The 111352-nt window shown below is 61.8% G+C and carries 114 protein-coding genes, 4 tRNA genes and 1 riboswitch (1 of these 119 cut by a window edge); of the genes, 37 read left to right on the plus strand and 81 right to left on the minus strand.

Features of this window, described 5'->3' with window-relative positions; all coding sequences use genetic code 11:
* Positions 1-100: NAD(P)-binding domain-containing protein (locus tag J5286_RS31625; protein ID WP_209190840.1), on the minus strand; the 100-nt coding region annotated here is incomplete at its 3' end.
* Positions 101-330: 230 nt separating this feature from the next.
* Between J5286_RS31625 and J5286_RS13220 the strand changes: the two genes are divergently transcribed.
* On the plus strand, positions 331-729 hold the full coding sequence (locus J5286_RS13220) for an SRPBCC family protein (RefSeq protein WP_113011226.1): 399 nt from the start codon (positions 331-333) through the stop codon (positions 727-729).
* Positions 730-738: 9 nt separating this feature from the next.
* Positions 739-1092 (plus strand): VOC family protein, encoded by a 354-nt coding sequence (locus J5286_RS13225; protein ID WP_209190741.1) that lies wholly within the window; start codon positions 739-741, stop codon positions 1090-1092.
* Here J5286_RS13225 and J5286_RS13230 read toward each other — a convergent pair whose 3' ends face one another.
* The 14 genes from J5286_RS13230 to J5286_RS13295 all read right to left on the minus strand — a co-directional run bounded on the left by J5286_RS13230 (position 1093) and on the right by J5286_RS13295 (position 14049).
* The gene (locus J5286_RS13230; protein ID WP_245205983.1) at positions 1093-1839 is read right to left on the minus strand and encodes a PAS domain-containing protein; all 747 of its coding nucleotides are present in this window, start codon (positions 1837-1839) and stop codon (positions 1093-1095) included.
* Positions 1840-1998: 159 nt separating this feature from the next.
* Positions 1999-2931, minus strand: coding sequence for a lipid A biosynthesis lauroyl acyltransferase (locus tag J5286_RS13235; RefSeq protein WP_209190742.1), 933 nt, complete (start codon positions 2929-2931; stop codon positions 1999-2001).
* Between the two features lie 4 nt (positions 2932-2935).
* A complete protein-coding gene (locus J5286_RS13240; RefSeq protein WP_047505452.1) occupies positions 2936-3964 on the minus strand; it encodes a zinc-binding dehydrogenase in 1029 nt (342 codons plus the stop codon).
* A gap of 119 nt (positions 3965-4083) precedes the next feature.
* Positions 4084-5370 carry a beta-ketoacyl-ACP synthase gene (locus J5286_RS13245; RefSeq protein WP_047505454.1) on the minus strand — a complete coding sequence of 429 codons (1287 nt, stop codon included), beginning with the start codon at positions 5368-5370 and terminating at the stop codon, positions 4084-4086.
* A gap of 11 nt (positions 5371-5381) precedes the next feature.
* Complete coding sequence (locus J5286_RS13250) at positions 5382-6578, minus strand: beta-ketoacyl-ACP synthase (protein ID WP_209190743.1); 1197 nt, start codon at positions 6576-6578, stop codon at positions 5382-5384.
* A complete protein-coding gene (locus tag J5286_RS13255) occupies positions 6575-7057 on the minus strand; it encodes an ApeI family dehydratase (RefSeq protein ID WP_209190744.1) in 483 nt (160 codons plus the stop codon). The genes J5286_RS13250 and J5286_RS13255 overlap by 4 nt, the downstream gene beginning before the upstream one ends.
* A gap of 221 nt (positions 7058-7278) precedes the next feature.
* A complete protein-coding gene (locus J5286_RS13260) occupies positions 7279-7557 on the minus strand; it encodes an acyl carrier protein (RefSeq protein WP_018900650.1) in 279 nt (92 codons plus the stop codon).
* A 162-nt stretch (positions 7558-7719) separates the two neighbouring features.
* Complete coding sequence (locus J5286_RS13265; protein WP_111561957.1) at positions 7720-8148, minus strand: L,D-transpeptidase; 429 nt, start codon at positions 8146-8148, stop codon at positions 7720-7722.
* Positions 8149-8257: 109 nt separating this feature from the next.
* Complete coding sequence (cbiB, locus tag J5286_RS13270; RefSeq protein WP_209190745.1) at positions 8258-9238, minus strand: adenosylcobinamide-phosphate synthase CbiB; 981 nt, start codon at positions 9236-9238, stop codon at positions 8258-8260.
* Positions 9235-10236: a threonine-phosphate decarboxylase CobD gene (cobD, locus tag J5286_RS13275; protein ID WP_209190746.1), complete on the minus strand. Its 1002-nt coding sequence runs from the start codon at positions 10234-10236 to the stop codon at positions 9235-9237. The genes cbiB and cobD overlap by 4 nt, the downstream gene beginning before the upstream one ends.
* On the minus strand, positions 10233-11573 hold the full coding sequence (locus J5286_RS13280) for a cobyrinic acid a,c-diamide synthase CobB (protein WP_209190747.1): 1341 nt from the start codon (positions 11571-11573) through the stop codon (positions 10233-10235). Before J5286_RS13280 ends, cobD begins: the two co-directional genes overlap by 4 nt.
* Complete coding sequence (gene cobA / locus J5286_RS13285; protein WP_209190748.1) at positions 11570-12412, minus strand: uroporphyrinogen-III C-methyltransferase; 843 nt, start codon at positions 12410-12412, stop codon at positions 11570-11572. Before cobA ends, J5286_RS13280 begins: the two co-directional genes overlap by 4 nt.
* A 177-nt stretch (positions 12413-12589) precedes the next feature.
* A complete protein-coding gene (locus J5286_RS13290; protein WP_209190749.1) occupies positions 12590-13540 on the minus strand; it encodes a nucleoside hydrolase in 951 nt (316 codons plus the stop codon).
* An 89-nt stretch (positions 13541-13629) separates the two neighbouring features.
* Complete coding sequence (locus tag J5286_RS13295; protein ID WP_209190750.1) at positions 13630-14049, minus strand: cobalamin biosynthesis protein; 420 nt, start codon at positions 14047-14049, stop codon at positions 13630-13632.
* A gap of 107 nt (positions 14050-14156) precedes the next feature.
* Here J5286_RS13295 and J5286_RS13300 point away from each other — a divergent pair, with 107 nt between their 5' ends.
* Entirely contained in the window at positions 14157-14942 is a 786-nt protein-coding gene (locus J5286_RS13300) for a TSUP family transporter (protein WP_209190751.1), read from the plus strand.
* A 3-nt stretch (positions 14943-14945) separates the two neighbouring features.
* Here J5286_RS13300 and J5286_RS13305 read toward each other — a convergent pair whose 3' ends face one another.
* From J5286_RS13305 to cobU, 5 genes are read right to left on the minus strand one after another with little or no spacing between them, the layout of a single operon-like run.
* On the minus strand, positions 14946-15371 hold the full coding sequence (locus J5286_RS13305; protein ID WP_209190752.1) for an EamA family transporter: 426 nt from the start codon (positions 15369-15371) through the stop codon (positions 14946-14948).
* Positions 15371-16015 (minus strand): cob(I)yrinic acid a,c-diamide adenosyltransferase, encoded by a 645-nt coding sequence (gene cobO, locus J5286_RS13310; RefSeq protein WP_209190753.1) that lies wholly within the window; start codon positions 16013-16015, stop codon positions 15371-15373. Before cobO ends, J5286_RS13305 begins: the two co-directional genes overlap by 1 nt.
* A 1-nt stretch (position 16016) precedes the next feature.
* Positions 16017-20180: a cobaltochelatase subunit CobN gene (gene cobN / locus J5286_RS13315; RefSeq protein WP_209190754.1), complete on the minus strand. Its 4164-nt coding sequence runs from the start codon at positions 20178-20180 to the stop codon at positions 16017-16019.
* Between the two features lie 9 nt (positions 20181-20189).
* Positions 20190-21239, minus strand: coding sequence for a cobalamin biosynthesis protein CobW (gene cobW, locus J5286_RS13320; protein ID WP_209190755.1), 1050 nt, complete (start codon positions 21237-21239; stop codon positions 20190-20192).
* A 4-nt stretch (positions 21240-21243) separates the two neighbouring features.
* A complete protein-coding gene (gene cobU, locus J5286_RS13325) occupies positions 21244-21762 on the minus strand; it encodes a bifunctional adenosylcobinamide kinase/adenosylcobinamide-phosphate guanylyltransferase (RefSeq protein WP_209190756.1) in 519 nt (172 codons plus the stop codon).
* Between the two features lie 111 nt (positions 21763-21873).
* A riboswitch (cobalamin riboswitch) is annotated at positions 21874-22266 on the minus strand.
* A 246-nt stretch (positions 22267-22512) separates the two neighbouring features.
* On the opposite strand from cobU, the gene J5286_RS13330 reads away from it, so the two are divergent.
* Positions 22513-24303 carry a chloride channel protein gene (locus J5286_RS13330; protein WP_018900664.1) on the plus strand — a complete coding sequence of 597 codons (1791 nt, stop codon included), beginning with the start codon at positions 22513-22515 and terminating at the stop codon, positions 24301-24303.
* On the opposite strand, the gene J5286_RS13335 is transcribed toward J5286_RS13330, so the two are convergent.
* Complete coding sequence (locus tag J5286_RS13335) at positions 24300-25754, minus strand: cobyric acid synthase (RefSeq protein ID WP_209190757.1); 1455 nt, start codon at positions 25752-25754, stop codon at positions 24300-24302. The two genes, J5286_RS13330 and J5286_RS13335, sit on opposite strands and share 4 nt — an antisense overlap.
* A gap of 445 nt (positions 25755-26199) precedes the next feature.
* Between J5286_RS13335 and J5286_RS13340 the strand changes: the two genes are divergently transcribed.
* Positions 26200-26547 carry a hypothetical protein gene (locus J5286_RS13340; RefSeq protein ID WP_209190758.1) on the plus strand — a complete coding sequence of 116 codons (348 nt, stop codon included), beginning with the start codon at positions 26200-26202 and terminating at the stop codon, positions 26545-26547.
* A gap of 6 nt (positions 26548-26553) precedes the next feature.
* On the opposite strand, the gene J5286_RS13345 is transcribed toward J5286_RS13340, so the two are convergent.
* Together J5286_RS13345 and J5286_RS13350 are read right to left on the minus strand one after the other, a co-directional pair.
* Positions 26554-26709 carry an entericidin domain-containing protein gene (locus tag J5286_RS13345; protein ID WP_209190759.1) on the minus strand — a complete coding sequence of 52 codons (156 nt, stop codon included), beginning with the start codon at positions 26707-26709 and terminating at the stop codon, positions 26554-26556.
* A gap of 154 nt (positions 26710-26863) precedes the next feature.
* On the minus strand, positions 26864-27805 hold the full coding sequence (locus J5286_RS13350) for a LysR family transcriptional regulator (protein ID WP_026283379.1): 942 nt from the start codon (positions 27803-27805) through the stop codon (positions 26864-26866).
* A 9-nt stretch (positions 27806-27814) separates the two neighbouring features.
* Here J5286_RS13350 and J5286_RS13355 point away from each other — a divergent pair, with 9 nt between their 5' ends.
* The 3 genes from J5286_RS13355 to J5286_RS13365 all read left to right on the plus strand — a co-directional run bounded on the left by J5286_RS13355 (position 27815) and on the right by J5286_RS13365 (position 29724).
* Complete coding sequence (locus J5286_RS13355) at positions 27815-28132, plus strand: hypothetical protein (protein WP_209190760.1); 318 nt, start codon at positions 27815-27817, stop codon at positions 28130-28132.
* A 78-nt stretch (positions 28133-28210) separates the two neighbouring features.
* On the plus strand, positions 28211-28411 hold the full coding sequence (locus tag J5286_RS13360; protein ID WP_113010164.1) for a hypothetical protein: 201 nt from the start codon (positions 28211-28213) through the stop codon (positions 28409-28411).
* Positions 28412-28704: 293 nt separating this feature from the next.
* A complete protein-coding gene (locus tag J5286_RS13365; protein WP_018900461.1) occupies positions 28705-29724 on the plus strand; it encodes a GlxA family transcriptional regulator in 1020 nt (339 codons plus the stop codon).
* An 88-nt stretch (positions 29725-29812) separates the two neighbouring features.
* On the opposite strand, the gene J5286_RS13370 is transcribed toward J5286_RS13365, so the two are convergent.
* The 4 genes from J5286_RS13370 to J5286_RS13385 form a co-directional block, all read right to left on the minus strand.
* Positions 29813-30643 carry a response regulator gene (locus tag J5286_RS13370; protein WP_112941732.1) on the minus strand — a complete coding sequence of 277 codons (831 nt, stop codon included), beginning with the start codon at positions 30641-30643 and terminating at the stop codon, positions 29813-29815.
* A 195-nt stretch (positions 30644-30838) separates the two neighbouring features.
* Entirely contained in the window at positions 30839-33382 is a 2544-nt protein-coding gene (locus J5286_RS13375; RefSeq protein ID WP_209190761.1) for a mechanosensitive ion channel family protein, read from the minus strand.
* 176 nt (positions 33383-33558) lie between these two features.
* Entirely contained in the window at positions 33559-34998 is a 1440-nt protein-coding gene (locus J5286_RS13380) for an MFS transporter (RefSeq protein ID WP_209190762.1), read from the minus strand.
* A gap of 176 nt (positions 34999-35174) precedes the next feature.
* Entirely contained in the window at positions 35175-36329 is a 1155-nt protein-coding gene (locus J5286_RS13385) for an amidohydrolase (protein ID WP_209190763.1), read from the minus strand.
* Between the two features lie 167 nt (positions 36330-36496).
* Here J5286_RS13385 and J5286_RS13390 point away from each other — a divergent pair, with 167 nt between their 5' ends.
* Complete coding sequence (locus J5286_RS13390) at positions 36497-37282, plus strand: IclR family transcriptional regulator (RefSeq protein ID WP_113010249.1); 786 nt, start codon at positions 36497-36499, stop codon at positions 37280-37282.
* Here J5286_RS13390 and glpK read toward each other — a convergent pair.
* The 9 genes from glpK to J5286_RS13435 form a co-directional block, all read right to left on the minus strand.
* Positions 37272-38774 (minus strand): glycerol kinase GlpK, encoded by a 1503-nt coding sequence (gene glpK, locus J5286_RS13395; RefSeq protein WP_209190764.1) that lies wholly within the window; start codon positions 38772-38774, stop codon positions 37272-37274. The genes J5286_RS13390 and glpK overlap by 11 nt on opposite strands.
* Positions 38775-38924: 150 nt before the next feature.
* On the minus strand, positions 38925-40649 hold the full coding sequence (locus J5286_RS13400) for an ABC transporter substrate-binding protein (protein ID WP_047505507.1): 1725 nt from the start codon (positions 40647-40649) through the stop codon (positions 38925-38927).
* A 77-nt stretch (positions 40650-40726) separates the two neighbouring features.
* A complete protein-coding gene (locus J5286_RS13405; protein ID WP_037178747.1) occupies positions 40727-41008 on the minus strand; it encodes a DUF2160 domain-containing protein in 282 nt (93 codons plus the stop codon).
* 15 nt (positions 41009-41023) lie between these two features.
* Positions 41024-41839 (minus strand): carbohydrate ABC transporter permease, encoded by an 816-nt coding sequence (locus J5286_RS13410; RefSeq protein ID WP_037178748.1) that lies wholly within the window; start codon positions 41837-41839, stop codon positions 41024-41026.
* Between the two features lie 37 nt (positions 41840-41876).
* Positions 41877-42743 (minus strand): carbohydrate ABC transporter permease, encoded by an 867-nt coding sequence (locus J5286_RS13415; protein WP_037178749.1) that lies wholly within the window; start codon positions 42741-42743, stop codon positions 41877-41879.
* Between the two features lie 3 nt (positions 42744-42746).
* Positions 42747-43817 carry an ABC transporter ATP-binding protein gene (locus J5286_RS13420; protein ID WP_209190765.1) on the minus strand — a complete coding sequence of 357 codons (1071 nt, stop codon included), beginning with the start codon at positions 43815-43817 and terminating at the stop codon, positions 42747-42749.
* A 13-nt stretch (positions 43818-43830) separates the two neighbouring features.
* Positions 43831-44907 (minus strand): ABC transporter ATP-binding protein, encoded by a 1077-nt coding sequence (locus J5286_RS13425; protein ID WP_209190766.1) that lies wholly within the window; start codon positions 44905-44907, stop codon positions 43831-43833.
* Between the two features lie 45 nt (positions 44908-44952).
* Entirely contained in the window at positions 44953-46479 is a 1527-nt protein-coding gene (gene glpD, locus J5286_RS13430) for a glycerol-3-phosphate dehydrogenase (protein ID WP_209190767.1), read from the minus strand.
* Positions 46480-46648: 169 nt separating this feature from the next.
* Positions 46649-47470 carry an AraC family transcriptional regulator gene (locus J5286_RS13435; RefSeq protein ID WP_209190768.1) on the minus strand — a complete coding sequence of 274 codons (822 nt, stop codon included), beginning with the start codon at positions 47468-47470 and terminating at the stop codon, positions 46649-46651.
* Between the two features lie 112 nt (positions 47471-47582).
* Between J5286_RS13435 and J5286_RS13440 the strand changes: the two genes are divergently transcribed.
* Entirely contained in the window at positions 47583-48791 is a 1209-nt protein-coding gene (locus J5286_RS13440) for an MFS transporter (protein ID WP_209190842.1), read from the plus strand.
* A gap of 299 nt (positions 48792-49090) precedes the next feature.
* Here J5286_RS13440 and J5286_RS13445 read toward each other — a convergent pair.
* The 3 genes from J5286_RS13445 to J5286_RS13455 all read right to left on the minus strand — a co-directional run bounded on the left by J5286_RS13445 (position 49091) and on the right by J5286_RS13455 (position 51358).
* Positions 49091-49167 (minus strand) — tRNA-Arg (locus J5286_RS13445).
* A gap of 62 nt (positions 49168-49229) precedes the next feature.
* Positions 49230-49535 carry an ETC complex I subunit gene (locus J5286_RS13450; RefSeq protein ID WP_018900450.1) on the minus strand — a complete coding sequence of 102 codons (306 nt, stop codon included), beginning with the start codon at positions 49533-49535 and terminating at the stop codon, positions 49230-49232.
* 152 nt (positions 49536-49687) lie between these two features.
* A complete protein-coding gene (locus J5286_RS13455) occupies positions 49688-51358 on the minus strand; it encodes a phosphoethanolamine transferase (protein ID WP_245205985.1) in 1671 nt (556 codons plus the stop codon).
* Between the two features lie 175 nt (positions 51359-51533).
* On the opposite strand from J5286_RS13455, the gene J5286_RS13460 reads away from it, so the two are divergent.
* Positions 51534-51610, plus strand: a tRNA-Pro gene (locus J5286_RS13460).
* Positions 51611-51703: 93 nt separating this feature from the next.
* Here the strand turns inward: J5286_RS13460 and J5286_RS13465 are convergent.
* From J5286_RS13465 to fdhD, 5 genes are all read right to left on the minus strand, one after another.
* The gene (locus J5286_RS13465; RefSeq protein WP_209190769.1) at positions 51704-51886 is read right to left on the minus strand and encodes a hypothetical protein; all 183 of its coding nucleotides are present in this window, start codon (positions 51884-51886) and stop codon (positions 51704-51706) included.
* Positions 51887-51896: 10 nt separating this feature from the next.
* Positions 51897-52103, minus strand: coding sequence for a hypothetical protein (locus tag J5286_RS13470; RefSeq protein ID WP_209190770.1), 207 nt, complete (start codon positions 52101-52103; stop codon positions 51897-51899).
* Positions 52104-52293: 190 nt separating this feature from the next.
* A complete protein-coding gene (locus tag J5286_RS13475) occupies positions 52294-52812 on the minus strand; it encodes a Dps family protein (protein ID WP_209190771.1) in 519 nt (172 codons plus the stop codon).
* A gap of 39 nt (positions 52813-52851) precedes the next feature.
* Positions 52852-53013 (minus strand): hypothetical protein, encoded by a 162-nt coding sequence (locus tag J5286_RS13480; protein WP_209190772.1) that lies wholly within the window; start codon positions 53011-53013, stop codon positions 52852-52854.
* Between the two features lie 279 nt (positions 53014-53292).
* A complete protein-coding gene (gene fdhD, locus J5286_RS13485; protein WP_449090025.1) occupies positions 53293-54114 on the minus strand; it encodes a formate dehydrogenase accessory sulfurtransferase FdhD in 822 nt (273 codons plus the stop codon).
* A gap of 255 nt (positions 54115-54369) precedes the next feature.
* Here fdhD and J5286_RS13490 point away from each other — a divergent pair, with 255 nt between their 5' ends.
* Both J5286_RS13490 and J5286_RS13495 read left to right on the plus strand, forming a co-directional pair.
* The gene (locus tag J5286_RS13490) at positions 54370-55950 is read left to right on the plus strand and encodes a PAS domain-containing sensor histidine kinase (RefSeq protein ID WP_245205987.1); all 1581 of its coding nucleotides are present in this window, start codon (positions 54370-54372) and stop codon (positions 55948-55950) included.
* 158 nt (positions 55951-56108) lie between these two features.
* Positions 56109-56483, plus strand: a complete 375-nt coding sequence (locus J5286_RS13495; protein ID WP_209190775.1) for a response regulator transcription factor — start codon at positions 56109-56111, stop codon at positions 56481-56483.
* Between the two features lie 81 nt (positions 56484-56564).
* On the opposite strand, the gene msrA is transcribed toward J5286_RS13495, so the two are convergent.
* Positions 56565-57077 carry a peptide-methionine (S)-S-oxide reductase MsrA gene (gene msrA, locus J5286_RS13500; protein ID WP_018900361.1) on the minus strand — a complete coding sequence of 171 codons (513 nt, stop codon included), beginning with the start codon at positions 57075-57077 and terminating at the stop codon, positions 56565-56567.
* A gap of 358 nt (positions 57078-57435) precedes the next feature.
* Between msrA and J5286_RS13505 the strand changes: the two genes are divergently transcribed.
* Positions 57436-57660: an alkylphosphonate utilization protein gene (locus tag J5286_RS13505; RefSeq protein ID WP_018900360.1), complete on the plus strand. Its 225-nt coding sequence runs from the start codon at positions 57436-57438 to the stop codon at positions 57658-57660.
* Positions 57661-57847: 187 nt separating this feature from the next.
* Here J5286_RS13505 and J5286_RS13510 read toward each other — a convergent pair whose 3' ends face one another.
* Together J5286_RS13510 and J5286_RS13515 are read right to left on the minus strand one after the other, a co-directional pair.
* Positions 57848-58327 (minus strand): DUF192 domain-containing protein, encoded by a 480-nt coding sequence (locus tag J5286_RS13510; protein WP_209190776.1) that lies wholly within the window; start codon positions 58325-58327, stop codon positions 57848-57850.
* The gene (locus J5286_RS13515; RefSeq protein ID WP_209190777.1) at positions 58327-58905 is read right to left on the minus strand and encodes a cold-shock protein; all 579 of its coding nucleotides are present in this window, start codon (positions 58903-58905) and stop codon (positions 58327-58329) included. Before J5286_RS13515 ends, J5286_RS13510 begins: the two co-directional genes overlap by 1 nt.
* Before the next feature lie 193 nt (positions 58906-59098).
* Between J5286_RS13515 and J5286_RS13520 the strand changes: the two genes are divergently transcribed.
* The 4 genes from J5286_RS13520 to J5286_RS13535 all read left to right on the plus strand — a co-directional run bounded on the left by J5286_RS13520 (position 59099) and on the right by J5286_RS13535 (position 62444).
* Positions 59099-59539 (plus strand): VOC family protein, encoded by a 441-nt coding sequence (locus J5286_RS13520; protein WP_209190778.1) that lies wholly within the window; start codon positions 59099-59101, stop codon positions 59537-59539.
* A gap of 155 nt (positions 59540-59694) precedes the next feature.
* The gene (locus J5286_RS13525) at positions 59695-60789 is read left to right on the plus strand and encodes a YcbK family protein (RefSeq protein ID WP_209190779.1); all 1095 of its coding nucleotides are present in this window, start codon (positions 59695-59697) and stop codon (positions 60787-60789) included.
* A gap of 198 nt (positions 60790-60987) precedes the next feature.
* Positions 60988-61062, plus strand: a tRNA-Glu gene (locus J5286_RS13530).
* 887 nt (positions 61063-61949) lie between these two features.
* Positions 61950-62444: a hypothetical protein gene (locus tag J5286_RS13535; RefSeq protein ID WP_209190780.1), complete on the plus strand. Its 495-nt coding sequence runs from the start codon at positions 61950-61952 to the stop codon at positions 62442-62444.
* Between the two features lie 37 nt (positions 62445-62481).
* On the opposite strand, the gene J5286_RS13540 is transcribed toward J5286_RS13535, so the two are convergent.
* Both J5286_RS13540 and J5286_RS13545 read right to left on the minus strand, forming a co-directional pair.
* Positions 62482-63813, minus strand: coding sequence for an NAD(P)/FAD-dependent oxidoreductase (locus J5286_RS13540; protein ID WP_209190781.1), 1332 nt, complete (start codon positions 63811-63813; stop codon positions 62482-62484).
* Between the two features lie 163 nt (positions 63814-63976).
* Entirely contained in the window at positions 63977-65218 is a 1242-nt protein-coding gene (locus J5286_RS13545) for an adenylate/guanylate cyclase domain-containing protein (RefSeq protein WP_209190782.1), read from the minus strand.
* Positions 65219-65574: 356 nt separating this feature from the next.
* Between J5286_RS13545 and J5286_RS13550 the strand changes: the two genes are divergently transcribed.
* Positions 65575-66759 (plus strand): MFS transporter, encoded by a 1185-nt coding sequence (locus J5286_RS13550; protein WP_209190783.1) that lies wholly within the window; start codon positions 65575-65577, stop codon positions 66757-66759.
* Positions 66760-67040: 281 nt separating this feature from the next.
* On the opposite strand, the gene J5286_RS13555 is transcribed toward J5286_RS13550, so the two are convergent.
* From J5286_RS13555 to J5286_RS13585, 7 genes are all read right to left on the minus strand, one after another.
* Positions 67041-67116 (minus strand) — tRNA-Lys (locus J5286_RS13555).
* 123 nt (positions 67117-67239) lie between these two features.
* Positions 67240-68151, minus strand: coding sequence for a PhzF family protein (locus J5286_RS13560; protein ID WP_209190784.1), 912 nt, complete (start codon positions 68149-68151; stop codon positions 67240-67242).
* Between the two features lie 65 nt (positions 68152-68216).
* Entirely contained in the window at positions 68217-68957 is a 741-nt protein-coding gene (locus J5286_RS13565; RefSeq protein ID WP_245205997.1) for an NUDIX hydrolase, read from the minus strand.
* A gap of 11 nt (positions 68958-68968) precedes the next feature.
* Complete coding sequence (locus J5286_RS13570; RefSeq protein WP_209190786.1) at positions 68969-70078, minus strand: endonuclease/exonuclease/phosphatase family protein; 1110 nt, start codon at positions 70076-70078, stop codon at positions 68969-68971.
* A gap of 70 nt (positions 70079-70148) precedes the next feature.
* Positions 70149-71177: an ABC transporter ATP-binding protein gene (locus J5286_RS13575; RefSeq protein ID WP_209190787.1), complete on the minus strand. Its 1029-nt coding sequence runs from the start codon at positions 71175-71177 to the stop codon at positions 70149-70151.
* Positions 71165-72859, minus strand: coding sequence for an ABC transporter permease (locus tag J5286_RS13580; protein ID WP_209190788.1), 1695 nt, complete (start codon positions 72857-72859; stop codon positions 71165-71167). The genes J5286_RS13575 and J5286_RS13580 overlap by 13 nt, the downstream gene beginning before the upstream one ends.
* A 10-nt stretch (positions 72860-72869) precedes the next feature.
* A complete protein-coding gene (locus J5286_RS13585) occupies positions 72870-73838 on the minus strand; it encodes an ABC transporter substrate-binding protein (RefSeq protein WP_449090027.1) in 969 nt (322 codons plus the stop codon).
* Between the two features lie 177 nt (positions 73839-74015).
* On the opposite strand from J5286_RS13585, the gene J5286_RS13590 reads away from it, so the two are divergent.
* Positions 74016-75074 carry an aldo/keto reductase gene (locus J5286_RS13590; RefSeq protein WP_209190789.1) on the plus strand — a complete coding sequence of 353 codons (1059 nt, stop codon included), beginning with the start codon at positions 74016-74018 and terminating at the stop codon, positions 75072-75074.
* A gap of 19 nt (positions 75075-75093) precedes the next feature.
* Here J5286_RS13590 and J5286_RS13595 read toward each other — a convergent pair whose 3' ends face one another.
* Positions 75094-76317, minus strand: coding sequence for an aminotransferase-like domain-containing protein (locus J5286_RS13595; protein ID WP_209190790.1), 1224 nt, complete (start codon positions 76315-76317; stop codon positions 75094-75096).
* Between the two features lie 204 nt (positions 76318-76521).
* Between J5286_RS13595 and J5286_RS13600 the strand changes: the two genes are divergently transcribed.
* Positions 76522-77622, plus strand: a complete 1101-nt coding sequence (locus J5286_RS13600) for a branched-chain amino acid aminotransferase (RefSeq protein WP_209190791.1) — start codon at positions 76522-76524, stop codon at positions 77620-77622.
* Between the two features lie 74 nt (positions 77623-77696).
* On the opposite strand, the gene J5286_RS13605 is transcribed toward J5286_RS13600, so the two are convergent.
* Positions 77697-78188 (minus strand): YidB family protein, encoded by a 492-nt coding sequence (locus J5286_RS13605; protein ID WP_209190792.1) that lies wholly within the window; start codon positions 78186-78188, stop codon positions 77697-77699.
* A gap of 143 nt (positions 78189-78331) precedes the next feature.
* Between J5286_RS13605 and J5286_RS13610 the strand changes: the two genes are divergently transcribed.
* Positions 78332-78589 (plus strand): GlsB/YeaQ/YmgE family stress response membrane protein, encoded by a 258-nt coding sequence (locus J5286_RS13610; protein WP_065693678.1) that lies wholly within the window; start codon positions 78332-78334, stop codon positions 78587-78589.
* A gap of 166 nt (positions 78590-78755) precedes the next feature.
* Here J5286_RS13610 and ilvC read toward each other — a convergent pair whose 3' ends face one another.
* The 3 genes from ilvC to J5286_RS13625 form a co-directional block, all read right to left on the minus strand.
* Positions 78756-79775 (minus strand): ketol-acid reductoisomerase, encoded by a 1020-nt coding sequence (ilvC, locus tag J5286_RS13615; RefSeq protein WP_018900336.1) that lies wholly within the window; start codon positions 79773-79775, stop codon positions 78756-78758.
* Between the two features lie 60 nt (positions 79776-79835).
* Positions 79836-80489, minus strand: a complete 654-nt coding sequence (locus tag J5286_RS13620; protein WP_037178795.1) for a TetR/AcrR family transcriptional regulator C-terminal domain-containing protein — start codon at positions 80487-80489, stop codon at positions 79836-79838.
* A gap of 120 nt (positions 80490-80609) precedes the next feature.
* Positions 80610-81512, minus strand: a complete 903-nt coding sequence (locus tag J5286_RS13625) for an AraC family transcriptional regulator (RefSeq protein WP_209190793.1) — start codon at positions 81510-81512, stop codon at positions 80610-80612.
* Positions 81513-81731: 219 nt separating this feature from the next.
* Here J5286_RS13625 and J5286_RS13630 point away from each other — a divergent pair, with 219 nt between their 5' ends.
* On the plus strand, positions 81732-82778 hold the full coding sequence (locus tag J5286_RS13630) for an NAD(P)-dependent alcohol dehydrogenase (protein WP_209190794.1): 1047 nt from the start codon (positions 81732-81734) through the stop codon (positions 82776-82778).
* Positions 82779-82930: 152 nt separating this feature from the next.
* Here J5286_RS13630 and J5286_RS13635 read toward each other — a convergent pair whose 3' ends face one another.
* Positions 82931-84193 (minus strand): NAD(P)/FAD-dependent oxidoreductase, encoded by a 1263-nt coding sequence (locus J5286_RS13635; RefSeq protein ID WP_209215355.1) that lies wholly within the window; start codon positions 84191-84193, stop codon positions 82931-82933.
* A gap of 284 nt (positions 84194-84477) precedes the next feature.
* On the opposite strand from J5286_RS13635, the gene J5286_RS13640 reads away from it, so the two are divergent.
* From J5286_RS13640 to J5286_RS13655, 4 genes are all read left to right on the plus strand, one after another.
* The gene (locus J5286_RS13640; RefSeq protein WP_209190796.1) at positions 84478-85194 is read left to right on the plus strand and encodes an aspartate/glutamate racemase family protein; all 717 of its coding nucleotides are present in this window, start codon (positions 84478-84480) and stop codon (positions 85192-85194) included.
* A gap of 67 nt (positions 85195-85261) precedes the next feature.
* Entirely contained in the window at positions 85262-86179 is a 918-nt protein-coding gene (locus tag J5286_RS13645) for a bifunctional helix-turn-helix transcriptional regulator/GNAT family N-acetyltransferase (protein ID WP_209190797.1), read from the plus strand.
* A 66-nt stretch (positions 86180-86245) separates the two neighbouring features.
* Positions 86246-86863, plus strand: coding sequence for a TetR/AcrR family transcriptional regulator (locus tag J5286_RS13650; protein WP_209190798.1), 618 nt, complete (start codon positions 86246-86248; stop codon positions 86861-86863).
* A gap of 73 nt (positions 86864-86936) precedes the next feature.
* Positions 86937-88148 (plus strand): MFS transporter, encoded by a 1212-nt coding sequence (locus J5286_RS13655; RefSeq protein WP_209190799.1) that lies wholly within the window; start codon positions 86937-86939, stop codon positions 88146-88148.
* A 53-nt stretch (positions 88149-88201) separates the two neighbouring features.
* Here J5286_RS13655 and J5286_RS13660 read toward each other — a convergent pair whose 3' ends face one another.
* A complete protein-coding gene (locus J5286_RS13660; RefSeq protein WP_018900326.1) occupies positions 88202-88621 on the minus strand; it encodes a winged helix-turn-helix transcriptional regulator in 420 nt (139 codons plus the stop codon).
* Between the two features lie 123 nt (positions 88622-88744).
* On the opposite strand from J5286_RS13660, the gene J5286_RS13665 reads away from it, so the two are divergent.
* Entirely contained in the window at positions 88745-89632 is an 888-nt protein-coding gene (locus tag J5286_RS13665) for an SDR family oxidoreductase (protein ID WP_209190800.1), read from the plus strand.
* Positions 89633-89700: 68 nt separating this feature from the next.
* On the opposite strand, the gene J5286_RS13670 is transcribed toward J5286_RS13665, so the two are convergent.
* Positions 89701-90453, minus strand: a complete 753-nt coding sequence (locus J5286_RS13670; protein WP_209190801.1) for a pyridoxine 5'-phosphate synthase — start codon at positions 90451-90453, stop codon at positions 89701-89703.
* Between the two features lie 429 nt (positions 90454-90882).
* Between J5286_RS13670 and J5286_RS13675 the strand changes: the two genes are divergently transcribed.
* A complete protein-coding gene (locus tag J5286_RS13675) occupies positions 90883-91572 on the plus strand; it encodes a MerR family transcriptional regulator (RefSeq protein WP_209190802.1) in 690 nt (229 codons plus the stop codon).
* A 62-nt stretch (positions 91573-91634) separates the two neighbouring features.
* On the opposite strand, the gene J5286_RS13680 is transcribed toward J5286_RS13675, so the two are convergent.
* Positions 91635-92762 carry an ATP-dependent DNA helicase gene (locus J5286_RS13680; protein WP_018900321.1) on the minus strand — a complete coding sequence of 376 codons (1128 nt, stop codon included), beginning with the start codon at positions 92760-92762 and terminating at the stop codon, positions 91635-91637.
* Between the two features lie 174 nt (positions 92763-92936).
* Here J5286_RS13680 and J5286_RS13685 point away from each other — a divergent pair, with 174 nt between their 5' ends.
* The 3 genes from J5286_RS13685 to J5286_RS13695 are packed head-to-tail and all read left to right on the plus strand — an operon-like array spanning position 92937 to position 94633.
* Positions 92937-93317, plus strand: a complete 381-nt coding sequence (locus tag J5286_RS13685) for a COG4315 family predicted lipoprotein (RefSeq protein ID WP_047505596.1) — start codon at positions 92937-92939, stop codon at positions 93315-93317.
* 21 nt (positions 93318-93338) lie between these two features.
* Complete coding sequence (locus tag J5286_RS13690) at positions 93339-93854, plus strand: RNA polymerase sigma factor (RefSeq protein ID WP_209190803.1); 516 nt, start codon at positions 93339-93341, stop codon at positions 93852-93854.
* On the plus strand, positions 93851-94633 hold the full coding sequence (locus J5286_RS13695) for an anti-sigma factor family protein (RefSeq protein ID WP_209190804.1): 783 nt from the start codon (positions 93851-93853) through the stop codon (positions 94631-94633). The genes J5286_RS13690 and J5286_RS13695 overlap by 4 nt, the downstream gene beginning before the upstream one ends.
* Before the next feature lie 27 nt (positions 94634-94660).
* On the opposite strand, the gene J5286_RS13700 is transcribed toward J5286_RS13695, so the two are convergent.
* The 6 genes from J5286_RS13700 to J5286_RS13725 all read right to left on the minus strand — a co-directional run bounded on the left by J5286_RS13700 (position 94661) and on the right by J5286_RS13725 (position 97738).
* Positions 94661-95032, minus strand: coding sequence for a nitrile hydratase accessory protein (locus J5286_RS13700; protein ID WP_209190805.1), 372 nt, complete (start codon positions 95030-95032; stop codon positions 94661-94663).
* Positions 95019-95678 (minus strand): nitrile hydratase subunit beta, encoded by a 660-nt coding sequence (gene nthB / locus J5286_RS13705; RefSeq protein ID WP_209190806.1) that lies wholly within the window; start codon positions 95676-95678, stop codon positions 95019-95021. The genes J5286_RS13700 and nthB overlap by 14 nt, the downstream gene beginning before the upstream one ends.
* Complete coding sequence (gene nthA, locus J5286_RS13710) at positions 95675-96349, minus strand: nitrile hydratase subunit alpha (RefSeq protein ID WP_209190807.1); 675 nt, start codon at positions 96347-96349, stop codon at positions 95675-95677. Before nthA ends, nthB begins: the two co-directional genes overlap by 4 nt.
* A gap of 60 nt (positions 96350-96409) precedes the next feature.
* Positions 96410-97003 (minus strand): LysE family translocator, encoded by a 594-nt coding sequence (locus J5286_RS13715; protein ID WP_018900312.1) that lies wholly within the window; start codon positions 97001-97003, stop codon positions 96410-96412.
* Positions 97004-97113: 110 nt separating this feature from the next.
* Complete coding sequence (locus J5286_RS13720) at positions 97114-97503, minus strand: type II toxin-antitoxin system PemK/MazF family toxin (RefSeq protein WP_245205999.1); 390 nt, start codon at positions 97501-97503, stop codon at positions 97114-97116.
* Complete coding sequence (locus J5286_RS13725; RefSeq protein ID WP_209190808.1) at positions 97466-97738, minus strand: AbrB/MazE/SpoVT family DNA-binding domain-containing protein; 273 nt, start codon at positions 97736-97738, stop codon at positions 97466-97468. Before J5286_RS13725 ends, J5286_RS13720 begins: the two co-directional genes overlap by 38 nt.
* A gap of 62 nt (positions 97739-97800) precedes the next feature.
* Here J5286_RS13725 and J5286_RS13730 point away from each other — a divergent pair, with 62 nt between their 5' ends.
* Positions 97801-98649 (plus strand): aldo/keto reductase, encoded by an 849-nt coding sequence (locus J5286_RS13730; RefSeq protein WP_209190809.1) that lies wholly within the window; start codon positions 97801-97803, stop codon positions 98647-98649.
* Positions 98650-98690: 41 nt separating this feature from the next.
* Here J5286_RS13730 and ilvN read toward each other — a convergent pair whose 3' ends face one another.
* From ilvN to J5286_RS13750, 4 genes are read right to left on the minus strand one after another with little or no spacing between them, the layout of a single operon-like run.
* On the minus strand, positions 98691-99263 hold the full coding sequence (gene ilvN / locus J5286_RS13735; protein WP_018900306.1) for an acetolactate synthase small subunit: 573 nt from the start codon (positions 99261-99263) through the stop codon (positions 98691-98693).
* Between the two features lie 26 nt (positions 99264-99289).
* Entirely contained in the window at positions 99290-99694 is a 405-nt protein-coding gene (locus J5286_RS13740) for a type II toxin-antitoxin system VapC family toxin (RefSeq protein ID WP_209190810.1), read from the minus strand.
* On the minus strand, positions 99672-100010 hold the full coding sequence (locus J5286_RS13745) for an AbrB/MazE/SpoVT family DNA-binding domain-containing protein (protein WP_209190811.1): 339 nt from the start codon (positions 100008-100010) through the stop codon (positions 99672-99674). The genes J5286_RS13740 and J5286_RS13745 overlap by 23 nt, the downstream gene beginning before the upstream one ends.
* A 56-nt stretch (positions 100011-100066) precedes the next feature.
* Positions 100067-101860 (minus strand): acetolactate synthase 3 large subunit, encoded by a 1794-nt coding sequence (locus tag J5286_RS13750; protein ID WP_209190812.1) that lies wholly within the window; start codon positions 101858-101860, stop codon positions 100067-100069.
* Between the two features lie 341 nt (positions 101861-102201).
* Here J5286_RS13750 and J5286_RS13755 point away from each other — a divergent pair, with 341 nt between their 5' ends.
* On the plus strand, positions 102202-104292 hold the full coding sequence (locus J5286_RS13755; RefSeq protein WP_209190813.1) for an ATP-binding protein: 2091 nt from the start codon (positions 102202-102204) through the stop codon (positions 104290-104292).
* Positions 104293-104296: 4 nt separating this feature from the next.
* Here the strand turns inward: J5286_RS13755 and J5286_RS13760 are convergent, their stop codons facing one another.
* Complete coding sequence (locus J5286_RS13760; protein WP_209190814.1) at positions 104297-104554, minus strand: hypothetical protein; 258 nt, start codon at positions 104552-104554, stop codon at positions 104297-104299.
* 72 nt (positions 104555-104626) lie between these two features.
* A complete protein-coding gene (gene miaA / locus J5286_RS13765) occupies positions 104627-105523 on the minus strand; it encodes a tRNA (adenosine(37)-N6)-dimethylallyltransferase MiaA (RefSeq protein WP_209190846.1) in 897 nt (298 codons plus the stop codon).
* On the opposite strand from miaA, the gene serB reads away from it, so the two are divergent.
* From serB to J5286_RS13780, 3 genes are all read left to right on the plus strand, one after another.
* A complete protein-coding gene (serB, locus tag J5286_RS13770; protein ID WP_209190815.1) occupies positions 105522-106412 on the plus strand; it encodes a phosphoserine phosphatase SerB in 891 nt (296 codons plus the stop codon). The genes miaA and serB overlap by 2 nt on opposite strands.
* Positions 106413-106599: 187 nt before the next feature.
* Positions 106600-106893, plus strand: a complete 294-nt coding sequence (locus J5286_RS13775) for a BrnT family toxin (RefSeq protein ID WP_209190816.1) — start codon at positions 106600-106602, stop codon at positions 106891-106893.
* Positions 106856-107158, plus strand: coding sequence for a BrnA antitoxin family protein (locus tag J5286_RS13780; RefSeq protein WP_209190817.1), 303 nt, complete (start codon positions 106856-106858; stop codon positions 107156-107158). Before J5286_RS13775 ends, J5286_RS13780 begins: the two co-directional genes overlap by 38 nt.
* Positions 107159-107162: 4 nt before the next feature.
* Here J5286_RS13780 and J5286_RS13785 read toward each other — a convergent pair whose 3' ends face one another.
* From J5286_RS13785 to J5286_RS13800, 4 genes are all read right to left on the minus strand, one after another.
* Entirely contained in the window at positions 107163-108752 is a 1590-nt protein-coding gene (locus J5286_RS13785; protein ID WP_209190818.1) for a DegQ family serine endoprotease, read from the minus strand.
* Between the two features lie 197 nt (positions 108753-108949).
* The gene (gene hflC / locus J5286_RS13790) at positions 108950-109894 is read right to left on the minus strand and encodes a protease modulator HflC (RefSeq protein ID WP_209190819.1); all 945 of its coding nucleotides are present in this window, start codon (positions 109892-109894) and stop codon (positions 108950-108952) included.
* Positions 109895-109897: 3 nt separating this feature from the next.
* Entirely contained in the window at positions 109898-110992 is a 1095-nt protein-coding gene (hflK, locus tag J5286_RS13795) for an FtsH protease activity modulator HflK (protein WP_047505628.1), read from the minus strand.
* 154 nt (positions 110993-111146) lie between these two features.
* Positions 111147-111352 carry the end of a dihydrofolate reductase gene (locus tag J5286_RS13800; RefSeq protein WP_209190820.1) on the minus strand. 307 nt of this gene lie beyond the right edge of the window, so 206 of the gene's 513 nt are visible here — the last part of the coding sequence; its start codon lies beyond the right edge, outside the window — the gene reads right to left on this strand; its stop codon occupies positions 111147-111149.

The following is a 111352-nucleotide window of genomic DNA, read 5'->3' on the forward strand; positions in this document are numbered from 1 at the left end:
GGTTGAACACCGCAATCTTGTTGCCCTTTTCCGCGATGTTCAGAGCGAGGTTGGAACCCATGACCGCAAGGCCGATCAGCCCGATTTCTGCCTTTTCCACGATAACTCTCCGGTTAGTCAAATTGGACCGGTGTTGTGGCACTCTCTGGCTCATACGGCAAGTTCGATTCGCCCCGGATCGGTCGCGTATTGCGTCCGGCGCGAAGTGAACCATATTGCCAACGAGGCCCTGATGTCGGCGGCTTCGGTGCCGTTGGCACCCGAGCGGCAGTGATGCGCGGTCAATATGCGACGTTAAGCCGCCCGCGAAAATGAAGGAGGAGCAAGCCTGTGGCAACCATGCCTGCAAGAATCATTCACCGGTCCATCGAGCGGAACTGGCGGGACGTCTGGGCCTTTGCCGGGGCGCCTGAGAACATGCCGCTTTGGGCATCTGGCCTTGCATCCGGCCTGGAGAAAAGCGGGGACGACTGGATCGCCAAGGGTGTCCTCGGCACGGTTCGCGTGAGCTTCGCCCCCCACAACGAATTCGGCGTTCTCGACCACACCGTCACGATCGCGAACGGATTGCGCGTCTATAACGCGCTCAGGATCGTCCCGAACGGCGACGGCTGCGAAGTGATGTTCACATTGCTACGGCTGCCTGACATGACCGACGAGCAGTTCGAGGCCGACGCAGCGCATGTCGCGCGCGATCTCGAGGCGCTGAAGAAGCTGATGGAAATCTAGGAAGCACCGATGACATCCATGAAAACCGAGCTTCGCATCGATTATGTCGAATTCAACGTCGCCGATATCGAACGCTCAAAGGCGTTCTACGGCAAGGCCTTCGGCTGGCGCTTCACCGACTACGGCCCCAGCTACTGCGAGTTCAACGATGGACGGCTGAAGGGCGGCTTTACAAACTTCGAGGCACCACGCCCCGGCGGCCCGCTCGTCATCCTCTACGCCGATGACCTGCCGGCGGCATTGGAATCAGTCGAAGGCACGGGCGGCAAGATCGTTCGGCCGATCTTCGACTTCCCAGGCGGCAGCCGCTTTCATTTCATGGATCCCGACGGATATGAACTGGCCGTGTGGACGAAGGCTTGATCAGGCGGCCAGGTTGGCCGCCGAGGATGACGACCCGACATCCTGCGAGACGATAAGCGCACCGATGATATAGCCGGACGAATCGCGCAACGGCGACATGCGATACCGCGTTCTCTGAACGACGTTTTCCTCGCGTCGCTCATAGGTTTCATCGCATGTTCCACCCGCGAAACAAGAGTCGAGCATACCCTTCACGCAGTCCACGAAGCGCGCTTCACCGAGCACCTCCTTGATATGCCGCCCGACCATTTCAAATGGCTTGCGCTTGGCGTAGGCGGCACTCGCGGCATTGGCGTAGAGGTAGCGATAGTCCTTGGTCACGACCGCGACCCGATCCGGCAAGGATTCGAGGATCGCCGAGTTCAGGAAGTTGCCGTTGTCGGTGTTGGGCACATAGGCGGCAGGCGCGGATACACGCTCACGGTCCATGCGCTCCAGCGGCGGCATCTGCCAACGCGGCACGGTCGAACCGAGATACTGCTCCATCATGTAGGCGAGCAGCTTCACATGCTCGCGCACGGATTCGCTGTCTTCGGCATACTGATCGATCAGGCAGCCGACAAACTGCATCTGCATGTGCGCGTAGAACAGATTGGTAGCGCGGTAGCCAAGAATTGTCTCGATAAGCGCGTCGATCGAGCCGTCGAGGCTGCTTACGCGCGCATCGTCACCAAGCCTTATGGCCTCGTCAATCTGCGAACATCGCAACGAGAACGCCTGAAAAAGCCCGAGCACGACACCTCCCATGCCGATTTCCGTGAGGGAATTTCTTCGATGTAACGGAGCATGCCAGCGTCTTTACCGTTCACGATCCCTTTTGTCAGAAATCGGTAACATGACGCCGTTTCATGTTCAATGACGAAGAGACCTTGTTTTTCAATGACAAGATGTGAGGGGAGTGCCCGTCTACATGATCTGGCGCTTGATTTCCCACCGGTCATGGTACCAAAGCCACTGCTCCGGGTATTCCCGCACCCAGCTTTCAACCTTGTCGTTCAAGAGCTGTGCGGTACCGACCATATCGAGGTTGCCGTTCGCATCGCGCGGCAGCTCGACCTTCGGTTCGATTTCCAGCCGATAGCGATTGCCGGGAAGGCGAATGCAGCGGGCCGGGTAGACCTCGCAGTTGAACTGGCGCACCAGCTTGCCGAGCAGCGGATTGGTCTTCACCGGCAGACCGAAGAATTGCGTCTTCAGGCCACGGCCGAACTTCTGGTCGACAAGCACGCCGACCCCCTGCTCCGCTTCCAGCTGGCGGGCGAGCGCAAACGACGATCCGGCATGCGACGGAACGAGCTTGCCCATGCGGGCGCTGCGGAAGTCGAACACCTTCTGGGCCACGTAAGGATTGTTCGGCGGCCGGAAGAGGACGCTGACGTAGAGGCCGAAGGCAGCACCCGCGACCGGCAGCAGCTCGAAATTGCCGGTATGGCCGGTAAAGACGATGAAGGGACGCGGGTTTTCCAGGAGATCGAGGAAGATCGGGATCCCCGACACCTCCACCCTGCCCGGCTCGCTCTTTTCGGGATCGAAATCGAACAGCCGGTCGAGAAACACGTATTCCGCCGCAAGCCGGCCCATATTGGCCCAGCTGCCAAGCGCAATCTCGTTGATCTCCTCGTCGCTCTTGTCAGGAAAGGCGTTGCGGAGATTGGCAAGGATAAGCTTGTGGCGCTTCATCTTCGGGCCGATCTTGCGCATCAGCCAGTCGATGAAATTGATCGCCCCGTCAGCCGGGAAGATCTTCAGGAAGTTCAGGAAGCCGAACATCACCTGCGCGATCAACCACTGGCGAAAATGGTCCAGTTTCAGGACGATCCGGGTGATGAACAGCTCCAAGGGATCAATCCATCTTCAGGATGATCTTGCCGAAAATCTGGCGCGATTCCATGCGCTCCAGCGCCCGGTCGATATCGTCGAAGCTGACTTCGGTGTCGATAACAGGATGCACGAGGCCGCGCCCCATCTTCTGCATGGCGTCCGCCATGTTTTCCATGCGGCAGCCGAAGGAGCCGAGCAGCTTCAGCTGCTGCTGGAACAGCATCATCAGGTTCATGTCGGTCGAGACGCCCGATGTCGAGCCGCAGGTGACGAGACGTCCGCCGCGCTTCAGGCAGAGCATCGAACCCGCCCAGGTGTCCTTGCCCACATGTTCGAAGACGACGTCGACGCCCTTCTTCTTGGTGAGCTTGCGCACCACGCCCTCGAAGCGGTCCGTGCGATAGTTGATGACGTGATCGGCGCCGAGCGCCTTGGCCTTCTCGATCTTGTCGTCAGAACCGACTGTCGTGATGACGGTGCAACCGATCTTCTTGGCAAGCTGGATCGCCGCCGTGCCGATACCGGAACCGCCGGCATGCACCAGGATCGTTTCGCCCGGCTCAAGCTTGGCGTTGTCGAACAGCATGTGCTCGACGGTGCCGAAGGTAACCGGCGCGACGGCAGCGCCAACGGCATCGACGCCCGGAGGTGCAGGAACGAGCAGGCGCGCCGGAAGGTTGACCTTCTCCTGCGCGAAACCATCGAGGTGGAAGCCGTGAACGCCGGAGACGTGTTCGCAAAGATTGTCGCGACCCTCGCGGCACGGACGGCAGAGGCCGCAGGTACGCGCGCCGTAGACGGCGACCAACTGGCCCGGAAGCACGTTGGACACGCCGGGACCGATCGCCTCGACGACACCGGATGCCTCGGCGCCGATGACGAGCGGCATCTTGCGCTTGGCGAACGCCATGCCGCGCCAGCCCCAGACGTCGATATGGTTGAGCGCGACCGCCTTGACGCGCAGCGTCACTTCGCCGGCGCCGGGCGCATCGGGTTCAGGCAGATCGGTGATCTCGAGCTTGCGGTCGTCGATCAGTTGCAGAGCGCGCATGGCAAAATCCTTCGCGGTCGCACCAGCCGGACGGCCGATGCGCGGTTTATGTTTGCTGCTGCGTCCCGCAGGCCCTTTCGGGCGCGGCCGCAACAATGGAATTTATGGTCGCAAACCGCTTAAGCCGGTTCCAGCGCCATGACAAGGCTGGCGTTCTGGCCGCCGAAGCCGAAGGAATTGGAAAGCACGGCATTGACCTGCGCGTCCCGCTTCACATTCGGCACCACGTCGAGAACGATCGCCGGATCCGGGTTGGTGTAGTTGATGGTCGGCGGCAGCGTGCCGGTGCGCATCGTCTGCAGCGAGAACACGGCTTCAACGGCGCCCGCCGCCGTCAGCGTATGGCCGATCATCGACTTGTTTGATGACAGCGGAATGGACGCCATGCGGTCGCCGAAGACAGCGAGCATCGATCCATATTCCATCTTGTCGTTCTCAGGCGTCGAGGTGCCATGGGCGTTGATGTAGCCGATATCGCCTTCATCCATGCCCGCATCGGCAAGAGCCGCGCGGATCGTCGCGATCGCCGGGCCGCCATCTGGCGAGGAGCGAGTACGATGGAAGCTATCGGCCTTTTCGCCGGCGCCCTTCATGATGCCAAGCACCTTGGCGCCGCGCGCAATCGCCGATTCCAGCGATTCCAGGACCAGCGTGGCGGCACCTTCGGCGATAACGAAGCCATCGCGGTCCTTGCTGAACGGCTTGGAAGCCTTGGTCGGGTTGTCGTTCTGCGTCGACAGCGCCGAGAGCAGCGAGAAGCGGATCAGCGCTTCGGCGCTGACCGAGCCATCGGTCGCCACGGCAAGCGCCCGGTTCGTGCGGCCCTGGCGGATCGCCTCGATGCCGAGCTGGATCGCGGTCGCGCCCGAAGCACAGGCCGTCGACAACGTCACCGGAAGACCGCGCGTACCGAAACGATCGGCAAGACGCTCCGAGATGGCGCCGAACAGCGCGGCCTCATGGAAGGCCGGATCGGGACGCTGGCGCATCGCCGTCAGGAAACGGTCGTAGGCGTCACCCGGTTGCGAGGGCGGCGGCGAACGATCGCCGAGTTCGAAGCGGGCAATCCATTCCGGCTCGATCGGCGGTGCTGCGAGAAACAGCGGGCCATTGAAATCGCCTGATATGTCGGCATCGGCCAGTGCTTCGATCGTCGTCTCCCGCGCGAAGGCGTAGGAGCGCTCGACAGCGTTCGGCGCCGGAACGTCGATGAAATCGACAGTGCCTGCGATCCGCGTCGACAGACCGTCGGTCGGGAAGCGGTTGATGTCGTGGATACCGGATTTGCCCGATATCAGCGCCGACCAGTTGTCCTTGAGGCCCTGCCCCAGCGAGGTCATGATGCCGACGCCGGTAACAGCCACGATCGGGCGGCCGAGATGATCCTTGTAAGCTTGATCCGTCATGTGCCTGCTCCTCACGCGTCCGCCGATAGAACGGCGACGCCTTCGCCACGCTGATGCCCGACCGTCGTGACGACCGCAGCCTTCGTGCCTGAACTCATGGATTTTTCATGGGCGCCGTCGAATGCCGGCACCTTGGCCTCGCCGTCGATGGCAAGGGCGGCCAGCGCCAGCCCGAGGGTGAAGTGCGCCTCCAGCCCATGGCCGGTCACGCCGCCGAAGCCGCGGATGGCAGCGCCCGGCAGTTGATGCTCCAGAACCGCCTTCTCGCGAGACGCGAGCTCAGGCATGCCCGAGGAGCCGGAGAAGATCGCCGTGCTTTCCGCTGGCAAGCCCTTGGCCGGTTCGAGCAGCCGCTCAAGGCGCTTTTCGAGATTGCCGGCGCCGCGATTGCCGCGATCGCCTTCGATGGACGAGATCGTCGAATAGATATGGGCCCCGCGCGCTTCGGCATGCGCCCGCGATTCGAGCACCAGGAACGCGCCGAGCGAACCGCTCGTGATGCCGCCGTCCTTGCGCGACCACAAAGGCTGCCATTCGCCGCGCGAATGCGAGCCGATCGCCTCGAAGAGGAGAACCATGTCGAGACGCTCGGCCGAAAACGCGCCGCCAACCAGCGCATGCGAGGATTCGCCCGACTTGATGCGGTAGAACGCGGTCTCGACGGCGGAAATGCCGGCCGATTCCTCGCCCATGAAGGTGCGCGAGGAACCGGTGACCTTGTGGACGATCGAAATATTGCCGGCGAGCAGGTTGGAGAGCTGCGCCAGGAAGAGCGTCGGGCGAAGCTCGGTCGTCAGCTTCTCGTTCAAGAGAACTTCGCGGTCGTTGCGCTTCAGGCCCTCATCGACGATCAGCGTGTCGACATTGATGTCGCGCTCGCCACCACCGGCCGCCACGATCATGTCCATCGTGCCGCAGGCTTCGACATTGTCCTTGAGACCGGCGTCGTCAAGCGCAAGGCCCGCCGCGAAAACGCCGATGCGCTGCCAGTTTTCCATCTGCCGCTGATCGCCGCGCTTGGCGATCTGCAGCGACCAGTCCACTTCGGGCAGCGGATGGATCGGATAGGGCTTGAACTTCTCGGTCTCGACAACCGTCTTCGGCGCTTCGGCGGCGTTGAGCAGCGCGATATGCGGCTCCTTGCCGACGCCCTGACAGGTTACGATACCGACGCCCGTGATGACGACATCATTCTGAGCCTTGCTCATCCATTCACTCCCTGCGCAGCGATTGCATCCATCAGGCCGATTTCACTGGCGCGTTTCTTGACGATGTCACCAAGCGGTATTTCGCTGAAAGGCATGGTGCGCAGCTTCAGCTGCGCGTCGCAAACCTTCTTGCCGCCGCTTGTGATCTTGGCCTTGGTGACCGCGAAGCCCGAGCCGTCGTGCTCCAGAAACGCCTCGATATCGAGGATGGCCTCCGGCTCGACGAAGGTGCGCATCTTCGCGCCGTCGACCGACATCAGGAACGGCATGGCCGCGAAATCGGTCGCTGCCAGCACCAGCATGCCGGATGCCTGCGCCATGGTTTCAATGAGAAGCACGCCCGGGACAAGGGGCATGCCGGGAAAATGACCTTCGAACACCGGGCTCTTCGCCGGCACGACGGAACGTGCCTTGAGTGTCTTGGTCTGAAGGTCGACCGCCTCGACGCGATCGATCATCTGGAAGTATTCCAGGAGCATCGGATCCTCCGGCCGCACAGGCAACATGCCGTCGGCTAGAACGCCGTGCACCCGACTGGACGCACAAAGGACGCTCTATCATTTTTAATCGACAGGACCGAGCCTTGCGAAAATCGCAGACGATTTCGCAAAGCGCGACCCTGTGGGCCTACTTAGTAACAAAACCGCCCGGCCGCCATGGTGAATGGCGACAGGGCGGAGAAAAAAATTGTGCGTATCGATCAGGCCTTGGCGGCGCGCAGTTCGTCGATCTTGGCGCAGAGGTTCTTCAGCACGAAGTATTCCGACGTGGAAACCTTGCCCTCGTTGACTTCCTGCGTCCACTTTTCGAGCGGGATCTTGATGCCGAATTCCTTGTCGATGGCGAAAACGATATCGAGGAAGTCGAGGCTGTCGATACCGAGGTCGTCGATCGTATGGCTTTCCGGCGTGATCGTATCACGATCGATCTCGCTGGTTTCTGCAATGATGTCGGCAACTTTATCGAATGTAGCGGTCACGCCTGTACCTCTTGGAAATGATAGTTTTCCCCCTCATAGGCAAATCCATTTCAAAAGCCAATGCTTTCGTCCAGCCCGAGGCGCAATTTGCGCAGGCACTGTTGCTTAAACAGCATGCACCGAAAGGCAGCCGGCAACCGTTTCCGCGACGTTTCGCCTCGCTTAGTTCGTGACGACAACCCGCGTATTGGCCAAGCCTGCCTGCCGCGTCATGTCGAAAAACTGCGCCGCATTGTTGGGATGCAGGCGAATGCACCCATGCGATGCCGGGCGCCCGAGACGCTTGAGATCGAAGGTCGCATGCACGGCATAGCCGCCATTGAAGAAGACAGCATATGGCATCGGTGCATCGTCATACTTCTTCGAGCGATGGTCACGCGACAGCCACTTGGCGCTCCACGAACCGACAGGCGTCCTATAACCGGAGCGCGCCGTCGAAACCTTCCAGCGATATTTGACGAAGCCGTTCTCGGTGACCGTCATGGTTTGCGAGCTGATGCTGATCTTCGCGATCAAGGTCGAGGCCTCGGCAGCAACGGCCGATAACTGCAGCAAGGCAATCGCCGCAGCTCCTGCAAGTATAGTTCTCATCGTCCCCTCGTTCATTCTGCATGAATACAGTCGAACAAGACTACGACGGGAGACGTTACATCCGCTTAAGGAGCATGGTAATCAATATGATAACAGTATCGGCGGCGATCTACAGAAGAAACAGGAAGATCACCAGCGCGACGAAGGCAAGAACCGAGCAGCTGGCATAGAAGACGGAGACCGCGCTCTCGATGTCCTCGATGACAGCGGTCTCTCTGCCTCCGCCATTGATCATCGGCTCCATCACCACCACGCCGGAATAGACCCGCGGCCCCGCGAGCTGCACGTTGAGCGCACCCGCCATCGCCGCTTCCGGGCGGCCAGAATTCGGCGAGCGATGCATGCCGCCATCGCGCATCGCGATCGTGAACGCCTCGCGGCAAGCGTCGCCGCCGCGTCGCAGCCACGCACCCGCTGCGATCAGCGCGATCGACAACCGCGCCGCCGGCCAGTTCGCGAGATCATCGAGCCTTGCCGACGCCCAGCCGAAATCGACATAGCGTTCCGACTTGTGGCCGATCATCGAATCCGCTGTGTTCAGCATCTTGTAGGCAAGCAGCCCCGGCAGGCCGAACACAAGGTACCACAGCGCCGGCGCGACGACGCCGTCGGAAAAGTTCTCCGCAAGGCTCTCGATCGCCGCCCTACAGACGGCCGGCTCGTCCAGCGTTTCCGGATCGCGCCCGACGATCATCGACACAGCCTTCCGCCCACCATCGAGACCACCCTGTCGAAGACCGGTCGCGACCGCCTCGACATGATCGGCAAGGCTCTTCTGCGCCAGGAACACAGTGACGCAGAGAACCTCGAGCAAGATGCCCGCAAGCCCGAACAGCGCGAAGAAGAGATGCAGCGCGACACCCGCAACGACGGCGATCAGTAGCAGGGCTGCGATGACGAGCATGCCGTTGCGACGACGGCTTTTACCTGGCAGTTCCGTCCGGTTGAACAGCGTCTCCATCCGCGAGATCGCCTTGCCGAAGAGCACGATCGGGTGCGGCAGCCGCGCCCACAGCACATCCGGATCGCCAACGATCCTGTCAAGCATCAGGGCAAGCACCAGCACGAGAAGATTCAGTTCAAAAATCATCGATTGAAGCTCAACAGGGCATCGGCGAGCCTGAGGTCGCCAGTGGTATCCGCGGTCACGCCGAAGCGCAGCCAGGAAGGGGCATAATCGAACTTGCGGACCAGAATGTGGTGCACGCACAGATGTGCCTGCAACGCATCCGCGGCCTCGTCTTCGACCAGCGAGAAAAGCGCGGTGCCGCCACGAATGCGAAGCCCGCCTTTGGTCAGAACCTCGCGCATCGCATTGCTGCGCTCAGCGATCGCGCGCCGCAGCGGCTCGGTATCCGTGCGCAGCAGGGAAGCGGCGATCGACAGCGCCGGCCCGGAAACAGCCCACGGGCCGAGCAGGCTCTCAAACCGATCGAGAAGCTCCCGCGCTGCGATCACGAATCCAAGCCGCAGCCCGGCGAGGCCGAAGAACTTGCCGAAGGAGCGAAAGACGATGAGATTGGCGTGGTCAGCAACACGAGCGGCGACGCTGGCCTCGGGCACGGTGTCGCCGAACGCCTCATCGACCACGAGAAGCCCTCCCCGCGCCGCCAACCGACGCGCAAGACTAAGGAGCGCCTCGGGCTGATAGATCCGGCCATCCGGATTGTTCGGATTGACGATGACCACAAGCACGTGATGCTCGTCGACCTCGTCGATCCCATCAAGCCGATCGACAGCCGCTCCGGCCATCAGGAAGGCCCGCTCATATTCACCGTAAGTCGGCCCAAGAATAGCGACGCGCCCGCCCGCCGCAATCAAACGCGGCAGAAGCTGAATGACCGATTGGGTGCCAGGCACCGGCAACGGCAGGCTGCTGCCGCTTCCGTAATAGTCCCGCGCCGCCTCGCGTGCCTCGTGAACGAGATGCTGATCCGGCAATCGATGCCAGGCGCGCATGGGGACCTCAGGCAGGACGGCCGGAAACGGGCTGATGCCGGTGGAAAGGTCGAGCCAATCCTCGGGCTTGCCGCCATAAAGGGCCGCGGCGGCCGTTATGCCGCCGCCATGGATGATGGGCGCATTCATCGTGCCGTTCCGCCCGCGCTACCCGCCGGTCCGCTCATCTGAGCCGCCACATCGATGAGATGCATGTAGGACCCGGCCACCTGCCAGCGCTGCAGTCCAGCCGTACCGAGGTCGTTGTTCAATGCGTCGGTCACCTTGAAAAGCCGGTCCGCCTCGCCTTCCGAAACCACCGATGAATAGTGAAACTCGTGCGCCGTCATCGGCTGCGTGAAGAACGAGCCATTGATGGGATAGACGCGCCGATAGCCGAGATGGCGCCTGCGCTCCTCATAGCTGGTGACCAGCGGCAGAAGCCCAAGCATTTCGTGGCGTTCGCCGCTAGTATCCACCAGCCCGTCGCCCATCACCATATAGCCGCCGCACTCCCCATAGATCCGCACTCCGCCTTCGGCCGCCTGGCGCATACTCTCGCGGAAGGTCGAGGCGGCGGCGATGCGTCCGGCATGCAGTTCCGGGTAACCGCCGGGGAGATAGATGGCGTCGGCCGTGCGCTCCGGCGGCTCGTCGGCGAGCGGCGAGAAAAACGAGATATCGGCGCCGCGCCGCCGCCAGCCGAGCAGCATGTGCTCGTAGCAGAAGGCAAAGGCGATATCGCGCGCCACGGCGATCCGGCTGCCGAGCGGCGGCAAGCGATCGATATTGGCGGTCGAAGGCCGTGCAAAGCCCTGCCTTGCGACACGCATCAGGAAGTCGAAATTGCAGTTCTGCGAGACCGCCTGCGCCGCATGCTCGACGAATTTCTCCAGCGCCTCATGCTCGCCCGCCTGCACCAGACCGAGATGCCGCTCCGGCAGCGCGATCTCGGCGTCACGGCGCACGACGGCGATCACAGGCATGCGGCTCGCCTCAAGCGCCTGGCGCAACATCATCTCATGCCGATCGCCGCCAACCTTGTTCAAGATCACGCCGGCGATCCGGACATCGGCGCGGAACCCGGCAAAGCCGGCCACAAGTGCCGCGACGGACTGCGACATATGCGAAGCGTCAACCACCAGCACGACCGAAAGACCCAGCATTGCCGCCAGATCGGCCGCCGTGCCCTTGCCGTCGGCCGCCCCGTCGAACAGGCCCATCATCGCCTCGATGACAAGCAGCCGGTCGCCGGAGCGATGCAGCGTCGCGTTCGCGGCAATCAGCTCGGGGCGCATCGCCCAGGGATCGAAATTGAGGCATGCGACACCGCTCGCCGCGGCATGGAAGGCAGGATCGATATAGTCGGGCCCCGCCTTGCCAGGCGCGACCTCCACCCCGCGCTTGCGAAGCGCCCTGAGGAGCCCAAGCGTCACCGTCGTCTTTCCCGACCCGGAGGACGGGGCTGCAATCAACAGACCACTCATGCCGTCTCCTTACTGCCGGACCTCCGGAACGGATCGGGATGCAACCGTCGTCCGGCCAGCGCACCCAGCCAATCGAGAGAACCACGCAACCGCACCACCTCGCCGACCACCACGATCGCCGGCGGCTCGATGCCTGATGTCAGCGCCGCGGCCGGTGCCTCGCCGAGCGTTGTTTCCAGTACCTGCTGCGCGTTCGTCGAAGCATTACAGACGAAGGCGACCGGCTCGTTGCGCGAGCGCCCCGCGGCAATCAGGTTGGCACTGATCTCGGCAATATGCTTCATCGCCATATACATGACGATGACCGGCGAGCCCTTGCCTATAGCATCCCAGTTTATCGCGTCGGGCACCAGCCCCGATGAATTGTGGCCGGTCAAAAACGTCACCGCATGATTGATGTCGCGGTGGGTCACGGGGATACCCGCATAGGCAAGCCCACCGATCCCCGCCGAAATGCCCGGCACGATGCGAAACGGGACGTTATATTCGACCAGCGTCAGCGCTTCTTCGCCGCCACGCCCGAAGACGAAGGGATCTCCGCCCTTGAGCCTCAGAACGCGATTACCCGCCTGCGCGAGTTCGACGAGGCGAAGCGAGATATCGCGCTGTTTGGCGGAAGGCTTGCCGCCGCGCTTTCCCGCATATTCGAGAACGGCGCCCGGCCGCGCCAGCTTCAGGCATTCGGCATCGACCAGCGCGTCATGCACGATGACATCGGCTTCCATCAGCCCCTTGACCGCAAGCAGCGTCAAAAGGCCCGGATCGCCGGGCCCCGCGCCAACGAGCCAGACACTGCCGGGATCCATCGCCGGGAGGTGAGAAAGTACCGTTTCGATCATGACGATGATCTATGCCCGGCGGCCGACGACGTCAACGCCGCAAACGCGGCGAAGATGCAGGTCACGATCACGCCGATTGCGGTGCTCAAAGCGGACTCAAATTATGAGAATATCGGCGCAAGCGGCTGAATGGATTCGCCAATGCGCTCGCGCCGAAATACCGATGACGATTGCCGACTAAGCGTTGAGCAACGTATCGCGGATCAGGTCGATGACTTCTTGCGACTGAATACCGGTGCAGGCGATCTGGCTCGGCAGGCCGTCCCAATCGCCCGGCGGGAAACGACGGCCGTCCTGCTTGATGATCGTCTGGCCATCGGCGATACCGCCGCACACGACGCGCATGGCCCCTGAGATCGTGGTGAACAGCTCCGGCGCCACGACGTAGACGCAGGCGCAGCTGTCATGCACCATCATCCCATCCTCGACGGCATGCTTGTAGAAATCGATGTAGAACTGCGAGAGCTTGTCGAGCAGCTGCACGGCCTTGTCGCCCTTGGCCGCCATCTCACCGAGATAACCACGGCTCATCGTCGTGATCGCGGTGACATCGAGACCGATGACGACAACCTGCCACGGCGCGGTGAGCACGATATCGGCGGCCTCGGGGTCGCCATGGATATTGGCTTCGGCAACAGGCGTCACGTTACCAGGCACATAGAAATTGCCGCCCATGATGACGACCTGCTTCACAAGGCCGGCAATGTCAGGGTCTTCCTTCAGCGCCAGCGCCAGGTTGGTCATCCGCCCGACGGCCACCAGCGTCACCTCACCCGGATTGGCGCGCACGGTGTCGATGATGAACTTGTAGGCCGGACGTGGATCGAGCGGCACGTCGACGACCTCGGGCACGTTGATGTTGCCGAGCCCGTCATCGCCATGCACGAAGGTAGGCCAGGCGCCTTCCTTGCGCGACGGATCGATCGTGACACTCGCGCCCTTGGCGACGGGTGCCGGAATGTTCCATTCGCGCTTGAGGAACAGCGCATTGCGCGTCGTCGTCTCGATCGAGGCGTTGCCGAACACGGTCGTGATGCCGATCAGATCGATGTCGGCATGACGGTGCAGGAAAAGCAGCGCCATCGCATCGTCAACACCCGGATCCGTATCGTAAATCACCTTATGCATAGTCGTCCCTCTTGCGTGTTTTCATGTCATACCTTGGCAGCCGCGCGACAGAACCGCTGCGGCTGCATCGGCGGTCACCATAGCGAGCGCTATTCTTTCCGCAACAGGGCGCGTGCGATCGCGGCTGTCGCATGCGCCGATTTGATTTTCGGCAGCACAAGCTCGGCATCGGGCCCGATCGCCGCAAGCGCCGCGGATTCCGCAACCCCATGGCAGCCCACCCGCGCAAAGACGACATCGGAAGGGGTCTTGATCCTCGGCGTCTCCCTCTCGAGCGTTACGGCATCGAAGAATACCGAGGGGACCGCAAGGCGCGTGGCGACCAACACCATTGCCGGCTCGTCGCGGCGGGAATCGATCGAAGCCAGCCCGGCGACCTGAGCGGGCTCGACACCCGCCATCTCCAAGGCCGAAGAGACTAGCGCAATGACCTCGTCAGGCGACGTCGCGCGCTCACAGCCGAGGCCGAGCACGTAGTGGCGGGTGGTATCGAAGAAGAGTGCGGTCATGGAATGGAAAAGCCGGTTACCTGTATCTTGCAAGCCATTGCAGCCCCAGCCGGTAAATGCAACAAGCGCGCCAACACAGTGCGTTCGCAGTCCCACAGGTTCCTCCATTGTACGACCTTGCCCCTCACCTCATCCTTCTCCTTGCCGCCGCAGCCTTCTTTGCAGGTTTCGTCGATGCTATCGCCGGCGGCGGCGGTCTCATCACCGTTCCGGCGATGCTGATCGCGGGCATTCCGCCGCTGCAGACACTGGGCACCAACAAGGTGCAATCCCTGTTCGGCGCCGGATCGGCGACGATCGCCTATGCCCGCAAGGGACACGTCAACCTGCGTGAACAGCTGCCGATGGCGCTGATGGCCGTCATGGGCGGCTCGCTTGGCGCGGCGCTGGCGACCATCGTGCCCGGCGACGTGCTGCGCGCCGTCATGCCGGTGCTGCTCGTGGTCATCGCGCTCTATTTCGCGCTGAAACCCAATCTCGACGATGTCGACAAGCACCGCCGCGTGACGCCCTTCGTTTTCGGGCTGACACTCGTGCCTATCATCGGCTTCTACGATGGCGTGTTCGGCCCCGGTACCGGCTCGTTCTTCATGCTCGGCTTCGTCTCGCTCGCCGGTTTCGGCATGCTGAAGGCCACCGCCCACACCAAGCTCCTGAACTTCGGTTCGAACCTCGGCGCCCTCATCGTCTTCGCCTCCTTCGGCGCCACACTCTGGAAACTCGGCCTGATGATGGGCGTCTGCCAGTTTCTCGGCGCGCAGCTCGGTTCGCGCCTTGCCATGCGCATTGGCGCGAAGCTGATCAAGCCGCTGCTCGTCGTCGTCTGCATCGCGTTCACGATCAAGCTCTTGTCCGACCCAGCCAATCCGCTGCGCGTCTGGCTGGGGCTCTGAACCTCAGAACAGCGCGAGAAGCAGCGCTCCGCCGGCGATCAGGCTGACGCCGAGCCAGTTCATCACGTTCAGCTTCTCGCCGAGAAAGACGACGCCGAAGATGGCGACGAGCACGATCGACAGCTTGTCGATCGGCGCGACGCGTGCGGCATCGCCAATCTTCAAGGCACGGAAATAGGCAAGCCACGACGCGCCCGTCGCAGCGCCCGAAAGGCAGAGAAACAGCCAGGTCTTCGACGAGATGCTGGAGAACGGCTGCCACTGCCCGCTCGCCAGCACGATGGCGCTGATGATCACAAGAATGACGACAGTGCGGATCAGCGTCGCGAAATCGGAATTGACGCCGGCCACGCCGATCTTCGCAAAGATCGCCGTCAACGCCGCGAACGCGGCCGACAGAACAGCCCAGAAAACCCAACTCTGCGTCATCAAAACTCCACGCCCGCCTGCCCCTTGATACCCGAGCGGAACGGATGCTTGATCAGCTCCATCTCCGTCACCAGATCGGCAATCTCGATCAGCTCATCCTTGGCATTGCGCCCGGTGAGAACGACGTGAGTCATATAGGGCTTTTCCGTCTTCAGGAACTCCACGACCTCGTTGATATCGATGTAATCGTAGCGCAGCGCGATGTTGATCTCGTCGAGCAGAACCATCGAATTTCGCCCGTCGCGGATCAGTTCCTTGGCCTTCTCCCAGGCAGCACCGGCGGCCGCGACATCGCGCGCGCGATCCTGCGTTTCCCAGGTAAAACCCTCGCCCATCGTATGGAACTGGCAGACATCGGAGAAATGCTTCTCGATGAGATCGCGCTCGCCCGTCCACATCGCACCCTTGATGAACTGCACGACAGCGGACGGCTTGCCATGCGCGATATGGCGGAAAATCATCCCGAAGGCCGAAGACGACTTCCCCTTGCCCTTGCCTGTGTGAACGATGATCAGGCCCTTCTCGCCCGTTTTCGTCGCCATGATCTTGTCGCGCGCGGCCTTCTTCTTGGCCATCTTCTCGCTGTGACGCGCGTCGTCGTGGCCAGTGGCCTCCGTCGTGGTCTCGGTGGTTTCCTCAGTCATGTCAAACTTCCCCGGATGCAATCTTCAATCGGTCGGCGGTGTCGGCACCGCCTGATCTGTCGTGTGTGTTGTCTGTGGCAGTGAGATCGAACTGCGCCGAATTGCTGCGCGGCGTCCACAGCCGCCGCTCTACCGCCTCCAGTAGCCGCTGCCTCATCTCCTCATAGGCGGCCGGGTTCTTGTCGATCATGAAATCGCGCACACGCTGATCGACGACGAAGGCCTGGTAGACCGCCTCGAAATGATGGTTGCCGACAGCCCCTGTGGTCGCAGCAAATGCGAAGAGATAATCGACCGTCGCAGCAATCTCGAACGCGCCCTTGTAGCCATGGCGCATGACGCCCTCGATCCACTTCGGATTGACGACGCGGCCGCGCACCACGCGGGCGATCTCTTCTTCCAGCGACCGGATGACGGGTTTCTCAGGCATGGAGTGATCATTGTGATAGATCGATGGCCTGATGCCGCCGAGCGTCTCCGCCGCCGCCGCCATGCCGCCTTCGAACTGGTAGTAATCGTCGCTGTCGAGCAGGTCGTGCTCGCGATTGTCCTGGTTCTGCACGACGGCCTGGATGGAGCGCAGCCGCTCCTCGAACACGCCGCGCTCGGCCCGGCCCTCTTCGCCGGCGCCATAGGCATAGCTGCCCCAGACCAGATAGGCCTCAGCCAGATCGGCGCGCCGCTCCCAGCCCTTCTCGTCGATCAGCGCTTGCAGCCCGGCGCCATAGGCTCCCGGCTTCGACCCGAAAATCCGATACCCCGCCCGTCGCCGAGCCTGCGCTTCGTCGAGCCCAGCCTCTTCAAGCCGTGCAGCCTCGCCCCGCATGCGCGCCGCGATCGGATTGTCTTCGGCATCTTCATCGAGCACCCCGACGGCCCGGATCGCCTTGTCGAACAGCGCGATCTGCTCAGGAAAAGCATCGCGGAAGAAGCCTGAAATACGCAGCGTCACATCCACACGCGGCCGCCTCAGCAGAGCCTGCGGAATGATCTCGTAGCCGGTCACCCGCCGCGAGGTCATATCCCAGACCGGCTTGACGCCGATCAGTGCCAGCGCCTGGGCGATATCGTCGCCGCCGGTGCGCATGTTCGACGTGCCCCACGCCGTCAGCCCGAAGGACACCGGCCACTCGCCGTGATCCTGCACATAGCGCCGCACCAGAAGCTCAGCCGATTTCTTGCCGAGTTCATAGGCCGCCGGCGTAGGCACCGCGCGGCTGTCCACCGAGTAAAAATTGCGCCCCGTCGGCAAAACATCCGGCCGCCCGCGCGTCGGCGCGCCCGAGGGACCGGGTGGCACGAAGCGGCCATCGAGGCCACGCAGCAAGCCTTCGATCTCGGCGTCGCCGCAGGCGAGGATGGCGGGTTTCAGGTGGGTTTCGATCTCGTGGAGGACGGCTCTGGTTTGGGACCAGAGGGGTGGGCATGGCAGTTCGCCGGACACGAACTTGGCTGCCAGCAGTTCGATGCGCTCGACCGTATCGCCCTGGGTGCGCCACGGGTCGGACGAGACGTCCGCGAGTATATCGGGGCATGGCCCGGTCCATGCAGCGGCCATGTCGCAGTCGAGTGGGTCGAAGGTTGCGCTGGTGGGTGGGTTACCCCCCTCTGCCCTGCCGGGCATCTCCCCCACAAGGGGGGAGATCGGCTGGGCTTGCCCGCTCGCTCCAACCTTTGCGGTTTGCGAAGACGCTTGCCACGAGTCGATCTCCCCCCTTGTGGGGGAGATGTCCGGCAGGACAGAGGGGGGTAACCCACCCACCACGTCGCCACCACTCCCAAAAACATCCCCAGCAATCGCCCGCTGCAAGCTCCGGTCACCGCCCTCACCCAGCCCACGCGGCACCCGCGCCAGCGCCACCGTCAGATCCGTCAGCAACCGCCCTTCCGGCGACACCCCAAACACATGCAGCCCATCCCGGATCTGCATCTCCTTGAGATCGCACAGATAGGCATCGAGCTTCTTCAGCGCCTCGCTCTCACTCTCCCCCTTCGCGATACCCGCATCCTGATCGAGCCCGATATCCGCAACCAGTTCAAGGATCTGCTTTCCCAACAGCCGGATCCGCCGAGGATCGCCGCCCGACGCTTCGTAATATTCATCGACCAACGCCTCCAGATCCTTCAGCGGCCCGTAGCTCTCCGCCCGCGTCAGCGGTGGTGTCAGGTGGTCGATGATCACGGCGGCGGTGCGGCGCTTGGCCTGTGTTCCCTCGCCGGGATCGTTGACGATGAAGGGATAGAGATGCGGCAGCGGTCCGAGGATCGCCTCCGGGTAGCAGCTTTCCGAAAGCGCCAAGGCCTTGCCCGGCAGCCATTCGAGATTGCCGTGCTTGCCCATATGGATCACCGCATGCGCATCGAACTGATGGCGCAGGAAGGCATAGAAGGCGAGATAGCCGTGTGGCGGCACGAGATCAGGCGAGTGATAACTTTCCTTCGGATCGATATTGTAGCCGCGCGCCGGCTGGATGCCGACGAGCACGTCGCCGAAACGCGAGAACGGCAGCGCAAACGTGCCGTCCACGACATAGGGATCGGTCTCCGGCTCGCCCCAGCGGGCGTTGATCTCCGCTTGAATCTTTTTCGGAAGAGTTCCGAGGAAATCCTTGTAACGACTCACGGAAAGCGTCGCGCGGACAACCTTCCCATCACGCCCGGAATTGGTCGGCCCATCCATTATATGATGCATCAGCGCATCGCCATCCGCAGGGATGTCACTGACGGGATAACCGGCCTTGCGCATCGCCTGGAGCACCTCGATCGTACCCGCCGGCGTGTCCAGCCCGACGCCGTTTCCGAGCCTGCCGTCGCGGTTCGGATAGTTGGCCATCACAAGCGCCACCCGCCGCCCCGCCGCCTTCGCATGCCGCAGCCGCGCCCAGTTGGCGGCCAGCCGCGCCGTGTAAGCCATGCGTCCGGCATCCGGCTCGCTGGCAACGATATTGGCCTCGACCAGCGCATCATAGCGCGCTGCCGACTTGAACGAGACAGCACGGGAGAGAACCCGGCCATCGACCTCGGGCAGCGCAACGTTCATCCCGAGATCACGCGCTGACAGCCCTTGCGAGGAGTTTTCCCATGCCTCCTTCGAGGAGGCGGAAAAGATCGCCTGCAGCACGACGGCATCGCTGGCCTCAAGCACCGTTGGCTGCCGCTCCGCACCCGGCGCCGAGACGGCGAAGCCTGTCGTGTTGATGACGACATCGGGCTTGGTGGCCGCGAAGACGCTTTCGAGGATGCCCTTGGAGACAGGGTCCTTGAGACTATAGGCGAAGACCGGCAGCGGCCGGATGCCTTGAGCGATCAGAGCCTCGATCAGCGTCTCGACGGGGCGAGTCTCGCCGCTTTGCACGAGGGCGCGGTAGAAGGAGATGGCGATGGTGGGGCGGACTGTAGCCGCTGGTGTCTCGCTTGTGGCGCCCCCCTCTGCCCTGCCGGGCATCTCCCCCACAGGTGGGGAGATTGGCTGGGGGCTCCAACTCGTTCCGATCTCTATTGTTTGGCGAGGGGCTAACCGCGAGTCGATCTCCCCCCTTGTGGGGGAGATGTCCGGCAGGACAGAGGGGGGTAACCCACCCGCCGACAGCAACCGCCACTCCTCGATCCCAACAACACCCCGCCCCGGCCACCAGATCCCGGCCTTCATCAACGGCGCCGCCGCCTCCGGCTTCTCGGCCCCTGACAACATAGCTTCGGCATAATCGAGAAACGCATGCGTATTCGCATCGCCCCCCTCGATCAGATAGGCCCAGAGCGCATTCAGATCCTCAAGCGGTACATTCGAAAACGGCGTCAACCCCGCATCCGGCTTCGAATCCCCCGGCAGCACCGCGATCAACGCCCCATGCCGCGCCGCCGCCGCATGCAGCGCCTCCAGCGCGTAGTGGAAATAGCTGGCACCCCCGAGCGCCCTGACGATAATCAGCTTCGCATGCCGCGCCGTGCGCTCGACATAGGCATCGACGGACATCGGATGCTTGAGACTCATCAGGCTGGCGATGCGCAGCGACCTTGAGCCGCCGCGCTGGCGATGCGCGGCTGCCATCGCCGCAAGTTCGGTGTCGGCGGCAGAGAGGAACAGGATGTCGCCGGGAGACTGACCAAGATCGATCGCCTCCTCGCCGTCGCTGATCGTTCCCTGCTGGGCTAGAAGGAGGTGCATCGTCTTGCCTTATGCGAGCGCCTCGATCGCCTTACGCACCGCGCCCTCATCCATCTCGTGCAACCCGATCACCACCAGCCGCGTGCCGCGCGCCTCGCCGGCAGCCCAAGCGCGGTCGAAATAGTGGTCGATGCGGCTTCCCACGGCCTGCAGCTGCAGGCGCATCGGCTTGCCGGGAACGTCGATGAAGCCCTTGAGACGGAGAACGTCGTGCGCGACGATGATGCCCTTTAGGCTCTCGACGAAGACGGCCGGATCGGCGATCGGGCCGAGCTCGACGACGAAGCTGTCGAACTCGTCGTGATCATGCGGCGTACCGTCCTCATGCTCAAGTTCGTGATGAGACTTGCGGTTGCCGATATCCTCCTCGGTGCCGATGCCAAGGCCGAGCAGAACGCTCGCCGGCACGTCGCCATTCTTCGCCTCGATCATCGCGGGCTTGCGCGCCGTGCGCGAGGCGACCTCGTCACGCACCCGGGCAAGGCCGGCGCCGTCGATCAGGTCGGTCTTGTTGAGCACGATCAGGTCGGCGCAGGTCAGTTGGTCCTCGAAGAGTTCCTCGATCGGGCTCTCATGGTCGAGCGTTTCGTCCTCGACGCGACGGGCATCGACGGCATCGTGATCATCGGCAAAACGGCCGGCGGCGACGGCGGCGCTGTCGACCACGGTGATCACGCCATCGACGGTGACCTGCGTGCGGATGTCGGGCCAATTGAAGGCGGCGACCAGCGGCTGCGGCAGGGCAAGACCCGAGGTTTCGATGACGATATGATCCGGCCTGTTCTCGCGCTCCAGAAGCTTGCTCATCGTCGGGATGAAGTCGTCGGCCACGGTGCAGCAGATGCAGCCATTGGTAAGCTCGATGATATCGTCCTCGGTGCAATTCTCAGCGCCGCAGCCCTTCAGCACTTCGCCGTCGACGCCAAGGTCGCCGAACTCGTTGATGATGAGCGCGATCTTCTTGCCGCCCGCATTGGTCAACAGGTTGCGGATCATCGTCGTCTTGCCGGCGCCGAGAAAGCCGGTGATGACGGTGGCGGGGATCTTCTGCTGGTTCATCAATTCAACCCTTCATTTTCAGCGGCAGTCCCGCCGCGATAAAATACACATCCGCGGCGACCGCCGCGATCATCTGGTGCAGTCGGCCTGCATGGTCGCGAAACTCGCGCGCCATGCGGTTCTCGGGCACGATGCCGAGGCCGACTTCATTGGAAACAATGACGAGGCGCGCCTTGGCCTTCGGCAGATAGGCGGCCAGAGCCGCGAATTCCGCTGCCATGTCGCGCTCCTCCATCATCAGATTGGTGACCCACAGCGTCAGGCAATCGACAAGCACCGCCCGTCCCACACCATCGATCGCGGCAAGCTGGCCGACAAGATCGAGGGGTTCCTCATGCGTTGTCCAAAGATCACCGCGATCAGCCTTGTGCTGGTCGATGCGCGCACGCATCTCCTCGTCCCAGGCGCGGCCGGTGGCGATGTAGTGGCGTTCGAGGCCGCTGTCGATGACGAGCTGTTCGGCAAAGCGCGACTTGCCGGAGCGAGCGCCGCCGAGAACGAGCGTAGAGGATGCGGTCGTCATGCGTGGACGACTTCACAGGAGTGCGTCCGGCCTGACGCCGACGCCAAAATCTCATTGTCTGCCATGACAACCTCCGTGCTGGCATTGGGCACACTTGCCCAGGGATGGGCTTTGCGCCCGGCACGATTGGCAGGTCTCCTGGCTCGCGGGTCCAGGCGACGATCGGGATAGCTGTATAGGCCATCCCGATCGTGCCATCGGTTCTTCCTCGCCTTCCCGACTGCAATCATGAAAAGGCGGACGATTCGTAGATTTAGAGGCGTCCAACCCCGGTTGATCATGGCTTGCATTGCCAGTGGCTTTTCCGCCGTCTTCCGCCCCTCGCCCGCCTGCACCACGCAGGCAGCCGGCTTGAGAGCATCTTACGCCGGACGGAAGACCCTGACCGCTCTACAGTCGCGGGGTCGGCTGTGATGAAGGCGCCCTGGTTGGGTCCACCCCGTCACATTCCCTTTTCATCCGCACCGCTTTTGGCGATCCGGAACCATCCGTTATCGATCCATGGTTAGGCAAGCGCGACTACGAAGTCAATCGACCGCCAATCGCGGCCACCAGCCAAATTGACTGACATCAACCCTCAAGACGATCATCTCTACCAGATTTATCGTCTATTATCAGAGACTTAATGTCATAAAAACTTGTTGCGTCAGCCGGGTTTTTGCCGCATTTGCAGCGCATGCGGCGCAGCACCGCAAATGTCCCCTCCTTTACCACCCTTGAACGGGCTTTCGCCCGCCTAGTTTCCCCACCATGCGCCTGAAAATCAATCTTAGACGGCTTGGCCCGCTACACACACTGCTCGATGCGGGGCGCATGCGCGCGCTTCTCAGGCGCAGCGAAATGGGCATGGTGCTGGCCGGCGCGTTGATCGGCGTCACGTCAGGCCTCGCCGTCACCGGCATGAGCCTGATCTCGCGCGAGATGCACAGCCTGATCTTCGGGATCAGCGATGTCGAGCGATTGAGCTCCTCGCAAATCGACGACAAGTTCCTGCTGATGGCCGCCCCCGTCTGCGGCGGCATCCTGCTCGGCCTGTTGATGTATGTGCTGGCAAAGACCCGCAAGAAGCCGATGGTCGACCCGATCGAGGCCAACGCGCTGCATGGCGGCCGCCTGTCCTTGACAGACAGCATCATCGTCGCGATCCAGAACCTGATCTCCAACGGCTTCGGCGCATCCGTCGGCCTTGAGGCCGGCTACACGCAGTTGGCGTCCGGCATCGCCTCGAAGCTCGGCTTCAAGCTGCAACTGCGCCGCGCCGATCTGCGCGTTCTCGTCGGCTGCGGCGCCGCCGGCGCCATCGCCGCCGCCTTCAATGCGCCGCTGACGGGCGCCTTCTACGCCTTCGAGCTCATCATCGGCACCTATACGATCGTCTCGCTGACCCCCGTCGTCGTCTCGGCACTGGTGTCCACGCTGGTGGCCCGGCTGCTGGCCGGTAGCGACTTCATCATCGATGTCGGCGATTTCGGCACCGTCATGCCGGCCGATTACGTGCCGGCCATCCTGCTCGGCGCCTTCTGCGCCGGCATCGGCATCCTGATCATGCAGGGCGTCGCCTTTATCGAGGAGCTTGCACGCCGCAGCTCGATCGCGCTGCCCTTCCGCCCAGCGCTTGGCGGCATCATCGTCGGGCTGCTTGCGCTGGTGACGCCGCAGGTACTGTCGGCAGGCCATGGTGCCCTTCATCTCAATCTCGACCGAGAAGTCGTGATTCCCGTGCTGATCGGGCTTTTCCTGCTCAAGGCGCTGGCCTCGGCGATCTCGATCGGCTCCGGCTTCCGCGGCGGCCTGTTCTTCGCCTCGCTGTTCATGGGCGCCCTGCTCGGCAAGTTCTTCGCCTATTCGGCCCCCTATTTCGCCCATGCGACGCTGACGCCGATCATCTACGCCGTCGTCGGCATGAGCTCGCTTGCGGTGGCCGTCATCGGCGGGCCGCTGACAATGACCTTCCTGGCGCTCGAAATCACCGGCGACTTCCCGATCACGGCGCTGGTTCTCGCCGCCGTCATCACCTCGTCGCTCGTCGTGCGCAGCACCTTCGGCTATTCCTTCGCCACATGGCGTTTCCACCTGCGCGGCGAAAGCATCCGCAGCGCCCACGATGTCGGCTGGATCCGCAATCTGACGGTCAACAAGCTGATGCGCGCCGACGTCAAGACGGCCAAGGTCGGCATCAGCATCGAGCAATTCAAGGAAAGCTTCCCGATCGGCTCGGCCCAGCGCGTGATCCTGGTCGAGGACAGCGGCAAATATGCCGGCCTCGTGCTCGTGCCCGATATCTACGCCAATCTCACCGACACCGCCGACGAGAGCAAGGGCCTCGACGAATTCGTGCGCTACCGCAACGACTTCCTGACGCCGCAGATGAACGCCAAGCAGGCCGCCGCGATCTTCGACAAGACGGAAAGCGAAGCGCTCGCCGTCGTCAACAATCTCGTCGAGCGCACCGTGGTCGGCCAGCTCAGCGAAGCCCACACGCTGCGCCGCTACAGCGAAGAGCTGGACCGCCGCCGCCGCGAGGTCTCCGGCGAGATTTAACTGAGCAGGTTATCCAGCCAGCGCTTGTCCAGATGGGCTTCGAGCTCAGCCGCAACGTCGTCAAGCGCCTGCTCGACGCCGGCGCGATAGTCGCGGCTTTGGCCTGTGAGGCCGAAGCTTGCAAGCAGCCGGGACCGGTAGCCGTCACTCGCAAACAGCCCGTGCAGATACGTCCCAACGATCCGGCCGTCGCTAGAGATCGCGCCATCAGGCTTGCCATCGACGATCGCGAAGGGTCGCACGCTGTCGGCGCCTTCGGTAATCCCGAGATGGATCTGGTAGCCCGAGAGTGCCTCGCCATTCTCGGCCGAAACCGCCACGCTGTTGCGCACCGTCTTCTCCGCGTCCATGACGGTCTCAACGTCGAGCAATGCGAGCCCTTCGATCTCGCGCACACTCCCTTCGATGCCCAACGGATCACGCACCGTGCGCCCTAGCATCTGGTAGCCGCCGCAAATGCCGATAACCCGTCCGCCGCGCCTGATGTGCGCGGCAAGATCCTTATCCCAGCCTTGAGCCCTGAAATCCGCGAGATCGGAAATGGTCGATTTCGACCCCGGAAGAATGATCAGCTGCGCATCGGCAGGCAACCGTTCGCCGGCGCGAACGAAGACGATTTCCACATCCGGCTCCGCCAACAGCGGATCGAGATCGTCGAAATTGGCGATCCGCGGCAACACGGGAACCGCGATCTTCAGCGCCCCGGCCTGTCCCCGCGCCAGCCGCTCCAGCGCCACCGAATCCTCGGCCGGTAGCCGCACGGCGGCCTTCAGCCACGGCACGACGCCGAAACAGGGCCAGCCGGTGAAACGCCCGACAGCAGCGATCCCATCGTCGAATAGCGACACGTCGCCACGAAACTTGTTGATGATATAGCCCGAGATCATCGCCCGATCCTCGTCAGACAGGATCGTGTGCGTCCCGACCAGCGAGGCGATCACACCGCCGCGATCGATATCGCCGACGAGAACCACACGTACGCCGGCGCGCGTCGCAAAGCCCATATTGGCGATATCGCCCGGCCGCAGGTTGATCTCGGCAGGCGAGCCCGCCCCCTCGACGATGACGAGATCGGCGCCGCGCGAGATCGTCTGAAAGCTCTCGGTGACGTAATCGAGCAATTGCGGCTTGAGACGCTGGTAGTCGCGGCCCTTGGCCTGCCCCCAGACCTTGCCCTGCACGATGATCTGGCTGCCGACATCCGATTGCGGCTTCAAGAGCACCGGGTTCATGTGCACGGAGGATGGCACGCGCGCGGCCATCGACTGCAGCCACTGCGCCCGCCCGATCTCGCCGCCATCATCGGCGACGGCGGCATTGTTCGACATGTTCTGCGGCTTGAACGGGCGCACCGAGATGCCGCGATTGGCAGCCAACCGGCACAGGCCGGCGACGAGCACCGTCTTGCCGACATCCGAGCCGGTCCCTTGCAGCATGATGGCTTTGGTCATTTGGCGCGGCGCTCCTCGAAACTGAAGACGGCGTACAACGGCGTTTCAGCCCCGGTCAATCGCAACGGCTCGATCGCAACCGTTCTAAATGCGAAAGCCGCGCAGACCCGAGGTCGCGCGGCTTGCCGAAATACGCTGGCGCTTTGCCCATACACGGCGAAGCTCACGTTCCCCGGGACGCAGTACCTGATCCGGAGAAGCAGCGGTTGTCCCCCGCCACGCAGCTATTCTTAGCGCCACATTGTTACCGGATGGTTAGTGAGCACTTAACCAAATATGAATTCGCGCCCTTTTGACGATTTTGTTTCGGCAACGATATGAGCGGGTTGAGACAGGCTGCCGCACAGGCGACAGGTTTCCGCAAGCAAGCACGTTGCATATAAGTCGCCAAAGACGACTCGCCGCTTCCAGCGACGAACGAATACAGACGACATGGAGAATGACGATGACCTCAGCCCCGTTTCCCGATTCCGAGACGATCGCCGCCAAGTTTTCCGCGCTGGGCGAACAGGACAAGTCCTATCTCGGGCTGATCATGGAAAACCCGGTGCAGGACGACAGCCTGCTAGATGGCATCCATCGTCACCTGGACAATGCGTCGCGCGCACCGTTCCTGAACACGCTGAAACTCGAGGCATTCGGAAAATGGGTTGGAGACGCAGCGCCGCCGCGTCTCCAGATTCGCTTGATGGAAGCTTCCAAGTCCAGTCAACATCCCGCCTATGCCGCCTTCCGCAAGGGCCTGACGGCATCGGGTGGGCTGGAAAAAGCCTATCCGCAGGCGAAAATCTGAGCCGGCTTACTTCTTGGCAGCGTGATTGACGCTACGACCGGCATCCTGCGTGGCGTTGACGGCGTTTGCCGTATCGCGACCGACGCCACGGATGGTGTTGGCGCAAGAGGCAAGAGTGAACAGAAGCATGACGGCAGCACCAATCTTTACCGTGGTGGTCATAGTCGGAAATCCCTTGTTAAAAAACCGCTCTCCGCAGCCAGTCGCACGACTGCTGCGCGCTGATAACGCACTGAACCGAAAAAGGTTTCAGCCGGACTTCTCTTTTTTAAATGAGCGATATTAGCCGGGCACGAATACCCTGCCCGGCTGACCTTCAGGCGGCGATCGCCTTGGCTTTTTCGCTGAATGCCAGCCGGATGCTTTCAGCCACCGTCTTCATCGGCGCCGTCATCTGCGAGACGGTCAACAGGCGGATATCGAAGGAGCCGAGTTCGGGCAGTCCGTCCTGCGCGCCGAGGATTTCCATGTCCTCGCCGACGTAGGAGCGCGGCAGCGGCGCGATCGCGAGATCGGAGACCACAGCGGCGCGCTGCGCCATCGTATGGCCGCTCAGAAACGCCACGCGGAAATCCCGCTTCATCCGCTCAAGCTGCGCAAGCGCCTCAAGCCGCCAGATGCACCCCTCTTCCCAGATGGAGATCGGCAGGGGTTCGCGGCGATGCGCGGTGCCGCATTTGGCGCCGGCCCAAACCAGCCGCTCGCGATAGACGATCTCGCCATCGGTGGGCAGCGGACGCGTGGCGCAGTTGATCAGCGCCAGATCGAGCCTCTGCTCCTCCATGCGCTTGCGAAGCCCCAGGCTCATGTCGATGGTCACATCAACCATGATGCCGGGAAAGTTCTCGGCGAAGTTCTTCAGGATGCCGGGCAGGATCCGCTCGCCGATATCCTCGGGCGCGCCCAGCCGCACGACGCCGCTCAACTCCGGCATGATGAAGCGCGACACGGCCTCATTAGAGAGAGCCAGCATGTTGCGTGCGTACGACAGCAGAACCTCGCCATGCTGAGTCAGCGACACCGAGCGCGCATCGCGCAGAAACAGCGTCGCGCCGAGCTGTTCTTCGAGTTTCTTGATCTGCATGGACACGGCCGACGGCGTCCGGAACACGGCTTCGGCGGCCGTTGAAAAATTGCCGGTCTCGGCGATGGCCACGAAGGTGCGCAGCACATCGTTGTCGAGGAGCGGAATGGGACGGCGAAGCGGAGCTGTCATCATCTCATCTTTCAATTTTCTTGATACATAACACAATATCATTTTGTTTGATTGAAAGTCAACCAAGGTTCAATCTGGCTGGTATCGGATCACTTCGATGAAGGAGACAAACCGATGACCACTCGAACCCTGATAGAGAGCCTGCGCGACTTCATCGCCCGCCGCCGCGTTCTGGCGATGCGACGGACCGCCATCGAACAGATCGCCCGCCAGCCCGGCCACCTTGCCGCCGACGTAAACGTGCCGCGCCGCCATGCGCCAGCGGGAATCACCGTCGTCATCATCAGCGCTATCGGCTGCCCGATCCACATGATCGGCCAATCATTCAAAATGATTGATGATAGCCATAAACTCTATTCGTTTGATTGATGGGCCACAAAGGACCATATCAGTAACAACGAATTCACAACCGAGAGACGTCGGTCGATACGAGAAAGGACATTCGACATGACCACGATCACCTTCAGAGACAACAAGCTGGCCCATGTGGCGCATCATGACCACTCCCTGTCAGCCTATGCCCGCAAGGTTGCCCGCGCATGGCATCAGTGGCAAGCCGCACGCGAAATCGAAGCCATGCCGATCGACATGCGCAAGGATTTCGGCTGGCCGTCGGCGGATAATGTAGACGACCACAAGGCGATGTAATGGATGCGACATACCTCCCCGCATGAAAGCGGCGCCTGCTTCCCCGCAGCGCCGCTTTCGTCGTTTTAGGCCCCTCGTGATTTAATCTTGAATATCAGGAACATGTATTTCCAAGGCGGCTTTTGGCGAACATTTGTTCTTGTCAAAAGCCAATTGACCGACGTCAATTCAAGCAATGTCGCATTTTTGCTCTTTGCGGCCGCATTTTTCCATGAGAATGTCGCTTTCTGAATATCTAAGCGGCGCAATCCAAGCACCAATAGCGCATTGGCCCTCCATCATGGATTTCTCGCATGAGCAAGATGTCGCATAAGAAACGCTCCATCGTCTTCTTCATGGTACCGCAGTTTACGATGCTGCCCTTTTCGGCCGCGATCGATACGTTGCGCATCGCCAACCGCATGCTGGGCTACCAGGCCTATACCTGGCGCCTGACATCGGTGGATGGCGAAAAGGTCTATTCCTCCTGCGGCATCGGCGTCGAGGCCAACACGTCGCTGGCGGACGAGCGCCGCAACCTCGGTGGCGAAAACCGCCCGAGCATGGTGCTGGTCTGTTCCGGCATCGACGTAGAGGAATTCAACAACAAGTCCGTCAATGCGTGGTTGCGCGAATCCTACAATCGCAGCGTCGCCGTCGGCAGTCTCTGTACGGGCGCGCATGTGCTTGCCCAGGCCGGTCTCCTGAATGGCAAGCGCTGCGCGATACACTGGGAAAACCTGCCGGGCTTCTCCGAAGCCTTCCCGCAGGCGGAGGTCTATGCCGATCTCTACGAAGTGGACAGCAATCTCTACACCTGCGCCGGCGGCACCGCCTCGCTCGACATGATGCTCAATCTCATCGGCGAGGATTTCGGCGAGACGCTGGTCAACCGCGTCTGCGAGCAGCATCTGACCGACCGCGTGCGCAGCCCGCACGACCGCCAGCGCTTGCCGCTGCGCGCCCGCCTCGGCGTTCAGAACGGCAAGGTTCTGTCGATCATCGAATTGATGGAAGGCAATCTCGCCGAGCCGCTGTCGCTGCTGGAGATCGCCGACGGTGCCGGCCTGTCACGCCGCCAGATCGAGCGCCTGTTCCGCCAGGAAATGGGCCGCTCCCCTGCCCGCTACTATCTCGAAATCAGGCTCGACCGCGCCCGTCACCTGCTGGTGCAATCGTCGATGCCTGTTGTCGAAGTGGCCGTTGCCTGCGGCTTCGTCTCCGCCTCGCACTTCTCCAAGTGTTATCGCGAACTCTACCACCGCTCGCCGCAGCAGGAGCGCGCCGAGCGGAAGATGACGATGGCGACGGCCCGTCAGGCCATCGCTGCCTGACCGGAAAAGCAAAACCCAAGACGAAAAGAACCCGAAACGCTCCAGGCGCTTCGGGTTCTTGTTTACAGGCACCAGTGAAACCGTGGCGTCAGGCGCTCTTGCGCATCGGCTGCATCGATTGGATCTGCAGCAGCGTGTCGAGGTTCTGGTTGACGCGGCAATAGAACTCTTCGTCGATGAACGGTCGCAGCATGAAGTCGTTGCCGCCAGCCTTGAGGAAGCGTGCCGAGAGCAAACGGTTGGACGACGAGGATACACCGATGATCCGCAACTGGTGCGAGCCGATACTGGAACGGATACGTCGCGTCAGCTCGAAGCCATCGATATCAGGCATGTTGTAGTCGGTGATCATCAGCCCGATATCGCGATTAGCCTTGAGAATCTCCAGCGCCTTGGCGCCGCTATCGGCCGTGCTCACACGGAAATTATAGCGCTTGAGGCGGCTCGACAGCAGCGCGCGTGCCGTGGCGCTGTCGTCGACGATCAGCACGTGATGGCGATGGTTGGTCAGGAAGCGGCAAATGGATTCGGCCAGGAGATCGACGGCGAAGACGTTGTCCTTGAGGATATAGTCGACGATATCCTTGGCGAGCAACTTGTCGCGCATGCCTTCATGGAAGGTACCGGTGAAGACGATGGTCGGGATGCTGAGATCGACGAGATACTCAAGCGCCTCGCCGTTCTCGGCACCCGGCAGGTTGATGTTGGAAATGGCGAGCGTGATTTCCTGGGACGACTTGTCGTAGCACAGCTGGAGATCTTCGAAATTCCGGCAGATCTCCACGTCGATGTTGAAGAGTTCCTTCAGACGCGTGCTGATCATCGACGTAAAGACGTTCGAATCCTCCGCCAGAACAATACGAACATCATTAAATGTGTCGCCGGAATACTGCATCCCGGAAATCCCCAAAAACGCCATGTCAAAACCCCAAAATGAAATCGGTCTCCCTGCTTCAAATCGGTACATGGGGCGGTTTGAATAAGTATTAAACGGCAAGCTTACTTGCGGCACAAACGACCGCAAGAACACGCCGCGGGGCCTTTCTTCGCAACATGATTAAAGGACTGTTCGCGCAGCGCTATTCTATCGCCTAGTGACGAGCAGGAGGACCGCCTAGCCGTCCGCCGTCTTCCCACGCAGCCGGCGAACGCGGCCATCATCCTCGTCGATCTTGGCGTCGCCGGAAGCCTCTTCCACTGCCGGCTCCGGCGCCAGGATCTCGACATCCGGCGTGACCGTATCCGGCTGGCGATGAAACACCACGTCGCTCTGCGGCAGCGGGATCTCGATCGCCTCCTGGCGAAAGCGCTTGAGGATCGCGATCCTCAAATCATTGCGCACCTTCAACCCATCGCCCATGTCGCCGAGCATGAAGCGCAGCTCGAAATCCAGCGAATAAGGACCGAAGCGCAGGAACTCGACATGCGGTTCCGGATTGCGCAGCACCAGCGGTACGGCATTCACCAGCTCGAGCAGGATATCCATCACCTTCTGCGGATCGGAATCATAGCTCACCGAAACAGGAATTTCGGAGCGTCCCATCTTGTTGCGATGGGTCCAGTTGCCGACATTGGCGTTGATCAGCTCCGAGTTCGGCACGATGATCGACTGCTTGCGGAAGGTCTCGATCTCCGTCGCACGCACCGAGATGCGCTTGACGATACCCTCGGCCGTACCCGAGACCACGTGGTCACCGACCTTGAACGGCCGCTCGACCAGCAGGATCAGGCCGGACACGAAGTTCGACACGATGTTCTGCAAACCGAAACCGATACCGACCGACAGTGCCGAGGCAACGAGCGCGAAGCTCGATAGATCGATACCGGCAGCCGACACGCCGATCAGCGCCGCGATGCCGACACCCAGATAGCCGATGCCCGTCTTGACCGAGTTGCGCACGCCAAGATCGACATGGCTGCGGGCCATGACGTTGTTGTCGAGCCAGCGCTGGATCCAGCGCGTCAGGAGATAGCAGCCGGCAAACAGCAGGATACCCGTGAGTATGCCGACCAGCGAAATGCTGATACCGCCGAGCCGGACCTCCGTGAACAGGCGATAGGCGATCAGCTGCAGGTCCTGCACATGGAAGCCCCAGAGCAGCAGGATAAGCGGAATGCCGGTGGCCAGCGCCACACCATAGATGCAGAAGCCGACGAGCAGGCCGACCTGATCGATCACGACGGGCCCGAGCTTGAAGCGCGACGCCAGATACTGGCCAGGCCGCGTATCCCCGAAAGTTTCCGTCCTCGAAATCGCCTTGCCCGAGAGCAGGCCGATATAGGTCGTGACGCCGATCGCGCCGGTAAAGATCAGCTGCGAGGCGATGAAGCGCGCGAAACCGACATAACCGGTCAACGCCGCGAAGATGAGACCGCCACCGAGCACGCGAAGCACGATCGCCAGCCCCTTCGGCCAATGCCGGCCGGGCGCATCCGGATCACGGCTCTTCGCCATCATCGGCCGCCCGAAGGACGCCGCGATCAGGATCAGGCCGATAATCAGCGCCGCGATCCAGCTGCGGACGACGGTCAGAACCAGAGGCGAGCCCATCGATTCGCTGATGCTGCCGAAGAAGAAGTCCAGCGCATGGACAATCGCCATCGCCAGAAGGCAGGCGCTGATCGAGCTTGCACCACGATTGGACAGGCGGACGAGACGCCACTGCGGATCGCGCGGCGCGAACACGGCATTGGTGAAGCGCCGAACGAAATAGATGACGCCGATCGTCGAAAACAGCGCCGCCACAACGGGCGCGATGTCGGGTCTCAGGACATTGAAGCTATCGAGGAACAGATAGGAGGTGACCAGAAGCGTCGCGAGCGACAAGGTTCTGACCAGCGTCGACCAGAAGGCAATCGAAAGCCGGCTGATATAAGAGGGCGGCTCATCGCTCTCCTTGCGCTGCAGATAGTGCCCGAAGAGCCGATAGCTGCCCGACAGAAGGATCAGCGCTGTTGCCAGCGACATGAAGATCGCGGCAGCAAAGGCAAACGCCTTGAACTTCAGCACGAAGCCCAGCCAGCTCGCCAGCGCCTGCTGGAATGCGCCCACTTCCTGGACAAACGCAGTACCGGCGTCGGCAAGCACGGAGGCGGAAATGTCGCTGCGGCGAAGCAGTGTCGCGGCAAACAGCTTGCGGCGCAGTTCCGCGATCTGGTTGCTCATCCGCCCGAGCGAGGCGGTCAGCGTTTCGGCGTCGCCTTGCACGACGTTGAGCTGCGCGCGCTCCGCCATCAAGGCATTCCGCTCGTTGGCGACGATCTCGGCCTCGGGCGGCTGCCCGTCCTTCGGCGGCTCGCCAAGCTCGGCCAGGCGCGCCTTGATTTGATCGAGACGCGGCGTGATACCGCCGGAAATCCCGGCAACGCCGCGATTGAGCTCATCGGCCCGTCCGGCGAGCGCCACCAGCCCGTCATCGTCGTCGACACTCTGCTTCACGCTCTCCTGAAGTGCCGCGAAATCGGCCTTGGCTTTGGCCATATGCTTGGCGGCCTGATCGCCCGGCCCGCTTTGCGCCGGAGGAGTCTGCTCAGCGGCTGGCTGAGCGCTCTGCGTAGGTGCTGCGGGTGGCGGGGTCTGCGCATGGCTGGAACCAGCGCCGGCCACGGCCAGCGAGACAAACAATAAGCTCTGAAGCAGAAAACGTGTGAGCCGCAAGGTATCCCCGCCAGGTTTGGTAGCAACTTCGGTAGTGAGAACGAGCGCCCGCTTTTCATAGGAAAGAAAGGCGACAGAAAGGCGGCGGCTCGAAGCAATCATCTGAGCCCTCGCTATCACGTCGCGATCCATGCGGCGACGTGGAAATCGGCCGCACCTGGATCACAGTTCAAGCGCTACCGCTGACGCTTGTGCCCTGAAACCTCGGCGCCGGCGTCGTGTGGCAACTGCAGAAACCGCAGCGTCGACACGACGCCGATCGCGCCGATAACAACGAAAGCCCAGCGAAAATCGACAAGTCCGGGATCACCAAGCCCGCGAACCGCCGCCGACACGTTGAGAACGGACGCCGCAATCGCGACACCCAGCAACATAGACACCTGCTGCAGCATGCTCGACAAGGTCGAAGCCGAACTTCTTTGCGCGCCGCTGATATCGGCAAAGGCAATCGTGTTGAGCGCGGTAAACTGCATGGAGCGCGACAGGCCTGTCATGAACAGCAGGGCATAGATCATCACGCGCGGCGTCTCCGGCACGAGAAAGCCGCAAGCCGCGATCGTCAGCGCCGCGATCAGCCCGTTGAAGAAGAGTACCGTCCGGAAGCCGAACCGCGCGAGCAAAGGCGTCGTCACCGTCTTCATGCTCAGATTGCCGAGGAAATAGACCAGCAGATAGATGCCCGCCTCGATCGAGCTCAGCCCGAAGCCGAGCTGGAACAACAAGGGCAGCAGAAACGGCGGCGCGTTGATGGACGTGCGGCTTGCCGTTCCGGCCGAGAGCGTGGCGATCGCAAAGGTCTGCACCTTGAACGACGAGAGATCGAGAAGCGGATTGTCGACCCGCATGAAATGCCTGTAAGCCATGAAAGACAGGACGATACCGGCAACCAGCATGGCGCCGACAGGCGCAAGACCGCCATGCCATTTCGCCGACAATTCGAGCGCCGCCAGAAGAAGCGTCAGCCCGGCGCCGCTGAGGATAAAGCCGCGCACGTCGAGCCGCCCGGCATCCTCCTCGCGCTGTTCCGGCACGAAACGCCAGACGAGCGCCATACCGAGAACGCCGATCGGAAGATTGATCAGGAAGTTCCAGTGCCAGCTTGCATAGGTGGTGATGACGCTTCCGAGCAGCGGCCCGATGACGGGCGCCGTCAGCGCCGGCCACGTAATCAGCGCGATGGCCTGCACCAGTTCGGACTTGCGTGCGTTCTTCAACACGATGATCCGACCCACCGGCGTCATCAGCGCGCTGCCGGCGCCCTGGACCGCGCGGGCAAGCACGAATTCGGTCAGATTCTCGGAAAGCCCGCAGAGCAGCGAGGCGACAGTGAACACGGCGATGGACGCCATGAAGACGCGGCGTGCGCCATAGCGATCGCCAAGCCAGCCCGACAGCGGAATGAAGGCCGCCATGGTCAGCATGTAGACGGTGATACCGATGCTCATCGAGATCGTGGGAACACCAAAGCTCGCCGCCATCTGCGGCAGCGAGGTGGTGACGATCGTGCCGTCAAGGATCTGCATGAAGAAGGATACGGCGACGACAAGCGCCACTATTTTCGAACGGCGCGCGCTACCCGCGTCACCATCCGCCTCGACCGTCTCAACTGCTGTCATCAATCTGCCAATGTGAAATCTGGATCAAACGGCCGGCAACAGCACATGCAGCGTGGGGCGTCGGTCGAACCTGATCGTAGATAGGCCCATCGTGCCTAACGGGAAAGGGAAAAACGACCGGCGCGGGCAATTTCCATGAGCCGGCGCACATGACATCAGTCAAATCTGCGGCATCATCAGCCGAGGATATTGGTGATCGCCCGCAAAAACACGCCGGCCCCGATCGGGATCAACGCCTCGGGAAAATCATAATCCGGATTGTGCAGTTGTGGATGCGTTTCGCCCGACCCGAGGAAGAACATGGCCGACGGCGCGACGGTTCGAAACAGCCCGAAATCCTCCGAGCCCTTCATCGGCAGCAGGGGGCTGTCGCTCTGGTGGCTGACGCCCTCGTCATCCAGCGCCCGCCGCAGCGCGTCGACGGCTTCAGGCGAATTGAAGCACTGATGAAACACATCCTCGTAAGTGATCTCGATCTCAAGCCCGGCGGCATCCGCCTCGCTTTTCGCCAGCATCTCGGCGCGCTGCACCAGCCCGGCCATGCGTTCATCCGTCAGCGTCCTCAACGTCGCCCATATCTCGGCCCGCCCGGGGCTGATGCCGAAGGCAGGCTCGCCGAGGCGGGCGTGGGTGACAGTCACCAGCGCGAAATCGGGACCGACAGGTGCGACGCTCCCAAGCGCCGTGAGCCCGCCAAGCAGGCTCGCCAGCGCGAATGTCGGCGCAACGCCATCCTCCGGGCAGGATGCATGGGAGGTCTTGCCGTTGAGAACGATCTTCATCCCGCGCGACGCGCAGTTGACCGGACCTTCGCGCAGCAGCACATGGCCCAAAGGCACGCCTGGAAGATTATGCAGCGAGAGCGCCATATCGGGCTTCAGCGTCGCGAACTCCGGATCGGCAAGCACCGCGGCGGCACCCGCGCCATTCTCCTCGGCCGGCTGAAACAGCAGGATCACACGCCCCTTGTTCGGCCGCTTCTGCCCGAGCGCGGTTGCGACCGCCATCACGATCGACATATGCCCGTCGTGACCGCAAAGATGCCCCTTGCCCGGGATCGTCGACCGATACTCCTCGTTGGAGATTTCCTCGATCGGTAACCCATCGAGCTCGCAGCGGATGAGAACCGTCGGCCCCGGAATGGCGCCGTCATAGACAGCGGCAACGCCGTGGCCGCCAAGGTTCGAGACGATCCGATCGGGCTTTGCCAGAAGCAGCGCTTCCTGCACCCGGCGCGCGGTCTCGACCTCTTCGCCCGACACCTCGGGATAGCGGTGAAGCTCGCGGCGAAACGCGGTGATATTTGAAAGCTCTTCCTGCGTCAGAAACATCGGCCTCATCCTGCAAATCTGCCGCATGCTATGTGCGCCTGACCTGGGTAGCAAGCCGCTTCGTGAAACGGGGGAAGTTGTCCCGGATTGCCGGGATCGCCGCCGAACTTTCGCTTTTCGGCTCGGGCTTATTTGTATATGTAAAGGCATATTCACAGGAGAACAGCATGGACGCGGATGAAGCCGACCGGTACCGGGCGCCTGCCTTGGACAAGGGGCTTGATATCCTCGAGCTACTGGCAAGCGTCGAGGAGGGGCTGACCCAGGCGGAAATCGCCAAGCGCCTAGACCGCAGTCCCAACGAATTCTACCGCATGCTCGACCGTCTCGTGCGCCGTGGATATGTCACCAAGCTCGAGGGCGACCGCTTCACGCTGACACTCAAGCTCTTCGGCCTGTCGCAACTGCATGCCCCTGCCCGCCGCCTCGCCTCCTTCGCCATGCCGCTGATGCGCGACCTCGCGCAGCGCACCCGCCAGGCGAACCATCTCGTGGTCTTCGATCGCGGTTCCGCCGTCGTCATCGCCCAGCACGAGGCGCCGAACTACTGGGGCATCTCGATCCGCGTCGGCTCGCATATGAGCCTGCTCGAAACCGGCTCCGGCCACGTGTTGTTGGCCTTCCGCACCGATGAGGAACGCGAGATGATGATCGCCGAACACGCCCGTGATCCCAAGACCAAGCGGCCGGGACCGGAGTTCTACCAGCGCCTCAGCGATATCCGCGAACGCGGCTACGAGAAGATGCCGAGCGCCCAGACCGCCGGCGTCCACAACCTCTCCGCCCCGATCCTCGGCCCCGACGGCCGCGTCATCGCCGCCCTCACCTGCCCCTATATCGGCCTCGTCAACGCGCCCGACGCACCCGATATCGACGGGACGATCGTCATGCTGCAACAGGCCGCCCGCGATCTCTCACTGCTCGCCGGATCGGACGTGAAGATCACGGGCTGAGCGGGCGGGAAAGGGTTCGCGATACGGCATCGCGCCAGCCGGCGATCTTCGCCTGCCGTTCGGTGTCCGGCATCGTCGGTAGGAACTGGCGGTCGCTGTGCCATGCTTTCGCGAAAGCGGCGCGATCCGGCCACACACCCGCCCGCGCCCCGGCAAGCCATGCAGCACCGAGAGCCGTCGTCTCCTGCGCCGCGGCGCGATCCACGGGATTGGCGACGATGTCGGCGAGACGCTGCATCGTCCAGTCGGAATTCGTCATGCCGCCATCGACCCTGAGCACTGTCCCGGTCCGACGCTCGCCCCAATCCTTGCGCATGGCCACCAGCAGGTCCAACGTCTGGTAGGCGACCGATTCAAGCGCCGCATGCGCCAGCTCCGCCGGCCCGCTGTTGCGGGTCAATCCAAAGATCGCGCCGCGCGCCTGCGGGTCCCAATAGGGCGCGCCGAGACCGGTGAATGCGGGCACCATGTAGACGCGCTGCCCATGGTCGGCCGCAACAGCCAAGGCACCGCTGTCGGAGGCGCGCGAAATGAGGCCGAGCCCATCGCGCAGCCATTGCACGGCAGCACCCGCGATGAAGATCGACCCTTCGAGCGCATAGGTCGTTTCGCCGTCCAGCCGATAAGCGATCGTCGTCAGCATCCGGTTCGATGAGGCGACACGATCCCGGCCGGTGTTGAGCAGCGCGAAACAACCCGTCCCATAGGTCGATTTCATCATGCCAGGATCAAAACAGGCATTGCCGATCGTCGCTGCCTGCTGGTCTCCGGCAACGCCCAGGATCGGGATTGCCGCTCCGAGGATCGACTTGTCGGTGACCCCGAAATCATCAGCGCAGTCCTTGACGTCAGGCAGCAGCGGCGCCGGTATTGCGAGCACGCCCAGAAGCTCGTCGTCCCAGGTCGCATCGGTGATGTTGTAAAGCATAGTCCGCGAAGCGTTCGTCGCATCGGTCGCGTGGACCCGCCCGCCTGTCAGGTTGAAGATCAGCCAGCTGTCGATGGTGCCGAAGCAAACACCGCCCATCCTTGCACGCTCCCGCAGCCCATCGACATTGTCGAGCAGCCAGCGCAGCTTGGTGCCGGAGAAATAGGGATCAAGCAGCAGCCCTGTCTTGGCGCGAACCAGCTTCTCATAACCATCCGCCTTGAGGCTGTCGCAGATCTCGGCGGTGCGCCTGTCCTGCCAGACGATTGCCCTGTAAAGCGGCCTTCCGGTCTTGCGGTCCCACACAACGGTCGTTTCACGCTGGTTGGTGATCCCGATCGCGGCGATCGCCGAAGCCGCGATGCCCGCCTTGTCGATCGCCTGCCGCGCGGTGGCGACGACGCTCTCCCATATCTCCAAGGCATCATGTTCGACCCAGCCCGCCTGCGGATAGTGCTGCCGGACGTCCATCTGCGCCGAGGCAACCATCGTCATCCTGTCGTCGAAGATGATCGCCCGCGACGACGTCGTGCCCTGATCGATCGCCAGAATGAACCCGCCCATGATCTGTTCCGACTGAATAGGAGTACCGTTCCCGCCGCTCGAACGGCAGGTTGCCAACATGGATTTGAAAATGGAGAGAGCCGGCGACAGCCTTCGCATGCCGCCGGCATGGAGATTGGCCGGGGTTTAAAGCCTCGGCCGTGGCGCCCGTTATTGGGACTGCCAGCTCTTGACCAGTTCGTCGTAGTTGACGGTGACCGGCTTTTCCTTCTCGTTCTCGATCTTCAGCTGGGGAGCGAGGTTGCCCTTGGCGACCGCGTCCTTGTTCCAGTATTCGAGATCATGCTCTTCGGCGAGCTTCGGGCCGATATCGCCCTGCACCTTGGCGCGCTCCAGGCGCTGCAGGACCTTTTCCTGCTCTGCGCAAAGCGAATCCATGGCTTCCTGGGCGGTCTTGGCGCCGGAGGACGCATCGCCGACGGCCTGCCACCAGAGCTGTGCCAGCTTCGGATAGTCAGGAACGTTGGTGCCTGTTGGAGACCACTGCACGCGGGCCGGCGAGCGATAGAACTCGACCAGACCGCCGAGCTTCGGAGCGCGCTCCGTGAAGCTCTTGTCGCGAATGGTGGATTCGCGGATGAAGGTGAGACCGACATGGCTCTTCTTCACGTCGACCGTCTTCGAGGTCACGAACTGCGCATAGAGCCATGCGGCCTTGGCGCGATCGTCAGGCGTCGATTTCATCAGCGTCCAAGAACCGACGTCCTGATAGCCGAGCTTCATGCCGTCCTTCCAGTAAACGCCATGCGGGCTGGGTGCCATGCGCCACTTCGGCGTGCCATCCTCGTTGACGACAGGCAGGCCGGGCTTGACGGCATCGGCCGTGAACGCCGTGTACCAGAAGATCTGCTGAGCCACTTCGCCCTGCGCCGGCACGGGGCCGGATTCGGAGAAGTTCATGCCCTGCGCTGCCGGCGGTGCATAGGCCTTCAGCCAATCCAGATACTTCTGGATCGAGTAGACGGCAGCCGGACCGTTGGTATCGCCACCGCGCGCGACGCACGAACCGACGGGACGCGAGTTCTCGTCGACCTTGATGCCCCACTCGTCGACCGGAAGACCGTTCGGAAGGCCCTTGTCGCCGTTCCCAGCCATCGAAAGCCAGGCGTCGGTGAAGCGCCATCCGAGCGACGGGTCCTTCTTGCCGTAGTCCATATGGCCGAAGACCTTCTTGCCGTTCACTTCACGGCCGGTGAAGAACTCGGCGATATCCTCATAGGCAGACCAGTTGACCGGAACGCCGAGGTCGTAGCCGTACTTCGCCTTGAAGTCCGCCTTGTTCTTCTCGTCGTTGAACCAGTCGTAGCGGAACCAGTAGAGGTTCGCGAACTGCTGGTCGGGAAGCTGGTAGAGCTTCTTGTCCGGCGCGGTCGTGAACTTGGTGCCGATGAAGTCGTTGATGTCGAGTCCCGGATTGGTGACATCCTTGCCTTCATTCGCCATCCAGTCGGTCAGCGAGCGGGCTTGCTGGTAGCGCCAATGGGTGCCGATCAGGTCACTATCGTTGACATAGGCGTCGTAGATGTTTTCGCCCGACTGCATCTGCGTCTGCAGCTTTTCGACGACGTCACCTTCGCCGATCAGGTCGTGGGTGATCTTGATGCCGGTGATGGCGGTGAACGCCGGCGCCAGCACCTTCGATTCGTATTCATGGGTGGTCAACGTTTCGGAAACGACCTTGATGTCCATGCCGGCGAAGGGCTTCGCGGCATCGATGAACCACTGCATTTCCTTTTCCTGGTCGGCGCGCGAAAGCGACGAGAGTTCGCCGACTTCCTTGTCCAGGAATGATTTCGCCTCGTCCATGCCGGCATAGGCGGAGCCCGCCATGGCCAGCAAGATGCCTGCTGTTGTCGCTAGTAGATGCCGTCGCATGATATCCTCCCAAGGTTTGCGATTGCAGTCTTCACGTCAGGCGGCCAGTACCCCCGGCCATCTGTATCTCCCCGGCCTCACACGTAGCGGAACACGCCGATGGCGTAGACTACGGCAAGCCCAAGAGCCCACCACAGGTTGGGCCCGACGAGGCCCAGCCATGCGAGATGAATGAACGCTGCTCCCAGCAGCGATATGAAGAGACGGTCTCCCCGCGTGGTCTCGAACCTCAAGACCCCCACACGCGGCGAGCCGCCCGGCGCCAGATATTCCCAGATGCTCATGCCGATCAGCAGCACGAGGATCGTGAGAAAGAACAATGCGGTCGGCAGCGTCCAAGCCATCCAGGAAAAGTTCATGTCTGGTCTCCCCTTTTAGACGCGGCCGAGCGCGAAGCCCTTGGCGATGTAGTTGCGGACGAAATAGATGACGAGCGCGCCGGGAATGATCGTGAGCACGCCAGCCGCCGCCAGCACGCCCCAGTCCATCCCCGAGGCCGACACCGTGCGCGTCATGATCGCCGAGATCGGCTTGGCCGCGGTGGTCGTCAGCGTGCGGGCCAGCAGCAGCTCCACCCACGAGAACATGAAGCAGAAGAAAGCCGCCACCCCGATCCCCGATGCCACCAGCGGCATGAAGATGCGGATGAAGAAACGCGGGAACGAGTAGCCATCAATATAGGCCGTCTCATCGATCTCCTTCGGCACACCGGACATGAAGCCTTCGAGGATCCAGACCGCCAGCGGCACGTTGAACAGGCAGTGCGCCAAGGCGACAGCAATGTGGGTGTCGATCAGGCCGAAGGCCGAATAGAGCTGGAAGAACGGCAGCGCGAAAACGGCGGGCGGCGCCATGCGGTTGGTGAGCAGCCAGAAGAACAGATGCTTATCGCCGAGAAACCGGTAGCGCGAGAAGGCATAGGCCGCAGGCAGCGCCGCCAGCACCGAGATGACGGTGTTCATCACCACATAGGTGATCGAGTTGATGTAGCCGTTGTACCACGACGGATCGGTGAAGATGATCGTGTAGTTCCGGAGCGTCGGGTTCTGCGGCCAGAGCGAGAAGGTGCCGGTGATCTCGGCATTCTCCTTGAAGCTCATGTTGACCAGCCAGTAGATCGGCAAAAGCAGGAAGATGATGTAGACGGTCGAGACGACCCAGGAGAAGTTGCCGGCCGGCTTGTATTTCATCGTCTGTGTTGTTGCTTGGGCCATGGTCCTCTCCTCCTCACGCGTTCTCGTCGCCACTGGTCATCACGGTGTAGAAGATCCATGAGAGCAGCAGGATGATCAGGAAGTAGATGATCGACATCGCGGCCGCCGGACCGAGGTCGAACTGACCGACGGCCATCTTCACCAGATCGATCGACAGGAAAGTGGTCGAATTGCCGGGGCCGCCGCCGGTGACGACGAAGGGCTCGGTGTAGATCATGAAGCTGTCCATGAAGCGCAGCAGCACGGCGATCAGCAGCACGCGCTTCATCTTCGGCAGCTGGATGTAGCGGAAGACCGACCAGCGCGAGGCGCCATCGATCTTCGCCGCCTGATAATAGGCGTCCGGGATCGACACGAGGCCGGCATAGCACAGCAGCACGACAAGGCTCGTCCAATGCCAGACGTCCATGACGATGACGGTGATCCAGGCATCGACGGGATCGCGGACGTAATTGTAGTCGAGCCCGATCGCCTCCAGCGTATGGCCGAGCAGGCCGATATCGACGCGCCCGAACACCTGCCAGATCGTGCCGACGACATTCCAGGGGATCAACAGCGGCAATGCCATCAGAACGAGGCAGACCGGCACGCCGATCCCCTTCTTCGGCATATTGAGCGCGATGAAGATGCCAAGCGGGATTTCCAATGCCAGGATGATCAGCGAGAAGGCGAGGTTGCGTTGCAACGCCGCCCAGAAACGGTCGGATTGCAGCGTCTGCACGAACCAGTCCGTGCCCGCCCAGAAGAATTCGTTGTTCCCGAACGTATCCTGCACCGAGTAATTGACGACCGTCATCAGCGGGATCACCGCCGAGAAGGCGACGAGCACCAGCACCGGCAACACCAGAAACCAGGCCTTGTTGTTCCAGGTCTTGTTCATGGCTCAGCCCTCCCTGCCGACGCGCCAGGAATCGGCGTAGATGTTGATGGCCTTGGGATCGAAGGTGACCCGCGCCTCCGAGGGGATCTCGGCATCCTCGGTCAACACGATGGCGATCGGCTGGCCCGCGAAATCCGCGCGCACGATCTTCTGCCGCCCGATATCCTCGACCCGGTTGATGGTGACGGGCATGCCCTCGCGCCCGAGGCGGATGAACTCCGGCCGGATACCGAGCTCGGTCTTGGCACCAGCGGCAGCCTTCGGCGCGTAGTCGAGCGACAAGCTCTCGCTCCCCATCGTCACCCTGCTGCCATCGAGCTTTGCCGGCAGCACGTTCATGCCGGGCGAGCCGATGAAGTAACCGACGAAGGTGTGGCTCGGCTTTTCGAAGAGCTCGGCGGGCGTGCCGATCTGCACGATCTCGCCCTCGTACATGACGACAACCTTGTCGGCGAAAGTCAGCGCTTCCGTCTGGTCGTGCGTGACATAGACCATGGTGAAACCGAACTGCTTGTGCAGCCGCTTCAGCTGCGAGCGCAGCACCCACTTCATATGCGGGTCGATGACCGTCAGCGGCTCGTCGAACAGGATGGCGTTGACGTCGCTGCGCACCAATCCCCGGCCGAGCGAGATCTTCTGCTTCTGGTCGGCGGTCAGCCCCTGCGCCTTGCGCCGCGCCATGGGCGTCAGATCTATCATCTCGAGAATTTCGCGAACGCGACGATCGACCTCGGGCTCCGAAACGCTACGATTGCGCAGCGGGAAGGCCAGATTGTCGTAGACGGTCATCGTGTCGTAGATGACGGGGAACTGGAACACCTGCGCGATGTTGCGCGCCTGTGTCGCGAGATTGGTCACGTCCTTCCCGTCGAACAAGATGCGGCCATGCGAGGGCTGCAGCAGGCCGGAGATGATGTTGAGCAACGTCGTCTTCCCGCAGCCCGACGGCCCGAGCAGCGCATAGGCGCCGCCATCATTCCATTCGTGGTCGACTTCGCGCAGCGCGTAGTCCTTGTCCGATTGCGGGTTCGGCCCGTAGGCGTGGCGGATGTGGTCGAGCGTGATGCGTGCCATGTCCCTACCCCTTTCAAGCCGTTGCGCCGGACGAGATCGCCCGGCCGCTGGTGTCGAACGCCATCAGGTGGCGGCCATCAAGAAACACGTCGATATCGGTGTCCGGATCGATGTCGTGGATACCATGCGCCAGCATCACCCAGCGCACGCCCTCGTAATCGAGATAAACGAAGCTCTCAGAGCCGGTGATCTCGGAAAGCTGCGTGCGCGCCTTGAGCCGCACGGCGCCCGGCGTCTGCGCGGAAAGCCCGAGATGATGCGGATGAAATGCCACCGTCACGGGTCCATCAGCCATGCCTGCCAGATGCCCCGGCACCGCAAACACCGCGCGCCCGTCGCGCTGGAACGTCGCGCCGGCCTTCACCACGTCGATGAAATTGAGCGGCGGATCGGCGAAGGTCTTGGCGGTGGTGAGATCGCGTGGCGTTCGGTAGACCGAAATCGTCGGCCCGAACTGCGTCACCCGCCCTTCCGACAGCGTCGCCGTATTGCCGCCGAGCAGCAGCGCTTCGGATGGTTCTGTGGTGGCGTAAACGAAGATGGCACCGGATTGCGCGAAGATCCTCGGCAATTCGGCGCGCAGCTCCTCGCGCAGCTTGTAGTCGAGGTTGGCGAGCGGCTCGTCCATCAGCACGAGACTGGCGTTCTTCACCAGCGCGCGGGCAAGCGCCGTGCGCTGCTGCTGACCGCCGGAGAGATTGAGCGGCGTGCGGTCGAGATAGGGCGTCAGCCGCAGCAGATCGGCGGCCTTGCGGACTTCGCGATCGATGGTGGCGGCATCCTTGCCGGATATGCGCATCGGCGAGGCGATGTTTTCATAGACCGTGAAGGCGGGATAATTGATGAACTGCTGGTAGACCATCGCGACATTGCGCTTCTGCACCGGCATGCCGGTGACGTCGACGCCATCGAAATGGATCGTCCCGCTGGTCGGCCGGTCGAGCCCGGCCATCAGCCGCATCAGCGACGTCTTGCCAGACAGGGTCGGCCCCAAAAGCACGTTCAGCGTGCCGCGTTCAAACGCGAGATCGGTCGCGTGGATGTGCGTATCCGCGCCCACCGTCTTTGCGATGTTTCGCAATTCCAGCATTCAGGTTCCCGTGCCTCCTCACAGCGGGGACCACATGCCGCTCTTTTATCCGGCCATCTGAGCCGGTAGCGCGGCCATGTACTCCTCCAAAACCGCGGCTTGCTCCCTCGTCAGGCGCAAGCCCTCCTTCGTTCTCCTCCAGAGCACGTCATCGGCGTGTCTCGCCCATTCGTGCTCGATCAGGTAGCGAACCTCCACCTCATAGAGATCGCTCCCGAAACAGCGCCCGAGATCCTCGGTCCCACGCGCCTGTCCCAAAAGCACCGCGGCCTTCGTGCCGTAGCGGCGAACGAGGCGGCGGGCATGCGTATCGATGAGAAACGGATAGCTGCCCTTCAGCTTGCGCACTTCCGCCTCGTATCCCTGCGCCGGAAAATCGCCGCCGGGCAGATGGCTCTTGGCCGTCCACGGGGCACCCTTGGCGCCGATCGCCGCGCCGATCTTTTCCAGAGCGTGTTCCGACAGCCGGCGATAGGTCGTGAGCTTGCCGCCGAACACATTGAGCAACGGCGCCTGTCCGCCCTCGCCTTCGAGCTTCAGCACGTAATCGCGCGTCGCTTCCTGCGCCTTGGATGCGCCGTCGTCGAACAGCGGGCGCACAGCCGAATAGGTCCAGACGATATCTTCAGGCCGCACCGGCTCGTTGAAATACTCGCTCGCGGCCTTGCAGAGATAGGTGGTCTCCTCGTCGGAGATCCTCACATCCTTCGGATCGGCCTTGTAGTCGCGATCGGTGGTGCCGATCAGCGTGAAATCCTGCTCGTAGGGGATCGCGAAGATGATGCGGTTGTCCGGGTTCTGAAAGAAATAGGCCCTGGGATCGTTGAACTTCTTCTTCACGACGATATGGCTGCCCTGGACGAGCCGCACATGCCGCGCCTCGTTCTGCCCGAAGGCGGCGCGAATGACGTGATCGACCCATGGACCTGCCGCATTGACCAGCATCCGCGCCTGAAAATGCCGCTTCTCACCAGTCACGGTATCCACGGTCTCGATCGCCCAGAGGCCGTTCTCGCGATGCGCTGAGATGACCTTGGTGCGCGGCATGATCAGCGCGCCCTTGTCGGCCGCATCGCGCGCATTCAGCACCACCATGCGGGCATCGTCGACCCAGCCGTCGGAATATTCGAACGCCTTGGTGAACAGCGACTTCAAAGGCTTGCCCGCCGGATCGCGGCGCATGTCGAGCACCTTGGTCGGCGGCAGAAGCTTGCGGCCGCCGAGGTGATCGTAAAGGAACAGACCGAGCCGGATCAGCCACGCCGGCCGGATGCCGCCCTTGTGGTAGGGCAGCACGAAGCGCATCGGCCAGATGATATGCGGCGCCATCGCCCACAGAATCTCGCGCTCCATCAGCGATTCGCGCACCAAACGAAACTCGTAATGTTCGAGATAGCGCAGGCCGCCGTGAATGAGCTTGGTGGCGCCAGAGGACGTGCCGGAGGCGAAATCGTTCATTTCGGCCAAAGCCACCGAATAGCCGCGCCCGATCGCGTCACGCGCGATACCGCAGCCGTTGATGCCGCCACCGACAACGAAAAGATCGTGAATCTGACCGCTCACGCGTCCCATGCCCCCAGAAAATGCCGCAACGCAAACAAGACAACGCAATTGCGAAAGTGAAAACAGTTAAAGCGAAACTCATTCGAATGTCAAACGAATGTTTTGCACAGTTATGCCGCGCGCCGATGTCGGGCGTGTGACAAGCCCACGTGCCGGATTCTGAAGTTATTCAGCGATTTCAAATGGGATCGGCAACGCGAAAGTAAGTGCGCGGCGGCGCGCCCAGCATGCGCTTGAACATGGTGGTGAAGGCAGCCACGCTTTCATATCCGAGATCGAGGGCAACCGAGGTTACCGACTCGCCCGCCGCCAGCCGCGGAAGCGCGGTGAAGAGTGCCGCCTGCTGACGCCAGGTGGAGAGGCTGATGCCGGTCTCGCGCCGGAACGCACGGGTAAAGGCACGGCGGCTCATGTTCAGTTGCTCGGCCCAATCGTCGATCAGAAGCCGTGCGGTCGGGCTGGAAAGAAAGGCGCGACAGAGTCCTGCAAGCTTCGCATCCGCAGGAATAGGCAGTCCGAGTTGCCGGTCGGGAAGCCTTGCGATCTCCTCCAGAAGCAGCGCCACGATCAGGCGCTGCCGCCGCGAGCCGCCGACATCACTTGCCGGAGACGCCGCTTGGATGATGAGCGCGCGCGCCAAATCCGTCAGCCCGACCACGCGGACCGCTTCCGGCAGCGAAACCAGCGCGTCGGAGCTTATATAGACCGAAAGCATGGTCACCTCGCCGAGCATATCGACGGAGTGATCGAGACCGGCCGGGATCCACAGCGCATGCTCCGGCGGAACCATCCACCGTCCCTGCCGCGACGACACCATGATAACTCCGGTACGCGCATATGCGAACTGCGCCCGGCTGTGCCGGTGCAACGCCACATGATGGCCGGACGGATACTTTGACGGCAGGGTAAATACCGGCTCTACGGCCGCTTCAGTCGCCGCCAACCGCTCGATGTGCCGCTCCGCCAATCCGGCAGTCGGCGAATTTTGCGACTCTTTCATTCAGCTTGGCCCAGTTGCGAAGACATTGGACCAAAACACGAAAGCGGGACTGCAGCAAGAAGACTATTCGAATAGTCAGGTTCTCAGGAGGAACATCGTGACGACAGGTACAATGACGGCGGAGAAACACTCCGCGGAACAGACGGTTTTCAGCATCATCATGGCAGTCAGCTTCTGCCATCTCTTGAACGATACGATGCAGTCGCTCATCCCGGCCCTCTATCCGATGATCAAGGAGGGCTACGGCCTCGACTTCACCCAGATCGGCCTGCTCGGACTGGTCTTCCAGGTCACGGCCTCGCTGCTGCAGCCGCTGATCGGCATCTACACCGACAAGCGCCCGCTGCCCTATTCGCTGTCGGCGGGAATGTTTTTCACCCTGATAGGCCTGGTGCTGCTCGCCTATGCGCATGCCTATTGGGTGCTGCTCGTCGGCGCCGGCGTCGTCGGTCTCGGCTCGGCGGTCTTCCATCCGGAATCCTCGCGCGTCGCGCGCCTTGCGTCGGGCGGACGCCACGGTCTGGCGCAGTCGCTGTTCCAGGTCGGCGGTAACTTCGGCTCCGCCATCGGCCCGCTGGCCGCCGCCTTCATCGTGCTTCCGCGCGGACAGACCAGCGTCGCATGGTTCTCGTTCGCCGCACTGACGGGCATGATCATCCTGTGGCGCGTCGGTGTCTGGTATTCGAACCACCGCCGCACCAATGCCGGCCGCAGGGCCGCGATGCCTGCCGTCGTGCTGCCGCGCGCCAAGGTGATCATGTCGATCGCGGTCCTCGCCATGCTGGTCTTCTCGAAATACGTCTACATGACCAGTCTTTCGAGCTACTACACCTTCTACATGATCGAACGCTTCCAGGTGTCGGTCCAAGAGGCGCAGATCCTGCTCTTCGTCTTCCTGGGTGCGGTCGCCATCGGCACCGTCGCCGGCGGCCCGATCGTCGACTGGTTCGGAACGAAGTTCACCATCTGGTTCTCGATCCTCGGCGCCCTGCCCTTCACCCTGGCGCTGCCCTATGCGGGCTACACCTGGACGATCGTGCTCACCTTCGTGATCGGCATCATCCTGGCGTCGGCCTTCTCAGCCATCGTCGTCTTCGCACAGGAGCTCGTGCCCGGACGCGTCGGCATGATCGCCGGCCTGTTCTTCGGCTTCGCCTTCGGCATCGGCGGCATCGGCGCCGCGGCCCTTGGCATGGTGGCCGACCGCATGGGCATCGTCTTCGTCTACCACGTCTGCTCGTACCTGCCGCTGCTCGGCCTGCTCACCGTCTTCCTGCCGGATCTAGGCAAAGGAAGGCGCCACGCAACGGCGGCGAAATAGCAGCAAAGCCGCAGCACCATCAGAAGGCCGAGGCACCCGCTTCGGCCTTCTGTCTTTGAATATCATGTGAAGAGCTTGGTACGCCTGAATCCCGGGCAATAAAAAAGGCCGGGGCGAAACCGCACCGACCTTCCTATTCGCATCTCACACCAGTGCCAGTACATCCGTGGTCAAAAGCATAAACGCGATACCGGCAACTGCGAGCGTTCGCTGTGTGGAACACTGACCAGCAATGCCGATGGGCTTGATATGGTAGGTCAATGTGGCGAATTCAAGTCCGGGCGGAAAATTGCAGAAAATGGCGACCCCTGCAGGATTCGAACCTGCGACCACCTGCTTAGAAGGCAGGTGCTCTATCCAGCTGAGCTAAGGGGCCACACTGCCGATGCGCCTGGGCGCATCGAAGGCATGGGCTCTGGAAGCGATCGGTTCGTCCGATCAGTGCGTCCAAGGCTGCGTGCGCGTATAGCGGAAATTATCCGGATATGCCACCGTCTGACGCTGCGGATCTTTCGGCGCGATCACCCGGTATTCGATGCCGTTGCGCTGTGCATAGGCTTCGGCCAGTTCCTGCGTTTCGAAATTCAGCTTCACCTGCTGGCGCATGTCCGATGACGAGGTGTAGCCCATGATTGGGTCGATCGTGCGCGGCGTTTCCTGATCGAACTCCAGCACCCAGAGGTGAGTCTTGGCCTTGCCGGATTGCATGGCGGTCTTTGCTGGACGATAGATCTTGGCAGACATAGCTGCACGCCTCCGAATTATGGCTTTCGCAATCAATGGACTGCCCCCGTGCGGGGCATCTTCATCTACGATCGCACAGATAGATGAATTTTGCTTAGCGGCGAATCCCTTCCTTTTCAAGCGAAAAGCCGTGGAGCCCGCGTGCCAACAGCCTACCCTTTGAACGAGGCCTGCACCGCCTTGTCCGGCACCTTCCGGCAGCCTGAGAACAGGTCGAGCTTCGCGTCATAGACGCTGGTTTCGACATCCATCAGTCCGAGAACGCTGTGGAAGAAATTGTCATGCGACACCGGATTGGCGGCGCTGGCCGCAAGACAAGCCGTATCGATGCCCGAGGCCGCGCTGAAATCAGGCGACAGCCAGACGATGATCGGCGCCCGCGTCTGCTCCGCCGGCGCAATGATATAGGGCGCGCCATGAAGATAGAGCCCGTTCTCGCCGAGCGACTCGCCATGGTCGGAGACATAGAGCATCGACGCCGAAATCGTGTCCTGATGCTTCTTCAGGTTATCGATGACCTTGGCCACCACATGATCGGTAAAGAGGATCGTGTTGTCGTAGGCATTGACGACCTCCTCCGGCTTGCAGGCGCCGAACTCAGGGGTCCGGCAATCCGGCGTGAAGCGGCGGAAATCGTCGGGGTAGCGCCTGTAGTAGGCAGGCCCGTGGCTTCCGAGCTGATGCAGCACGAGAACGCTGTCGCTCTTCACATTCGAGAGCCAATCGCCGAGCTTGTCGAGCAGCACCGTGTCGAGGCATTCGCCATCCGTGCAGAAGCGCGGGTCGGCGGCATCGGGCAGGAAACGATAGGGAATGCGGTTGGCGACGCCATAGCTGCCGGTATCGTTGTCCCACCACTCGACGTCGACCTTTGCGTGGCCGAGAATATCCGTGAGATTGTCGGTCTCGAGGCCCTTGCGGTGCGTGTAGTCCGCCCGCGGATAGACGGAGTACATGCACGGCAAGGACACCGCCGTGGAGGTGCCGCAGCTTGTCGCGTTCTTGAAATAGACGACGCCGCGTCCCTTCATCTCGGGATTGGTTTCGCGCGGATAACCGCCAAGCGAAAAATTCTGCGCCCTGCCCGTCTCGCCGGCAACGATGATCGTCACCCGGGGCTTACCATTGGCGCTCGCCGTGCGCTGATGCGCATCCGTGCCGAGCGGTCGGCGCACGATATAGCGATCGTCCTCCGAAGCGAAGGCAAAGCGCGCCGCACTGCCGATCGGAACAAAGGGGTTGAGCGTCAGCATCAGGTCCTTGTGGAGCCGCCCGACCGAGGCATAGGTCTGCGAAAAGCCGAGACCGGCCGCGATGGTGACACCAAGGCAAGGCACGATGACCGCCATGTTCCAGACGAACTTCTTCAGGAACGGCTTGTGAACGACCCTGACCCAGATGATGAACAGCGACGGCAACACGCCGGCGAGCAGGATGTGCAACAGGAAGGACGGCGTAATCAGATGCGCCGATTCCGCCTGCGTCGTCACTGCCGCGTTGCGGATCATCTCCTTGTCGATGATCACGCCGAACTGGTCCGTGAACCACGACGACACCACCGCCACCATCAGAAAGAAGATCAGCGCCGGCTTGGTCAGGTATTTCACGGAGAAAGTCGTGAGCGCCGCAATGGTCAGCGTCGAAATGCCGACCACGAAGGCGGCGAAGGCCACCGGGGCCGAGAAGAGATAGTCGAAAGCGCGGGTCCAGAAGGTGTGGTTGGCCACCACGAGAATATAGATCGCCGTCAATACCGATAGCGCCACGCTCCCGATCTTCGGCCGAAAGCTCTCGCTGGGCTCCGCTAAAACCGTGTCTTCCAATTCCACCCATCCTGAAACCGCATGCCCGGCAAAGATGCCGAGCGACCAAGCCGCGGGGGATGGCATTCGATACTGACATCAACCTGAATGAGGGGGAGAGAACCGATCCTTGTGAAAAGACCATTTTAGTTATTGCAGCGCATGATCGAACCGTGTATTGCGCTCCTCGTTGGCACGGAGTGTAGCGCAGTCTGGTAGCGCATCTGGTTTGGGACCAGAGGGTCGGGAGTTCGAATCTCTCCACTCCGACCATCATCACCACGCTGAAATGGCTGGTAAATCCCCTGAAATTTGATCGATCGATGTTGCAAGGCAAATGCCTTGTGAAAGCATCCTCGCGCGTCGCTACCGGCCTCGCGGTAACCCGCCAAGAGAAGCGTTAGCCTTGCCGGCGAGATCGACGAACACGAAATCTCGGTGATGCGGTAGTTCGAGCGCTTGCGCAACGTTCATGATCCCCAGCGGGATCCGCCGCCCATCCCTTTGAATTGATACTTCGACCAGCGGCTTGCATTCCTTCGTCATCACCGTTTCCTCCTCATGTCTGTCCACCGCAATCCTCACCCAGGCCATTGAGCGCCGTGGATAGGAACGTCGGCAGCGTGAACTGCCAGTAGAGACGTTCCCACAGCGACGCATCCGGATCCGCATCGAGCAGCGCCTCCAGCGGCATTGAGGGAAATGCCCGTGTCTGCCCGGATACCGGCTGGCTTGCCGCGGTGTCGCAAAATGCCTGGCTGGTCATGGCGCATTCCCCTTCGTTCCATGAGAGGAGCCTAGGACGTGGCCGGCGATAGCGGAATCCTATTGGGGTTTAGCTGCAACCATACCAAGGTATGTGGCATGTCCGCTCCGAGAGCTCAGGATGAGCGAATCAAGAAACCATCCCCGCCCGGCAAGGTCAGGGATGGTTGGCGTTGGATAATCGCTTCGGCTTAGGCGCCGCGGCGCGTGCTCTCGAACAAGAACCATGCGCGGCGCTCGCCTTCGTCGATCCAGTTTTCCAGAAGGCTCGTCGTCGCAACGTCGTTGTGCTCGGATGTCAGCTCGTGCAGCTGGCGCATCAGGCCCACGAGCTGCTTGTTGTCGTCGCGCAGCTCGGCAAGCATGTCTTCCGGCGTCACGTATTCCGCATCGTTGTCGAGCAGCCGTTGGAGGCGCCCGATGTGGCCGATGGAGCGCAGCGTCGTTCCGCCGATCTTGCGGGCGCGCTCGGCGATGTCGTCGGTCATGGCGAAGATCTGCTCGCCCTGCTCGTCCAGCATCAGGTGATAGTCGCGGAAGTGCGGGCCGGACATGTGCCAGTGAAAATTCTTCGTCTTCATGTAGAGCACGAACACGTCGGCAAGCAGCGCAGTGAGCGCCGCCGCGATATCGGTCGTGGCGTTCGAGGAGAGATCCGTCGGGGTGGCGAGCGCTGCACGCTGGATCTTGGATGCGGATTGATATGTCATGGTCGGTTTCTCCTGATGATGGGGGTGTGAGAGGTGGGATCAGTGGATGGTCGAGGCTATCAGCGAGACAGGCAGGCGAGTCTCGTCGTGATCGACGGTGATCGCGATCCGCCGCGGCCGTTTCTCGTCAGGCAACTGCGCCGGCGGGCTGGTTCCGGGTTGCTTGGCGGCTAGAGAGAATGGCTTCTTGAACGACGACATGGGATCGGCTCCAGTCCGGTGAATGTGGCTGGAGCTTAGGCGGCGGTCTTCGGCCGGCCTATTCTATCGTCGTCTAGTCGGACCAAACCTAAGTATAGTTATGGAGCGGATGGGAACGGGCTAGTTTCTTCTCATGCCTCACGTCCCCTCCGTGAGGCGGTAGCGCCGCACGCTACCTGTCTTCGATGCCGCCCCCGCATCGAAGACGCGGATCCCTCCCCCGGATCCGCCAGAGACCGCCCCCTACCCCCGGGGCGGTCTTTCCTTTTTGGGTTACGCTTAGAAAATCACCCGCTGCGGATGCGTGAAGATCTCGAAATCCTCTCCGCGAGCAACGGCGATCATGGTGATCCCGGCCTCCTCGGCCGTGCGTATCGCATAGGCCGTCGGCGCCGAAATCGCGATCAGGATCGGGCTGCCGAGGAACCCGGCTTTCTGGATCATCTCGATCGAAAGCCGGCTGGTCACGACGACCGCGCCGCTGCCGCCGGAAACGCCCGAGCCGACGACGGCACCGCAGAGCTTGTCCAGCGCATTGTGCCGGCCGACATCCTCGCGCACTGCCACAAGCCCGCTCCCCGGCACGAAAAACCCGGCGCCATGCACTGCGCGGGTCTTGTGGTTGAGCTGCTGGTGATCGCCGAGGCTCGCCACCGCGCGTGCGATATCATCCGGCGTGATCGTTAGATCGGAAGACAGTACAGGCCGAACGGTGCGCACGGCCTGCTCCAGGGATTCGATGCCGCAGAGACCGCAACCGACCGGCCCCATCATGTGCCGCCGGCGCGCGCGCAGCTTCTCCTCGACATCGTCGACAAGCGCGATCTGCACGTCGATGCCAACCTTGTCCTGAACGATCTCGATCGCCTCAATCTGCGAGACGGAGTCGATCAGCCCCTCGGTAAGGCTGAAGCCGACGGCAAAATCGACCAGATCATCTGGCGTCGCCATCATCACCGCATGCGAGCTGCCGCCATAGGAAAAGGCGATCGCCACTTCCTCGGGAACGCTGCGTGTCGCCGGCGCTGCGACCCTGCCCCGAAAGGCGATCGTCTGCACCGCTTCATGGCTCGCTCGGCTATCGACGAAACTGATATTCACTCTGCTCTTCCCTGAACAACGCGGCATAGCCGGACAGTCGACCGTTAAAGACGCACTATAGGCCGGGACCGGGCGGTCTGTCCTCGTCAAAGAACATCCGCCTCTGGTCCACACCACTGCCAATCCAGCCGCGCATACGGTCAGTCGCTTGAAACAGAAGGCAAAACCACCTTTTGCGTAAACGACACCTATGTATAGGTTAGAATGACGGTCGCGATCGCTATCATGCGCGCCAAGGTAGATGGGGATCATATCATGAGCGCGGAACGAGCCGGTGTGCTGTTCAACCAACGTGGCGGCACGGGCCATCGCGTCACAGTCGCGCTGATATCAGCCTTCCTGATGGCGAGCGTCTTTGTGATTGATACCTTCACCGACATCGAAGGCGCGATCGCGGTTCTCTATGTCATGGCTCTCCTGCTTGGCTCGGAGATTTTGACCCGCACCGGACTGCTGCTGACGTCGATCGTCTGCATCTTCCTCACGGTCCTCTCCTATTTTCTGACCCACGGTCCCGATCCCGACCTGCAGACCTTCATCCGTCTGGCGGTCGCCTTGGCGGCGCTCTCCATCACCATGGCGCTGCTCTTGAGAAACGACGCCTTCCGCGCCGAGCTGATTGAGAGAAACGCCAAAATCCGCGAAAGCGAAGCCCGCTATCGCTCGATTTTCGACGGCGCCCGCGTCGCGCTGTGGGAGCGGGATTACTCGCGGCTGCACGCTTACCTGTCGGAGTTGAAGGCCGCCGGCGTTACCGATCTCCAGGACCACGCGCGCCTGCATCCCGAGATCATCGACCACTGCATCGGCCTGCTCCGCACCGTTGCGGCCAACGAAGCCGCCCGCGAGCTCGTGGGCACATCCGCCGACAGCGGTTCGCGAGAGTCGATGGCCGATTTCATTGCCTCCGGCGACACCACCTTCCTGCATCTGATGAACGCGATGTTCACGGGCCAGCCCTATTTCGAAGGCAAGGGCAGAATCACCACCGACAGCGGCGAAATCAGGCAGGTGCTTTTGAGCATCAGTTTTCCAGAGGACATCGCCGCCTTCAACCGCGTCGTCGTCGGCATGGTCGACATCACCCAGCGTGAGATGACGGAAGCCGCGTTGATCGAGGCGCGCGCCGAATTCGCCAAGGCATCGAAAGCGGCCACCATCGGCGCCCTCTCCGCGTCGCTCGCTCATGAATTGAACCAGCCGCTAGGCGCCATCGCCGTCAACGCGCAGACGCTGCTTCGCTGGCTGGACCGCGACCCGCCGGATCTCTCGGCGATCCGCCGCTCCGCCGAACGCATCATCCGCGATGGCCAGCGCGCCAGCGACATCATCCACAACACCCGCAACCTCCTCACCCAGCAGGAAAGCAAGGCCGAGTGGATCGACCTATCGACGCTGATCGACGAAACCCGCTCACTGGTCGAGCACGACCTGAAACGCGATGGCATCGCGGTGACCTTTCGCCCGGGCGCAGGCGTGCCGCGGGTCAAAAGCGTGCGGGTGGAGATCCAGCAGGTGATGATCAACCTGATGACCAACGCCATCCAGGCGATCAACGGCGCCAAGTGCCCTGTTCGCGAGATCATTGTCGAAATCGAGCCAGCCAATGGCATGGTTGGCGTATCGGTAAGGGATAGCGGCCCAGGCATCAGCGCAGAGGGGATGGAGAAGTTGTTCACGCCTTTTTACACAACCAAGCCCGAGGGACTTGGAATGGGGCTCTCGATCTGCCGCAGCACGCTCGAAAGCCGCGGCGGCAAGCTCGACGGCTTCAATCACCCTGACGGCGGCGCGGTGTTCAAGATGATCCTGCCGATCGAAGACCCGCATGTCTAACCGCCCGCATCCGCAACCGGTTGTGCGCTCGCTCGACGCTCGCCGGACGTGAACAACCTAAACCCTTGTATGATACCGTTTCATGGCGTCGGGGCGCATATTCGGAAACATCGCAAGCATATCCGAGTCCGGAATACCAATATCAAGGTCACCCCCACTTGCCCCACATTTCCACCATCGCCATCGTCGATGACGACCAAGCCATCCGGGAGGCGCTCGACGATCTCGTCCTGTCGTGCGGCTACCGGAGCCTGTTGTTCGCCAATGCCGAGGAGTTTTTGGCCTACGAGGATCGTGCCTCGATCGACTGCATGTTGCTTGATGTCTCCATGCCCGGCCTGAGCGGCATCGAACTGCAGGCCGAACTGAACAAGACACCGCCGCGACCGCCGATCATCTTCATGACCTCCTATCGCGACGAGCGCACCAGATCAGCAGCGCTCGATGGCGGCGCCTTCGCCGTTCTCGGCAAGCCCGTTGATATCAAGCACCTCCTCGCCTGTCTTGAATCGGCACTTCAACGCCAGACCTGACGGAATGTCGCCACCTTTGCGCGGCCTGAAACGCAAAACGCCAGGCCTTTCGACCTGGCGCCGTGAAGAAGCGGCTCTCGTTCAAGCCGCGGAAGATTGCCGCTTCGGCAGCTTCCAGCCTGGACGGACGAAGTGGCAGGTATAGCCATTCGGAATCCGCTCCAGATAGTCCTGATGCTCCGGCTCGGCCTCCCAGAAATCGCTGACTGGCGCGAGCTCGGTCACCACCTTCCCCGGCCACAGGCCGGATGCATCCACATCGGCGATCGTGTCTTCGGCGACACGCTTCTGCTCATCGTTCGCGTAGTAGATGGCCGAGCGGTAGCTGGGGCCGAGATCATTGCCCTGTCGATTGGGCGTCGAGGGATCGTGGATCTGGAAGAAGAATTCCAGAATGTCGCGATAGCTGGTCTTGGCGGGATCGAAGAGGATTTCGATCGCCTCGGCGTGATTGCCATGATTGCGATAGGTCGCGTTGGCAACCTCGCCGCCAGTGTAGCCCACGCGCGTCGTCTCGACACCCGGCATACGCCTGATCAGATCCTGCATCCCCCAGAAACAACCGCCTGCAAGCACTGCGCGTTCGATAGTCATCGAATATCTCCTTCCCTGAGGTTCGTTATGGAATTCTCGTCGGGCGGCAGTCCTGATGTTTTCACCCATCCTGCCTGAGCCACCTGCAAGGCAACTCGCCGCTTGCACTACAGATAGGGATTCCGCGCGATCTTTGCCAGTGCAACATGATCGGGCTCGCGATGCTGCCAAATCAGCGATCAGTCATGAGCGGCCGTCTGCAACCAATTGATTTTACTTTGGCGCCTTCAGCCACTACGGAAGCATCAGTGATTGCGGGACGCCGGCGATAACCCGAGATTATCTGCATCACCTTACGGAAATCGCTGGCGCCTCATATCATTCATATCCACCAAGCAATTTGAAACACGAGATCAAAATGACCGACGAACCAATTGTAAGAGACAGCAACGGCGCCGAGCTCAACGACGGCGATTCCGTCACGCTCATCAAGGACCTGAAGGTCAAGGGCACATCGGAAACCATCAAGCGCGGAACGCTGGTGAAGAACATCCGCCTCAACGGAAACCCCGGTGAAGTGGAATGCAACACCAAGCAGGTCAAAGGCCTGGTGCTGAAGACGGAGTTCCTCAAAAAGGCGTAGGCAGCAGAGATATGTGTGCCAGATCGCGACGTTTGATGCAGATCAATGTGGCGACGGCGCGCCGCGCTATTGTCTGCTCATGAGCTTCCTGCACGTCGCTCATAACCGTACAACTTGGCTCGTCCTGTCGATATCGAGGGACGAGCTTTTTTATGCTCGAACGGAAGAAACGGGAGCCTGTCTGAGGCTATTTGTACTTGGTGATTGTCGGGCTGGTGACTCGGTCGCCCGCCTTGAGGCCGAGTTTGGCTGCAGCACCCGCATTGAGCTCGATCACGTATTTCACCGCGGTCACCGAATCGATGATATCGCGGGAATACGGCACCGCATTCTGTTTGATGCCGCGAACGATACCCGCCCGATCGACGAACAGCATGTCGAGCGGCAATACCGTGTTTTCCATCCACATCTGCACCCGCTTCGACGTGCCGAAGTCGAAGATCATGCCCGCATCGGCGGCCATGTCCTGGCGGTACATAAGCCCGCGCTGACGCTGTTCGTTGGTATCGGCGATCTCGACGGTAAAGTTGTACTTCTGTCCTGCCGTCGTCTCGATGACCAGCGGCTCCTTGTCGAACTTGACGACGGACTGGGCGAATGCCGGCAGCGCCAGCATGAAAAAAAGCGCCAAAAAGGCGCTTCTGATCCGATGCGAAACCATGTTCATCAGTGCGCCCGGCTCACAGGGGTCGGCGCATCCGGATGGATTTCGGCTGCCATTAGGCCCTTGTCGCCATCGCCGAAGCGAACGAGCACAACCTGGCCGGGACGAAGCTCGGTAAGTCCGAAGCGACGCAGCGTCTCCATATGCACGAAAATATCCTCGGTTCCCTCGCCGCGCGACAGGAAGCCGAAGCCCTTGGTGCGGTTGAACCACTTGACCAGCGCGCGCTCCAGACCGCTCGTCGCCGTGACCTGCACATGCGTGCGCACCGGCGGCAACTGCGACGGATGAACCGCCGTCGACTGGTCCATGGAGAGGATCTTGAAGGCCTGGTATCCGCGATCGCGGCGCTGGATGAGCGCGACAATCCGCGTGCCTTCGAGGATGGTCTGGTAACCGTCGCGGCGCAGGCAGGTCACGTGCAGAAGAACGTCCTGCATGCCGTTGTCAGGCACGATGAAACCGAAGCCTTTCGCGACGTCGAACCACTTCACGACACCGGTGATTTCGATGAGGTCAACCGCATCGCCCGCGAGTTGTTCGAGGTCAGTGAATTCCGTCGATGAAATCCTGTCAGCCATTTCGCCAGCCCCTCAATACGCGTCACACTGTTACGGTTAACTGATTCTTGAGATCAAGATTAACATGTTGGTAACGGATTAGCGCAAGCCCTACTTTTCGTTTATTCGCAGCCGCCAATCTTACCCCCTAGTCTTGCCTGAACCTGACGTTCCGCCGCATAAGGGGCGCGCCAGCATTTAAAGAGGAAACAGAATGCGTTATCTCCACACCATGGTCCGCGTGAAGGATCTCGATGCATCGCTCCATTTCTACGTGACCCTCTTCGGGCTCGAAGAAACCCGCCGTATCGAAAATGAAAAGGGCCGCTTCACCCTCGTGTTCCTGGCAGCCCCCGGCGACAAGGCCGAAGCAACAGCCAAGGGCGCTCCCTGCCTGGAACTGACCTATAACTGGGATCCCGAGGACTACACCGGCGGCCGCAACTTCGGCCACCTCGCCTATGAGGTCGACGACATCTACGCGACCTGCCAGAAGCTGATGGACAACGGCATCACCATCAACCGCCCGCCGCGCGACGGACACATGGCTTTCGTGCGCTCGCCTGATGGCATCTCGATCGAGATTCTGCAGAAGGGCGGCAGCCTGGAAGCGGCCGAGCCATGGGCATCGATGGGCAACACCGGCGCCTGGTAAGCCGAGGCTTTTGCGAGGCTTGCGGCTTTTTCGATTTCCGGCCACTGCGTCCGGATCGTCCTTGCCGCACAACCTTGCTGCGGGCACTCTCCGAATGACTCGAGGGGAAACGTGCGTTTTGCACGCCCCTCGCCTTCATTTTGGAGAATGCTCGCTTGCTCGCTGTTGAAAAGCGCACGCCCATCAAGGCGGCACTTCTGATCGCCGCCTCCGCCTTGGCGCTGTCGGGCTGCGTGTCCGACAAGCCCGCCGTCGACGCGCTCGCATCCGCCGCCGCCGAACCCGCGCCCGTGCAAGATCAGCAAATGGCCGCAAACGCTGCGCCGACAGCGGCGACCGCCCAGCAGGCCGGCTACCGCGATCCCAGGATGACCAACGTCTCCGGGATGACGAATGTCTCCGGGATGGCCAATGCCCCCGGCGCGCAAGCCGCCAATCTGGCACAAGCGCCCGGCCAGCCGGCATCGGCAGCGCCGGAAGCCATGGCTCCCGCCAACATCGGCGGCCTAGCCATGCAATCGACCGGCATCAACGCCCAGGCGATGAGCATTTTCTCGGTCAAGCCGAAGGTCCAGAACAACCCGACCTCGACCACATTGCAGCCATCGACCGGCGTCGGCGCAACCCGCTCCAGCGTCTATTCGAGCCAGCTGCCGGTCGAGGAGGCGCCACAGCAGCCAACGCTCCAGCCGCAGCAATCCTCGCAGAACACCAGCACCAGGATCGATCCGGTCCAGACCGCCTCGCTGGCGACAAGCTCCCTTCCCGGCCAGAGCATGAACGCGCTCTATGCAGCGCCGAAGCAGAACCTTCTCACCAGCCTCTCCGGCCTCATCAAGAAGGCATCCCTCCCCGGCATGACCCGCGTCGCGCCGAACGGATTGCACCTGCAGAACGACAAGGTCGAGGTCGGCTGCTTCAAGCCCAACCTTCTCAAGGTGATCAAGGCGGTCGAGACCCATTTCGGCAAGCCTGTGGTCGTCACGTCGGGCTACCGCGATCCCGAACACAACCGCATGGTCGGCGGCGCCGAGGAATCGATGCACATGAGCTGCGATGCAGCCGACATCCAGATCGACGGCGTCTCCAAATGGGATATCGCCGCTTACATCAGGTCGCTCCCCGACCGCGGCGGCGTCGGCACCTATTGCCACACCGATTCCATCCATCTCGACACCGGCCGCAACCGCGACTGGAACTGGGGCTGCGGCGGCCGACAGCCATCCGCGACAGTGGCCCGCGCGCTCTGATATCAGACGTATCCCACTCACCGCCGTCCGTTGCCTCTCGTGGCACCGGACGGCGCTTGCGTTTAGGCGTTTGATTTCAAGGCAATACGCGCGTTTTTCCACACGCCCACATTTCTTGTCATTTTTTTTGCAAAAAATCACTTCTTGCCGCTTGCGGGAATCCAAGTGCCTGATTATAAGGGCGCCACCACGAAGGAAGCGCCCTTCGTCTATCGGTTAGGACACCAGATTTTCATTCTGGGAAGAGGGGTTCGACTCCCCTAGGGCGTGCCATCGTGGTTGATTTCATTACATTTTCGTGGATTTCAGGAACGCTCGTCAATTAAGGGCGATCGGCCATTGAGGCATCCCGCTGCCATCACGGTCGTCGGTACGTGTATTGATCCTGCTCCTTGAGATGATTGCCTCGCTCGTTCTTCTTTGGTGCCCGGTGTAGTCGTCGCGCTAACCGGCCCGCGACAGCCCAGTAAGCGACACCTCCCAAAATCGCGCACAAGGTCCATATGGTGCCTTGATAGGCGAAAAGCACATCGTAGCGAGGTGGTGGCAGGAACGGTTTGGCGTCGGAGCTTATAGCGTATCCCGTAAGCGCCCAAGTTCCCGCATAGTAAGCGACGCTCCGGTAACCCAGAATTTCGGCAACACTCACAATCAACAGAACGGGTCGAAAGAAAGAATACAAACTGAGCAAGATAAAAGGCACAGTAGAGCTTGGAAGTTGTATTGATCGAGAAACCCCGTCTTCACGCAAGAGCACCGTGATGATCGCGTGCGACAATCCGAATGATATCACTCCCGCAAGATAACCCATGAAAATCATATAGACGCGTATCAGGAGATGCCCGAGCGTTTCTAACGCGGACTTGCAGTCGATAACCATGCCGACTCCATTGCGCTTTAATCGTCTAGAGAATTTTCCCTTTCGACCGCTGCCCTTCCAACGACCGCTTCCGTTGCAAATCTGTCGGCTCTCCGTTCGGCTACCGACCCGAAGCTGTGATGACGCCGCTTGGTGAATTTCCATCGGTTGCATTATGATACCATATCGCGTTTTGGCTATCCAAAAAGAAGTCTAAGACTAGTGCTGGAGCTTCCGCATCGCTTGATGCCGCAAATCTTGAGGATGCGACGGCTGCAACATAAATCACGGGATTGGCTTGATGGCATTTTTGAAGCTTGCCGCACGCTTTATAGAGGCGCTTTTCCCACCCGTGCTATTGATAGCGCTGGCATATTTCTCGGCCGTTCTCACTTCGGCAGCGACCTACGCAATTTTATTAGAGATGTTGAGACCCACGATAAACCCAAGGGAGAACTTTTCATCTGGGGTATTTTTATTTTTCGCCGTGTTTGCTGTTCTCTTTGCGTTGCCTGGCGTATGTGCAGCTTTAGTGGCTTGGGAAAAAGGATATCGTAGCGTCTTTTACTACGCAGCCACGTGGGGAATCGCGGGACTTGTCATCAGTGCCTTTCCACTAATGTTTGTCGACTTCAGCCATGACGCTTTCTCACGGCTCAGGTGGCTTGTTTGGACCGTGAGTGGTGCATCGGGCGGGATTGTTTACTGGATAGGTGCCGGGCGCTATACGCGGGTTATCGACGCGAAACGCGATAAGAGAAACAAGTTGGCCGACGATCATTATTCTAAGCGATAGCCTTCTTCCGACCTCTCTCTACCGGACCCCACGCCAATCAAACCCCGCTGATCAACTCGATCTTCGACCCATCGCTGAAGCGCGACAGCCGGAACGCCTTGGGATCGACGATCGGCGCCCTGCCCGTCACGATATCGGCCATCAGCCGCCCGGCGGCCGGCGCGATGCCGAAGCCGTGACCGGAAAAGCCGGTTGCGATGTGGAAGCCGGGAATGGCCTCGACTTCGGAGATGACGGGCACCGCATCGGGCGTCACGTCGATATAGCCCGCCCAGCGCTGCGCGATCTCGGCCTTCTCGAAGACGGGAAACGCGGCCTTCAACTCCGCCAGCGCCTTGTCCTGCTTGCGCTTGGATGGGATGGGATCGAGCACCCTGTTATATTCGAAGGGGCTCGCCTCATCGAGCGACCACTGGCGCGGCATGCGAGCTTCGTCGAGGAAGCGCAGGCCGAGCCGGAAGGACAGCGCCTTCCATTCGGAGCGCAGCGCCGGCAGAAAATCCATGGCATGGCGAAACGACGCCGGCACGATGTCGACGATATTGTCGAAGCCTGACGCCACCGTATATCCGCCGTCCTGGCGCTTGCGGATGGCGAAGTCGTTGGCCCAGATCGTCTGCTCCGGCCCGCCCTGGAGCGGCTTGGTCCTCAGAACGCTGTTCATCACCTTCAACTGCGGAAGATCGATCCCGAAGCGGCCCGAAAACAGGCTGGACCATGCCCCACCGGCGAGCACCACGGCCTGGCAGGCGATCGGCCCGCGTTCCGTCACCACGCCGCAGACGGCGCCCGCAGCCAACTCGATCCCGCGCACTGCGCATGCGGTAAGGATGGTCGCGCCCTTGTCGCGCGCGGCCTCGGCAATCGCGGGGGCCGCCTTCTGCGGCTCGGCGCGGCCGTCGGCAGGTGTATAGAGCGCGCCAGCCATGGGTAGCTTCGAGCCGGGAAAGAGATCCCCGAACTCGCGAGCGCTCAACATCCTCGTGTCGATCTGATAGTCCCGGAGATTGGAGCGCCAGCGGTCGTGATCCGACAGCTCCTTCTCGTTGGCGCAGGTAAAGATGATGCCGGCGCGCTTGAAGCCGGTATCGCGGCCCGTGCGGGCGTCGAGATTGTCCCATATGCGCAGCGCCTCCGCCATCAGCGGCACCTCGCGCGGGTCGCGCATCGAAATGCGCACCCAGCCCCAGTTGCGGCTGGACTGCTCCTGCCCGATGCCACCCTTCTCGCACAAGACGACTTTCAGCCCACGCTCGGCGAGCTCCAGCGCCGTCGAGCACCCGACGATCCCGCCGCCGATCACCACGACATCGCAGGCATCGGGAAGCGTTTCATCGCCATGAACGGGAACGACATAGGGACCGGGCATAGAGGATCTCGCGGATGGTGATTTTCTTGCGAGATGGTCTAGCGCCGGCGGCACGCGCTAGAAACAGCAAATGCGCCACAAGCGCGAATTTGCCGCGGATAAGAACAACTTACGGCGAGCCCGGGGCCGAGCAGCGCCTGCGCGACCACCAAAAGCCACGCGATTATTTCAATGGGAACGCAAACACGTCGACCGGTTCGCCAAGCCCGCGGAGCGGAAACGCTCCCAGGCTGTCCATCTCGTCTTTCTGGCCCGCCATTTCCACGAACGCTCGCGAGAGGAGCACCGGCCGCTTGATCTCCTTCGTCAGGCTCTCCAGCCGCGAAGCGACATTCACCGCAGGGCCGATCACGGTAAAATCGAGCCGCCGGCGCGATCCGATATTGCCGTACATCACCTCTCCGACGTGCACGCCGATACCATAACGAAGAACCTCACGGCCCTTGCGCTTGTTCTCGGCGTTCAGCTCGACCATCGACGCCTCGGCGGTCTTGATTGCCTGCAACAGGTTTTCGCAGGCCTCAGGGTTGCTGAGCGGGAAGATCGCCAGCATGCCGTCGCCCATGAATTTCAGAATTTCGCCGCCATGCTTCTCGATCGGCTCCGACATCGCGTCGAAATAGCCGTTGAGGAGCTCGATCACGTCGTCGCGCGGCCAGTGGTCCGAGATCGTCGTGAAATCGCGCAGATCGCAGATCAGGATCGCTGCGTCTACGGTGGCGCCGCTGCCGCGCGTGGTCGCGCCAGCCAGAATCTGCTCGCTGGCATGCGGGCCGACATAGGTCTGCAACAGCGTGCGCGCCATGATGTTCTTCAGCCGGATCTCCGTCACCAACGTCAGCGCCGGCAGCAGGTCCTTCAAATAATCGACGTGCTCTTCCAGAAACCCGCCGGGGCGATCGCTGGCGAATGTCACGATGTGCCGCTTCCCCAGCGTATGCTCCATCGGCCAGGCGATATATTCGGTCACGCCCTCGCGCTTCAGGTCGTCATAGAATTCGGCATGCCCGTCGCCGGGGCGAAGCATCTCGATAGCCTTGCGCACCTCGGTGGCACCGCTGAATATCTCGTTGACGGGGCTTCGCAGGAACTCAGGCGTGTTTTCGATGCCGTAGTCGAAGGTGGTGATCTTCGCCTCGGTCATTCCGGTCTTCCAGAGAATCCGCGCACCCAGCCATTGCGGATGATGCGTTCTGAAATGCATGGTGGCGCGGCTGACGGGAATACCCTCGTCGCGCAGCCGGTCGCAAAGCTGGACCAGAAGGTTGTCGATATAGCGCTCATTGCGCGTCTCGTTGACCAGCCAGTCGAGACTGGCCGTCCTCTGCCTCGGCCACTGGCCGACGCTGAGATCGGGAGACTCTGGAGCCGGGCTTGATTGGGCCGGGTTCAATTGGGATTGCATCGCCCTACACTCCGCGAAATCCCGCGGCCTTCTCAACATCAAAACAAAAAATCATTCCTAGGTCAGCTAAATGGGGTGGCTGGTCGTGGAATGGAATGCCTTATCTGCAACAGCTGGCGGAAAAAGTTTCGGTCGGCCCGATGGATCAATCAAGCAGCTCCCGTGTCTGCTCTCCAAGGACTGTAAGCGCGCCAGACCATCCGCGCCAACATTAGACTCGCCGTCGCCACATTACAAACCACAGCGATAGTTTTCATGCAAATTACACGCACCATGTTTATTTTGGATTGTATCGGCAAAATCCCAAACTAGGATATTGCCAGCGCCGATCTGCGCATACCCACCGGGAGACACCAATGCAGCTCGCGCCGCAGCACCGAATCTATGTCTGTTTCTTTCTCTTCGCCGTATCGATGGGCGCCCTGCTCGCCCGTATGCCAGACCTGCAGCTGGCGCTCGGCGTCGATCGCTCGCAGCTGGGCCTGACGCTGATCGGCGCCGCCGTGGGCGCGCTGACCGCGCTGACCTTCGCCTCCCCAATCATCGAGCGCCTGGGCGCCCGCACGACGGCCTTCATCACCGTGCTCGGCACATCGGCGCTGATCGCGACGGTGCCGTGGATGGCAAGCGCTCCCCTGGTGTTCTGCATTCTCATTCTCGAGGGCTTGTTGGCCGGCTCGCTGGAAATCAACCTCAATGTCGAGATCGACCGCATCGAGGCGCAGCTCGGACGCGGCGTGATGAACCGTGCCCACGGCTTCTGGAGCCTCGGCTTCTTCCTGACGGCGCTTGCCGCATCGGGCATCCGCCAGGCAGGCGTGCCGATGCATATCCATCTCGGCCTGACTTTCGCCTTCGTGCTCATCGTCGGCACCTGGGTCATCTCGGGCATGCGCAATGCGCCAGCGCGCGTCACGCACCACGAGGAAGCGAAAGCGCCGTTGATCGCGCTGCCGACGGCTGCCCTGTTGCCGCTCTGCGGCATCGGTATCGCCGCCTTCCTGATCGAGGGCGCCGGCATCGACTGGTCGGCGATCTACATGCGCGACGTCTTCGCCTCCGAACCCTTCATCGGCGGACTGGGCCTCACCTCGTTCACCTTCTTCATGGCCGCCGCCCGCCTGCTGGTCGACCCGCAGGTCGATCGCTTTGGCGCACGCGCGGTGGCGACGGTTCTGTTGGTGCTGGCCGCTGCTGGCGTCATCGCCGTCTGGGCGGCACCGCATCCCTTCGTGGCATTGCTGGGCTTTGGCCTCATGGGTGCCGGCTGCAGCGCCGTCTATCCGCTCAGCGTCTCGGCCGCCGCGCAGCGCACCGATCGCCCGTCCCACGTCAACGTCGCGGCCGTGGCGCAGATGTCCTTCGTGGTCTTCTTCCTGGCGCCACCGCTGCTCGGCTTCATCGCCGACCATGCCGGCATGCGCATCGCCTACCTCATCTGCCTGCCGCTGATCATCTACGCGCTGCTGTCGATCAAGTCGCTGCCCAGCCGCAGACGCGCCGACCAGCCGACCGATGCGAGCGCCGGAAGCGCAGCCTAAATAACGACGGCAAGCTCGAAAAAAGAATTCTCGCGACCGCCGATGGCGTTCGCGAGGGCACAGCGAATCGCTGAGCCGGCAAATCATGCACTGCGCAAAAAATCCCGATTCGAGTCGGTCCGGAACATGCTTTTCAGCATCGCTAGAGATCGCGCGACCGTTGTGATTCGCGCGGTTGAACGAAGATCAAAAACCGTCGGATAAAGTGCAGGTCCCGCCGTCCCGGCGGCACTCGCCGAAGCGAGTGTTGCATCTGCAATACTTTGATTTCTTTGAAAGAATGGTGGGTGATGTAGGGCTCGAACCTACGACCCGCTGATTAAGAGTCAGCTGCTCTACCAACTGAGCTAATCACCCGTCCGCGCTGTGTTGCGTGGTGTGAGAGGGCGTATAAACAGGATCGTTCGGCTTGTCTAGCGCCCTTCCGAAAATTCTTTCAACAAACGCGATTTTTTTGTGCGTTGCCGAAATCCAATGAAATCAAAGGTCCAGCGTACCGGTCGCAAGCCGCACCGCCTGGCCGCCGATCCGGGCGTTCGAAATCGCCCCGCCTTCGATATCCATATGCAGGTGGATAAACGACGGGCGCCCCATCTCCACGCCCTGCTCGATCATGACGTCGTGATGACCATCCGGCAGCCGGTCGAAATGATGGATCGCACCTGATAGTGCCGCTGCAGCGGATCCCGTCGCCGGATCCTCGACAATCCCCATCCCACTCGCAAACATCCGCGTATGGAACTTCGCGACGTGGTTCACGCCACCGCGACAATAGATGTAAGCGGAAGCCAGCGCCCCATCGACGAAGGGCACCGTCGCCTCCCAAAGCTGCGGATCGAAATCCAGCCGCTCGGCCACGCCGACATCGCGCACGGGAATAAGCAGGAACGGCACGCCGGCCGTCCACAGCGAGGGAACGTGATTCTCGAAGCCGATCTCGCTCGTCTTCAGCGACAGCGCCTTGCCGATGCCGATCCGATCGAGCGGCATGGTGATCTGCTGCGATTTGCGCGGCAGGTCGAATTCCGCGAAGCTCGCCTCGCCCTCGTTCAGCCGCACCGCGCAGCGCACGGGGCCGACGTTTTCCTCCAGCACAGAGACAAGATCGATCGTCGCGCCGCCATGGATGCGTTCCGCAAGCGCGATCGCGGTGCCAACGGTCGGATGCCCCGCGAATGGCAGTTCCCGGCCAGGCGTAAAAATGCGGATCTTGGCGACATGGGCGGGATTGCCGGATGCCTGCACGAAGACTGTCTCGGAAAGGTTCAGTTCCTTGGCGATGGATTGCATCGCCTCGTCGCTCAGATCGTCGCCATCGAAGATGACCGCCAGCGGGTTGCCCGTCAGCTTGCGATTGGTGAATACGTCATAGACGCTGTAGCTGCGCGCCACATCGGCCTCCTTGTATCGATCCTCGTGTCGCCAACCTGCCCGACCGCTTGAGCGAGCGCAAGGCGTTAGGTGAGCGAAGACTTATGGAAGTACCAGTCGATGACGGGCAGCATCGCGAAGTTATAGGAATAGGCCTCAGGATCAGCCGAGCGGATGGCAACCGCGCCCGCAATTTCCTTGTCGTCGGCAACCAGCATGTGGGCGTGGATCCGCTCGACGATTTCGTCGGCCGTAAGCTCGAATCGGAACATCCTGAGTACGGTGACCGTGCGCCGATGGTAGGTCGCGAAATATCCGTCGCCGGCCTGCGCATCACGCAGATCGAAACCCGTCTCCTCCAGAACCTCGCGGCGCATGTTGTACTCCAGGTCGCAGCGCCCATCGAAAACATCATCCGGCTCAAGCGAACCCGCCGCGAAATAGACCTGCCCGGGATTGGCTGTATGCGCCCCCATGCGAATCGCCACCAGCGCACCATCGCTGCTTTCGATGACGGGATAGGCGAAGAGATGGATGCCGCCCTGCCGCTCCGGCTGCCGGCGCCAATACATGAAGGTGGAAAAGGGAATCACATGCCCCTCGCCCGCAAGGCCCTCGCTCGTCAGCGACAGCCGCTTCTGGAAAATCATCCGGCCATCGAAAAGATGCGAATTGGCCGCCGTTTCGCTGACCCAGTTCTCCGCGATCGCCTCGCGATTGGCGTTGTAGAACGGATGGTCGCCAGGCAGAACCCTGAGATCGACGCCCGCGATGGGAAACACCGTGCGCGGCTCCGGCCAGCCTGCGAAATCCTCTGAAAAATCCATCTCAAATCCATTCATGTCAAATCGAGTTCCATGACGACCGGGCAATGATCCGACGCCTTCGGCCGATCCCAGCCGGTGCGGGGATAGCGCTCGACCTCCTGGCCCGGCGGAAACACCGTGCGATAGGGCTGCCCATTGCGAATGATCTCTGGCAGGCGTCCAGCATTGGTCCTAGCCAGCGCCGGCGACAGCCAGATGTAATCGAGCTGGCACAGCCACTGCTCCTCCGGCCCGCGCGCGTGATAAAGCGTCCAGCGGTCGAGGGGATCGCGGCGGCGCACGATATTCTCCGCGAAACCGCCGCGGCTGAATTCGTCGAGCGCGCTTTCGCTCTCGTCCTCATGTTTGAACGAATAGCCCGTCCGTCGCCGCCCGATCACGTCGACGCGCTCCTGATAGTCGTTCATGTCGCCGCAGATGACGAAGCGCTTGCCGTCGGTGTTCCCGGCTCCGAATCGACCCTCGATAATCCCCCGCACCGCCTTCGCCTCGGCCCGGCGGATCGGCATCGTATAGCGCCGACCATCAACGCCCTCGCGCGGCCCGCCCATCGACTTGAAGTGCACGACATAGAGCGTCACCGGCACGCCGCCGATCCTGAGATCGAGCTCCAGGCAATCACGCTTGAAGATCTTGTCGTCGAGATGCGCGTGCTCCGCGAGCTCGTCGTTGAAGAGATCAAGATCGCGATAGGTGGTCATCGCGTGGCTCTTGGTCTCGACGAGCTCGATCTTCTGTCCGTCGCGTGTCTCCTCGCGCATCAGCACGGCGACGTCGATGCCGCGGCTGTCATTGCCCTCGACCAGATATTTCCGCCGGTAGCCGTTGCCGACCATGCGGAAGAGGTAGCCGTATTCGAAGGCCTGCAGCGCCTCCATGTTGTCGATTTCCTGCAGGCAGAGGATATCGGCATCCGCATCGGCAATCGCCAGCGCCGTCATTTGCCGGGTATCGTCGGTGGACGCGATCACCCGCGCCTGCTCCAGCTGCTGGTAGACGCCTTCGCTTCTGACCTCGAAGAGCTTGATCACCCGGTCCTGGCGCAGCTGGTTTCGAAATCCGGTGAAGTCGAACCGCGTCATGAGGTTTTCGACGTTGAAGGTGGCAATGCGTAAAGACATCAGGCACTTCCGGTTGGCTTTGCGCCAACACTAGCCAGCAAATCCCGCTTCGGAAAGCCCGCTTCGCCGATCATAGCCGCCAGGCGCCGCGCACGATGGCCCGGACGTCATCGCCGATAGCTAGCTTCGACCGGCTGAAAGCCCTGAGGATCTGTCCATCCGCAAGCCTGAGCCGGGCCGCGTAGCGCTCGCCCTCGTAGAGCACCGATTCGACCGTCGCCGCGATCCCCTCGCCGCCGAGAATGACGTCTTCCTGCCGCACCAGAATATCAGACCGCGAGGCCGAACCACCCTCACACGCAAACAACGGCTCGACCGCCGCCCAATCCAGTTGCCTGACGTCACCATCAGGGGACGTCAGCGAAACGATCGCGCCACGGCCGATCAACCCGCCGACGACGCGCCCTTCAGGCCGCGCATAGATCTCGTCCGGCGGCGCCACCTGCAGCAGCTGTCCTTCCGACATCACCGCGACATCGGTCGCCAGCGCCATCGCCTCGCTCTGGTCGTGGGTGACATAGACCATCGTCGCGCCAGAACGCTGGTGGAACTCGCGAAACGTCTCCTCCATCTCCTGCTTCAGGTGCCGGTCGAGATTGGCGAGCGGTTCGTCGAGCAGCACCACGTCGGGCGACGTCACGAGGCAGCGCGCCAAAGCCACGCGCTGCCGCTGCCCACCGGAGAGATCGGCCGGCCGCCGCTCCGCATAGGCTTCGAGCCTGACGGTCGACAGCGCCTCTCCCACCTTTTTACGATAGGCCTCGCCCGAGATCCCGCGCACCTTAAGGGGATAACCGACATTGTCGGCAACGCTCATATGCGGCCAGAGAGCGTATGACTGGAACACCATCGCCATGTTGCGCTTTTCCGGCGGCACCGATTGCGAGGCATCGGCGAGCAGCCGTTCGCCGAGATGGATCGAACCATCAGTCGGCGTCTCGAAACCGGCGATCATTCTGAGCACCGTCGTCTTGCCGCAGCCGGACGGACCGAGCAGCGCCAGGAAGCCGCCCTCGCGCACGTCGATCGAAAGGTTGGAGACGGCGGCGCGGCCGGTGCCGAAATCCTTGGCGACGCGATTGAGGATCAGTTTCGCCACGGCACAACTCCCTTCGGCAGCCGCTTTGCCATCAGTTCCAGAAGCAGCATCATGAAAACGACCATGAGAACGACGAGCACCGACAGCGCCGAAGCGAGATCGGAGCTGCCGCTGTCATCGAGATTGTAGATGGCGACGCCAAGCGTCTGCGTGCCCGCCGACCAAAGCAGCGCCGAGATGGTGAGCTCGTTGCAGGCAATCAAAAAGACAAGGATCACCGAGGCCCCGGCCGCCGGCGCAATCAGCGGCACGATGATATCCTTCAGCCGCCGGAAAAACCCCGCCCCCGACAGCCGCGCCGCCTCTTCCAGCGCTGGATCGAGCTGGTGGAAGGCGCTGACCACGGGCTTGAGGCTGACGGCGAAGAAGCTGGAGAGATAAGCGATCAGGATGATCCAGACGGTGCCATAGATGGTGACGTTGATCAGCGGGATCGGCGCGGCAAAGACAAGGATGAACGACACCGCAACGACGATCCCCGGCAGCGAATATGGGATCTCGATAACGCTGGCGACGACGCGCCCAAGCAAATCCCTACGCCGCGTCAGCGCGTAGGCGGCAAGCACGGTCACCACAAGGAGACACAAGGCTGTGCCCGCCGCCAGCGACAGCGAATTGACGAAGGCCGTTCGCGTCACCGCCTGCTTGAACAGGATTTCGGAGAAAGCATGGAACGTCATCGTCTTGAAGGTCAAGGGCACGCCATAGGCCGGCACCAGGGCGCCCGCGAGCAGCGCGAAGAACGGTGCGGCGAGCATGAAGAAGATGACGATCCAGAGCAGCGGCGCAAACAGAAGCTTCCAGTATCCGAGCTCGAAGGTCGCCGTCGCGCCTGAAAGACCGAGCACGCGATAATCGCGCCCGCGCAATGCCCGGTCCTGAATGGCGAGCCCCGCCACCGAGATGATCGCGATGATCGCCGAGAGCAGCGCGACATCGCCGAAGGTCCGGCTGGTGAAGGCCGAGAACTTGGTGAAGATCAGCGTCGGCAGCGTGTAGATCGAGGCCGGGATGCCGAGAATGGCGGGAATGCCGAAATTGCCGGTACAGGACACGAAGGAGATCGCGGCGCCAGCGATGATCCCGGGCAGCGATAGCGGCAGGATGATGTCGCGAAACACCCGGAAGCTCGATGCTCCTGAAAGACGCGCCGCCTCGACCCCGTCGCGCGGCAACGACATCAGGCTCGCCCGCAGAGCCAGATAGACCAGCGGCGCATGCTGCACGCCATAAAGCAGCGCAATGCCGCCGATCGAATAGAGCGGCTGCGGCGAACCCAGCGGCGGCGCGATATGCAGCGCCTTCAGAAGCGGGCTTGACGGCCCCGACATCTGCACCCAGGCAAGTGCCGTCACCTGCGGTGGGATCATCATCGGCAGCACGAAGAGGAAGCTGATCAGCCCCTTGGTCCTGATATCGGTGAGCGTCAGCAGGAAGGCGAAGGCGCAGCCGATCGCGAGCGAGATGATGGTGCCCAGGACGGCCGTGACGAGCGTGTAATAGGTCGCCGACCAGAGCGCGGGATCGGACAAAACCGCTATCGCGCCGCCATTGGCGAGTGCTGCAACACCCGTCATCGCCAGCCGCGCAAGCGGCAGCACGCTGAGAATGAGAACGATCAGAACGATAAAAGGAAACAGCCAGACGGGCTGGCTGTTTCCGGGACGCACATATCCGTACATCGAGATGAGATCAGTTCGAGCCGTAGATGCCTAAGAAGGTCTTCAGGTCGGCATCGGTGTTCTTCAGCGCGGCGGCAGCATTGATCGGCAGCACCTTGATACTGTCGCGTGCCGGGAAGCCTTCCGGAAGCTTCATGCCGTTGCGAGCAGGAATATAGCCGAGCTTGACGAAGCCTTCCTGGCCCTTTTCGGAGAGCACGTAATCGACGAACTTCTTGGCAGCGTCGGCGTTCTTGGCGCTGGCGAGGATGCCGACCGGCTCGGTCACGGCAGATACGCCTTCGCTCGGGAAGACGAACTCGACCGGCGCGCCCTTGGCCTTTTCGCGGATCGGCATGTAGTCGACGATCATGCCATAGGCCTTCTCGCCCGAGGCGACGGCCTTGAGGATGCCGCCGTTACCGCCGGCAGCGGTTGCGCCGTTTGCAGCCAGATCCTTGTAGAAGTCCCAACCGAGGCCATCGACGCCGGCAAGCGTCTGCGCATGGATGAGTGCCGCACCCGAGGTCAGCGGGCTCGGCATGGTGACGAGACCCTTGGCTTCCGGCTTTGTCAGATCCTTCCAGCTCGTCGGCTTCAGCGAAGCGGACGTGTTGTAGATGATGCCTGTCGTGATCAGCTTGGTCGAATAGTAGTAGCCGTCGGCGTCGTAGAGCGCGGCGTCGTAGTTGGCGGCTTCAGGCGACTTGTAGGCCATCAGCTTGCCGGCTTCCTTGAGGCGCTCGAGCGTGACGGTGTCGGCGATCAGGAGAACGTCGGCAACCGGATTGCCGGCCTCGATCTCGGCCTGCAGCTTGGCCATGATCTTCGGCGTGCCGTCGCGCACCCAGTCGACCTTGATATCGGGGTTGGCGGCCATGAAGCCATCGACGGTTGCCTGCGCATCCTCGTTCGGCTGGCTGGTGTAGAGCACCAGGTTTTCGGCGGATGCGGGAATGGCAAACAGGCTTGCAGCGAGAAGTGCCGCGGCGGAAACGATGTCTTCATGGATAGTGCCCCCGGTGATGGAAGGCTCGTTCCTTAGACATCTGGATTAACATGATTGTGACAGTTGCCATTCGTCGGTCACAGTGCCGTGCACCCCTTGACCCGTTCCCCTCACCCCTATCTTCTAGCCCGCGTTTTCATTTTCGATTTCGGGACAGGAGGAAGTCTTATGGAATATCGTCAATTGGGCCGTTCGGGCCTCAGGGTTTCCACGCTCACCATGGGCACCATGACCTTCGGCGGCAAGGGTTGGGCAAAGACCGTGGGTGACCTCGGCGTTTCGGAAGCCCGCCGCCTGGTCGACATGTGCATCGACGCCGGCGTCAACCTGATCGACACGGCCGACGTCTATTCGGCGGGTGCGTCCGAGGAGATCATCGGTGAAATCCTCGGCGGCGTCAGGAAGAACGGCACGCTGATCGCCACCAAGGCCCGCTTCCCGATGGGCGAAGGCCCCAACGACGCCGGCAATTCGCGCTACCATCTGATCAGCGCCTGCGAAGCCAGCCTCAAGCGCATGAAGACCGATGTCATTGACCTATACCAGGTGCACGAATGGGACGGCCAGACGCCGCTAGAGGAAACGCTGGAGGCGCTGGATACGCTCGTGAAGCAGGGCAAGGTCCGTTACGTCGGGTGCTCGAACTTCTCCGGCTGGCACATCATGAAGGCGCTGGGGATCAGCGAGCGCGAGCACCGCGAGCGCTTCGTCAGCCAGCAGATCCACTACACGCTCGAAGCCCGCGACGCCGAATTCGAGCTGCTGCCGATCAGCCTCGATCAGGGGTTGGGCGTGCTCGTCTGGAGCCCGCTCGCCGGCGGTCTTCTCTCGGGCAAGCACCGTCGCAACCAGGCCGCCCCCGAAGGCACCCGCCAGTTCGCCGGCTGGACCGAGCCGCCGATCCGCGACGAGGACCGCCTCTGGAATATCGTGGAAACGCTGGTGTCGGTCGCTGAAAGCCGCAACGTCTCGGCGGCCCAGGTGGCGCTCGCATGGCTGCTTGGTCGCCAGGCGGTGACGTCGGTCATCATCGGTGGACGCACGGAAGCGCAGTTCAAGGATAATCTGGAGGCAGCCGAACTCAAGCTGTCGGCCGAAGAGCGCAAGCGGCTCGACGATGTCAGCCTGCCGCAGCTGCTCTATCCCTACTGGCACCAGCGCAACACCGCCAGCGACAGGCTTGGCGAGGCCGATCTATCCCTGCTCGGCCCGCACCTCAATCAATAACACCGAAACGGTCGGCGGCTCAGTGGCCGCCGATCTCGCCTGCGATCAACTTTCCAAGCCGTGCGATGCCTTCCTCGATCTTCTCTTCGTTGCTCGACGAGAAGCTCATGCGCAAGGTGTTCTCTCCCGAACCATCGGCAAAGAAGGCGCGGCCGGGAACGAAGGCGACCTTGACGGTCTCGATCGATTTCGCGAGCAGCTTCGTTCCGTCCATGCCATCAGGCAGCGTCACCCAGACGAACATCCCGCCCTCCGGCTTCGTCCAACTCACGCCCTCCGGCATATGCTTTGCGAGCGCCGAAAGCATCGCGTCGCGACGCTTGCTGTAGGCAGCCTTGATCTTGGCGACCTGGGCGTCGAAGCCCTTGCGCGCGACCTCGGCAATGGCGATCTGGTTGATCGTCGACGAATGCAGATCGGCTGCCTGCTTCATCAGCACCAGCTTGCGGATAACAGGCGCGTTGGCGACGATGAAACCGACGCGCAGGCCCGGCGCCAGCGTCTTCGAGAACGAGCCGCAGTAGATCGTCCTCGTCTTGTCGATATCGCCCTTCTCGGCGATCTCCAGCGACAGGATCGGCGCGATCGCCTCGCCGTCATAGCGCAGCGACTGGTAGGCCGCGTCCTCGATGATGGCGATGTCCATCTCGTCGGCGAGCTTGATCAGCTTCTGGCGACCCGCCAGATCGACGGTCTCGCCGGTCGGGTTGGAGAAATCGGCGGAGAGATAGGCGAACTTCACCTTGCCACCAGCCTCCTTGGCCTGCGCCTGATAAGAGGCGGGCGTGCGGTTACCGTTGGGCGTCAGCTGGTCGTAGGCCGGCTCATAGGCGTTGAATGCCTGCAGCGCGCCGAGATAGGTCGGCCACGTCACCAGCGCCGTGTCGTTGGGCGAAAGGAACAGCTTGCCGAGATAATCGAGCCCCTGCTGCGAGCCGGAAACGATGAAGACGTTGTCGAGGCCGCAGGCAATCCCGAGCTTGCCCATCTCGCCCACCAGCCATTCGCGCAGCGGCTTGTAACCTTCGCTGACCGAATATTGCAGGGCCGAATTGACCGCCGTGCTGTCGAAGATGTCCGAATAGGCCTGCTTGAACTCCTTGTCCGGGAACAGCGCCGGATCGGGAATTCCGCCCGCGAACGAAATGATATCAGGCTGATCGAGCAGCTTCAGGAGCTCACGAATCTCCGAAGCGCGCATGCGCGACGAGCGGGTTGCAAAGATGTTATCCCAGTTGAGCATGGGTGCGCTTCCTCGTAATTTTTTGTCTTTACTGGACAAGATCACGCAATAAATGATAAGTCAACATTGCTGACCTATTTGTTTGCTACCATGACAATTTTCCGCAATTTTAATCCGAAAACAGGCCAAATCGGCCTTTGCAAAGCACACGCTGCGGCAGTAGTGTCGCCGCCGAAATCCCACAGGCTATGAAGGTGCCAGGAAATGACCGCGTCGTCGAATACTCCCGAAATCAAGATCGAATTCCATACCTCGCCGGTCTCCGACGCGGACCGCACCAAGGCGCTGGAAACGCCCGGCTTCGGCAAGGTCTTCACCGATCACATGGTGTTGGCGAAGTGGACCGCGGACAAGGGCTGGCACGATGCCAAGGTCACGCCGCGCCGCCCGCTGGAACTCGATCCGGCAAGCGCCGTCCTGCACTACGCCCAGGAAATCTTCGAAGGCATGAAGGCCTACAAGGCCGATGATGGCCGCATCCTTCTCTTCCGCCCGGAACAGAACGCCAGCCGCTTCAACCAGTCGGCTGAGCGCATGGCCATGCCGCCGGTTCCCGAAGACCTCTTCCTCAAGGCAGTCGAAGAGCTCGTCCGTATCGACAAGAACTGGATTCCCTCAGGCGACGGCAGCCTCTATCTGCGTCCCTTCATGTTCGCCAACGAGACCTTCCTCGGCGTTCGCCCGGCGCAGGAATATATCTTCTGCGTCATCGCTTCGCCTGTTGGTGCCTACTTCAAGGGCGGCGCCAAGGCCGTATCGCTCTGGGTCGAGACCGAATACACGCGCGCTGCCGCCGGCGGCACGGGTGCCGCCAAATGCGGCGGCAACTATGCAGCCAGCCTCGTCGCCCAGGCGCAGGCTGCCAAGAAGGAATGCGATCAGGTCGTGTTCCTGGATGCGGCCGAGCATCGCTGGGTCGAAGAACTCGGCGGCATGAACGTATTCTTCGTTATGAACGACGGCACCGTCGTCACCCCGCCGCTTGGCGGCACGATCCTGCCGGGCATCACCCGCGCCTCGGTCATCGTTCTCGCGGAAGAAAAGGGCCTCAAGGTCGAGCAGCGCCCCTACTCGTTTGCGGAGTGGCAGGCTGATGCGGCCAGCGGCAAGCTGGTCGAAGCCTTTGCCTGCGGCACCGCTGCCGTGCTTGCCGGCATCGGCCTCGTCCGCCACGCGGGCGGCGAGTTCAAGGTCGGCAACGGTGAGACCGGCAAGCTGACGACGGAACTGCGCAGCGAATTGGTCGGCCTGCAGAAGGGCGTCACCAACGACCAGCGCGGCTGGACCCGCCGCATCATGGCGTAAGCCACCGGATAGATCCGATCACGACGAAAGGCCGGCAAGGTTTTCACCTCAGCCGGCCTTTTCATGTCTGATGATCAGGAGCGCAGAAGTGCCGCGATCTGCGCCTGGCTCGGGATCTGTCCCTGTGGCGTCAGCTTGTCGACCACACCGGGAAGAACCTTGGAAAGCTGGGTCAGCAGTTCCTGCTCGCTGATCCCCGCCTGACGCGCCAGATCGCTGATCGTCTGCGAGCCGAGCGCGCTTTCCAGATTGCCGGGAGCGATCGGCTGGTTCTGCCCAGGCTTCACCCAGGAATCGGCAACCGACCCCTGCCCGGCTTCGGCGAGCTTGCCCAGCAATCCTCCCAAACCGCCGAGACCACCCAGACTGCCCGCCAGCCCGCCGAGATTGCCAAGCAGCCCGCCATCGTCGGCGCCCGCATTCGCTTGCTGGTTCGGCTGCTGTGGCTGTTCCGGCTCGCTCTTGCCACCGGCGCCAAGCAGCTTGCCGACGAGAAGCGCGCCAAGCGCGATCATGATCGGCTTCGAGATGTTCCCACCGGGAACGGCATCATCAAACAATCCCATGTCCTTCTCCTTCGGTGCTGTTTTGAGACGAAGAGCAAAAACACAACATGAGGCCCGACCGAGCCTTGAATTCCGCCACGACAACTTTAGCTGATGCCAAAAGATGGTCGGATTGTCCGCCCATTCAAGGAGGGGAAAACAAGATGTCTGTCATCGGGTGGATTATTCTCGGACTGATCGCCGGCTTCATCGGCAGCAAGATCGTCAACAAGACCGGCTCAGGCATGCTGATGGACATCGTGCTGGGGATCGTCGGCGCCATCGTCGGCGGCGTCATCTTCACCTTCTTCGGCGCCTCCGGCGTCACCGGCTTCAACATCTACAGCCTCGTCGTCGCCGTCATCGGCGCGGTCGTCGTGCTGTGGCTGTATCATGCCGTGAGTGGCCGCAGATCGATCTAGCCTCCTCACATCCCACCAAACGAAAAGGCCGGCGCTTCCGCACCGGCCTCCATATCTGCAATAGCAGAAAAGCTTAGTTGACAGCTTTGTCGATGAGCTTGCTCTTGCCGATCCCCGCGTCGCCGCAGGCGCGCATCAATAAAGATGCACTGGATCGGCAAGCCACTTAGTTCACAGCCTTGTCGACGAGCTTGTTCTTGCCGATCCAAGGCATCATGCCGCGCAGCTTGGCGCCGACTTCTTCGATCGGATGCTCGTCGTTGACGCGGCGGATACCCTTGAAGCGGGCAGCGCCGGCACGGTATTCCTGCATCCAATCCGAGGTGAACTTGCCGGTCTGGATGTCCTTGAGGACACGCTTCATCTCGGCCTTGGTCTCTTCCGTGATGATGCGCGGGCCGGTGACGTATTCGCCCCACTCAGCGGTGTTCGAGATCGAGTAGTTCATGTTGGCGATACCGCCTTCATAGATCAGGTCGACGATGAGCTTCACTTCGTGCAGGCACTCGAAGTAGGCCATTTCAGGCGCGTAGCCAGCTTCCGTCAGCGTTTCGAAGCCGGCGCGGATCAGCTCGACGAGACCGCCGCACAGAACGACCTGTTCGCCGAAGAGGTCGGTTTCGCACTCTTCGCGGAAGTTGGTTTCGATGATGCCCGAACGGCCGCCGCCGACGCCGCAAGCGTAGGAGAGAGCGAGTTCAAGAGCGTTGCCCGAAGCGTTCTGATGAACGGCAACGAGGCAGGGAACGCCGCCGCCCTTCTGGTATTCGCCGCGAACCGTGTGGCCCGGGCCCTTCGGTGCGATCATGACGACGTCGAGCGAAGCCTTCGGCTCGATCAGGCCGAAGTGAACGTTGAGGCCGTGTGCGAATGCGATTGCCGCGCCGTCGCGGATGTTGCCGGCGATGTCGGCCTTGTAGATGTCGGCCTGCAGTTCGTCAGGCGTCGCCATCATGATCAGGTCGCCCCACTTGGCGGCGTCGGCAACGGTCATGACCTTGAAGCCGTCGGCTTCCGCCTTCTTGATGGTCGGCGAACCGGCCTTCAGCGCGATGGCGACGTTGGCAGCACCGCTGTCCTTCAGGTTCAGCGCGTGGGCGCGACCCTGCGAGCCGTAGCCGACGATGACGACGTTCTTGGACTTGATGAGGTTGAGGTCTGCATCACGATCGTAATAGACGCGCATTTGAATTTTCCTTCCCTTTGCTTGTCTTGTGGACTGTCAGTATTCGGTAAAACTTGGTCGTCAGACGACGGCCGGCATGTCGGCCAGCGCCTTCTCCGTCCCGTAAAGCCGGAGGAAGGCGGTCACCGCCTTTTCCGCCTGGCGCGCGGTATCCGTAACGCCCGTGGTATCCCCGAGCAGCATGCGCACATGCAGGTCGGAAACGATCAGGCCGTAAAGTGTGTGATAGGCTTCGTCGGCATCGTTGAAGCGCAGCAGCCCTGCCCGCTTGCCGGAATCGATGAGCCCCATGGCGCGGCGGTCGATCTGCCGGCGGCCGCGCTCGAGCAAAAGCTTACCGAGCTTCGAGCCGTCGCGCGGCGACTGGCCGATCGCCAGCCGGTTCAGCGCCAGCGACACGTCACCCGCCAGAACCTCCAGCAGATCACGCGAGAAAATCACGAGATGGTCATGCAGGCTGGCCGATGTCAGCCGCTCGCCGTTGCGCTCGAAGGTGCGCACCTTACTCGCCTGGTAAGCGATCATCGCCGACAGCAGGCCGTCGCGGTCGCCAAACCACTTGTAGAGGCTTTCCTTGGAGCAGTTGGCCGCGCGCGCGACGCCCGACGTCGTCAGCGCCTTTTCGCCGCCATCGACGAGCAACCGCAGCGCCTGCTCCAGAACGGCGTTCTGGCGCGGCGAGAATTCGCTGGGCTCCAAGTTTTCGACAGACACGGCATTCGCTCCCGATAAGTACCGTACGGTACGGTTCGTGAGCGCTTATCGCCCAGAAGCACTCTCTCGTCAAGAGCCCGCAAAAGGCAGAAGCATAAATTTTCGGCGTGCCGCGCTCGTTTATTCGGCAGCGTTCAGCACCGCATCCACATCGCGCGCCGGCGACATGCCGTATAGACGGCTATATTCGCGGCTGAACTGTGACTGGCTCTGATATCCGACGCGGTGCCCGGCGGTGCCGGCATCCAGCCGCTCGATCAGCATAAGACGCCGCGCTTCGTGCAGCCGGATCTGCTTCTGATACTGCACCGGCGTCATCGCCGTGATCGACTTGAAGTGATGATGGAACGACGAGACGCTCATGTTGACGTGCTCGGCCAGTTCCTCGATGCGCAGCGTCCGCGAGAAATTCTCGCGCAGCCAGGCGATCGCGCGGGCGATCCGGTTGCCCTGGCTGTCGGCGATCGCGATATCGATCAGCTGGTCGCCCGCAGGTCCCGTGAGGATACGATAGAGGATTTCTTGTTCGATCAGCGGCGCCATCGCCGCGATATCCGCTGGACTATCAAGCAAGCGCAGCAGCCGCACGGCCGCATCGAGAAGCTCCGGCGTCGCGGCATTGACGACGATGCCGCGCTGGCCGGATGGTGGCGTCGCGCTGCGCTGTATGGTCGAGCGACTGAGCAGATGGAGCAGCTTTTCGCTGTTGATCGCAAGCGTGATGCAAAGATGCGGAACCTCGGCGCTCGCCTCCACCACGCGCCATGCGACCGGCAGGTCGACCGACGTCAGCAGATAGTCACCCGCCCCGTAGTTGATCGTATCGGTCCCGAGCTGCAGGCTTTTGGCGCCTTGAATAACCATGGCGAAACACGGGCGATAGCTGCCGTGACAAGGCGCGCTCGGCGTCGTGCGGCGGCTGATCCCCAGCCCCTCGATCCCCGTCTGCACTTCCCCGTCGCCGAGCGCGAAGCGGCCCGCGATCGACGCGATCTCCTGGTAGCGGTTGAACAGCATTGTCATCAGTCGCACTTTCCGGTGAGAACGGCTTGCCTGTCGTTTGGACTGTTTATCTAGGATGGATTTGCATCGCCGCAAATACCGCTCTCTTTCACTTTTGCAGGCTCCAACCACTTTTGCAGGATCGTGCAAGAACACGAGAGGATCACTCTAACGCTGGGTGCCGTCTCTGGCGCATAAGGGCACCATCCCTTTCCACCCCGCCAAAGAAGGATACTTCCCATGCCAATCGCAAGAGGCTACGCCGCTACCGATGCATCCAAGCCGCTGACGCCGTTCACCTTCGAACGTCGGGACCCGAACGCGGATGACGTCGTCATCGACATCAAGTACGCCGGCATCTGCCACTCCGACATTCACACCGTTCGCAACGAATGGAAGAATGCCGTCTACCCGATCGTGCCGGGCCACGAAATCGCCGGCGTCGTTTCGGCCGTCGGCGCCAATGTCACCAAGTTCAAGGTCGGCGATCACGTCGGCGTCGGCTGCTTCGTCGACAGCTGCGTCGGCTGCGCAACCCGCGACCTCGACAATGAGCAGTACATGCCGGGCCTCGTCGGCACCTACAACAGCGTCGATCGCGACGGCAAGACGGCAACGCAGGGCGGCTACTCCGACTCGATCGTCGTCAAGGAAGACTACGTCCTGTCGATCCCCGGCAACCTGCCGCTCGACGCCTCCGCGCCGCTTCTGTGCGCCGGTATCACCCTCTACTCGCCGCTGAAGCACTGGAATGCCGGCCCCGGCAAGAAGGTCGCCATCGTCGGTATGGGCGGCCTCGGCCACATGGGCGTCAAGCTCGGCGCCGCCATGGGCGCTGATATCACCGTCCTCTCGCAGTCGCTGTCGAAGAAGGAAGACGGCCTGAAGCTCGGCGCCAAGGAATACTACGCGACGTCTGATGCCTCGACCTTCGAAAAGCTCGCAGGCACCTTCGATCTGATCCTGTGCACCGTTTCCGCCGAGATCGATTGGAATGCCTACCTGAACCTGCTCAAGGTCAACGGTGCGATGGTCCTGCTCGGCATTCCGGAAAATCCCGTCCCGGTTCACGCCTTCTCGCTCGTTCCCGCCCGCCGTACGCTGGCCGGCTCGATGATCGGCTCGATCAAGGAAACCCAGGAAATGCTGGACTTCTGCGGCGAGCACAACATTGTCTCGGAAATCGAGAAGATCAACATCCAGGACGTCAACGAAGCCTACGAGCGCGTTCTGAAGAGCGACGTTCGCTACCGCTTCGTCATCGACATCGCCTCGCTGGCAGCCTGATCGAACGAATAGCGGGTTCGCCCGCCTTATCACCAGAATACCGAAGCCCCCGTCACCTGGCGGGGGCTTTTTCGTGGATGTAAAAGTAAACAGAAAAGCCCCCGGTTCGCACCGGAGGCTTTCGAATGGTCGTCGCGGCAGCCCGACAAGACTTACTTTTCGTCCGCGATGGTCTCGCGCTGCGTGATCAGGCGGGCGCTGTGCTGGCCGCTGAGGAAGATCCACAGCCAGCTCCAGGCGACCGAAAAGCGCGAACGGGTGCCGATGAGGAAGTAGATGTGGGCGATGCCCCAGATCCACCAGGCGAGCCCGCCTTTGAGCTTGATCTTGCCGAAATCAGCGATTGCCGCGCTCCGGCCGATCGTCGCCAAGCTGCCCTGGTGCTTGTACTTGAAGACCGGCGGCGTCTTGCCCTTCATCCGTGCGTGAATGACCTTGGCGACGAAGGCGCCCTGCTGCTTGGCGGCAGGTGCGACACCCGGCACCGGCGCGCCGCTCTCCTGCATCACCGAAGCGGTATCGCCAATAACGAAGACGTCGGGCAGGCCTGGCGCCGTCAAATCCTTCTCGACGATCGCGCGGCCGGCGCGGTCCGCCTGGATGCCCAGCCACTTCGCGGCCGGCGACGCCTGAACGCCGGCAGCCCAGCTGATCGTCCGGCTCGGGATGAACTCCTCGCCGATCTGCACACCTTCCGCCGTGCACTCGGTGACCGGCTTTCCAAGCCGTACCTCGACGCCAAGATCGTTGAGCGCCTTCAAGGCATATTCGGACAGTTCGGGCACGAAGGTCGGCAGGACCCGCGGTCCGGCTTGCACGAGGATGACTTTTGCCTTGCGCGTATCGATATTGCGGAACTCTCTCGGCAGCGTCTTGTGCGCCAGTTCAGCGATGATGCCCGCAAGCTCCACGCCGGTCGGGCCGGCGCCGATGATGATGAACGTCAGGCATGCATCGCGCTCGGCCGGATCGCGTGCCGTCTCTGCCCTTTCAAAGGCCAGAAGCACGCGGCGGCGGATCGTCGTTGCATCCTCGAGGGTCTTCAGGCCCTGCGCAACCGGCGCCCAGTCGTCGCGGCCGAAATATGCATGGGTCGCACCCGTGGCGAGCACCAGCGTGTCGTATTGCAGGACGTTGCCATCGCGCAGCTTTACCGACTTCGTGCCGGTATCGACGCCCGAGACATCGCCAAGCAGGGTCGTCACTTCGGGGCGGTCACCATAGAGATGGCGGATCGGCCAGGCGATCTCGGAGGTCGACAAAATCGTTGTGGCGACTTGGTATAGCAGGGGCTGGAACAGATGGTGATTGCGCCGATCGACGAGCGTAATGCGGACACCAGCGCCTTTAAGGTCGTTTACGAGTTGCAGCCCTCCGAAGCCTCCTCCAACAACGACGACGTGATGATCAGCCATAGGTTACCCTTTTGGTAATTTGCATAAGAATTGACCAATGTCATCTTAACTACCCCCTGTTCAACCACTGTTTCAGCATAGCTAACCTGCGTTGGCGGGCCTGCGACCAATCAGCGCGCGGGCCGACGCGGCGACATCTGCGATCCCAAATGCGGCATTTGCCCAGGCAAAAGAACGGGATCGGCTGGCAATTTCGCCCGTTATTTGCATGATGCTCCGCGAAGCGGGAGACCGCCAGAAGAACGCGCGTCGCAAAGACGCGGGAGCAGCAGGAGGAATATCGAATGCGGACAATCGGCCTGATCGGTGGCATGAGCTTTGAGAGCTCCGCCGTCTACTATCGCCTGATCAACGAAATGGTTCGCGACCGCCTCGGCGGCTTCGCCTCCGCCGAACTGCTGATGCATTCCGTGAATTTCGAAGAGATCGTCGCGATGCAGAAGGCCGGCGATTGGGAAGCCGCCGGCAAACGGCTCGGCGACGTAGCAGCACGCCTGCAATCGGCCGGCGCCGAATGCGTCCTGATCTGCACCAACACCATGCACCTCGTCGCCGGCCCCGTCGCCGACCGCATCACTATCCCGCTGCTCCACATCATCGATGAAACCGCGGCAGCGCTGAAGGCCGCCGGATGCCATCGCCCGCTCCTGCTCGCCACGCGCTACACGATGGAGCACGGCTTCTATACCGACCGCGTGAGAAGCCTCGGGCTCGACATCATGGTGCCGGATCAGGGCGACCGCACGACAGTCCACGACATCATCTTCAACGAGCTCTGCGCCGGGCAAATTCTCGATAGCTCCCGCCAGACGCTTTTCGAGATCATCGAGCGCGAACGCGCCAAGGGCGCCGACAGCATCATCCTCGGCTGCACCGAGATCTGCCTGATCCTCGACCCCGACAATCTGCCCCTGCCCGGCTTCGATACCACTAAGATCCACGCCAAAGCCGCCGTCGACTTCGCCCTGGGCGATCAAGCCACACAAAAAGCGGTCGCTTAGACCCAACAATTTAGTTGACTCAGTCAATCAATTAGAGGACACGGTCACCCAGCAGGAGACCTGATCCATGTCCGATTCCGCCCTTATCGACGCAGCCCGTGATTTCAACCGCTTCTACACCAACTTCCTGGGGGTCCTGAACAAGGCCTATCTCGACACCCAGTTCACGCTGACCGACGCGCGCGTCCTCTTCGAAGTAGGTTCGCAGGAACACGTCAGCGCTGTGGCTTTGGTCCGCGACCTGCACCTCGACCCTGCCTATCTCAGCCGTATCCTGAAGCGCTTCAAGGCCGAAGGTTTGATGGAGACGACGCCTGATCCCGACGATCGGCGCAGCCAGCTTATCTCCGTCACCGACCAGGGACGCGTGCAATTCCAGGAACTCGTCAACCGCTCCAATGCCCAGATCGCCGGACGCTTCGACAAGCTGGCATCAGGCGAACCGCAGAACGTTGTCGCGGCGATGAAGACGATCCGCTCCCTGCTCGACCCCGAAGCCGCGATGCCGCCCCTGGTCATCCGCCCTCACCGCGCCGGCGACATCGGCTGGATCGTGGAGAGCCAGGCAAAGTTCTACAGCGAGGAATACGGCTGGGACATGCGCTTCGAGGGCCTTGTCGCCGAAGTCGCGGGACGCTTCCTCACCAATTTCGATCCGGCCATGGAATACGGCTGGATCGCGGAACGCGGCGGCGTCAACATCGGCTCGATCCTGATCACCAACGGCGGCGACGGCATCGCCAAGCTGCGGCTCCTCTATATCGACAAATCGGCACGCGGGCTCGGCCTCGGAAAGACATTGGTCGACGAATGCATCCGCTTCGCGAGAGCCAAGGGATACCGGCAGATCTCGCTCTGGACCAACGATATCCTGTCTACCGCGCGCACCATCTACGTAAAGGCTGGCTTCCAGCTCGTATCCGAGGAGAAGCACCGCATGTTCGGCCCCGAGCTCAACGGGCAGACCTGGGTTCTCGATCTTTAGACTAAATTGCGAAACAGCAAGTTTTCGGCTTGATTTGGAAACGATCATTTCCTAATCAGTCGATCCATGACCACGCACGCACTCATCGACACCAGCCGAGCGCGCGGACGCCCGCGTGAATTCGATATGGACGCAGCGCTTGGCAAGGCGCTCGACGTCTTTTCCGAGCGCGGCTACCACGCCGCCTCCATCAGCGAACTGACCGAGGCGATGCAGCTGACCTCGGGCAGCGTCTACAAGGCGTTCAAGGACAAGCGCGGCATCTTCCTCGCCGCCTTCGACCGCTATAGGCGAATCCGCCGCGCCCTGCTCGAAGCCCGCCTGAAGGAGGCCGCCACCGGCCGCGACAAGGTCCGCGAGCTTCTGAGCTCCTACGCATCGTCTTCGCATGGTGCGTCCGGCACGCGGGGATGCCTCGTGGTCGGCAGCGCCAACGAGCTCGCGATCTTCGACGAGGAGGCCGCGCAACGCGTCTCCGATGCCTTCGATGCCAATGAAGCGCACCTGATTGAACTTATCCGCCTCGGCCAGAGCGACGGTTCCATTTCCGCCACGCTCGATGTCGAAGCCACGGCGCGCACCCTGCTTTGCCTGACCGCCGGCATGCGCATCGTCGGCAAGACCGGCCGCACCGCGCCCGATATGGACGCAGTCGCCCGCGACGCGATGAAGCTTCTGACCTGATTGTTTTCCCAAGAGCGCGCAAAACCGCGCTCGCAACCACCTGTACTATCCGTTTGCCCCACCGGAGCCCAGCATGAGCCTTTCGTCCACCACACCTGAGACCGTTGCAGCGCCAACGATCTCGCCTTTGATGACATTTCTTTTCGCCGCCGCCTGCGGGCTCGTGGCCGCCAATCTCTATTATGGCCAGCCGCTCGCCGGTCCGATCAGCGCCTCGCTCGGCTTCAGCCCGGCCGCCACCGGCCTGATCGTCACGCTGACGCAGATCGGCTATGGCCTCGGCCTGCTTTTGATCGTGCCGCTCGGCGACCTCATGGAAAACCGCAAGCTGGTCCTCACTTTGGTGCTCATGTCGGCCGTGGCGCTTGTCGGCGCTGCGCTGTCCACCACACCCACCCTGTTCCTCACCGCCTCGCTCTGTATCGGCATGGGCTCGGTCGCCGTTCAGGTGCTCGTGCCCTTCGCCGCCAACATGGCGCCCGATGCCTCGCGCGGCCGCGTCGTGGGCAATGTCATGAGCGGGCTGCTCTGCGGCATCATGCTCGCCCGCCCGGTCGCAAGCTTCCTCGCCGAGGCCACATCCTGGCATGTCGTCTACTATGCGTCGGCCGTCGTCATGATCCTGCTCGCCGCCATCCTGCGCGTCCAGCTGCCAGTCCGCACCCCGCACACGCGGCTGAGCTACGGCGCGCTGCTCGCCTCCATGGCGCATCTCGCCCTGCATTCCCGCGTCCTCCAGCGCCGCGCGCTCTATCAGGCCGGCATGTTCGGCGCCTTCAGCCTGTTCTGGACGACGACGCCGCTTCTGCTCGCCAGCCCCGCCTTCGGCCTGACGCAGAACGGCATCGCGCTCTTCGCGCTTGCCGGTGCCGCGGGCGCCATCGCATCGCCGATCGCCGGCCGCCTCGCCGACCGCGGCCTCACCAAGATCGCATCGACCATCGCCATGCTCTGCGGCATCATCGCCTTCCTGATCAGCCACTTCGCGACCGATGGTTCAGCACTCGCGCTGACCCTGCTGACGGCAGCCGCGATCATTCTCGATTTCGGGGTAACGACCAACCTCGTGGTCGGCCAGAGGGCGATCTACGCGATCAGCCCGGAGCATCGCAGCCGCCTCAACGGCCTCTTCATGGCAACCTTCTTCGCCGGCGGCGCGCTTGGCTCTGCCATCGGCGGCTGGGCGTTCGCGACGGGTGGCTGGACGCTGACTGCCTGGATCGGCCTCTGCTTCCCCAGCCTCGCCTTCCTGCTTTTCCTCACCGAAGGGCTGCGCAAGCGCTGATCAGTATCGGGAACGGCGTGACGCTTTACTCCGCGCCCAGAGGCACGCAAGCGTCACGCACCCGATGCGTCGAACTTGACCCGGGCGGAGCGAACGGCCTCATGGTTGTTCTCCGCCCAATTCAACAGCAGTGCCAGCGTCTGGTAGAGGGAATTGCCGAGATCCGTCATCCGGTACTCGACGCTCGGCGGCTTCGTCGGAAACACTTCGCGCTCGATATAGCCGTCGCGCTGCAGGTCGCGCAGCGTCTGCGTCAGCATGCGCTGTGAAATATCCGGGATCATCCGGCGAAGTTCGCCGAAACGATAAGGCTGCTGCGACAGCGCCTCCAGCATCAGCGTCGACCACTTGCCGCCGATCTGCTGCATCATGTCCCGCACCGGGCAATTGTTGAAATCGAGCTTGGAGAGATCGACCTCGTTCCGCACGCGCGGCTCGGCCTTGCTCTTCAGGTTGACGACGGTGCCGGCCATGCTGATGGTTCCCTTTTGGTAACTTACGGCGCAAAAACTGCCTTCTTTACAGTTGTCGGTCAATCCCTATTTTAGCCCTAGTCTCTTTTCGAGACCAGCAATCGAACCTAGAGGTTTACACACATGAGCGAAACGATCCTCATCACCGGTGCCGCCGGCCAGCTTGGCCAGCGCGTCATCCATCACCTGCTCGAGACCTACAAGGTTCCCGCGGCCAACCTGATCGCCGCCAGCCGCGACACCTCCAAGCTGGCTGACCTTGCCGCCAAGGGCGTCCAGACCCGCAAGGCCGATTTCGATGATGCCGCCTCACTGGAGGCCGCCTTCAAGGGCGCCGACCGCGCGCTCATCATCAGCACCGACGCGCTCGCCGTTCCCGGCCAGCGCCTGAAGCAGCACACGACGGCCGTCGCCGCTGCCGTCAAGGCCGGCGTCAAGCACATCGCCTACACCTCGATGCCGTCCCCCGACAAATCGCTCGTGACCTTCGCGCCAGACCATCTCGGCACCGAAAACGCCGTCAAGGCAAGCGGCCTGCCCTACACGATCATCCGCAACGCTTGGTATCTCGACAATTACATGCATTCCATGCCGCACAATCTTCAGGGCGGCAGCTGGTACACGGCATCGGGCGACGGCAAGGTTCCGAACATCTCGCGTGACGATTGCGCGCTTGCAGCCGCCGCGGCCCTCGCATCGGGCACCAAGGACAGCGCCACCTACACGCTGACGGGCGCGCAGTCGCTTTCCGCCGATGAGATCGCCGCCGCGATCTCGCAAGCCGCCGGCAAGCCGCTCGCCGCCGTGAAGGTGACCGACGACCAGCTGCGCCAGGGCCTGCTCGGCGCCGGTCTTCCCGATTTTGTCGCTGACATGCTGGTTTCGGCCGACGCCAATGTCCGCGCCGGCAATTTCGATCACGTGACCGAGGACTTCACCAAGCTGACTGGCAAGCAGCCGCAGTCGCTGAAGGACTACTTCGTGGCCAACAAGGCAGCGCTCGTCGCCTGACAGCGCTCTCCCTGAAGCCACAACCCGCTCCGCACCACCGGAGCGGGTTTTTGTTTGTCTGGCTAGGCTTAGATCTTCTGGCCGCAGGCGCGGCAGAAGCGGCGCACGGTCTCCGCCATGCCGAACTCCAGCGCATCCGCCGTCAGCCCGTGGCCGATCGAGACTTCCGCAAGCTTCGGGATGCGCTTGACCAGCGGCGGCAGATTGGCAACGGTCAGATCATGGCCGGCGTTGACACCGAGCCCGATCGCCAGCGCCGCATCGGCCGTCTTGCCGAGCGCCTCGAGGATCGGCCCCACCCGCTCCGGCGCGTCATAACAACCGCCGTAGGGGCCGGTGTAGAGCTCGATCCGATCAGCGCCGACCGCCTTGGCAATCGCCACCGCCTCCTCGTCCCCGTCCCCATCAGCAAACAGCGATACGCGCGTGCCCATCTTCTTCAGCCGCGCGATCACATCGGTCAGCAGTTCACGGTCCTTGCGGAAGTCCCAGCCGTGATCAGACGTCGCCTGTGAGGGATGATCCGGCACCAGCGTCACCTGCTCGGGCGCGGCCTTTACGCAGAGGTCTAGGAACTCGTCCGTCGGATAGCCCTCGATATTGAACTCGGCTTCCGGAAACTCGTCGTCAACAAGGTTGCGAATAACAGGGAGATCGGAAAACCGGATGTGCCGTTCGTCGGGGCGTGGATGAACCGTCAGCCCGCTCGCGCCCGATTTGAGCGCGATGCGCCCCAGCGCCTCGACGCTCGGCCACGGCAGGTCGCGGCGATTGCGCAGCATGGCGATGGCGTTGAGATTGACGGAAAGCGTGGTGGGCATGGCGAGTTTCCATTCAATGAAAGAAGCTGCCCCGCTTTTAAGCCAAGGACGCCGTCGCGGCCAACGAGATTCGTGCATGATTGCATGTGAATTTCTGATTGATGGCCAGCCGCCGCCACATCGCCGCAGGCAAAGTAACGCCAACGGCAAGACGCATCAGAAAAACGATTAAGCATCCGGGACAGAAACGCTCCACACGATTCGTTCAGAAGTTGCAGTGCAGCCGTATGTACATTCGACTATTATTTACAAGTGACTATTTTTAAGGATAACAAATCAGTCGTTTAACGCATAGTCTGATCGCAATGGATCACCAGATCGAGGATCCGTTGCTTTGCATTCCGACCGGGAATGCATCGTCAAAACCGCTCGACCGCGCCCGTATCCATGTCATGCGCGCACTTGATCATGCGTAGAACAGGAGGGCTCATGTCCGAACGACATAAGCAGGCTGCAAGACCAAACGCTCCGCCCCAGGCGCCTCCCGATTTCAGGTTCCTGCCGCGCGTCGCGCGCCCGGCAAGCCTGCCCGGCGGTAAGGTCGCGATTGCCGACATGGCCAACGCCTTCGGCGTCACCCACCGAACCCTGCATTTCTACGAGGAGAAAGGGCTGATCGCCTCGAGCCGCATCGGGCTGATGCGCGTCTACGAGCACGCCGACATCAGGCGCATGGCCGTCATCAACGTCTGCCGCGAAGCGGGCATGCCGGTGGCGGTCATCCAGGAACTGATGGCCGACCTCTGCAGGTCCATCTCGCAGCAGGATGCCGACGCCGTCTTCGCCGCCGCCCTTTCCTCGCGAAAGCGCGAACTGACGGCGGAAATGTCGACGCTGCACCGCCAGCTTCAGCAGGTGAGCGAACTGCTCGAAAACACCGCCCCCGGCGACGAGCCGCCGCTCAACGACAACCAGCATGAGCGCACGCTCACCGAACAGGAGTATCGCTGCCTCGTGCTGATGACCGAGGGACTATCGACCCAACGCATCGCCCGCACGCTCGATCTCAAGGAGGACGACGCGAAGTCGATCGAGGCCGCGATTATCAAAAAGCTCGACACCAACAACCGCTTCCAGGCGATCGCCAAGGCGGTCCTGCTCGGCATCGTGCAGATCTGAAGCATGTCGCGCAAAACTGTGCAGCGGTTTTGCGGCACCCACATGCGACGCGCTTGACAAATTCAGCGGACGATCGTCAGCGTTTCCGCCGCGCGCGTGATCGCCGTGTAGAGCCAGCGCTCCCTCGTATCGCGAAACGCCCAGCTTTCATCGAACAGCACGACATTGTTCCACTGTGAACCCTGCGCCTTGTGCACGGTCAGCGCATAGCCGAAATCGAACTCGTCGTAACGCTTGCGGGTATTCCAGGGAATCTCGCCCTCGACATCTTCGAAGGCCTGCTTCAGCAGCTTGATCTTCGCCGCCCCGCGATCGATATCGTCATCCTCGGGCCGGATCAGAAGATTGATCCCTGGCTTCGTCGTCTCCTTCGACGACGTCATCACCTGCCACAGCGAGCCGTTGAGCAGCCCCTTGGCGGGATCGTTGCGCAGGCAGACCAGCTTGTCGCCCGTCTGCGGATAATCGGCGGTGAAACCCTTCAGCTCGCGCAGCCGCTGATTATAGCGCCGCCGCGTGCGGTTGGTGCCGACGAGCACCTGGTCGGCATCGAGCACCAGCGACTGGTTGACCTCGTTCTTCGAGATCACCTGCGCAGCGCCGTAATCGCCATACATGATCTCCTTGCCCTCGCGCACCTGCATGGCGAGCCCGATGATTGGGTTGTCGCGCGCCTGCCGGTGGATATCGGTCAAGAGATAGTCGGGTTCCTGGTTGGTGAAGAAGCCGCCGCCGGAGACCGGCGGCAGCTGGCCGGGATCGCCGAGCACCAGGATCGGCGTGCCGAAGCTCATCAAATCCTTGCCCAGCGCCTCATCCACCATCGAGCATTCGTCGACGATGATCAGCGCCGCCTTTGCAACGGGGCTCTGGCGGTTGATGGTGAACATCGGCGCGATCGAGGTCTTGCCGGTCTCTTCGTCCTCGACGGCCTCTTCGCCGCGCGGCCGATAGATCAGCGAATGCAGCGTGCGCGCATTGCTGGCGCCGCGCGTGCGCAACACCTGCGCCGCCTTGCCGGTGAAGGCCGCAAACAGCACCTCGCCATCGACATGCTCGGCGAAATGCCGCGCAAGTGTGGTCTTGCCCGTGCCGGCATAGCCGAACAGGCGAAAAATCGGGGCCTTGCCCTCCTTCAGCCATTTGGCAACGGCTTTCAGGGCTTCGTCTTGTTGCGGAGCAAATTGCATGATCCATCGACTTGGCAGGATTCGTCAGCGATAGGCAACCGCAAAATGCCGCGAGACGGCCGGCCTTCGTACGCTGTCGAAAAAAATCGCAGATACCAGGGAAAAAAATCGCCCCCCGTTTTGTCTCATGTCAGGCAACGCAAACCGCGTGCGCCCAACCCGAGGAGACACCCGATGAAATCCGCGAAATTCCTGATCGCTCTTGCCGTCGCATCTGCAGCCGCCACCGCCGCCTTCGCCGCCCCGCCCGTCAAGACGGTCGATTCGGCCAAGGGCAAGGTTCTCGCCGGCGAAAACGGCATGTCGCTCTACACCTTCAAGAAGGACACGAAGGACGTTTCCAATTGCTACGACGATTGCGCCAAGAACTGGCCGCCGCTGATGGCCGATGGCAATGCCAAGCCGGAAGGGGCATACTCGATCGTGGACCGCAAGGACGGCATGAAGCAATGGGCGAAGGACGGCATGCCACTCTATTTCTGGGTCAAGGACAAGAAGATGGGCGATATCACCGGTGACGGCGTCAAGGATGTATGGGATGTCGCAAAGCCATAAGGACAGGGCGGGCTTGATCGCATGAAGCCACCCGCACCCGAAACCTTCGAGGGCCAGATCCTGGCCCTCCTACCATCGCTCAGGCGCTATTCCCGAAGCCTGACGCGCTCAGACAGCGATGGCGAGGACCTGCTGCATGATTGCGTCGAAAAGGTGCTCGCCCGCCGCACGCAGTGGCGCGGCCTCAACCTGCGCGGCTGGGTGCTGACGATCATGACCAACCTCTATCGCAACCAGCGCCGTACCATCGTGCGCGGCAACCTCGTGGACATAGATGGCGCGATCGACGTGGCCGCACCCGAAGCATCAACCGACCCGCTCGAACGCTCCCGCCTGGAAGACGCGCTGAACGGCCTGTCGGAAGATCACCGCGCCGTCCTGATGCTCGTGGTCATCGAGGGCTACACCTACCAGGAAGTGGCCGACATGCTCGACATACCCTTGGGCACCGTCATGTCGCGCCTGTCGCGGGCCCGCCAGCAACTGGCCGAACACATGAAATCAGACAACGTCATTACGCTTCGGAGACCGAAATGAACGCCGCCGACCAACCCGTGACCGAAGCGGACCTCCACGCCTATACCGACGGCCTGCTCGCCGATGCCGATCGTTCCCGCATCGAAGCATGGCTGCGCGACAATCCCGACGATGCCGCGAAAGTCGCCGAATGGCAGGCGCAGAACGCCGGCATCAAGGCGATGTTCTCAGGCTATGAAAAGAGCAGGCCCGGCGATGCCGACATGATCGGCAAACCACCGGCACTCTCCCCCTGGTCGAAGCGCCTCGCCGCTATCGCCGCAACCATCGCCGTCTTCGCCGCCGGCACGCTCGCCGGCCACTACGGCCCCGCTCTCTTTGAGCGTCCCCAACTGCAGCTGACGGCGCAGGAAACCTTCCCGAAGGAAGCCCAGAACGCCTTCCTTATCTACGCCAGCGAAGTCCGCCACCCCGTCGAGGTCTTTGCCAACGAGGAAGCTCACCTCGCCACATGGCTCGGCAAGCGGCTGGCCATATCGAACCTCAAGGTGCCCGACCTCACGAGCCTGAACTACCACCTCGTCGGCGGCCGCCTGCTGCCCGTCGACGGCAAGCCGGGCGCGATGTTCATGTACGAAAACCAGACCGGCGAACGCCTTACCGTCCTCGTCGGCCGCAACACGGCGAACAAGACGACCAGCTTCCGCTTCGCCTCATCAGACAATGTTGAGACCTTCTACTGGATCGACGGCGAACTCGGCTACGCCGTCACCGGCGAGATTTCACGCGAGGAGTTGAGGAAGGTCGCCGAGGAATGCTACCGCCAGTTTCCATCGTGATGTCACCGTAAGGAGACGACCGAACCATCAGCGCCGCGGATCACTGTCGAGCGTAATCGGCTTCCCATGCGGCGTCGCCTCCGCCGCCCGCTGCCAACTCTGCTGCAGGCCCATAATCGTCTCGGCATCGGCAATACCGCAATCGACGAGAATCGACGACAGCGCCGCCACCCAGCAATCGAAATAATCGCTGCCATCCTCCGCCCGGCCGGGCTTGTGCAGTTCGCCGGACAACGCCTCCGCCCATTCGGTCCATGCAAACACCCCGCGCTCATGCAGATGCACAGTCATCGCGAACGCCTCCGCCGCCCACGGCTCCGGAAACACCGGCTCGCCCTCGAGGGAGCGTGGCAATTGCGGCGATTGGGCAAGCGGCGAGCGCGTATCACACTTGCTCAAGATAGCTCTCCCAGGCATCGATCGAAACCGTCAGCGACGGATCTGCCCCCTCGCCCCAGATCTCGCCGCCATCGAACACGACGGTGTAGACCCATTGCGGGTTCTCGCCCTTGCCATGCGCGTTATCATCAGGAAACACGAAGGAGCCCTGCACCGCCTCGATAACACCGACCTTGGCGCGCGCATAACGCGGCAGCCGGGTATGCGTCGTCGGATTGAAATTCCGCGTCTTCACGCGGTCACCGACGGCAAACCGCGCCGGCTGATCGAGCGGCCGATCGCACGGGCCGCCCTTGGCGAGAACGCCTGATACCATATCGGCCTTCAGCACCCGCTTCGGGGCAGCGCCGTCGAACTGCCTGTGGCCGCTTTCGATCTCGTCGGCGCTGGTAAAGCCGTGGCGTTCCAGAAGAACCTCCAGCGCCCGCGTCCAGATTTCGTAATAGCTGGCCGAGAGATAGCTGGCCGGCGGAATGCTTTCGCGGGCATGCCGGCTCTCGTCGATGTTCCAGGCACCAAAGGCACCGCAGGAGAGCGTCAGGCCCAGCGCCCGCTTTTCCCACTCCGCGTGGAAATACGGCTCGTCTTTCTCCGGCGCGATGGCGCCAAAGCCCATCTGCCCGCCGAGATCGTGCGGCCCGTTCATTCCGTCGCTCCCGGTGTTGCGGCAAGGCCGGCGCCGATCATCGCATCGCGGCTGACGAGATCGGCAAGCTGCTCCTCGCTCAAGCCCTCGGTGCCCTCGGGTCTCTGCGGGATGACCAGATAGCGCAGCTCCGCCGTAGAATCCCAGACGCGGATCTTCTGCTCTTCAGGCAGGCTCACGCCGAGTTCGCTGAGCACCCCACGCGGATCGATCACCGCCCGCGAACGATAGGCCGGCGCCTTGTACCATGTGGGCGGCAGCCCCAGTACCGACCACGGATAACAGGAGCACAGCGTGCAGACGACGAGATTGTGGGTCTCATCGGTATTGAACACCGCGCGCATGTGCTCGCCCTGGCGTCCGGTGTAGCCGAGGCTGGCGATCGCAGCCGTCGCGTCGCGCTTCAGCCATTCGGCGAAATCCGGATCGCTCCACGCCTTGGCGACCACCCGCGCGCCGTTCCGGGGCCCGACCTTGGTCTGGTAGGTGTCGACGATCGCGTCGATCGCCGCGGGATCGATCAGCCCCTTCTCCGTCAGCACCGTCTCCAGCGCCTTCACGCGAGCCTGCATGTCGGAATAATGGTTGTCGTGGTGATGATCATGATGATGATCGTGATCATGGTGATCGTGATGTTCGTGGTCGTCGTGCAAGAGACTATCCTCCGCCATTGTCGACCTATCCTTAGGCACTCGCGAAGCGGACGCCAAGTCCCGTCTGACGCGATCGGCCTATTTCAGCATCGGCCAGAGGCTGAGCACCAGAAGCACCGCCATGGTGATGTTGAACCACTTCAGCCGCACCGGATCGGACAACCAGTCGCGCAGCGCCGAGCCAAAACCGGCCCAAGTGGACACGCTCGGCACGTTGACGGCGGCAAAGGCCAGCCCGACGATCATGACGCTGACGAAGTAGATATCCTGGATCGTATAGGTCGCCATCGCCGTTACCGCCATGACCCAGGCCTTTGGATTGACCCACTGGAACGCCGCCGCCGACAGGAAAGACATCGGCTTCACAGCGCCCTTCCCTTCGCTGAGAGACCGCGACGTCGCGATCTTCCAGGCGATCCACACCAGATAGGCACCGCCCGCAAACTTCAGCGCCGTATAGACCGCCGGCACCGTATGTAGCACCGCGCCCAGCCCGAACCCAACGCCGATCAGCAGCGAGAAGAACCCGGCTCCGATGCCGATCATGTGCGGGATCGTCCGGCGAAAACCGAAATTCACGCCCGAGGTGAACAGCATCATGTTGTTCGGGCCCGGCGTGATCGATGTGGTGAAGGCGAAGAGAAGCAGTGCAAGAAACGTATCCAGCGGCATGGGCAACCTCCGTGGCCCGCAAATCATCGCCACGGGCCTTGTTAATTTAGGTCAGCATAATTGACCTAAATCGGAGTTTCTATCTGCCTATTGTCATGGTGACAGGATTGTCAGCCGGAAGCAGCGGCCACGTCGAGGTCGAGCAGCCTGCCGACATAGCTTCTGACCAGTGTGACGAATTCGGTAGGTAGTGTCTCAATCTGACGAAGCACGCGCTCCTCGTAGTCAAGGGAACGCACTTGATCCGCCAGAACCATACCTTGCGTCTTGAAGCCATCAGGGATCGGTATCTTCGTCGGCCAAGGCGTCATATTTCTCGTGATCGGGCAGACGACGATGCGCTTGGAGACTTCGTGCATCAAGACATTTGAGATGACGAGCGCTGGCCGGATACCGGATTGTTCGCTGCCTCTGATCGGATCGAGGTTGACCACGACAACATCGCCAGCCGTCAAGATATGGCTACTCGTCATGATCGTAGAAACGTTCGGAACCGACATCCCGGCCCCAATCGACCGTCTCCGGTTCATTTTCCGGCCCCAGGCGCCGGATCTCGGCAACAATCTCCGCAAGTGAAGGCGCCAACTGCTGCTTCGGCTTTTCCAGCGTCGCCTTGCCATCGCGAACGTCGAGGTTGACGACATCGCCGGCGCGCAGGTGCAGTTCGTCGGTGACCGCCTTGGGCAGGCGGATCGCGATGCTGTTACCCCACTTGGAAATCGTCACCTTGGTCATATCTAGCCCCTGATATCCAATGTATATCACTTGCCGGAGACACCGACAACACGAGGCCCACCATGCAAGACGATCCGATCCCAACGCTGACCATGCGCGACGGCAGGGAACTGCCCGTACTTGGCCAGGGCACCTGGAACATGGGCGAAAAGGCTTCCGAAGCCAAACGCGAGATCGAGAGCCTGCGCGCCGGCCTCGACCTCGGCATGACGCTGATCGACACCGCCGAGATGTATGCCGAAGGCGGCGCCGAGAAGATCGTCGGCGAAGCGATCCGTGGCCGTCGAGACGAGGTCTATCTGGTCAGCAAGGTCTATCCCTGGAATGCCAGCCGCAAGGGCACGATCGAGGCCTGCGAAAGCAGCCTGTCGCGCATGGGCACCGACCGCATCGATCTCTACCTCCTGCACTGGCGCGGCAACCACCCGCTGGCCGAGACCGTCGAGGCTTTCGAGATCTTGAAAGCTCAAGGCAAGATCGGCCAATGGGGCGTCTCCAATTTCGACACCGACGATATGGAGGAACTGCTCAACGTTCCCGCAGGCAGCAATGTCGCCGCCAACCAGGTGCTCTACAATCTCGGCCGACGCGGCATCGAGTTCGATCTCCTGCCCTGGTGCCAGGAGCGCAACATCCCCGTCATGGCCTATTCGCCGATCGAGCAGGGCCGCATCATCCACCATCCCGAGATCATCCGCATCGCCAAGGCCAACCAGGCGACCCCGGCGCAGCTTGCGCTGGCTTTCCTCTTGGAGCGCGAAGGCGTCATCGCCATCCCCAAGACCTCGAATGCCGCCCGCGCCACCGAAAACCGCGACGCCGTCTCGCTCGACCTCAGCGACGATGACCTGGCTGCCCTCGACGCCGCCTTCCCGCCACCATCAAGAAAAAAGCCGCTGGAGATGCTCTGATCTCCAGCGGCTTCCTGTTCAACCGACTTTGGTGTCGGAACTTACATGCCCTGCGGACCGCGGTTCATCGCCGCGATCCCGGTGCGGCAGACCTCGATCAGGCCGAGCGGCTTCACGATCGCCACGAACTGGTCGATCTTCGAGGACTTGCCGGTCAGTTCGAGAATGAAATGCTCGACGGTCGCATCGACGACCTTGGCATGGAACGCGTCAGCCAGGCGCAGCGTCTCGGCGCGCGTCTCGCCATCGCCGGCCACCTTGATCAGCGCCACTTCACGCTCGATCGGCCGCTCCTGCCCCAGCTCGCGGGCCCGCACCGTCAGGTCGACAACGCGGTGCACCGGGATGATGCGCTCGAGCTGCGCCTTGATCTGCTCCAGCACCTGCGGCGTCCCGCGCGTCACGATGGTGATGCGCGACAGATGCGCCTGGTGCTCGGTCTCCGAGACCGTCAGGCTCTCGATATTGTAGCCACGGCCGGAAAACAGGCCGATGACACGGGCCAGAACGCCCGGCTCGTTATCGACGAGAACCGATAGCGTGTGGTTCTCGATGGCCGCCGTTTCCGGCGAAATGAAGTAGGCGGAGCCCGTCGGCTGTAGGTGTGCGTTCATGTCTTGGTCCGTTTCCTCAGATTTTGTCAGGACGCCAGCTCGACGCTGACGGAATTCATGTGTTTTTGAGCAAGCTTGACGAGGTTGCGATCGAAGGTGATGAAGGTTTCTGCAGGCGAAAGCGCGGAAATGTGGAAAGCGTCGGCAAAATCGATGCCGTTTGAAAATGCTTCCAGCGTCCGCAGGACCCTTTCCCTCTCGGCAAAGATGAAGTTTTCGGAAAGAAGCATCGCCTGGAACAGTGCGATAATCCTTGGACGACCGAAGCTGTAGCGGCTGCGCAGCACCCACTCCGTCTCCAGAAGAACGGTCGACAACACCACAAGTCGATATCTGGTGATGATATCGGATGCCGTTGCCCACTGCTCGTCATCGTCCTGGGCAAAGAGTCGGACGAGGATGTTGGTATCAACCGTCCTTGTCGTCTTCATCCTTGTCCTCACCTGCCCATTGTCGCTCCAGCCGCTCCCAGTCCTCGATTGCGGCCTGATTGATCGCCTCGTGCATCATCTCATCCGTGATCGGTGGACCTTCGTATTTCGGAAAGCTTCTAATAAACGCCAGAAACTCGTCTGCGCTGAGCTTGTGGTCCTCATCTGTTGGATGAAGCGGCGCTACCAGTTCCAGAAATATCCTCTGGCCGTCATCAATGACCTCGAATTCGGCACCGGCCTTGAAGCCATGCGCATCTCGCATCGCCTTCGGCAACTCCACAGTACCGGCATCCGACATCTTCACTCTGGCCATGGCACCTGCTCCTCAAGGAAGGGACGCGATCAATCTAGCGCGTCCCCTCGCTTCGATCAAACGAGTGCGCGGCCCTTGGCGTCGATGGCGTTGGCGACGGCCTCGTCGGTGGCTTCGTCCGGCAGCAGCATCTCGTTGTGTGCCTTGCCCGATGGGATCATCGGGAAGCAGTTGGCGAGATTGGCGACGCGGCAATCGAAGATCACGGGCTTCTTGACGTCGATCATCTCCTGGATGGTCGCGTCGAGATCGCCGGGCTTTTCGCAATGCAGGCCGACGGCGCCATAGGCTTCTGCCAGCTTGACGAAATCGGGCATCGCCTCGGTGTAGGAGTTCGACAGGCGGTTGCCGTGCAACAGCTGCTGCCACTGGCGCACCATGCCCATGTACTGGTTGTTCATGATGAAGATCTTGATCGGCGCTTCATACTGGATGGCCGCCGACATTTCCTGGATGCACATCTGGATCGAGGCGTCACCTGCGATGTCGATGACGAGGCTTTCCGGATGCGCGATCTGCACGCCGAGTGCGGCCGGCAGGCCGTAGCCCATCGTTCCCAGGCCACCCGAGGTCATCCAGCGGTTCGGCTTCTCGAAGCCGTAGAACTGCGCCGCCCACATCTGGTGCTGACCGACTTCGGTGGTGATGAAGGTGTCGCGATCCTTGGTCAGCGCATAGAGGCGCTCCAGCGCATATTGCGGCATGATCACATCGTTGCTGTGCGTATAGGCAAACGAGTTGCGCGCGCGCCAGCGGGTGATATCGGCCCACCAGTCCGCGATCTGGCTCTTCTCCGGCTTCTTCGGCAGGGCACGCCACAGGCGAACCATGTCTTCCAGGATATTGCCGACGTCGCCGCGGATGGGAACATCGACGCGAACGTTCTTGTTGATCGACGACGGATCGATGTCGATGTGGATCTTCTTCGAGTTCGGCGAGAACGCGTTCAGGCGGCCGGTGATGCGGTCGTCGAAGCGGGCACCGATGCAGACCATGACGTCGCAATCATGCATCGCCATGTTCGCCTCGTAGGAGCCGTGCATGCCCAGCATCTTCAGCCAGTTCTTGCCGGATGCCGGATAGGCGCCCAGCCCCATCAGCGTCGAGGTGATCGGGAAATCGGTGAGCTCGACCAGCTCGCGCAGCAGCTTGGAAGCTTCAGGCCCGGAGTTGATGACGCCGCCGCCGGAATAGATGATCGGACGACGCGCCTTCGACATCAGCTCGATCGCTGCCTGGATCTGGTTCAGATCACCCTGAACCTTCGGCTGGTAGCTCTTCTGGATCGCGTGGGCTGCCGGCGGCGTGTAGGTGCCGGTGGCGAACTGAACGTCCTTCGGAATATCGACGAGAACCGGACCCGGACGGCCCGACTGCGCGATGCGGAAGGCTTCATGGATGATCGCCGCCAGATCGTTGACGTCCTTGACCAGCCAGTTGTGCTTGGTGCAGGGGCGCGTGATGCCGACGGTGTCGGCTTCCTGGAAGGCGTCGGAGCCGATCAGCGAGGTCGGAACCTGGCCGGAGAGGCAGACGAGCGGGATCGAATCCATCAGCGCGTCCTGCAGCGGGGTGACCGCATTGGTGGCGCCGGGACCTGACGTGACGAGCATGACGCCGACCTTGCCGGTGGAGCGAGCATAGCCTTCGGCTGCGTGGCCGGCGCCCTGCTCGTGGCGAACGAGGATGTGCTTGATGTCGTCCTGCTGGAAGATCTCGTCATAGATCGGAAGCACGGCGCCGCCGGGATAGCCGAACAGGTGTTCGACACCATTGTCCTTGAGCGCGCGGATAACGATTTCTGCGCCTGTCATCCGATTTTCGTCCGTCTGATTGTCCGTGCCCGTCATGTTTTTGTTCCATTTTGACTGCTGGGATTTGAAGGTCTTGGCGGCGAGCCTGAATTTCAGGCATAAAAAAAGGCCCCTTGGGGAGCCTGTTGTCTAGCGCATGGGTGGCTATCGCCGGATGGTTACACCATCCTGCCCATGCGCTGTCCCACCACAATAAGAATTGCTGCTATCTTCATGGCCGGAAGTGATAGACAGAAAATTTCGCAGCGTCAACGCTTAAAGCAATAAAAAGCCGAGCATGCGCTGTCGGTAATAAACATGGCCGCAGAAGCCCTTGCGGCAAAGGGTTTATTAAACGTTCCCTTTTATCCTGCCCTGCAATCTCAGGGAGTAGCCCTTTGCAGAACAACGACTTGCAGACGTCAGGCAGCGCAGGCGAGCATGACCGCCGCGATGTACTAGCGCCGGGAAACCGTTTCCTCGGCCGCGTTGTCGCGTGCAGCGGGTCCCGCGCCACCATCGCAGCCGTCGCCGAAGCCGGCGGCACAGACCTCACCGAACTCTGGTCCGTCGGACGCCTGATCTCGATCACCGTCGGTCGCAACCGCGTCGTGGCGCTCGTCTATTCCATGAACACGGGCACGCATGCCTGGGGCGAAGGCGAGGACAACTATTTCAAGATCGAGACGGAGTTGCTGGGCGAAGTCCGCGTCGACGAGGACGGCACGGAGCAATTCTCGACCGGCATCTCGCGCTACCCCTATCTCGGCGCCGTCGCGCATCGCATCCGCTCCGCCGACCTGATGCGCATCTATGACGCCGGCACCGGAACCACCGCAGTCATCGGCAAGCTGACCCAGGACGACAGCATCGACGCGTCGATCCACGTCCCCTCGATGCTGTCGAAGCACTTCGCCATCGTCGGCTCCACCGGCGTCGGCAAGTCGACCGCCGTGTCGCTGCTGCTCCACAAGGCGATCGAGGCCGACCCGAAGCTGCGCGTCCTGATCCTCGATCCGCACAACGAATTTGCCGCCGCCTTCCCCAAACACTCCGTCGTCGTCGATACCGACACGCTCGACCTGCCCTTCTGGCTGATGCGCCTGGAAGAATTCGCCGAAGTGGTGTTCCGTGGCCGGACGCCGGTGCCCGAAGAGCTCGACATGCTGCGCGACATACTGCCGGAAGCCAAGCGCGCCTTCCGCGGCAGCGACAATTCGTTGGTTCGCCGCACCACCGAGAAGAGCTCGATCACCGCCGACACACCAGTTCCCTACCGCATGGCCGACCTCCTGGCGCTGATCGACGAGCGCATCGGCCGCCTGGAAGGTCGTGGTGAGAAGCCATTCCTGCGCTCGCTGAAGATGCGCATCATCGCCGCGATCAACGACCCGCGCTATCACTTCATGTTCTCCAACAACACGATCTCCGATACGATCATGGAGACGGTGGCCGAGATCTTCCGTGTGCCCGGCGACAACAAGCCGATCTGCACCTTCCAGCTCTCCGGCATCCCCTCCGAGGTCGTGAATTCCGTGGCGTCGGTGCTGTGCCGCATGGCGTTCGAAATCGCGCTGTGGAGCGATGGCGCCATCCACATGCTGGTCGTCTGCGAAGAAGCGCACCGCTACATTCCGTCGGACCCCACGCTCGGCTTCTTCCCGACGCGCCAGGCAATTGCCCGCATCGCCAAGGAAGGCCGCAAATACGGCGTCTCGCTCGGCATCATCACGCAGCGCCCGGGCGAACTCGACCAGACCATCCTGTCGCAGTGCTCGACGCTGTTTGCCATGCGCCTTGCCAACGACCGCGACCAGGAAATCATTCGCTCAGCCATCCCGAACTCGTCGATCTCGACGACAAGCTTCATTTCCTCGATCGGCAACGGCGAAGCGATTGCCTTCGGCGAGGCGATCAGCGTGCCGATGCGCATGCGCTTCTCCCGCGTCAGCGAAGACCTGCTGCCGAAGGCCAATGGCGCCACGCCGAAGTTCACCGAGGAAGATCCAGATAACGTCGACCTGCGCAAGATCGTCACCCGCATGCGCGCGGTGAGCGGCCCCGACATCTCCGCCTTCCAGCAAAGCGTCAAGAACGCCGGCCTCGACCTCGGGGAAGAAGAGGACGCGGACTACAATCAGGTCTTCGCGGCCGACGTCTATCCGCCGATCATCCCGGCGCCGATCCCGGTCACCCCGCCACTCGCCCCGATCGAACCCTACCGCCGCGACATGCTGCCGTCAGCCCCGGTATCGCGCGAACCGACAGCATCGCCGAGATCATCGCGCGAATCCTTCGGCGTCGCCGCAGACACATCGATCGACAGCCGCCTCGAAGCGCTGCGACGCGAAATGCGCGGCGAACAGAATCCGACCCCGCGTCCCGCCGACCCACAAGCGCAGCCGACAAGCATTCGCCGCGAACCCGGTGTATCGCTGCGCGAGAGCATCCTGAAGAAGCCGCTGAGCAGCCTTTACGACAAGGATTGAGGTCTTACGTGTTGCCCGATTTGGCCGCAGCGGCAAGCACGCTGAGATGGCGCTCGACCAGCGTCAGAAAGGCAATCGTTCCGCAGACCAGCGATGCGGCCACGATCCCGCCGATCGCGCCGAAAAGCGCACCGATGACGAACATTCCCGGCCCGCCCTGAGCCGCCGCCGCGGCACCGGCGGAAATTGTCGAACCGGCAAGAATGATGACTGCGAGAATCGCGTTGATCGACGCAAGTGCCTTGAAGAGAAAGTTGTTCATGAGGTCCCCCACTTTGATCCTCATGACTGCTTAGATAGCAACCCTGGCGCGAAACTTGCGCCCATCATTCCATCAAGGTGCAAGCCGTTCCCAGCTATCATCCATCTGGTTGCGAAACCACGTCATCTGCCGCTTCGCATATTGCCGCGTCGCAGCCGCTCCCTTTTCCAGCACATCCTCGCGTGACATCGCGCCGTCGATCATGGCCGCGATCTGCGACACGCCGATCGCCTTCATGACCGGCATCTCGGGTGCCGGCGACAACGCCAGAAGCGCCCTCACCTCGTCAGCAGCCCCCTCAGCCAGCATAAGCTCGAAACGCCGGTTGATGCGGTCGTGCAGCACCGCACGCTCCGGCAGCACCACGATCTTTCGCGCCCTGTCCGGATCGACGACAACAGGGCCGGACTGCCCCTGAAGCTCGGCAATCGACCGTCCCGTCGCCTCCAGCACCTCCAGCGCCCGAACGATCCGCTGACCATCCTGCGGATTGAGCGCCGCCGCCACATCGGCGTCGCGCGCCGCAAGCTCCGCATGAAGCACCACGCCGCCTTCCTCGATCAACCGCGCCCGTAACCGCGTGCGAATATCCTCGGGGATCGTCGGCATGTCGGAGAGCCCACCGGTCAGCGCCTTGAAATAGAGCCCCGTCCCGCCGACGAAAACAGGCAGACGACCATCCGCCCGAAGTTGCGGCAGAAGTGCGCTGACATCGCGCAGCCAAGCGCCGGTGGAATAGGCGGTCGCGGCGGAGACGTGGCCGTAGAGATAATGCGGCACGCCCTGCATGTCCTCGTCCGAGGGACGCGCCGTCAGCACCCGCAGCGTGTCGTAGACCTGCATGCTGTCGGCATTGATCACCACGCCATCGTGACGTTTCGCAAGCTCGACGGCCAGCGCGGACTTGCCGCTGGCCGTCGGCCCGGTTATCAGGATCGCGTCCATTGCGTTCAGAAGGTTTTCCATCATGGCTCTCGTTGCCACGCTTGTTGCCAATCCGTCAAATCCTGTTCTGACAGCCGCCATCGCCGAGAAGGCCGCGGACGCCGCCAAGGCATCCGGTCTCTACTGGCTGGCCGACGGAGTAGCCTGCGATATCGCGCTGCGCGACGGCACCGATGCGACGGCCGCGCACGCCGCGATAACATCCGTCATCGCCGGTGCCCCGATCGATCTCGTCATCCAGGACCAGGACACACGCCGCAAGAAGCTTCTGATCGCCGACATGGATTCGACCATGATCGGCCAGGAATGCATCGACGAACTGGCAGCCGAAGTCGGCCTCAAGGACAAGGTGGCGACGATCACCGCCCGCGCCATGAACGGCGAGATCGCCTTCGAGCCCGCCCTGCGCGAACGCGTGGCGCTCCTGAAGGGCCTGCCGATCTCGGTCGTCGACGAAGTGATCGCCAAGCGCATCACACTGACGCCTGGTGGTATGGAACTGATCGCGACGATGAAGGCGAAGGGCTATTACACGGCGCTGGTCTCCGGCGGCTTCACCGTCTTCACCAGCCGCATCGCAGCCACCCTCGGCTTCGACGAAAACCGCGCCAACATCCTGCTTGAGGAAAACGGCAACCTCACCGGCTTCGTCGCCGAGCCGATCCTCGGCAAGCAGGCAAAGGTCGATGCGCTCGAGGATATCTCCAAGAAACTCGGCATCTCCCCTGAAGAGGCAATGGCCGTCGGCGACGGCGCCAACGATCTCGGCATGCTGCACCTCGCAGGTGCCGGCGTCGCCCTCCACGCCAAACCCGCCGTCGCCGCCGAAGCGAAGATCGAGATCAACCACGCCGACCTCAGTGCCCTCCTCTACATCCAGGGCTACCGCAAGACGGATTTTGTGACGGTGTGAGGTCGGAATGGTCACCACTTAGGCCACTCCAATCCTACTTAGAATGTCCCACGTCCTAACCGACCACGGGCGAGAGACAATGTGAGCTTGAAATGCACGCTTTCAGGCGGTTGCAAGCTGCGTTATGCTGCACACATAGAACATTGAATTTTACAAATTTGTACGTACGATATTGTGAGGCATTCGCATGCCGCAATTTATATGGAACGAGCAAAAAAGCCGCAGCAACAAACTGAAACACAGCATTTCATTTGAAACCGCTGCACTCATCTGGAGCGATCCAAATTATCTGCTTGTTCCCGATGCGGTTTATGATGGCGAAGAGAGATGGTTGGCGATCGGCAGGAACGGCATAACAACCGTCTTGGTCGCCGTGCATACGTCGTATGATGATGACGGCGAGGAAATCATTCGCATTATCAGCGCCAGAAAGGCGACAGCACATGAGAGAAAGCAATACGAAAACTCGATCGCTCACTGAAGTGCAGCAGGCGGAACTCGACGCTCTCGACGCTCTTGCCGATGAGGCAATCGACACGAGCGATATACCTGAGATCACCGACGACCGTTGGGCGCTGGCGCGCAAGGGTCAACTCTATCGTCCGGTCAAACAATCCGTAACGATCCGCCTGGATGCAGATATTCTTGAATGGTTTAAAAGCCACGCCCAAGGGCGCGGCTACCAAACCGAAATAAACACCGCCTTGCGCCGCTATATCGCCGAGCAACTCAAGCGCAGCGGCTGACGCCCTACTCCATCGGCACCGCGACAAACCGCAGGTCGCCGTTCGCCGAGGCGATCATCATCTGCGCGTTGCGGCGGCCTTCCTGCTTCAGCGACTGCACCTTGGCGACGACGGTATCTGGTGAGCGCATGAATTCCTGCGCCACTTCGACGATCACGTCGCCGGCCTTCAGCCCCTTTTCAGCCGCCAGCGAGCCCGGCTTGACCTCGGAGACGAGAACGCCGTCGACGCTCTCGGCGATACCGAAGCTCTTGCGATTATCGGAATTGAGCGCCGACAGCGACAGGCCGAGCACATCCTTCGCATCGCCGACATCAGGAGCCGGCTGGGCTGGCTTGCCCTTGCCGTCAGGCATCGGCTGGGCCTGATCGCTGTCGGGCTCATCCATATCCTGGTTTTCCTGCGGATCCGGGTTGATCACGCCGCCGTTGCTGTCAGAGCTATCCGCGGCTGCCTGATCGCTGTCTTCGAGACGGCCGAGCGTGACCTTGACGGTCTGCTCCTTGCCATCGCGCAGCACCACAACATCGACAGCCTTGCCAACAGGGCTTTCCGCCACCACGCGCGGCAGATCGCGCATTTCGTTGACGGCCTTGCCGTCGAACTTCAGGATGACATCGCCGGCCTTGATCGAACCATCGTCGACAGGGCCGCCCTTGATGACACCCGCAACCAGCGCGCCTCTGGCGCTGGAGAGGCCGAGGCTGTCCGCCACATCGTCGGTGACAGGCTGGATGCGCACGCCGAGCCAGCCTCGACGCGTCTCGCCGAATTCGCGCAGCTGCTGCACGACGCCGGCGGCCAACTCCGAAGGCACCGAGAAGCCGATGCCGATCGAGCCGCCGCTCGGCGAGATGATCGCCGTGTTGATGCCGATGACCTCACCCTTCATGTTGAAGAGCGGGCCGCCGGAATTGCCCTTGTTGATCGCCGCGTCCGTCTGGATGAAGTTGTCGTAGGGGCCGGCATTGATGTTGCGTCCGCGCCCCGAAATGATGCCGACAGTCACCGACCCGCCGAAGCCGAACGGGTTACCGATCGCCATCACCCAGTCGCCGATGCGCATGCCGCTGGAATCGCCGAACTTGACGAACTTGAGCGGCGCCTTCGGCTCGACCTTAAGCACCGAGAGATCGGTCTTGGTGTCGGTGCCGATCAGCTTGGCCTTGAGCTTGCTGCCGTCGGCGAAGTTCACCTCGATATCGTCGGCGCCTTCGATCACGTGATTGTTGGTGACGATGAAGCCCTGCGGATCGATGACGAAGCCGGAGCCGAGCGAGCTGACATTGTGGTTGCTGCCGGGCTTGCCCTTCTGCTTGTTGAAGAAGTCGTTGAAGAACTCCTGGAACGGCGACCCATCAGGCGCGCGCGGTGCCGGACCGGCACCCTCGTCGTCCTTGACGTTCTGCGATGTCGAGATGTTCACGACCGCGTCAAGCAGTCCTTCGGTGAGATCGGCAACCGAAGCTGGACCATTGGTCGGCGGCGTGGTCTGTGCATGAACAACCCCGGCAAAGCCGACATTAGCCAGCATTGCTGCCCCGGCCAGAAGCGCGAGCGATCGTCTGAAGGTCGGGCGGATCGTGGGGGCCATCAAGCATCCTCATGTGTGTCAAAAACGCACTCTGATCATGAGCATAAGGCGTAATGATGGAGGGTGAAATCACCTTTTCGCGAAATCCCGTGCAATCTGCGTGGGCTGCCCGCGAAGTCCAGGAGCGATGTCAAAATCCCCATAAAATAAAGGGGCCGGCAAGATGCCGGCCCCGATAGGTCTTCGGATCAAGGCGATCAGTTCGCCGGTGCGGCCGGAACCGGAGGCAGGCTTGGTGCCGCCGACGGAACCTGGCCGGGCTGGCCGGTCGCGCTGTTGAAGTAGCGGAAGAAATCCGTGTCCGGCGAAAGCACCAGCGTCGTGTCCTGCGAGGACATGGCCGTGGTGTAGGCCGCCATCGAGCGGTAGAACTCGAAGAACGCGGGGTTCTTGTTGAACGCATCGGCAAACAGCCTGCTGCGTTCCGCTTCGCCTTCACCGCGCAGGATTTCGGAATCACGCTGCGCTTCGGCGGTGATTTCGACAACCTGTCTGTCGGCGATGGCGCGACGGCGCTGGCCTTCTTCGCCACCCTGCGCACGCAGGAGTTCGGCTTCGGCAAGACGCTCGGCGCGCATGCGGTCATAGGTCTTCGGCGCGACTTCGCGCGTCAGATCCGTACGGCGAATACGAACGTCCTGGATGTTGAGGCCAAGCGCCTCGGCATCCTTGTGCAGGTCGTCACGCACCTCAAGCATCATCGCCACGCGCTCTTCGGAAAGAGCGGCATCGAAATCACGCAGACCGTAGACGCGGCGCAGCGACGAATCGAGCTGCGTGCGAAGACGTGCCTCGGCGGATTCGCGGTCGCCCGATACCGTTTCGCGGAAACGGCGAACGTCGCGGATGTCGTAGATCACGAAGGCATCGACATCGAATGTCGCGCCGCCGCGAACCTGCACGCGGATGTTGTCGAGGTCGAAGCGAAGCGCCTGCTTCTCGACGATCTGGACGCGATCGGCATCCATGAAGGTGAACGGCAGCTTGAAGTAGATGCCGGGCTCGGTCTTCACCGACTGGATCTGACCGAAACGAACGACGATCGCCTGCTCGCGCGCGTTGACCACGAAGATCGACGAGTAGAGCACCATGAGAACCACGGCGAAGACGGCGAGAAAGATGGGAAGTTTATTCGACGTCATGGATCAACCTCCCTGCTGCGCCGGTTTGCCGATTTCGTTGAGCGGCAGATAGGGCACAACCCCCTGCTTCTCGTCGATGATGACCTTCTTGGAGTTCTTCAGCACCTGTTCCATGGTTTCCAGGAACAAACGCTTGCGGGTCACTTCGGGAGCCTTCGTATATTCGTCGTTGACGGAACTGAAGCGCTGCGCCTCACCTTCTGCTTCCTTCACGACGCGATCCTTGTATGCGGCAGCCGCTTCGCGGATCTGCGCCGCGTCACCGCGGGCCTGACCGAGCTTCTGGTTGGCATACTGGTTCGCTTCCTCGACGAGGCGCTGCTTGTCCTGGTCGGCACGCTGCACTTCTTCGAAGGCATCGGCGACTTCACGCGGCGGCGCGACGTCCTGGATGGTGATCGCGTTGATCGAGATACCGCTCTTGTAGCGATCCATGGTGCCCTGCACGATGGCGGCCACTTCGGTTTCGATCGGCTGACGATTGTCGCGGAACGCGTCCTGTGCAGGACGACGGCCAACGACTTCGCGCATGGCGCTTTCGGCGACCTGCTGCAGCGTTTCGGCCGGGTTCTCGACGTTGAAGAGATAGGCCTTCGGATCCGTCACGGTGAAGAACACCGAGAACTGGACGTTGAGGATGTTCTGGTCACCAGACAGCATCAGGCCGTTCGACGAAGAAGACGACGTCGCGCCGATATTCTGCTGCTGAACCGTGACCTTGACGATTTCGACCGTTTCCATCGGCCACAGGTGGAAATGCAGGCCGGGTGCCGCCACTTCCTGCTTCGGATTGCCGAAACGCAGTTCCACGCCACGCTCGTCCGGCTGGACGATGTAAATGCACTGGAAAAGCCAGAAAGCCACGATGACAGCCGCGACGATCAAGAGAACGCCTGTGTTGAACCCGCCGGGCACGACGCCGCGCAGCCGGTCCTGACCACGACGGATCATGTCTTCCAGATCGGGAGGTCCGCCCTTTCCGCCGCCACCACCGCCGCGTGGACGGTTCGGCCCCTGCCCCCATGGTCCCTGATTATTTCCTCCACCGCCGCCGCCGCCCCAAGGGCCGCCGCCGCCATTCTGATTGCTCCAGGGCATCAAAACCTCGTTGTTCGTTACACTCTGCGATCGCTTAACCCACGGGGGCGACGGATATTCGCGCTCGAAACCGTTATAGGTATCGCTGCATCGGCTTTCAACGCAGCATGAGGAACTTGGCAATGTTTATTGGAAAATAGTTTCTTTTCGCCGCTCAGCGCCTGTCATAAACGACGTAGCGGGTGGCGTAGCTGTCCTTCTCGCCCGCTGGCACGTCGAGGGTTTCGCCGGCACGCCAGATGGCGGGATCGATCGTGGGAAAAGACGTATCGCCATCCACATCCGTTTCCACATGCGTCACGCACAGACGATCGGCGATATCGATCGCCTGGCCGTAGATCTGCCCGCCGCCGATAATGC

The organism is Rhizobium sp. 16-488-2b, assembly GCF_017741815.1.
In the GTDB taxonomy this organism is placed as follows: Bacteria; Pseudomonadota; Alphaproteobacteria; order Rhizobiales; family Rhizobiaceae; genus Rhizobium.

What these genes read in the sequence shown, in the direction of transcription:
- J5286_RS13225 (WP_209190741.1), top strand. Translation starts at nt 739, where the DNA reads ATGACATCCATGAAAACCGAGCTTCGCATCGATTATGTCGAATTCAAC.
- J5286_RS13230 (WP_245205983.1), bottom strand. Translation starts at nt 1,839, where the DNA reads ATGGGAGGTGTCGTGCTCGGGCTTTTTCAGGCGTTCTCGTTGCGATGT.
- J5286_RS13240 (WP_047505452.1), bottom strand. Translation starts at nt 3,964, where the DNA reads ATGCGCGCTCTGCAACTGATCGACGACCGCAAGCTCGAGATCACCGAT.
- J5286_RS13245 (WP_047505454.1), bottom strand. Translation starts at nt 5,370, where the DNA reads ATGACGGATCAAGCTTACAAGGATCATCTCGGCCGCCCGATCGTGGCT.
- J5286_RS13250 (WP_209190743.1), bottom strand. Translation starts at nt 6,578, where the DNA reads ATGAGCAAGGCTCAGAATGATGTCGTCATCACGGGCGTCGGTATCGTA.
- J5286_RS13255 (WP_209190744.1), bottom strand. Translation starts at nt 7,057, where the DNA reads ATGCTCCTGGAATACTTCCAGATGATCGATCGCGTCGAGGCGGTCGAC.
- J5286_RS13265 (WP_111561957.1), bottom strand. Translation starts at nt 8,148, where the DNA reads ATGAGAACTATACTTGCAGGAGCTGCGGCGATTGCCTTGCTGCAGTTA.
- cbiB (WP_209190745.1), bottom strand. Translation starts at nt 9,238, where the DNA reads ATGATTTTTGAACTGAATCTTCTCGTGCTGGTGCTTGCCCTGATGCTT.
- cobD (WP_209190746.1), bottom strand. Translation starts at nt 10,236, where the DNA reads ATGAATGCGCCCATCATCCATGGCGGCGGCATAACGGCCGCCGCGGCC.
- J5286_RS13280 (WP_209190747.1), bottom strand. Translation starts at nt 11,573, where the DNA reads ATGAGTGGTCTGTTGATTGCAGCCCCGTCCTCCGGGTCGGGAAAGACG.
- cobA (WP_209190748.1), bottom strand. Translation starts at nt 12,412, where the DNA reads ATGATCGAAACGGTACTTTCTCACCTCCCGGCGATGGATCCCGGCAGT.
- J5286_RS13290 (WP_209190749.1), bottom strand. Translation starts at nt 13,540, where the DNA reads ATGCATAAGGTGATTTACGATACGGATCCGGGTGTTGACGATGCGATG.
- J5286_RS13295 (WP_209190750.1), bottom strand. Translation starts at nt 14,049, where the DNA reads ATGACCGCACTCTTCTTCGATACCACCCGCCACTACGTGCTCGGCCTC.
- J5286_RS13305 (WP_209190752.1), bottom strand. Translation starts at nt 15,371, where the DNA reads ATGACGCAGAGTTGGGTTTTCTGGGCTGTTCTGTCGGCCGCGTTCGCG.
- cobO (WP_209190753.1), bottom strand. Translation starts at nt 16,015, where the DNA reads ATGACTGAGGAAACCACCGAGACCACGACGGAGGCCACTGGCCACGAC.
- cobN (WP_209190754.1), bottom strand. Translation starts at nt 20,180, where the DNA reads ATGCACCTCCTTCTAGCCCAGCAGGGAACGATCAGCGACGGCGAGGAG.
- cobW (WP_209190755.1), bottom strand. Translation starts at nt 21,239, where the DNA reads ATGAACCAGCAGAAGATCCCCGCCACCGTCATCACCGGCTTTCTCGGC.
- cobU (WP_209190756.1), bottom strand. Translation starts at nt 21,762, where the DNA reads ATGACGACCGCATCCTCTACGCTCGTTCTCGGCGGCGCTCGCTCCGGC.
- J5286_RS13330 (WP_018900664.1), top strand. Translation starts at nt 22,513, where the DNA reads ATGCGCCTGAAAATCAATCTTAGACGGCTTGGCCCGCTACACACACTG.
- J5286_RS13335 (WP_209190757.1), bottom strand. Translation starts at nt 25,754, where the DNA reads ATGACCAAAGCCATCATGCTGCAAGGGACCGGCTCGGATGTCGGCAAG.
- J5286_RS13340 (WP_209190758.1), top strand. Translation starts at nt 26,200, where the DNA reads ATGACCTCAGCCCCGTTTCCCGATTCCGAGACGATCGCCGCCAAGTTT.
- J5286_RS13345 (WP_209190759.1), bottom strand. Translation starts at nt 26,709, where the DNA reads ATGACCACCACGGTAAAGATTGGTGCTGCCGTCATGCTTCTGTTCACT.
- J5286_RS13350 (WP_026283379.1), bottom strand. Translation starts at nt 27,805, where the DNA reads ATGATATTGTGTTATGTATCAAGAAAATTGAAAGATGAGATGATGACA.
- J5286_RS13360 (WP_113010164.1), top strand. Translation starts at nt 28,211, where the DNA reads ATGACCACGATCACCTTCAGAGACAACAAGCTGGCCCATGTGGCGCAT.
- J5286_RS13365 (WP_018900461.1), top strand. Translation starts at nt 28,705, where the DNA reads ATGAGCAAGATGTCGCATAAGAAACGCTCCATCGTCTTCTTCATGGTA.
- J5286_RS13370 (WP_112941732.1), bottom strand. Translation starts at nt 30,643, where the DNA reads ATGGCGTTTTTGGGGATTTCCGGGATGCAGTATTCCGGCGACACATTT.
- J5286_RS13380 (WP_209190762.1), bottom strand. Translation starts at nt 34,998, where the DNA reads ATGACAGCAGTTGAGACGGTCGAGGCGGATGGTGACGCGGGTAGCGCG.
- J5286_RS13385 (WP_209190763.1), bottom strand. Translation starts at nt 36,329, where the DNA reads ATGTTTCTGACGCAGGAAGAGCTTTCAAATATCACCGCGTTTCGCCGC.
- J5286_RS13390 (WP_113010249.1), top strand. Translation starts at nt 36,497, where the DNA reads ATGGACGCGGATGAAGCCGACCGGTACCGGGCGCCTGCCTTGGACAAG.
- glpK (WP_209190764.1), bottom strand. Translation starts at nt 38,774, where the DNA reads ATGGGCGGGTTCATTCTGGCGATCGATCAGGGCACGACGTCGTCGCGG.
- J5286_RS13400 (WP_047505507.1), bottom strand. Translation starts at nt 40,649, where the DNA reads ATGCGACGGCATCTACTAGCGACAACAGCAGGCATCTTGCTGGCCATG.
- J5286_RS13405 (WP_037178747.1), bottom strand. Translation starts at nt 41,008, where the DNA reads ATGAACTTTTCCTGGATGGCTTGGACGCTGCCGACCGCATTGTTCTTT.
- J5286_RS13410 (WP_037178748.1), bottom strand. Translation starts at nt 41,839, where the DNA reads ATGAAATACAAGCCGGCCGGCAACTTCTCCTGGGTCGTCTCGACCGTC.
- J5286_RS13415 (WP_037178749.1), bottom strand. Translation starts at nt 42,743, where the DNA reads ATGAACAAGACCTGGAACAACAAGGCCTGGTTTCTGGTGTTGCCGGTG.
- J5286_RS13420 (WP_209190765.1), bottom strand. Translation starts at nt 43,817, where the DNA reads ATGGCACGCATCACGCTCGACCACATCCGCCACGCCTACGGGCCGAAC.
- J5286_RS13425 (WP_209190766.1), bottom strand. Translation starts at nt 44,907, where the DNA reads ATGCTGGAATTGCGAAACATCGCAAAGACGGTGGGCGCGGATACGCAC.
- glpD (WP_209190767.1), bottom strand. Translation starts at nt 46,479, where the DNA reads ATGGGACGCGTGAGCGGTCAGATTCACGATCTTTTCGTTGTCGGTGGC.
- J5286_RS13435 (WP_209190768.1), bottom strand. Translation starts at nt 47,470, where the DNA reads ATGAAAGAGTCGCAAAATTCGCCGACTGCCGGATTGGCGGAGCGGCAC.
- J5286_RS13440 (WP_209190842.1), top strand. Translation starts at nt 47,583, where the DNA reads ATGACGGCGGAGAAACACTCCGCGGAACAGACGGTTTTCAGCATCATC.
- J5286_RS13450 (WP_018900450.1), bottom strand. Translation starts at nt 49,535, where the DNA reads ATGTCTGCCAAGATCTATCGTCCAGCAAAGACCGCCATGCAATCCGGC.
- J5286_RS13470 (WP_209190770.1), bottom strand. Translation starts at nt 52,103, where the DNA reads ATGACCAGCCAGGCATTTTGCGACACCGCGGCAAGCCAGCCGGTATCC.
- J5286_RS13475 (WP_209190771.1), bottom strand. Translation starts at nt 52,812, where the DNA reads ATGACATATCAATCCGCATCCAAGATCCAGCGTGCAGCGCTCGCCACC.
- J5286_RS13480 (WP_209190772.1), bottom strand. Translation starts at nt 53,013, where the DNA reads ATGTCGTCGTTCAAGAAGCCATTCTCTCTAGCCGCCAAGCAACCCGGA.
- J5286_RS13490 (WP_245205987.1), top strand. Translation starts at nt 54,370, where the DNA reads ATGAGCGCGGAACGAGCCGGTGTGCTGTTCAACCAACGTGGCGGCACG.
- msrA (WP_018900361.1), bottom strand. Translation starts at nt 57,077, where the DNA reads ATGACTATCGAACGCGCAGTGCTTGCAGGCGGTTGTTTCTGGGGGATG.
- J5286_RS13505 (WP_018900360.1), top strand. Translation starts at nt 57,436, where the DNA reads ATGACCGACGAACCAATTGTAAGAGACAGCAACGGCGCCGAGCTCAAC.
- J5286_RS13510 (WP_209190776.1), bottom strand. Translation starts at nt 58,327, where the DNA reads ATGAACATGGTTTCGCATCGGATCAGAAGCGCCTTTTTGGCGCTTTTT.
- J5286_RS13515 (WP_209190777.1), bottom strand. Translation starts at nt 58,905, where the DNA reads ATGGCTGACAGGATTTCATCGACGGAATTCACTGACCTCGAACAACTC.
- J5286_RS13520 (WP_209190778.1), top strand. Translation starts at nt 59,099, where the DNA reads ATGCGTTATCTCCACACCATGGTCCGCGTGAAGGATCTCGATGCATCG.
- J5286_RS13535 (WP_209190780.1), top strand. Translation starts at nt 61,950, where the DNA reads ATGGCATTTTTGAAGCTTGCCGCACGCTTTATAGAGGCGCTTTTCCCA.
- J5286_RS13540 (WP_209190781.1), bottom strand. Translation starts at nt 63,813, where the DNA reads ATGCCCGGTCCCTATGTCGTTCCCGTTCATGGCGATGAAACGCTTCCC.
- J5286_RS13545 (WP_209190782.1), bottom strand. Translation starts at nt 65,218, where the DNA reads ATGCAATCCCAATTGAACCCGGCCCAATCAAGCCCGGCTCCAGAGTCT.
- J5286_RS13550 (WP_209190783.1), top strand. Translation starts at nt 65,575, where the DNA reads ATGCAGCTCGCGCCGCAGCACCGAATCTATGTCTGTTTCTTTCTCTTC.
- J5286_RS13565 (WP_245205997.1), bottom strand. Translation starts at nt 68,957, where the DNA reads ATGGATTTTTCAGAGGATTTCGCAGGCTGGCCGGAGCCGCGCACGGTG.
- J5286_RS13570 (WP_209190786.1), bottom strand. Translation starts at nt 70,078, where the DNA reads ATGTCTTTACGCATTGCCACCTTCAACGTCGAAAACCTCATGACGCGG.
- J5286_RS13580 (WP_209190788.1), bottom strand. Translation starts at nt 72,859, where the DNA reads ATGTACGGATATGTGCGTCCCGGAAACAGCCAGCCCGTCTGGCTGTTT.
- J5286_RS13590 (WP_209190789.1), top strand. Translation starts at nt 74,016, where the DNA reads ATGGAATATCGTCAATTGGGCCGTTCGGGCCTCAGGGTTTCCACGCTC.
- J5286_RS13595 (WP_209190790.1), bottom strand. Translation starts at nt 76,317, where the DNA reads ATGCTCAACTGGGATAACATCTTTGCAACCCGCTCGTCGCGCATGCGC.
- J5286_RS13600 (WP_209190791.1), top strand. Translation starts at nt 76,522, where the DNA reads ATGACCGCGTCGTCGAATACTCCCGAAATCAAGATCGAATTCCATACC.
- J5286_RS13605 (WP_209190792.1), bottom strand. Translation starts at nt 78,188, where the DNA reads ATGGGATTGTTTGATGATGCCGTTCCCGGTGGGAACATCTCGAAGCCG.
- J5286_RS13610 (WP_065693678.1), top strand. Translation starts at nt 78,332, where the DNA reads ATGTCTGTCATCGGGTGGATTATTCTCGGACTGATCGCCGGCTTCATC.
- ilvC (WP_018900336.1), bottom strand. Translation starts at nt 79,775, where the DNA reads ATGCGCGTCTATTACGATCGTGATGCAGACCTCAACCTCATCAAGTCC.
- J5286_RS13625 (WP_209190793.1), bottom strand. Translation starts at nt 81,512, where the DNA reads ATGACAATGCTGTTCAACCGCTACCAGGAGATCGCGTCGATCGCGGGC.
- J5286_RS13630 (WP_209190794.1), top strand. Translation starts at nt 81,732, where the DNA reads ATGCCAATCGCAAGAGGCTACGCCGCTACCGATGCATCCAAGCCGCTG.
- J5286_RS13635 (WP_209215355.1), bottom strand. Translation starts at nt 84,193, where the DNA reads ATGGCTGATCATCACGTCGTCGTTGTTGGAGGAGGCTTCGGAGGGCTG.
- J5286_RS13640 (WP_209190796.1), top strand. Translation starts at nt 84,478, where the DNA reads ATGCGGACAATCGGCCTGATCGGTGGCATGAGCTTTGAGAGCTCCGCC.
- J5286_RS13645 (WP_209190797.1), top strand. Translation starts at nt 85,262, where the DNA reads ATGTCCGATTCCGCCCTTATCGACGCAGCCCGTGATTTCAACCGCTTC.
- J5286_RS13650 (WP_209190798.1), top strand. Translation starts at nt 86,246, where the DNA reads ATGACCACGCACGCACTCATCGACACCAGCCGAGCGCGCGGACGCCCG.
- J5286_RS13655 (WP_209190799.1), top strand. Translation starts at nt 86,937, where the DNA reads ATGAGCCTTTCGTCCACCACACCTGAGACCGTTGCAGCGCCAACGATC.
- J5286_RS13660 (WP_018900326.1), bottom strand. Translation starts at nt 88,621, where the DNA reads ATGGCCGGCACCGTCGTCAACCTGAAGAGCAAGGCCGAGCCGCGCGTG.
- J5286_RS13665 (WP_209190800.1), top strand. Translation starts at nt 88,745, where the DNA reads ATGAGCGAAACGATCCTCATCACCGGTGCCGCCGGCCAGCTTGGCCAG.
- J5286_RS13670 (WP_209190801.1), bottom strand. Translation starts at nt 90,453, where the DNA reads ATGCCCACCACGCTTTCCGTCAATCTCAACGCCATCGCCATGCTGCGC.
- J5286_RS13675 (WP_209190802.1), top strand. Translation starts at nt 90,883, where the DNA reads ATGTCCGAACGACATAAGCAGGCTGCAAGACCAAACGCTCCGCCCCAG.
- J5286_RS13680 (WP_018900321.1), bottom strand. Translation starts at nt 92,762, where the DNA reads ATGCAATTTGCTCCGCAACAAGACGAAGCCCTGAAAGCCGTTGCCAAA.
- J5286_RS13685 (WP_047505596.1), top strand. Translation starts at nt 92,937, where the DNA reads ATGAAATCCGCGAAATTCCTGATCGCTCTTGCCGTCGCATCTGCAGCC.
- J5286_RS13690 (WP_209190803.1), top strand. Translation starts at nt 93,339, where the DNA reads ATGAAGCCACCCGCACCCGAAACCTTCGAGGGCCAGATCCTGGCCCTC.
- J5286_RS13695 (WP_209190804.1), top strand. Translation starts at nt 93,851, where the DNA reads ATGAACGCCGCCGACCAACCCGTGACCGAAGCGGACCTCCACGCCTAT.
- nthB (WP_209190806.1), bottom strand. Translation starts at nt 95,678, where the DNA reads ATGAACGGGCCGCACGATCTCGGCGGGCAGATGGGCTTTGGCGCCATC.
- nthA (WP_209190807.1), bottom strand. Translation starts at nt 96,349, where the DNA reads ATGGCGGAGGATAGTCTCTTGCACGACGACCACGAACATCACGATCAC.
- J5286_RS13715 (WP_018900312.1), bottom strand. Translation starts at nt 97,003, where the DNA reads ATGCCGCTGGATACGTTTCTTGCACTGCTTCTCTTCGCCTTCACCACA.
- J5286_RS13720 (WP_245205999.1), bottom strand. Translation starts at nt 97,503, where the DNA reads ATGTCGGTTCCGAACGTTTCTACGATCATGACGAGTAGCCATATCTTG.
- J5286_RS13725 (WP_209190808.1), bottom strand. Translation starts at nt 97,738, where the DNA reads ATGACCAAGGTGACGATTTCCAAGTGGGGTAACAGCATCGCGATCCGC.
- J5286_RS13730 (WP_209190809.1), top strand. Translation starts at nt 97,801, where the DNA reads ATGCAAGACGATCCGATCCCAACGCTGACCATGCGCGACGGCAGGGAA.
- ilvN (WP_018900306.1), bottom strand. Translation starts at nt 99,263, where the DNA reads ATGAACGCACACCTACAGCCGACGGGCTCCGCCTACTTCATTTCGCCG.
- J5286_RS13740 (WP_209190810.1), bottom strand. Translation starts at nt 99,694, where the DNA reads ATGAAGACGACAAGGACGGTTGATACCAACATCCTCGTCCGACTCTTT.
- J5286_RS13745 (WP_209190811.1), bottom strand. Translation starts at nt 100,010, where the DNA reads ATGGCCAGAGTGAAGATGTCGGATGCCGGTACTGTGGAGTTGCCGAAG.
- J5286_RS13750 (WP_209190812.1), bottom strand. Translation starts at nt 101,860, where the DNA reads ATGACGGGCACGGACAATCAGACGGACGAAAATCGGATGACAGGCGCA.
- J5286_RS13760 (WP_209190814.1), bottom strand. Translation starts at nt 104,554, where the DNA reads ATGAACAACTTTCTCTTCAAGGCACTTGCGTCGATCAACGCGATTCTC.
- serB (WP_209190815.1), top strand. Translation starts at nt 105,522, where the DNA reads ATGGCTCTCGTTGCCACGCTTGTTGCCAATCCGTCAAATCCTGTTCTG.
- miaA (WP_209190846.1), bottom strand. Translation starts at nt 105,523, where the DNA reads ATGATGGAAAACCTTCTGAACGCAATGGACGCGATCCTGATAACCGGG.
- J5286_RS13775 (WP_209190816.1), top strand. Translation starts at nt 106,600, where the DNA reads ATGCCGCAATTTATATGGAACGAGCAAAAAAGCCGCAGCAACAAACTG.
- J5286_RS13780 (WP_209190817.1), top strand. Translation starts at nt 106,856, where the DNA reads ATGAGAGAAAGCAATACGAAAACTCGATCGCTCACTGAAGTGCAGCAG.
- J5286_RS13785 (WP_209190818.1), bottom strand. Translation starts at nt 108,752, where the DNA reads ATGGCCCCCACGATCCGCCCGACCTTCAGACGATCGCTCGCGCTTCTG.
- hflC (WP_209190819.1), bottom strand. Translation starts at nt 109,894, where the DNA reads ATGACGTCGAATAAACTTCCCATCTTTCTCGCCGTCTTCGCCGTGGTT.
- hflK (WP_047505628.1), bottom strand. Translation starts at nt 110,992, where the DNA reads ATGCCCTGGAGCAATCAGAATGGCGGCGGCGGCCCTTGGGGCGGCGGC.